Below are 103,661 nucleotides of genomic sequence, written 5' to 3'. Positions count from 1 at the left end.
CGCCGCGGATCTGCGGCGGGCGGCGCGGTTGGTGCGTGACCTCAGGAGAGGGCGATGTCGCTGTAGTAGTAGCGAAGGATCGCCTGGTAGTTCTTGCCCGCGTTCGCAAGGTCACGCGAGCCGTACTGCGACAGCCAGTCGCCGTCCACCCAGCCACCGCACGCGGTGGTCGTCGCACAGTAGTGCGCCCGTAGGATGTTGCCGCTCCGGGTCATCCGGGCCGACCACGTCCGGTCCACCGCGGCGGATGTCGACGACTGCGCCGACGACGGCCGGTAGACCTGGTCGCCGGTGTCGTCACGGACGTCGTAGCACTGTCCGCCGGGCGTCTTCCGGGTCGAGTGCAACGCCCAGTACCAGGCGTAGCTCTTGACGGCCATCGCACCGGCGTCGAGCGAGGCGGCCGGCCAGCTCGTGATCCACTCGTTCGGGAGGACGTTCTTGACGTACGTCTTGAAGTCGACCCGATCGACTCGCCCGAGACCGACCCGGTAGACGAGGATGGTGCTCGGCAGTTTGCTGTTGGTGCCGTCGGTGCTACAGCCCGTCGACCCGCTCACCAGCTCGTGCGAGGCGTTGTTGTTCTTCAGCGTGGCGTTGAGGTTCCCCTTCGCGCCGGCCGCGAAGTCCTGGTAGGCACCGGCGAAGTTGCTGTTGAAGTAGACCCGCACCGTCTTGCCGGTCCGGTTCCACACCGACGCGGCGTTGTTCTTCACGCACAGGCCCTTGCCGCTGCCGGCGCCCTTGAAGTCGTAACAGGTCGGTTGGGTCGTTCCGTAGTCGTCGAGTGAGTCGGTGAAGTCGGAGACCGAGCCGGCCTGGTTGCTGTTGTAGTAGTAGCAGAACTCGCCACTGTCGCAGGTTCCGTCCCGTTCGGCCGCCGCTGCGGGCGAGGCGACACTCAGGATCGAGGTGGACATGGCGAGGACGGCGCCGAAGACGGCGAGGCCCTTGCGAACACTCACGGCGTCCTACCTCTCGTTGTAGCCCTGGGCGTTCCAGAACGCGGTCGGGTCGGCGTTGTCCAGGGTGGGATCGCCGACGCTGACGGCCGCATGGGTCTGCCGGCCGGCCCGGACCTCGACGTGGGTGTGCGCGCCCGAACTGGAGGACACCCCGTGCCACGACTCGTCGGCGATGATCTCGCCCTTGCTGATGGCGTCGCCCACGCCCACCCCGGACTTCGGCGCGGTGTGCAGGTAGATCACCGTCTTGTTGAGCGAGGAGTTGTAGACGGAGATCGTGGACAGGCCGCCGCTGCCGGTGGTGCCCCGCGCGACGTAGGTGACCGTTCCGGAGACCAGGGCGCGAACGTCCGAACCGACGCTGCGGGCGATGTCGATGCCCTCGTGCCGGCCGGGCGTGGTGGTGTAACCGTCGAAGCCGCACGTGACCGCGCCGCCGCTGGCCTGGTACAGGGCGTACGACAGGTTCGTGCGCGTCGACGGGGAGAACTGGTGCGAGGCGTTGTTGTTCTTCAGCGTGGCGTTGAGGTTTCCCTTCGCGCCGGCCGCGAAGTCCTGGTAGGAACCGGCGTAGCCGCTGTTGTAGTAGACGCGAACCGTCTTGGTGCTGCGGTTCCAGACCGAGGCGGCCTCGTTCTTGATGCACAGGCCCTTGCCGGCGCCAGCGCCCTTGAAGTCGTAGCACGAGGGCTGCTCGGTGCCGTAGTCGTCGAGCGAGCCGGTGAAGTCCGAGACCGATCCGGCGTTGTCGCTGTTGTAGTAGTAGCAGAACTCGCCGCTGTCGCAGACCCCGTCTCGGGCCGCCGCTGACGCGGGCGATGCGACGCTGAGGATCGAGGTGGTCGCGGCCAGCGCGACGCCGGCAGCGGCGAGGCTCTTGCGGATGTTCATGGTGTCCTTTCCGAAGGGTGAGGGGGTGCGGGTCACTGCCCGCGCTGGTACTGCTCCCAGGTCTTGATCGAGACCCGGGGGCCGTCGTCCGGTCCCTGGTTGGCCAGGCCGTTCATGCCGAGGTAGTAGTCGCCGACCTGGTGCTGCGCCTGGCTGGACAGGTCCGTGTCGTTGATCGCCGTGGCGTGGATGTGCCACGGCCAGTCGCCCTGGTTCGGGTTGCGGACCCAGGCGGCGAAGCCGACCTGGCGTAGGGCACGGGCGACCGCGGTGCGCCTGGTAGCGGTCATGCCGGTGACCGCGATGTCCACCACACCCCCGCCGTCGTGCGTACCGGCCGAGGTGGGGTCGCCCCCGGGGTTGTAGGAGCCCTGGTCGAGCACCAGGGAGTAGCCGAGCAGCCGCTGCGCCTCGGCCAGCATGGCCTGGGTACGGGCGTTGACGACGTACCCGTCACGCGGGACCTTCGCGCCCGGCCCGATCGTGTTGCCGACGCTGTAGCGGTTCGACCCGAGCTTCGTCAGCGACGTCGTGCCGGGCAATCCGTTGGCTGCCAGCCCGGTGTAGCCGAGCGAGCGTTGGTACGCCGCGTACGCCGAGACGGTGACGGTGCCGAAGTAGCCGTCGACCCACTGCGCGTTCAGCAGGCCCTGCGACTGGAGCGCCTGCTCGACGGCGAGCACGGAGTCCTTCGCGCCGGGGGTCAGTGTGTTGTCGGCGCGGCGGGGGTCGATCTGGGCGGCCAGGACGGTGGCTTCCATGTCCACGACCGGCCGCGCGGCCGTGGTGACGGTTCGCTGCGCTGTGGCGCCGGATGTCGCGGCCCACGCGTGGGCCGGTACGCCGACGGCCACGCAGAGCGCGGCGAGCCCGACGGGTAACCAGGGACGACGCAAGGTCGATCCTCCTCGCAGGTGGTGAGTCGTTCGGAACGGACATCACCTTGCGAGAATCGGCCTGGTGTTCGGTACCCCTGCGTCCTGTCAGATCCGTCGGACCGTCACTGACCTCGGCTGATGTGGTGTTGTCAGCTTTGGTGACAGCCGGGTCTGACAGCGGGCGTTCGCACTCTGGCATCTCTCGACGGGACCGGCGCGGGCACTCAGGCGGTGACGGTGACCATGAAGTACACCGGCCGGCGGGTGGGGAAGTACTCCTGCCCGTTCTCGTCGACCATCTTCCAGCTGACCCAGCACTTCCCGGGACGGCTCGGCGCGGTGACCTCGACACTGATCATCACCTGCTCGTCAGGTGGTGTGTCACCGATCGCCACCCGGTCCGGCACCTGGCACCCGTCGGCGTCCGCCGTGGGGTTGGTCCGCGCGAGGAAACGGTTGTGCCAGGCGACCTTCCCCACGTTCTTGAGGGCCCACACCTTCACGAACTGGGAGTTCACCCGTACCCGCGTGCCATCGGGGATGGTGACGTCGGCGACGAACTTGCTCGAGTCGCCCGCGATGAGCGAGTCCGAGAACGCTGACGGTGACGTCGACGCCGCCACCGCGCCGGAGTCGCCCTGGGACGATCGGCCACGGACGATCACGCCCAGGACGGCGACCATCGCCACCACCAGCACCACCGCGGCCGCGGCGAGCGACGGCAGCCGGTGCCGCCGCGCACCCACCACCTCCTCGTCACTCTGCGGGGAGCCGGGGGTCGGCCGCACGCCCTGCTCCTCGGGCGAGGTCGCGGGGAGCTGCGCGGCCTCCCATCGGCTCCGCCACTGGACCTCGTCCGCCTCGCAGGCCCGGACGAACTCCCGGACGGTCTCCCAGGAGGGGAACCTGGTCCCAGCGGCGGCCTCGTGCAGCGTGGTGTGCGAGATCCGACCCGACCGACCGGCCATCTTGCGGAACGACGGGTCGCCTACGCTGGTCCGCAGTATTCGTAGCTGCTCGGCGAACCTCTCGGCGGCCTGTCTGTCCTGAATCGACTCGGCGGCGGCACGCTGGTCCTTCATGACTCTCCCCTGTCAGACGACGTCGTCAGGCGTTGTCAGAGCGTGTCAGAGGGTACCGAACGGGCCGCGACCCCGATCAATGTGGTGCATCGGCGATTCCGTGCCGATCGTGGGCTGTCAGGCGACCTTGGGGGTGGCGCGCATCCCCACGTAACAGACCTGCGTGCCGTTGGCGAGGGTGGAGAAGACCACCGGCATGTAGTCCTCGCTGAACGATGGTCCCGCACCGGAAGCGGCGAAGACCGTTGCCGTGACGGGTTCCAGGTCCATCTCCAGGGGCGGTGACATGTGCGCCATGTCGTCGACGAACTCGTACCGCAGGTGCGGCGAGTCGTCGGCAGCGCGGGAGACGGTGAGGACGACGCCCTCGCGCCGGTACGTGCCGAGCAGTGGTGCGAGGTCGACCGTGGGTGGTACGGCAGCCGGGGCGAACGGCGCGGGCATGGTCACGTCGGCGAACTCGGCGAGCAGGTCGCGGAACAGGTCGGCGTAGAGCAGCCGGGCGGCACCGCCGTTGGTCATCAGGACCAGGGCGAGCTTCGCGTGCGGGACGACACGCAGGTAGGCGTACTGCCCGATGGCCGCGCCGTCGTGGCCGTAGCCGGGGATGCCGTCCCAGTCGTAGAGCGTCCAGCCCAGACCCCACCCGTCCGCGCTCACCGTCCACTTGTCCGGCACGTCGACCTCGCGCCGTCGCATGACGTCGGCAGCGTCGGTGGACAGCACACGGGTGCCGTCGTGGGCGAGACCGTCGTCGAGGTGCATCCGGGCGAAGCGGGCCATGTCGCCGGCGGAGACGATGACCCTGCCCGCCGGTCCGATGGAGCGGGGCATCACGTCCCAGAACGGAGCCGGGTCGGGATATTCGCCGGGTACGCCCAGGTGGCTCATGGCGACGCACAGTGGCGGCATGAGCGACAACCGCCGCACCAGAGCCACCGACCGGACTCAAGCGATCATGCGCACGACGGTCGAGCTGGCGCAGGAGGTTGGCTACGCCAAACTCAGCATCGAGGGAGTCGCGGCCCGCTCGGGCGTCGGCAAGCACACGATCTACCGGCGCTGGCCGTCCAAGGGCGCCCTGTTCCTGGACGCGGTCCTCACCTCCGGCGAACCCGCGCTGGACTACCCCGACACCGGCAACGTCGTGGCCGACCTACGCCATCAGATCCACGCGGCCGTCGACCTCCTGGGTCGGCCACCGCTGGGTCCCCTCTACCGGGCCCTGGTGGGCGAGGCCCAGCACGACCCGTCGGTCGCCGCCGCGCTCAACGAACGCTTCATCCGCCCCCAGGCGGACCGGACCGTTGCCCGACTGCGCAGAGCCCAGCAGCAGGGGCAGATCTCACCCGACTTCGACCTCGACGTGGCCATGGCGATCCTGTCCGGCCCGCTCTACTTCCAGTTCCTCATCCTGCAGGAGCCGCTGACGCATGAGTACGTCGAGCCCGTACTCAAGGCCCTTCTGGCGGGGATGACGCCGCGGCCGTAGCGGACGCGCCGGCCCGCCGGGATGGTGGTCCCGGCGGGCACAGCGTCAGGAGCAGGGTTTGCCCGCGCAGACGTCGACGACCGTGCCGGTGAGCAGGAAGACCGCCTTCTGTCTCTGGGCTGCGGCCTGGGCGCGGGGGAACTCGTGCGGATCGTCGCCGAACTCCGGCCCGGCCGGGGCGAGGTTGGTCGGCGGTGGCGCGGATGCCTCCCCGCTGTTCCAGACCACCATCGCCGAGCCGGTGTACGGGTAGCGGCGGATCGGCGGGATGCCCCAGTACGGCCGCACGTCGAGTGACCAGCCGTCCGCGAGCGCGGGAGTGTGCAGGCGAGCGCCGATGGTGCGCGCCTGCACCTCCGCCGCGGCGGGAGACACCTGCTGGTCGCCGAAGGCCACGTGCATCAGCACCCGGTGCGCCGGGGTGCGCGGTAGCGGTCGGTCGGTCATGTGCTGGGCGTAGCCGTTGGCCTCGGAGCGGTCCCACAACATCTGCAGCAGCGCCAGGATCAGCTGTTGGTCGACCTTGTCCGGGTAGTAGCCGTCGAGTACGGCCTGGAACGGTGCGAAGTCCACGCTGCGTTGCAGCAGCGTGGAGTAGTTCATCGCCGGTACGCCGAGGACCGATCGGGTCCAGTCCTGGGCGATTGCGGTGAGCGCACCCCCGTTGATGCCGCCCTGACTGTTGCCGTCGTAGTGCAGCCCACCAGCGCGGTCGATCAGCGGCCGGGCGGTGACGGTCTCCCGGAACGCGGGCTGAGCGGCGAACCCGGCCGGGTGGATCATCGCGCGGCCCAGGAAGAGGAAGTTCAGGAAGCTCTGCTGCAACCGGTCCGCCACCGCCGGGAAGACGCTGAGGTCGGTGAACGCTCCGGCCACAAAGGGAACGTCGGCGGCCGCCATGCCGATCCAGCTGGTCGCGCAGAAGGTGAAGTTGTGGGTGTTCGACATCGTCTTGACGTTGCCGGCGTTGATCTCGGTTGGTCGGCCGAGGAGCCCGTGGCCGTAGAGCGAGAGGTGTGCCGGCTTCGTGGCGGAGGCACTGCGTGGGATGTTGCAGACGAAGTCCGCCGCCACCGTCGTACCGGAGGGCGTGGGCAGGGCGTTCGCCGTGGGCGGCGCCCCGGTGCCGCCGGCCGGCCCGTAGTGCATTCGGGAGCCGGGCCCGCCGTCACCGGTGAGATAGGACGGTACGCCGATGGTGCCGGTCACCTGCCGGGAGATCAGCGGGTCCTGCGCGGGTGAGTAGTCGGTCACCTGGGTGACGGTGACCGGCGGCGCGGCCCGGCCGAGGGCGGCGAACGCGCCGTCGCGGACCGCGAGCATCCGCCCGGTCAGCCCGTGCCGGCTGGCCACCGTGAAGTCCCACGCCAGGTAGAGGCCGTGCCTGTCGACGCCGGCCCGGCTCAGCTCGGCGGCGATCCGCCTCAGTTGCGGCCCCCGAGCGTCCCGCTGCTTGAAGCCGGCACCTGTCAGATATGCCGTGAACGCCTTCGGCGCCGGGATCACCGCCCCGCTTCCGTCCCGCAGCCCGCGCAGCCCGACGACGTAGCGGGCACCCTCGGTCAGCGCCACCGCCGGCCGGATGATCAGCAGCTGCCGGTCGGGCTGGCCGGCGGCGTGCGCGTCCAACTCGGCCCAGTACGGGGTGCGCTTCCCGGTCCGGGTGTCGAGCAGCACGATCGGCGCGTCCGGCGCCAGCGAGCGGCCGATGTCGGTGACCGGTGCGATCCCGGTCGCCGCGGCATTGAGGCCGGGTACGCGCACCAGGATCGGCGAGCCCGGACTGAACCCGTCCTGACGGTTCCACTCCGTCGGGTCGATCGGGGTGCCCTGCACGTTTGCGGGCATCGCGGCGGCCGCGAAGCGGACCCGCTTGCCGGTGGGGCTGCTCCGGTCCGGCACGGTGAAGTAGTCGTTCGGGAACGGCAGCAGGCAGGCGGTCGGGTCGATGGGGTCGCAGGACGGGTTGCCGGCCGGTCCGGGAGTCGTCGGTGGTGCGGCGGGGGCCGCCGTGCCGAGCAGGACGGCACCTGCGGTCACCAGCACTGACACGGCGAGACGGAGCCCTCTGGGGGTGGTCACACGCATCTCCTTCGACGCTGGACGGCGGATCGACGGGTGGTGTTCTTCCTACGCTTGTGAAGGAAACTCAGCAAGCGCCGATGCGGGCGCTCGCACCGGAATACGCGCGGCGCCGCAGCAGTACGCCGCCCGCGACCCCCGCGACAATCGGGAAGGCAGCAACCACCAGCAGTTGAGTGCTCGCCGGCAGGTGGGCGGCGAGGCCCAGGAGACCGGCGCCGACCGCCGAGGCGCCCACCTTCAGTCCGGCGCCGACGGTGAAGACCTGCGTACGGATCCCCTCGTCGGCCAGCTGATTCCTTGCCAGGAACAGCGCTGCGGCGAACGGTCCGGTGAGGAGGCCCGACAGCGCGAACAGCGCTGCGGTCAGCGGTAGGGAGGGCACAGCGGCGGCAAGCGCGAGAGGTAGGCCGACTGCGGCCATGACCCAGACCGTCACGCGGGGCGCGTAAGAGGCTGGCGGTGGCCGCCACGCCCAGAGCAGCGATCCCACGAACGCGCCACCCGCCGTCACGCTGAGGAGCAACCCCGCTCGGGTGGGTTCGTGTGCGACCACGACGACGGCCAGACCACCAAGGCCCAGCTGACCGAAAGTGGTAGCGAGGGTGATCGTTCGCAGAGCCGATCTCCCCGCGATCGCTCGGGCGCCCTGGAACAGGCCCGCCGCTCCGGTCTGCGTCGCTGCGGCTTCCGAGGCCCGCAGGCGAAGGGATGCGACACCGAGGGCACCGAGCCCGGCGGCCACCGCGAGCACCAGGATGGCGCCGCTCGGGCTCACCGCCGCCACCAGCCCCACCGTCGCCGGTCCAAGCATGGCGGCGACGTTGCAGGACAACGAGTCCAGTGCGAAGACGCGAGCCTCCTGCCCAGGGCTGGACAGCGCGGCCAGTCGACTGGTCAGCCCGCCGGTCACCGCCGGTCCGCAGCACCCCGCCACCACGAGGACGAGGTAGCTCGGCCACAGCGGCGCATGACCGAGCAGTGCGACCGAAGCGGCGAGGGTGCCGGCGAAGACGATGATCGCGCCCGCGAGCACGGCTGCTGGCCGCCGTGACCTGTCGACAATGCTGACGTCGAGCAGCTGACCACCCCGACAGATGTCGCTGACTGGGCCGTACAAGCCGGCATCGTCGAGCGACCGCCCTCCGTGGACGACGCCGGCCTGCGGCACGCGAGGGCGCTTCGCGAGACAATGTTCCGCCTGGTTCAAGCGCTGATCGACGACACCGAGGCAGTGGCGGCAGACCGCGAACTGGTCAACCGGGCCGCGGCGGGTCCGTTACCCGCGCTGCGTCTCGAGGTCGACGGTGTACACCGCGATGGCGACCTGTCCGCCGTCCTGGCACTCCTCGCGCGTGACTGCCTGGAGTTGCACGCCAGCGACGACCGGCTGGCCCTCCGATGGTGCGCCGACGAGCATTGCACCCGAGCGTTCGTCGACAGGTCGCGCGGCGCGCGGCGGCGCTGGTGCGGCATGCGTGGCTGCGGCGACCGCGCCAAGGCCGCCGCATATCGCCAGCGACGGCGAAGCCCGGCTCCGTGAGGGCAACAGGCTGACGGTCGGTGGCCGGCAGCGCGAGCGTGCTCGGGCTGCCGGCCACCGGACGACTCACGCGGAGGTCACTCGGTGATCACCGGCCAGGCGTAGGCGAGCAGAGCGCAGGCGGCACCCAGAAGCGCGAGCGAGACACCCCTCGTGGGCAGCGGCAGGGCGGCGAGCACGATCAGGATGACGGCGACGACGTAGAGAAATGCCTGGGCCGACATGGTGGTCTCCTCGATCAGGGGGTAGAGGGCGGTTGCCTTCGTCCGCCGGGATGCCCCCGCGAGTGATCGCGGAAACCATCCCGCTGATCACGGTTCGGCCCACAGTGGCCCGTCCGGCGCAGTGTCTACGTCGCGAGGAGCAGCGCTTCGGCGCCCACGGGTCGAAAACCCGCCGCCTGGAACGCCCGCACGCTGCGCGCGTTGCCGGCGGCCTGCTGGGCCCAGACCGGCTGGCCGTCGGGCACCAGGTGTCGGGCGGCCGTCGCCAGTGCCCGCCCCAGGCCCCGGCGGCGACGCTCGTCGTCGACCTCGATCGCCGCCTCCCAACGGCCGGCCACCCCTCGGCCGAGGACGACCACCCCGCCGTCGGCGGCCCAGACGCGGACCTCGTCACGGCGACGACGGGCCCTGACCTCACGGGGATGGTCGGCATCCACAAGCGCGATCATCCGCAGTGGCGGCGGCCCGGTGAGAGGGCTTGCGACGGTCAGCAGGTCGATCGTGTCCGTCCTGCGCCGGGTGCGGTCGAGCAGTGCACCCAGGAAACGCGGGTTCATCGTGGCCGCCAGGGGGTCGCAGTCGACGCTGGCAAGCGTACGCCGCACCCACTGCGGGTCCTCGTCGGTGAACACCACCGAGTGCGCGGTGAAGGCGATGACTCCGGCGTCACGGTGGCTCGGCTGCGAGACCACTGTGGTCCCGCCGTCGGGCGGCGGGAAGTGCCCGTGCGCCGCCGCGTCCAGGATCTCGGCCAACGTGCGGTCCATTGTCGCCCTCTCCTCGATACCGGACGCACGGCTGCCGAGAGCGGACGCGGCGATGCGCTCCCGCCCTCGGCCACCGCGCGGGCCGGACAGTGTCGGGTCATCCTCCCGTGCCGGGTACGGAGCGGGGCGCCCCGGTGTCCAGGGTCGCACTGTCATCCGGATGCCCCGACTGGCCGCGGTACCAGACCCGGGGCCGGCCGTCGGCGGCGATGTCGACCTCCGTGTGTACCTGATAGACCTGGGCAATCCGGTCCGAGGTGAGAACCTCGGCGGGCGTCCCGGCGGCGACCACCTGCCCGCCGCACAGGAGCACCAGTCGGTCGCAGTACTGCGCGGCCAGATTGAGGTCGTGCAGGGTCACCACGACCGTGCTGGCCGACCCGGCGAGGAACCGCAGCAACTCCAGTTGGTGCCGGATGTCCAGATGGTTCGTGGGCTCGTCGAGGAGCAGCAGATCCGGTTCCTGCACCAGAGCGCGGGCCAGGTCCACGCGTTGCCGCTCGCCGCCGGAGAGGCTGGCCCAGCGTCGCTGCTCGAAGCCGGCCAGGCCGGCCTCGGCGAGCGCACCCCGCGCCAGGTCCAGATCGGCGGCACCGACCCCGGCAAGACGTGGCCGGTACGGGGTCCGACCAAGCAGGACGACCTCCAGTGCGGACATCTCCACATCGGTGGCCACCTGTTGTGTGACCACCGCGATCCGCCGGGCCAGCGCATGGTGGGGTATCGCGTCCAACCTGACGTCGTCGAGCAGCACCCGCCCGGAGTCGGGTCGCGCCAACCTGCCCAGCAGTCGCAACAGGCTCGACTTGCCGGAGCCGTTCGGTCCGAGCAGCCCAACCGTGGCGCCCGGTTCGACGGTGAGCGCCACCTCGGCCAGGATCCGTACGCCGGCCACGCCCCACCCGACCCCGTCCGCGTGCAGCCGCGCCGGCGATGCTCCCGTCGAATGCGGATCACCCCCGCCCACCCGACGGCCGGTGGTGTGCCACCCGCTCACGGCGTACCGGTCCGGCGTCGCATGACCAGCGCGAACACCGGCACGCCGAGCAGCGCGGTGAGCACACCCACCGGCAGTTCCTGTGGCGCGAAGGCGGTCCGCGCGACGGTGTCCGCCCAGATCAGGAAGATCGCGCCGACCACCGCGCAGGTGGGAAGCAACGTGCGATGTCGCGAGCCGAAGAGGAACCGTACGGCGTGCGGCACTGTCAGTCCGACGAAGCCGATGGCGCCGCTCGACGCGACCAGCGCGGCTGCCACCAGGGCGGTGACGGTGAAGAGCAGCAGCCGGGTACGCCCGGGAGAGAAGCCGAGCGAGCGCGCGGCATCGGTGCCGAACGCGAACGCGTCAAGTGCTGTCGCATTGGCCCAGCAGACCAGCAGGCCGACGCCGACAACCGCCGCGCTCAGCGCCACCGCCGCCCAGGAAGCCGCCGTCAGTGAGCCCAGCAGCCAGAACGTCACGCTGCGGGTGTCCTGGGTGTGTGCGTCGGAGATCACAATCAGGCTGGTCACCGCGCTGAAGAGTTGCGAGACGGCCACCCCGGCGAGGACGATCCGGGTCGGTTCGCCGGCCCGCCGGCCGGCCAGCAGCAGCACCGCGCCGAACGCGGCCATGCCGCCGACGAACGCGCCGGTGGTCAGGTCGACCGGCCCCACGCCGATCCGCACTCCGAGCACCAGCACCGCCACCGCGCCGGTGGAGGCGCCGGAGGAGACACCGAGCAGGAACGGGTCGGCAAGCGGATTGCGCGTGAGCGCCTGGAGCACCGCACCGCATACCGCGAGACCGGCGCCGACCAATGCGGCCAACAGCACCCGGGGCAACCGGAGGTCCCACACGATGCTGTCCGGCAACGCCGGTAGTGGCTGGACCGGCAGGCCCACGTGGCTGGCCACCGCGCGCAGAACGCTGCCGACAGGCAGATCGGCCGAGCCCACACTGACCGCCGCCACGATCGTGACCAGCAGCAGGAACAGGGCGGACGGCAGGATGTAGCGGCTGACTCTCGAAACTCCGGGAGCGGGCGGCGAGCCCCGTCCCGTCGCTGCGGGCGGGCCGCTCGTCGAGACGAGGGATCGGGTGGCTCGCAGCTTCATCGGCGGGCGTACACCACGTAGTCGTCGAGGTACTGCCAGACCGTGCCGACCTCGGCGAAGCCGGCCGCCCGAAGCGCAGCCAGGTGGAATTCCAGTGCGGCCAGGGCCTGCGGCGGTCGGTCGGCGAACCGTCGGTCCCGCTCGGCCGCCAGTCCGGCCAGTTCCGGGTGTCGCGTCGCCTCGGCGTACCAGGCGGAGTAGGTGAGCGCCCCGGCGGCGAAGGTCTCCTGCTGTGTCTGCGCGTCGTGCCGAACGGCGATGTCGCGCAGTGTGGGCGACGATTCGTCGTAGCGCAGGTGGTCGGCGTTGAGCAGCACGCCACCGGCGGGCAGTAGGTGCGCTGCGGTGGTGTAGACCCGCAGCAGTTGTTCCGGCGAGAGCCACTGCAGTGCCGTCGAGGTCAGGACGGCGTCGAACCGCCGTCCGGTCAGCGCCTCCTCCCAGCCGTCGGCCACCAGATCGACGTCGTGGACCTCGTTGCGTTCGGTGTACCGGTGCAACGCCCGCCGGGCGACCTGTAGCAGGATCGGGTCGTAGTCGACAGCGATGGCGGTGGCGCGGGGGAACCGGGCCAGCAGCCGGTCGCTGATCGCACCGGGACCGCAGGCCAGGTCGAGGATCGCCGGGTTGTCCGGACAGTGCAGCCGCAGTACGTCGACCATGACGTCGAACCGCAGGTCACGGTGGGCGACGTAGGCGGACTGCTGCTGGTTCCAGAGTTCGAGCAGGCGCCGGGCGGCCGGCTCGTCCAGCGCGCCGACCTCGGGGCCGGCCGGCGGGGTCATCGAGTCATCCCGTGCAGGGTGGCGCCGACCAGTTCCGCCGCCTGGACGCTGCGGATCGACGGGTCCATCGACGAGCCGGGCACTGTGACGAACCGTCCGGCGACCACCGCGTCCAGCTTCGACGTCACCGGGTTGCGGCGCAAGAAGTCGATCTTCGACTGGGCGCTGTCGCCGTCGCCGCCCCTGGTCAGGTCGGCCAGCACGATCACGTCCGGGTTGCGCTTGGCGATCTGCTCCCAGTTGCCGGCGGGCCACTTCTGGCTGACATCGGTGAACGCGTTTCGGACGCCCAACAGCGAGCTGATCGCGTCTGGGACCCCGCCGTGCCCGGCCACGTACGGGGTGCTCGTCCCGGAGTAGTACCAGAGGAGTGACGGGCCGTCGCCCGGCGCGGCTGTCGGCGTCGCACCTCGGGCGGCCTCCAGGCGAGCCTGCTGGTCGTGGATCAGCTTGTCGGCCCGCTCCGGGACGCCGAAGACGCCGGCGATGTCGCGGATCTCCTCGAAGAGCCCGTCGAAGGTGACCGTCTGGGTCGCGTCCGCCGGCTTCTCGCAGGCGAACTCGGAGAGGTACGCCGGTACGCCGAGCGTGGCCAGGTCGGCGCGCGAACCAGCGGCGTCCGGCGCGTACGCGGAGGTGTAGGTCGAGTAGACGAAGTCCGGGTTCGCCGCCCGGACCGCCTCCCGCGACGGGTAGAGCTTGGCCAGCACCGGCACCTTCTCGTACGCCGGGCGCAGGTCCGGCAGCACCGGGTCGGTCTGGTAGCTGGTTCCGGCCATCCGATCGGAGAGACCGAGGCTGAGCATGATCTCGGTGGCGTTCTGTTCCAGTGCGATCGCCCGCTGGGGTGGCGCCGAGACGCTGACCGGCAGTCCGCAGTTGGTCAGGTGGGCTGGTGTGGCCGGGGGCCCCTGAGCGGCCGACATGGCGGCACCGTCGGAGCACCCGGCGGCGGCCAGGACCAGGCACAGGCCCAGGCCCAGGCCCGCCTTAATGGCAATGGTTTTCATGAGCGGAAACATACCAACACCACCTCGGCGGCAGCACAGGCGGGGTGCGGCGCGCCGACCAGCCCGGCCAGACCGACACCGACGCAGTCAAGGGTGTGACCCGGAGCTGGGCCACACCCTTGACCGACCGCATCGCCGGCGGTCGCCGTCCTCACCTCCGAGGGGTCAGCAGCCGATCCGGCTCGCCCCCATCGCGACGTCGTCGTACCAGAGGGTGTCGGCTCCCCCGCCGTAGCTCTCCCAGCCGAGCTTCAGGTCGGTGAGCTGTGGCCGCCAGGTGCGGTTGTACCACTGGCCGTCGATGTCGTGCGTCGGCGAGCCGTCCGCGGTCAGCCCGGGGACGGCGGTCCCGTCCACCCAGGTACGCAGTTGACCGGCGGCACCGTCGACCATGAACTCCACACAGGTCCACCGGTTGGTGGGCAGCGGCAGGCTCTGCGCCACCCCGGCGGGGCTCTGCTCGGGCAGGGTCGCGTCGTCGGAGGCGCGGTTCCACTGCAACGCGCCGTTCTGACCACCCAACCGCAGGTCCCTGTTGCCGTCGGCGGCATCGGCCATCGCCATCATCGTGGTGTGCTCGGTGGGTTGGGCGGTGGTGTGCCGGACCCAGACCCGGGCGTACCTGACGTTACCCACGCCGGCGAGGTTCTTCGTGGACCTGATGAAGACGTGGTTGCAGTAGCCGGCGGTGCCGTTGATCCGGACCGACCGGCTGCCACTGTGGGCGGTCGTCGTGTCGATGGTTGCCGTACCGGTGCCGGAACAGTCCGGGCTCACCACGGCCCAGTCGCCGGAGGGCGTCGAGCCGGTCTGGCTCTCGAAGCCGTCGCAGAGCACCGCGCCGGCACACCCGATCGGCGGCTCGGTGGTGGGCGGTGGCGTCGTCGGCGGTGGCGTGGTGGGCGGTGGCGTGGTGGGTGGAGGCGTGGTGGGTGGAGGCGTCGTCGGGGGCGGCGTGGTGGGTGGCGGCGTGGCGCCGTTGCACGGTACGCCGTTCAGGCTGAACCCGGTCGGGGCGCCACCGCTGGTGCCGTAGGTGCCCTGCAACCCGAACTCGGTGGAACCGCCGGCCGCGATGCTGCCGTTGTACGACGCGTTGCGGGCGGTAACCGTCGATCCGGACTGGCTGACCGTGGCGTTCCAGCCGTTGGTGACACGCTCGTCCCCGGCGTACGTCCAGGTGACGGTCCAGCCGGAGACGGCCGTGTCCCCCGGGGAGACCTTGACGGTGGCGGTGAACCCGCCGGGCCACTGGTTGGGCGTGTAGTCGACCCGGCAGCCCTGGGCGGCTGCGGCTGGGCTGGTGAGCAGGGCCGCTCCGGTGGTGGTCGCGGCGGCGGCCAGCGCGGCGACGACCAGCAGGGTCGACGTGCGGCGGGCGCGGAGATTCGTCATGAAAGGGTCCTTCTGCCATCGAGCTTGGTGGAGGCGGCGCGGCGGCATGCGCCAGTGAACGGCGCAGCGCGAGAGCCTGCCCTTGGGCGCGGCGCGGCGGTGCGCCACAGCGAGTGGTCGGTGCGTACGACCGACGTGCCCCGGCTCGAGGTGGACCTGTCAGCCGCCGATGATCCATTCTCCCGAAGCTCGGCGGCACCCGCCCTCAATCTATTGATGCAGGACGATCTAATCAACGTGCCTGCCGCGCCGATCTTGCGGTTTCCGTCGTCGACGCGGGCGAGTTGCCCCCTATGCCGGGACAGCAGCTGCAAGATCGCGCAGGAGCGACAGAGCCAGCCCCGGCCACCCGTCCACGGTCGCAGGCTCAGATCTGCGTTCTCGCCTGCTCGATGTGCCGGGCGACGGCATGAGCGCCGTGCGTGCGTGCGATGGCGTGCGCCTCGTCGAGGGTGGCGAGCGCGTCCGCGCGGCGGTCCTGGGCGGCGGCGATGTAGGCCAGCCCGATCATGTTGGAGGCGACGCCCGGCAGCGCCCCGACCTCCCGGCGCAGCCGGGTCGACTCCTCCAGCCGCTCGCGCGCCTCTGCCAGCCGGCCCGCCCCGTGCGCCGCGATACCCAGGTGTCGTAGCGCCTCGGACCAGACAGGCTTGTCGCCGGCCTGCGCCGCAAGTCGGCAGGACCGCTCCAGGTACGGCACGGCGGTCTCGTCGTCGCGCCTGATGAACTGGTGCAGACAACCGATCCAGAACAACGCCTCGGCCTCGCCGCGCGTGTCCCCGAGCGCCCGGTACAGCTCGAGCGCGCGCTCGAACAGCGGCAGTTCGGCGGGATCCTCGGTAGGTGACGAGCCGCCGTCGGTGGGTGCGCTCTGAAAGCGGGCGTGCAGGATCATCCCCCGCGCCAACGCCGCATCGGCCTCGACGGCGCGCAGGCCCTGCTCGGCGTCGGTGAGGCCGCTGGTGTCGCCGCCGAACACCGCCCGCGCATAGGTCTCTCGGGCTTGAACGATCCGATCGTCGGTGCTCACTGTCGCCCCCGCTGGTATCGCCGCAACCTGCCAGGGCGGGCAGTCTAGTCGGCCGAACGCCCTGCCGGCCCGCCCGAACACGGGTGGCGAACTCGCCCGCCCGGGATCGCCACGCGATGCGGCTCCTGCCCGGCACCGTGACCGCGCACCGCTCCTGAGGCGGTGCGGGCGAATCCGAGGGATTGACCCTCACAGACGCCCACGGTTAACTGCACATCAACGATGTGGATCGATGTTCATCGGATCGCCGTCGAGGCGGCACGGTGGCACCGCCCTGCGTCGTCTCGACATCGCCCTCGTTTCGGCGGACGTGGGCACACCGGGGCACTTCCCGGGGTGCGAGACCTGCATCCGCGCGACGATCCAGAGGAGATCGTGTCGATGAAGAGGACGCCGCCGCTACGAATCGCGCTCGCAACCCTGCTCGCCGGTGGCGTCGTCGCCGTCGGGCCGGCTGCGCCGGCGACCGCGGCACCCACGGACGCCGCGTTCGGGACCAGCACCGGGACGTTGAACGTCAACCGGGCCGCCTACCTGGCGAAGCACGACATCGTCTACAACCGCCCGAACACCAACCCCCTGCACGGGCTCACCGTCGGCAACGGCCGCACCGGCGCCATGGTGTGGAACGACAACGGTCTGACCGCCCAGGTCTCCGGTGTCGACCTGGCGCAGCAGTCGACCTACGCCGCCGGGCTGGTCAACCTGTACAGCAACCCGCAGCTCGACACCGGCTACACCAGCTTCCAGCAACGCCTCTCGCTGTACGACGGAACGCTGACCACGAAGTACGACAACAATCGCACCGTCACCGTGCTCGGCGCGCCCAACTCCGAGGTGATGGGCATCCACGTCGAGGACACCCGCCCGGGGGTGAGCAGCGTCGGGCTCGACCTGAGCCTGTGGGACATGAACACCGTCCAGAACATCGCTGACGTCCCCGATCTCAACACCTGGCGTACCGTGTCGACCTTCGCCGACGCCAGCGGCGTCGGGTTGAGCCGTGGGCAGAGCGACGCGAACAACTTCGGGTACACCCTCGCGGCCACCGTCGAGGGGGCTTCGTACACCTCTCAGGTAGTCAACGGCACCCGGGTCCGGCTGACCATCACCCCCACGTCGAGCTACACCGTGTGGTTCACCGCGGCCAGCCGGGTCAACTCGCCAGGGCTGAACTCGGTGACCCAGGCGAAGAACCAGTTGGCGACTGTCAAGAGCACCGGCTACGCCACCACGTTGAACAACTACCGCTCCTGGTGGCACGACTTCTGGGCGAAGTCGTTCGTCCAGTACTCCAACGCGGGCGGCGACGCCGACTACCTGGAGAACGTCTACTACCTGGCGACCTACATGATCGCCGCGGGTGGCTACGGCACCTACCCGCTGCACTTCATCAACGGGGTCTTCCGGGCGACCCAGGACACCTCGAAGTGGAGCAACGGATACTGGTACTGGAACCAACGCGACGTCTACAACTCGTTCCTGGCCAGCAACCACGTCGACCTGATGGCCGGGTTCAACCGGCTCTACAGCCGCAACCTCTCCGCGCTGAAGTCGTACACCACCACCCGGTACGGCAGCGACGGGCTCTGGGTGCCCGAGACGATGGGCTGGGACGGCAACGCCCGCGGCACGATCAACAGCGACTACGTCAACGACACCTACTCGACCGGCACCGAGGCCGCCTACAACATGTACCTGCAGTACCGGTACAGCAACGACGAGACGTACCTGCGCAACACCGCCTACCCCTACATGCGGGAGGCGGTGAAGTTCTACGAGGACATGCTCGACTACGACAGCGCCACCGGCCGGTGGTACATGGCCAGCTCGAACGCCCACGAGACGTACTGGGACGTGCGCAACGCCATCACCGACCTGGCCGCCGTGCGGCTGCTCTTCCCGCTCACGATCCAGGTGAGCCAGCAGCTCGGCCTCGACGCCGGCCTTCGGGCCAACTGGCAGACGATCGTCAACAACCTCGCCCCGTACCAGGTGCAGAACGGCGCGTACCTGCCGCACGACCCACCGATCGCGCAGACCCGCAACAACGAGAACGTGGCGTTGGAGCTCGCCTGGCCCTACGACCAGACCGGCATCGGCTACCCCGACCAGCAGACCGCGATCACCACCTGGAACGTGCGGCCCCACCCGTACGGCAACGTCTGGTCCAACGACCACGTGCACGCGGCCCGCCTCGGCCTCGGCAACCAGGCCTTCCAGGGCATGCGGACGATGCTGCAGAAGTACCAGAACTATCCCAACGGGATGACCAACAACACCAACGGCGTCTTCGAGTACCTCGGCGTGCACCTGACGGCGATGAACGAGTCGTTGCTCCAGTCGTACAACGACAAGATCCGGGTCTTCCCGGCCGCGCCTACCGACGCCAGCTTCGTCGGGAAGTTCACCCTGCTCGCCAAGGACGGGTTCCTGGTCAGCTCGGAGCGCGAGGCCGGCGAGACCAAGTACGTGGGGCTGCGCAGCCAGTACGGCAAGACGGCCCGGGTGGTGAACCCGTGGGGCGGCCAGGAGGTCCGGGTCCGTCGTACCTCGGACAACGCCGTGCTGACCACCACCTCGGCCGCCGAGATCAGCTTCGCCACCGCGGCGAACACGGTGTACGTGGTGGAGCGCACCGCCAAGCCGCTGTCGGCGTACGCGACCACCACGCTCACCGGCACCGCCAACCAGGCCGAGAAGAGCCTGTCCGGCACCGCCTCGACCCTGGGACTCGGCGGCGCCGGCGGTGGTGGTCTGGTCAACGACACGATGCTGACCTACGACGCCAACTGGCACCACACCACCGCCCGGGGGTACGGCGACTACAACGACGACACCCACCACAGCACCACCGTCGGCTCGGCGGCCAGCTACACCTTCACCGGCACCGGGGTGGAGTACCTGTCCGAGCGGTTCAGCGACATGGGCACCGTCGACGTCTACCTGGACAACGTGTTCCAGAGCACCGTCAACCTGAACGTCGCCGGCGCCCGGCAGGCCCAGCAGGTGGTGTTCCGCAGGACCGGGCTGACCAACGGCTCCCACACCATCCGCATCGTCAACCGGACCACGTCCGTGGGAATGGTCGACGCGCTGCGGATCCTCACCGGCAGCACACCGACGACCGGGGCGGTCGCGCTGCGGGCCCAGGCGAACGGCCGCTACGTCAGCGCCACAGGTGCCGGCGCGGGCAACCTGCTCGCGTCCGCGACAAGCGTCGGCAGCACGGAGCAGTTCGACCAGATCGACCTCGGCGGCGGCACCATCGCCCTGCGGGCCCGGGTCAACAACCAGATCGTCTGCGCCGAGAACGCCGGCGCCGACCCGCTGATCGCCAACCGGGCGTCCGCCGGGTCGTGGGAGAGCTTCGCCCTGGTCCGCAACAGCGACGGCTCGGTAAGCCTGCGCGCGACGGTGAACAACAGGTACGTGGTCGCCGAGAACGGCGGGGCCGAGGCGCTGATCGCGAACCGTGAGGCGATCGGCCCCTGGGAGAAGTTCGACCTGATCACCCTCTGACGCCGGAGTCGGCGGGCCCGTGCTGCCCCGCCGACTCCGAGGCTGCCGTGCACGCCCCCTCCCACAAGGAGCCCTCCATGCACAGACGCACCATCAGATCCCTCGCCGCCGCCGTCGTCACCGGGCTCACCCTCGCCGCCGGTGCGGCGACGGTGGCCGCCACCCCGGCCGAGGCCGCACCGCTGGGCAAGGTCCTGGTCTTCTCCAAGACCGCCGGCTTCCGGCACTCCTCGATCCCGAACGGCATCGCCGCCATCCAGCAGCTCGGCGCCGCGAACGGCTTCACCGTCACCGCCACCGAGGACGCGGCCACCTTCACCACCGCCAACCTCGCCCAGTACCAGGCGGTGGTCTTCCTCAGCACCACCGGCGACGTCCTCGACGCCGGCCAGCAGGGCGCGTTCGAGGCGTACATGGCCGCCGGCGGCGGCTTCGTCGGGGTGCACGCCGCCGCCGACACCGAGTACGACTGGCAGTGGTACGGCGGGCTTGTCGGCGGGTACTTCGCCTCGCACCCGGCCACCCAGCAGGCGACCGTACGGGTCGAGGACCGGGCCAACGCCTCGACCGCGCACCTGCCGTCGACCTGGACCCGCACCGACGAGTGGTACAACTACCGGGCCAACCCCCGCTCCGCGGTGAAGGTGCTGGCCAGCCTCGACGAGTCGTCGTACACCGGTGGGTCGATGGGTGGTGACCATCCCATCACCTGGTGCCACAGCTACGGCGGCGGGCGGTCCTGGTACACCGGCCTCGGCCACACCGAGCAGAGCTACAGCGACCCGAACTTCACCCGGATGCTGCTCGGCGGCATCCGGGTGGCGGCCGGGGCGGTGGCGGCCGACTGCCGGCCGGAGACCGGCTACACCCCACTGTTCGACGGCACCCAGGCCAGCCTCGGGCAGTGGCGGCAGGCGGGACCGGGCGGCTTCACCCTTGCCGACGGCACCCTGACGTCGAACGGTGGCATGGGCTTGCTCTGGTACCCGGTGCGCACCTTCGGCAACTACTCGCTCAAGGTCGACTGGATGATGCCTGGCGACGACAACGGTGGGGTCTTCATCGGGTTCCCCGACCCGCAGGGCGACCCGTGGGGCCCGGTCGCCGCCGGTCACGAGATCCAGATCGACGCCACCGACGGCGACCCGACACGCACCACCGGCAGCGTCTACAGCTTCCAGGCACCCAACCAGACCGCCCGCGCGGCGGCGCTCAACCCACCCGGCTCCTGGAACACCTACGAGATCGGCGTGCACGGCCAGCGGGTCGAGATCTGGCTCAACGGAGTGAAGATCAACGACTACGTCAGCAGCCGGGCCATCGCCGACGGCTACATCGGGTTGCAGAACGACGGCGCCGGGATGGACATCAACTACCGCAACGTGCGGATCAGGACCGACGGCCCGAGCGAGCCGCCCGCCACCGACCTGGCCCGGGGCAAGCCGGTCACCGCGTCCAGCGTGGAGCCGGGCAGCACGCACGTGGCGGCCAACGCCGTGGACGGCAGCGCGACCACCCGCTGGGGCAGCGCGTACGCCGACCCGCAGTGGATCACCGTCGACCTGGGGGCCACCTACGCGATCAACCGGGTGCGGCTGTCCTGGGAGACGGCCCACGCGCGGGCCTACCAGGTCCAGCTCTCACCGGACAACGTCACCTGGTCGACGGTGCACACCACGACCACCGGAGACGGCGGCGTTGACGACCTCACGGTCACCGGCACCGGCCGTTACCTGCGGGTGTACGGCACCCAGCGCGCCACCCAGTGGGGTTACTCGCTGTGGGACGTCAACGTCCACGGCACCGCCGCCGGCGGCACCCTGCTCTCCCGGGGCCGGCCGGTCACCGCGTCGAGCGTGGAGCCGGGCAGCACGCACGCGGCGGCCAACGCCGTGGACGGCAGCGCGACCACCCGCTGGGGCAGCGCGTACGCCGACCCGCAATGGATCACCGTGGACCTCGGCGCGTCCCGCACCCTCGACCGGGTCCGGCTGACCTGGGAGGCGGCGTACGCGCGGGCGTACCAGATCCAGGTCTCCCCGGACAACGTCACCTGGTCACCCGCGTACACCACCACCACGGGCGACGGCGGTGTGGACGACGTCGCCGTCTCGGCCACCGGCCGCTACCTGCGGGTGAACGGCACCCAGCGGGCGCTGCCCGCGTACGGATACTCGCTGTGGGAGCTGGAGGTGCACGGCAGCTGATCCCCCATCGGGTCCGCCGTCGAACCGCCCCCTCCGGCGACGGCGGACCACCCCCAGGGCAGCCGGTGCGGCTGGCGTCCCCCGGCCGCGCCGGCTGCCCCTAGGTGTTCTGTCCAGAGATGTTGTCGGACAGCAGCTCCGACAGCCGGGCCCGCATCTCGTCGAGGCGCCGGTCGCCCAGACGTTCGAGGATGGTGACCGCTTCGTGCAGAGCCGCGACGGCGGCCGGGATGTCGCGACGGGCCGCGGCGACGTCGGAGCAGCCGTGCAGCGCCCACGCCTCCAGCATCCGGTCGCCGCTGCTGCGGGCGAGACGGACGGCGTCGCCGTAGTGGTGATCGGCCAGGTCGACGTCGCCGAGGAGGAACCGCAGTCGACCCAGGTTGACGTGGACGCTCGCCGACAACCAGGCCCGGTCGTCGGAACGCTCGGCGGCCGCCAACGCCGACATGTAGGCGTCGAGCGCCTCCTGTCGACGGTCGGCGCGGCGGTGCAGATAGCCGAGGTTGAGTTCGGCCTTGAACAGGAGGTCGGGGTCGTCCAGGCTGGCCGCGAGCTGCCGTGCCCGCAACAACGGTGGCAGCGCTTCATCGAGGGCTCCGCTGTCGGCGAGCATCGCACCCAGGCTCGCCTCCACGTCGGCTCTGCCGGCATCGTCGCCGTTCCGCCCGAAGAGCGTGCTGGCGCGGTGGTAGGCGGCGGTAGCTTCGACTCGCTGCAGCAGCAGGCTGTGCGCCACGCCCAGGCTCGCGTACAGCGTCGCCTCACCGATGCTGCTGCCGGCCCGGGTGGCAGCCCGGATACCGTGCTCGGTAACAGTGATCCAGGTGCCGCGGGGAGCCCGGCGTTGCAGCCAACCCCGCATGTTCGCGGCGAGCAACCACACGAGATCGGGATGCGTCGCACCGAATGTGGCGATCATCGCGATGATGGTGTCCGCCTCCGCGTCCGCCCAGGCGACAGCAGCGGCGGTGTCGGCCAGGTCCGGCAGGAAGAGCGGACGCGATTCGGTCGCCGCGTCACCGCCCGCCCCGCCCACTGTCGGGCGGATGTGTTGCTGTGCCGCGTCTGTCGCCCGCGCGTACCAGCGGAGTACCTGCCGTTCCGCGTTGGCGCGATCGGCGGGGGTGTCGTCGCGCTGCCCCTGCTCCCGTGCGAAGAGATGGGTCAACTGGTGAAGGCTGATCCGGTCGTCGGCGTCGACGGTGACGAGGTTGGCCGCGGCGAGCTGCCGGATCAGGCCGGCGAGGACGGACGCAGAGGTGATGCCACCGAGTGCGGCGGCCGCGCCGGGTGGCACGGTGTGCACGTCCAGCAGCCCGAGACGCCGCAACAGTCGACGTTCCGGTGCTGCCAGGCGCCGGTACGACACCGCGATGACGGCGGTAACGTTGACGTCGCCGTCCGTGGTGGTCAGCCGGGCGAGTCGGGTGCGCTCGTCGTGCAGGGCGCCGACGAGGACGTCCGGGCTGGTCCCCAGCCGCAGGTGGGCTCCCACGATCCGGATGGCCAGCGGCATCCCGTGACACAGCTCCACCAGGCTGCGGATGTCGTCGGTCGCGGGGCCGGTGAGCCCGGCGGTCGCCCGTAGCAGCCGGGTGGCCGGCTCGACCGGCAGCGGCGAGAGCACCAGCAGGTGGGTGCCCTCGCGGGCGACGAGCCCGTCAAGTCGGTTGCGGCTGATGATCACCAGCAGGCTTGGACCGTCGCCGGGGATGAACGGCCGGGCCTGTTGGGCGCTGCCCACGTTGTCCAGGACCATCAGCACCGCCCGACCGGACAGCAACGACCGCAGTCGTGCCGCGAGAGCGTCTGCCTCCCGTGGCACCTCGTCAGGCGCGATGCCGAGATCCACGAGGGCGCGGGCCAACGGCACCGACACCGGAACGTCGTTGTCGAGGTCGAGGTAGAGCTGCCCGTCGGGGAAGCTCCGCCGGTGTCGGTGGGCCCACTGCGTGACCAGGGCCGTCTTGCCCATGCCGCCGGCACCCGTGACGATCACCGAACCCGCGAGCCGCTGACCGCTGTCGCCGTGCACGACGTCGAGCGCCGCCAGCTCGTCCTGGCGACCCACGAAGTTGCTGGGCGGGGCGGGCAGCTGGGCCGGCCGGACGGTGACCGGAGCGGCGGACGACGTCGCCGCCGGCGCGGGACCACGCAGGATCGCGGTGTACAGCTGCTGTAGACGGACCCCCGGGTCCGCGCCGAGTTCGTCGGCGAGGATCCGCCTCGTCCGCTCGTAGACGCTCAGCGCCTCGGCGCGGCGGTCGCTGCGGACGAGCGCCAGCATCAGTTGCGCCTGAAGGCGCTCGCGCAGCGTGTTCGCCGAGGCCACCGCGGACAGTTCGGCGCACAGCTCGCGGTGCAGCCCAAGGCTGAGCTCGATGTCGACGCAGCGCTCGTACGCGCTGAGCCGTCGCTCGCCCAGGTGGTCGGCGGCGCCTCGCACCTGATCGGTGTCGGCCGTGCCCTGGTAGGCGTCCGGTGCCCGCCACAGCCGCAGCGCGGCCCGGTAGCCCTCGCGCGCCTCGGCGAGCCGACCTCCCGCCTCGTCCCGGCTGGCCGCGTCGACAAGCGTGACGAAGTCGCCGGCGTCGAGCTGGTGCCCGTCCAGCCTCATTCGATAGCCACCGGTCGTGCGGACGATCGAGCCGGTGCCCACCGTGCGGCGCAGATGGTGGACGACGACGCGCAGCGCCACCTGCTTGCTCTCGCTCGCGTCGCGACCCCACAGGGCCTCCCGCAACGTGCCGTCGGTGACGGTGTGTCCGCCGGCCACGAGGAGACAGGCAAGCACCACCTCGTGTTGGCGTCTGCCGACCGGCACCACTGATCCGGACGCGTCGACGGCCCGCAGTGGCCCCAGGACTTCGAACCGCATGATCCCTTTCCAGGACGACGCACCCGCCTGATCATCAATCAACGGCAGGGATCGTTGCACCCCTTCGGCAAAACCGGAAGGGCGCCCACACGTGCCAGCCATCAGTCGTCCAACGCCCAGCCAACATCCTCCTGGGAGACTGCAGATCGGTCAGGGTTCGACGGAGGGAGGTCCGGCAACTCATTGGCGCCAAACGGGGATACGCGACTACGGCGAGCGAGGGGTACCGGCACGTTCGGGGTCGCGTGTGGCGCGAGCGAACTTGCCCCGTCGGCGCGGATGGACCGCACCGACGGGGCAACGATCACCGCAGTGGCACTACCTCTTGACGATTCTGATCGTCGCGGTGCGGTAGTTGTTGCGCCTGTCGTTCGTCGTCGGGTCGTAGTTCTTCTCGATGTTGCCGGCGCTGTCGACCGAGAACCAGCGGAACGTGGTCGTCTCGGTCACGTGGAACACCTGCCCCGGCTCACGGAACTCGGTCGCCGCGTAGCGGGGTGAGTCGAGCGTGGGTCGGCTGCCGTCGGTCGTGTAGTAGATGGTCGCCGGCTCGTCGGTCTCGAAGCGCACGTCGACCGGCCCGGTGTAGCGCCCCGCGCCCGGCACCAGCCGGGACGTCGGGTTCTTCTTGTCCCGGCCCCAGTCCGCCGCGACCCGGAACATCTCCATGATCCCGTTGGCGTACTCCATTGTCTCGGCGTGGCCACTGACGAGCTCGGGGTTCCCCGCCCACTCCGGCTGGAACGAACCGCCCTGCCAGTCGCCGGTGGCCGGGTTGTAGACGGAGCCGCCGACCTCCCAGCCGAACGCGTAGATCCCGTAGGTGTGGTAGAGGTCCTCGCGTACGTTGCCCGCCGAGGAGTAGAGGACGTCGGACGAGCCGCCGACGTTCTCCGGCGTGACGACGGTTTCCCGGTGCGCCTTGACCTGCGACAGGATCCGGGCGGCGGACTGCCAGTAGAACGCCTCGTCACCAAGCGGCGGGCGCGGCGTGGTGATCCGGCCGTCCGCGATGTACGCGCCGGGCTGCCAGAACAGCTGACCGCCGTTGGAGTGCACCGACATCATGAACTTGATGTTCCGGTACTTCTCGACCAGCCAGATGATGTTCTTCGCCTCGGGCTCGGACAGTTCCTCCGGCCCCTGGTAGGTGTCGCTGACACAACTCGTCGACGCGCCCGCGTAGCCGTCGTGCCCCGACCCGACCCGGTAGTTCCGGTTCAAGTCGACACCCCAGGAGTTGCGCCGGCCCGGGTCGGCGTTCGCGTCCGGGCAGTGGTTGGTCAGGTTCCGGCGCTGGGAGGCGAAGTTGTAGAAGCTGTAGTTCGCCCCGTCGGGGTTGTTCGACAGGATGAAGAAGACATCGGTGTTCTCGACGATCTTCTTCGTCTCCCGGTCGGACCGGTAGTTGTGCACCAGACGCTCGGCGGACTCCAGGCTCGTCGTCGCCGGCACCCACTCCCGGGCGTGGTCCTGGGCCTGAATGAGGACACCGGGCTTCTTCCCGTCACGGTGCTTGCCGATCCGCAGGACCGGGATCGTGACCGGTCCGCGCGGCACCTCCCCCGCCGGCGCTCCGGCCCGCTTCTGGTCGAGGAAGTCGGTGAGCGCGACAGGCCCAGCCGTCGGCGCGACGATCCCGGTGCCCTCGTTGGTGCGGTACGGGTGCGCCCGCTCGATGAGGCCAGCAGACCCGGTCTTCAGTGCCTGCGCCACCTCTGCGGCGGTGCTCGCCGGCGCACCGGAGGCGTCCGTGGCGAGCAGGACGCGGACCGCCGCACCGTTGACCTCCACCGTCAGCGGAAGATCGGGGTCGGGCCGGTCCACGAAGTCCACGGTGATCTCGTTGCCGCCCTGGTGACCCCACGCCGCGGAGGTGACCACGACAGCGGCCTGCCCCGTGCCACCGATCTGGGCCTGCGCCTTGCGCTGGTATCCGTTCGTCTGGTTCGGCAGGTAGACGATCTCGGCAATGTCCGGGTACTGCCGGGCGATCTCCTTGGCACGACTGTAGAGCTGCTGCGGGTGCCGGTAGCCGTCCACGAAGTCCGACTTGTAGGACGGGTTCGCCGTCAGCGGCGGCGGGGCGTCCTCCAACCAGTTGGAGACGACGCCGGTCGCGACGCCACCTGTGGAACTCGTCAGCTTGATCTTGTTGGGGCGTACGTCGAGCTTGAACAGGTTCCGGTGGAACATGTACTGCCCGGAGTCGACGAACCGGCTCATCGTCCGGGCGAAGCCGAACGGCGTGCCCCTCCCAGAGTCGTTCTCCACCTGCATCCCGACGATCGGGTCCTCCTGCTGCCCCTCGGTCGTCCGTGCCTCGACATAGAGGAAGCCCTGACCCTTGGTGGTGAACCAGTCGGCCCGGACGACGCGTACCGTCGCCTCGTGGTTCGCCGGCTGGGCCGCCCGCGCGCCGGCTGCGCCGACACCCAGACCGCCGTCGGCCTCGTCGCTCCAGGCGAAGCCGGCGTGGTCGCCGAGCACGTCGACGCCCATCGCTCTGAGGTCGGTGACCTGCTCGGCGGTCACCACCGCCTCGCCCTCGATGCCGTTCGGCACGCGCCGCAGGCCATGTTCGAGGTCGAAGCCGGCGGCCGTGACCCGATCCAGCATGTCGGCGCCGGTCAGTCTGATCTGAACGAGGCGTACCGGATCAGGACTCTTGAGGACGGCGGTGGACGGCTGCGGCGGGTCCGCGCCCGCCGGGCCGGTCGCCACGAGGATGCTACCCACCAGGGTGGACAGCGCGAGAAGCGCGATGCGTCGCTGTGTACGCCGCATTCCCCCTCCTTCTGCTTACGACGGGTGATTGCCGGCGGACCGGTCCGGTGAGCGTATGTGCGTTCGCAGCGCCAGTGGTCCACGTCGATCGAATTTGAGCATTCCTTGAGCCGCCCGACGGCCTGTCCCCCGACGGAGGGAGAGCTTCCCCTTCCGTCGGGGAGGACGGCGGATTCCCCGCAAGCGATCGTGGGTCCATGACTGTCGTAGAGGTGCCGACCCGGTCCAGACCGTGGGCGCTGGCGTGCGTCGTGTTCGTCGTCGCCGCGGTGACGCAGCGGCTGTACTGGATCGCCGGTGGCCGGTGGGGGTACACCGCCTGCGACCGCACCGAACTGGTCGACCCGAGCGGTGGGTGCGGTGCGGACCAGGTCGTGGCGGTGCCGTTCTGGTCGGGGTGGGGTGCGGTGGGAGTCGGCGTCGCCCTCGCAGTGGTGCTCGTGTGCATTCTCCGGTTTCCGAGCAGGTGGGCGACCTTCGCCGGCTGGGCTGCGGCCGCGCTGCTCCTGGTGGTCGCGTTTCCGCTGCACCTGGTCTTCGAGATCCCGGCGGCGCTGGCGGGACGGCCATCGGACTGGCGTGACCTCGGAGCCCGGCTCGTCCTGGTGGCCGGTGGCATCCTGTTCGCCGGGCTCGCGAACGCCTCCGGGCCCCAGCGCGGGCCGTCCACCGTCGGCTACCGGCCGGTGCCGCGATGGACACGCCGCTGGGCGTACGTCGCCGTCGCGCTGCCCGTGGTCGGCTGGGCCGTGCCCCACGGGCTCTGGGTGCTCGGCGTCCCGTTCGGTATCTCCGAGCGGGAACTGAACGACATCGAGCGGAACCTGTCCACGCCGACGGCGGTGGCGATCACGCTGCTCCCGCCGCTCGCCGGCCTGCTCGCCCTCGGGCTGGTCCAGCGGTGGGGGCAACAGTTTCCGCGCTGGGTGCCCGTACTACACGGTCGACGGGTCCCCAGACGGCTGGCGGTGATCCCGGCCGCCGTGGTGGCGCTCACGCTTGTCACCTACGGCGTGCTGAGCACTGCGGTGCTCGTCGGCGAGCTGGCCGCGGGCGAATCGCACTGGTCCGACGTGGCGGACGGATGGGCCGTCACGGCCACCCTGCTGGTGTTCCTCGGCTGGGGAGTGTCGTTGGCCGTCACGACCACCGGCTATGCCCACGCCACCTCGACCGGAGCCGCCCCGACCGCAACCCAGGACGGGAGCGTCCATGAGCCTCGTTGACTCTGCCCGCGTCTCGACCGCCGCCCCGCCGCGCTGGGCGATCGGGGCCGCCTACGCTGTCCCGCTCTGCGTCCTGCCGTCGGCGGCCTGGCGACTGACGTTGGTGTTCACCGACGATGCCGTCACACCGTGGTACATGATCTTCTTGTCCGCGCTGTCGATGGGGTTGGCCCTGCTGACGCTCGGTCTGGTGCACCGATGGGGACAGCGGGTGCCGCACTGGGTGCCACGCATCGGGGATCTGCACATCCCGGCGCGGCCGGTGGTGCGCGTCGCGCTGATCGGCGGCTGGTTGCTCGTCGCCATCTGCGTGTACGTCCTGCTGAACCAGAGATTCCACCTCGTGCAGAGCGGGTGGGTGGGGATCGGCGGGGACGAACCGGCGCACCCACAGCCGGGCTGGGAGGTGTTCCGTTACTACGCCCCGATTCTCGGATGGGGGCCACTGGTCATCGCCGTGGCCACCGATTACGGCCGGCGCGCATCCGTACAGGCACGAGACGACGACCGAGCCCACAATCGTGTGCGGCGGTGACGGTGGCAGCACCACCTGCGGAGGCAGCGGCTTCTTCCTGGGCTGGCTCGCCCTCGCGACCGCCTACCGGGACAAGGACTTCGGCCTGTGGCTCGCCTCTGACGACGGGTACGTCGACGAGATGCTGACCCGGCCCGTCATAGAGCTGGGGTGAGCGGCGGCCAGGCATTGGCAAGCAGCTGACTGAAGTGCGCCGGGAACCACTCCCCCAGCGGCGGAGCGCCAGCTGTCGCACCGGTGTCGTACACGGAACCGCGGGGCGGCACGTAGTTCGGGTCGCACATCGGCTCGTACGGCTGGCCCGGACTCGGGCTGCCGCTGCTGCCGTCGGACTCGCCCGGGGGCTTGACCCAGACGTAGGCGTCGATGCCCGGTTCCGGTTCCGCGACCGGACGCTGACCGAGGCCGGCACCCCTCTGGTTGCACCAGTTGCCGACCGCTGCCCGCCTGTCGATCCGGCTGCCGTCGACGTAGCGGTTGAGATCGCCGGAGGTCGCCGGGCCGGTGGGTCGGTTCGGGCCGCCCCAGCCGTTGCGTGAGGTGTCGACGACCACGCCCGCGTCCGGGGAGAAGCCGGCGTCGGTCAACAGTCCCCGCAGGTGTCGCACGTACGGCACCTCGTCGATGAACGGGTTCCAGTCGACCCACTTCGACTGCCGCACCGGCTGGCCGTTGATCACGTCGTCAGCGCGGAAGTGCTCCTCGTGCAGGACCGAGTAGTTGGCGGTGTTGGCCACGAAACCGTGGACGTCGGCGACAGTGCTGCCGGCGCTTGTCGCTACCTGTGCCAGCAGCGCCGTCAGCGGGCCGGAGTCCTCGGGCCAGCCGACCTCGAGGTGGTGACTGATGTCGAGGTACGAGTAGACGTTGGGCAGGGCACCGAGCCGGGCCAGGGCGTACCCGATCCCGTGCTGGTAGGTGCCGCGTGCCAGCACCTCGTCGCAGGCAGGGGTGGCCGCGTAGCGGTTGCCGGTGTTGACCACGAGGTCGGGCAGCGAGTTCGGTTCGACGAAGACGACGATCCGCAAATCGGCGTAGGCGGGCGCGGCGAGGATCTCGACGATCGGGTCGACGAACTCGGCCTGGTAGCGGGCGAGGTCCCCGATCGACAGCTCACCCTGTGGTGCGCGCCGGCCGCAGTCGCGCGCCGGCAGGTTGTACAGGGTCACCTGGACGAGGTCGGCGTGCTGTGCCACGGCGGCGTCGAGGTGCTCACGCAGGCCCATCCTCTCGTCGTCTCCGTCGATCCTGGCGATCCGGTCCAGCCAGACCGCGGTCGGCTGACCGGCGACCGCGTCGCCGCCGGGCTCCGCAGTCGCGCGGTCTGCCCATTCGGGATCGACGTAGACCTGGGCTCCGACGTAGGGGTTGGCCACCCGGTGTGGTGGGTCGGCGGCGCTGGCCGGATCGGCGGCGGCGAGCACCCCCGCGACGAGGACGGACACGGCGGCTGCGAGAACCGGGCGAACGCGGACGGGTCCGCGCTCCCCACGTGGCATGGTCATGGTGGCCGCCCTCTCAGAACCTGGTCCGGCACCGGCCTGCGGCTACGGCCCGGCTGCGCCGAGCGTCCCGCATCGCGACCGTATTCACGCTCTTCGATCCGGCTTCACAGTATGCCGCACTGTCGTCGGATCCGGGGCCCGCACCGTGCGCGGCGCCTACCGCCGCGGCAGCGCTCAGAAAGTGGCGATCGGGTTGACCGGGCTGCCGGACGTGCCGGCGAAGCGGACCGGCGCGACCGCCAGGTGAAAGTCCCACTGGCCCAGCTCGGTAGCCGTCGCGGCGCACGCTTCCAGGTCACAGTTGTCGAGCATCCACAGCCCCATCGCGACGAGGCTCACGGCGTGGACCGGCATCAACACGTCGTCGTACCCGGACGGCTGAACGTCCTGGGGGGTGTCGGCGCCGATCAGCGCGACCTCCCGTTCCTGCAGCCACGGCAGACACGACGCGTGCCAGCCGGCCTGGGCGAAGCCGCTGGCCGGACCGTTCTCGTGCCGGAAACGGCCATAGCCGGTCCGCAGGAGCACCGCATCACCGGGTCGCACCTGCACACCCTGGCGACGTTCGGCCTCCTCGAGATCGTCGGGATACACACCCTCTCCGGGCTCCAACCACGGCACCTCACGGGCCGCCGCCACGTCGAGCAGGACACCACGCGTGACGATCCCGTTCGCCGCCGCCGTGACGGCCGCCCACGCCGAGCCTGTCGCGGGGTCGACGAACGAGTGCGACCGACCGTTGTACATCGCGCCGTCCCAGAAGATGTGGCACGGCGAGTCGAGGTGGGTGAGGGTGTTGCCGTGGAAGGAGATGCCGAGCCGCTCCGACGAGAAGCCCCAGCGCCGGTCGGCGTGGAAGTGCGACGGCATGTTCTCGGCACCCGGCATGTCGGCCGCGCACGGGCAGGTCGTCGTCGACCGCTCCATGTCGCCGGGTGCGGCGACCTCCCATGCGCAGGACACGCTCCTGCCCTGCCGCACGGCTCGCGCCGCCGCCAGCCGGACGTCGTCGGTGATGTGGTTCAGCGTGCCGAGTTCGTCGTCGTCGCCCCACCGACCCCAGTTGGACAGCGTGTCGAAGTAACCGAGCACGTCGTCCTGGGCCGGCGTCGGTCGCCCTGCCGTCATGTCAGCATCGACTCCTCAGGTCACGCGGTTGGAGGGACCGCAGGTCAGGGTAGCCCAACGCTCTCGAGCGACGGCCACGCAGAGCGTTGCCGCCGGTGTCCTACTCACTGAACTCGGTCACGGAGAGCGCCAGGTCCAGTCGACGAGCGGCCAGGTCGTCCCGACGGATCAGGAAACTGCCGTAGTAGAACCCGTCGGCCAGGGGAAACCGGGCGAGCGACATCCACTCGCCCGTCAGCCGCTGCTGTTCCTGCTCCACCCGGGAATACCACTGCGCCACCGGGACGACGATCTCGCCGGCCTTCTCACGCCCGGCGAGGACCTGCTCCGCGATGCTCCTGACCAGCTCGTCGTCGGCATACCCGCCGATGTCGGCGCTGGCCAGCCCCTCGTCGGGCGGCCAGAGGTCGTTGGCCAACGCGCAGAGCTCGTCCAGGTGTGGCAGGTCGCGCTCCAGGTCACGGGCCACCTGCTGCTGGAAGGGCGAGAGGTCGTCCTCGTCCTCGTCGTTCGGCGCGAACCACGGGGGCAACTCCGCGCCGAGCGTGGCGTGGAGGTCGTACCGCTTGCCGACACACCCGGGGTTGGTGGGCTCCTCCGCCACCTCGGTGTCGACGTCGGCGGGTACGTACACGACCCGGGCGTACTCCCGGTCGCCGGTCTCAGCGGCCAGGTGGTCCTCCTCGTGGTCGAGGAAGAAGAGCAGCGAGCCGGACGGCGGCAGGTCGGAGCCGTCGACCCGCGGCAGCGCCGCGCAGTCGACGGAGAAGACGAACGGCAACGGACCGGCCCCGGCGCTCGGCCAGTCCGTTCCCACAGGCAGTCGGGGCAACCCACCGAACTGCCCGACCGGGACGCCGCCGGAACCTCCGCTCAAACGGATCGACAGACGCAGGTGTGCGGTGAACCTGCTGATCTCGTCGTCCGGGATGCCCACCTCGAGCGCGGCACGACCAAACTGTCCCTGGTGATCCATGGACCAGCATGATGCCACGAAGACGTCGACGTGCGGACCTCCGTGGCGAGTACGGGCGGGGTGCTCACCCGGCAGGGGGAGGAGATCCGCTCTGGCGAGGGAGGTCCTGCGCCCTGCGGCGGTGCGATGGTCAGGCCACGACCGACGCCTACCACCGAGCGGGGTAGGTGGGGCCGACTGGGGTGACGATGACGAAGCGTGCGGTGCGGGTGGCCCGGATGTTCGACGGCGAACGGCTTGTCGAGGGTGGAGTGCTGGTCCTCGTCGACGACGGGCGCATCGCCGACGTGCACAGGGGTGGGGCCGAGGTTCCACCCGGCTGGCCGGTACGCGAGGAGTTCGACGGCACCGTGCTGCCCGGTCTGGTCGACGCGCACGTGCATCTCTGCGCCGACGCCGCGCCCGACGCGCTCGGGCGACTTGCCAAGCGCCCCGAGTCGGACCTCGATGCGGTCGTCGAGGCGTCGCTCGGCGCCCACCTGGCTGCCGGTGTCACCACGGTCCGGGACCTGGGCGACCGGCGCGGCGCGGTGCTCCGTTGGCGAGGTCGAGGGGTGCGGGACGACCTGCCCACGGTGGTGGGGTCGGGCGCACCGCTGACAAGCGTCGGCGGGCACTGCTCGTCGCTGGGGGGCGAGGCGAGTGGTGTCGACGGGGTCCGCGAAGCCGTACGCCTGCTGGCGGCGGCCGGCGCCGACCTGGTGAAGGTCATGGGCAGCGGTGGGGTGTTCACCCCGGGCACCGACACCACGAGGCCGCAGTTCACCGACGAGGAGCTGACCGCCACCCTGACCCAGGCTCACGACCTGGGCCTGCCGGTGACCGCGCACGCCCATGCGCTCAGCGCGGTCGAGCAGGCGCTGCGCGTCGGCGTGGACGGCATCGAGCACTGCACCTGCGTGACCTCGGCCGGCGCCCGCGTCCCCGCCGAACTGGCGGACCGCCTGGCCGCCTCCGGGGTGGCGGTCTGCGCCACGCTCGGTACCGACCCGGCCGTGGTCACACCACCGGAGGTGGTGGCCATGGCGGCACGGGCCGGGCTCAGCGAGGCCGCACTGCGGGACGGCGTTGCCACCCTGCACCGGGCCGGGGTCCGCCTGGTGGCCGGTTCGGACGCGGGCCTCGGTCCCGCGAAGCCGCACGGGATCCTGCCCGAAACACTCGTCGAGTACGTGGCCTGCGGCATCCCGGCCACCGCAGCCCTCGCCTCGGCCACCTCGGTCGGCGCCGAGGTGTGTGGCCTGGGACGACGCAAGGGTCGTGTCCGCCCTGGGTTCGACGCCGACCTGCTGGTCGTGGACGGCGACCCGACGAGCGACATCACGGTGCTGCGCCGCCCGCTCGCCGTGTACCGCGCCGGCGAACCGGTGGGATGACGACGTCCGCCGCCGGTCCTCAGGACGCGCGAAGCTGCTGACGGAACCAGGCCCGGCCGGGGTTCACGACAGCCTGGTCGCCGAACACGACGGTAGCATACCTTGACATGTGTCGATGTTAACGCCAACATAAATCCGCCACGCGGCGGAAACGCCACCGTCACATCCCCCTCCTGCGCCTCTCCCCCGGGTTCACCGGAGCACATCCAGCCAGGAGGATCGATGTCTTTCATTGCCACGAGCAGACCGTCGGTGGGTCGACGTCGGCGTAGGGGCCTGGCGCTGGCCATCATCACCACGCTTGTCGGCGCGGTCGGCGCAGTCCTGGTCGGCGCACCGCCGGCAACGGCGGCGACAATCGACACCAACGCCTACTACGTCCTGGTCAACCGCAACAGCGGCAAGGTCCTCGACGTCCGGGACACCTCGACCGCGGACGGCGCGGTGATCCAGCAGTGGTCTCGTAACGACGGCGCGTGGCAGCAGTTCCAGTTCGTCTCCTCCGGCAGCGGTTACTACCGACTCAAGGCCCGGCACAGCGGCAAGGTCGTCGACCTGTGGGAGTGGAACACCGCCGACGGCGCCGACTTCCGCCAGTGGTCCGATCTCAACGGCACCAACCAGCAGTTCCAGGTCCTCGACTCCGACAGCGGCTACGTCCGGCTGATCAACCGCCACTCCGCCAAGGCGCTCGAGGTCTGGGAGCGGTCCACCGCCGACGGCGGCCGGATCAGCCAGTACGCCGACGTCAACGGCCCGAACCAGCAGTGGCAACTGGTCGCGGTCGGCGGTGGCAGCACACCACCGAGCACCGGCTGCGGCAGCGGGTCGAGCAACGCCGAGGCCGTACTCAGCGGCAGCACCTGGACGGCCCGCAACGGCTCGTCGACGGTCTACTCGGGATCCGACATGCTGTCGGCGATGCAGGCGGCGGTCAACTCGCTCTCGTCGGGTCGTACGTCGAAGCAGCGGGTCGTGGTTCGCGGTTCCGGCTCGATGAGCGCGGGCTCCCGGCTGTCCCTGCCCTCGTACACGACCCTGGCCGTGTGCGGCACGATCAATGTGACCGGGTCGGGCTCGGGCGACCAGGCACCTGTGTACTCACGGGGCACCACGGACGTCGAGGTGCAGAACCTCACGCTTACCGGTGCGCCGTTGTACGGGATCTTCATGCGCAACGTGAACAACCTGACCCTCGGGCAGATCGACATGCGGCTCTCCAGCGGGTTGGGCATCCGGATCGACAACCACGGTGGGGATCGCGCGGTCAAGGTGCGCAACATCCGCATCGACACCGTGTACGTGTCGGGGACCGGCACGCACGGGGTGGAGACCTACGGCGTGGACGGCCTCACGATCGGCACCGTCACGGCGCGGAACACCCGGGACTCCGGCCTGCTGCTCAACGACACCATCAACGCCACGGTGGGCACTGTCGACGCGCAGAACGCCGGGGCCGGGACCGGGTACGCGGCGTTCCGGATGGCCAATCGCAACGGCCGGGTGAACAACTCCTATCCGACGAACATCCGGGTCGGGACCGTGATCGCGTCCGGCGGTGGCCGGGGGATCTTCTGCGTGTCCGAGTCCGGTGGCGCGGTCATCGACCGGGTGACGATCTCGAACACGGGGAACAACGCGATCCTGGTGGAAAACTGCTACAACGTCGTCATCGCCGGAGTGTCCGGGACGGTCACTGGCGGTGGTGAGGTGAGGATCGCGGCCCGGAGCGAGTTCCCGATCTCCTCCGGTATCCGGTTCCAGAACCTGACCGTCAGCGGCACCAACATCACCCAGAGCCCCTGCGGTGGGGCCAACAACACGATCAGCAACGTCACCCGGGTGAACTCGACGCTGACGTGGTGTTGACCGGTTGCGGAGCGGCCGCCCGAACCCGGGCGGCCACGCCGGTCCGGACCGGGCGTGGGGTTTCGCCGGCTGGCGCTTTCGGGTAGCGCAGGGTCCATGAACCGCAATCTCGTCAAGGCTCTGCAGGTCGCGTGGGAACTGCCGGAGTTCCGCACCGGGGTACGACACGTCGTCGACCTCGAGGAGATCGCGGGGCTGCTGGCGACGTTGTCCGTCCCGGACCATGACCACGAGGTGGAGCGCAGCCTGCTGAGCCTGCTGCGCTCCGCCCTGGACACGGTCGAGATCCGGGAGGCGGTGTTGCTGCTGCTGGAGCAGGACGAGGTCCGCAGGCCGCTCGTCGCGGCGGGGGTGGAGCCGCTCGCGGACCGGCCCGGTCAGGCGGCGGCAATCGCTTCGGCGGCCGAGGATCCAGCCGTGCGGCGTGAGGTACGGGCGGTGTTGGCCAGCGCCAAGGTGCGCGAGCTGGTCTGGCAGGCGATCGAGACCCAGCTGAACGACAACAGGTTCGGCCTGGTCCGCCGGGCGGCGGTGCTGTTCGTGTGGCACCCGCACGTGCGTCGCCTCGCGTGGGCGGTGCGTCGGCACGGCGTGTTGCGCGAGCTACGCCGCAAGCAGTGACACCTGCCGCGCCGGTGCTGTCGGCGCGGCAGGCTGGTGGGACCCTCGAAGAGGGCATCACCGACGACGGCGGGCCATCCACTCCCAGATGTGGGTGCCGTCGAGACTCGGGGCGTTGCGGGCCACGTAGATCCAGGACCAGTGGCCGGGGAACTGGTAGCCGTTCCAGACGACGTGGTCGTACAGGCTGACAAGCGATCCCGGGATCAGGTCGTGGGCGTGGATCGTGTTGGTCTCGGGTGGCACGGTGTCGTCGTCGAGTGAGGTGACAAGCCAGGTCGGGGTCCGGATGCTCGCCAGCTCCGCGTCGGTGATCAGCGGCGGGCCTTCTCCGCTGAGCGGCTCGACGACGCCGCAGATCGGCACCGACGCGGCGAACAGGTCCGGATAGGCGACGGTCATCTCCAGGGACATGTACCCGCCGTTGCTGCACCCGACCACGTAGATCCGGTCGGGGTCGACCCGCTTGCGGCGGACGAGATCCTGGACGATCTCGCGGATCAGCGGGGCGAAGCGGGGCCCGTCCTCCATCCAGTAGGAGGTGCTCTGTGGAGCGACGACGTACGCGCCGGAGAAGATCCGCTGAGCCTGCGGAGTGGCGAAGCCGAGCGCGCCCCGGTTGGCGCGAAGTGTGGTCTCGTTGTCGTAGTAGTCGTCGGACAGCGCGGCGCCCTCGCCGCCGCCGTGCAGCCAGACGATCAGCGGCCGCCGACCACGCCGGAGCGAGTGGTCGGGAGAGTAGAGCCGGTACTTCAGGCCCGAGCCCGAGACGTGGTAGCTGAAGGTGTCGACCTCGGGGTTGGTCAGCCGCCCCTGCACGAAGCGGGTGATGGTGAGCGGGGCACCGCGACGTCGGACGATCGGGGCGTTCTGCGTGATGGTGTAGACGAGGTCCAGTTGGACGTTGCGGCCCCGGCTCAGGATGTAGCCGAGAGTGCCGCCGCCGGGTTGACCTTCGGCGTGGCTCAGCTCCAGCACGATGTTTCCGTGCCGGTCGAGTCGGGCCGCGGTCACCGTGCGGTCCAGGTCGTACTCGCTGAAGATCAGGTCGCCGGGGGCGATCGGGATCGGGCTGGTGGCCGTGGCGTGCACGGTGAACGTGGCGGGGGTCAGCCCGGCCGGGTCGATCGGCCCGAGCCGGGCGGTGTCGAGGGTAACCGACGTGACCTGCTCACCGCCGTCGAGCGTGTTCGCGTCGAGGGTGAAGCTCACGCTCGTGGGATGGCGGTCACCGGCGTGGGCGGCGGGGCCGGGCAGGGCCAGGCCGATGGCGGCACCGGCCCCACCGGCCAGGACGGTGCGACGAGTGACAGGCATGGACATGCGGGCCCCCGGTCCCTAGCGATGTAGACGTTCGTCTATGCCATCTCAACGTAACGCGGTGGAGATCCGCTGGCAACCTGTGCCACCACGGGTGATCAGGGCGTCCCACGAGCCACTTGGGAGACGCCCTGACCGGTCATGCGGGAGACGCCGCTCCCGGCACCGTCAGCTCAGACGCTGGAACACAGAGAACGGGTAGACCCAGGCGGGGTTGAACATCAGGCCCAGCCGGTGCAGGTACCGCTGGCAGGTGCCCGGCTGCGCGGGGTCGGTGCAGAAGGTCACCCACAGCTCGGAGTAACCATCCTTCTCGGTCGGGCTGTAGTGGACGACCTGGTCCCGCACGACGAACTGCATCGAGGTCAGTCGGGGGTCCTGCACGTCATTGGGGAAGGAGAGGGAGGTGTCCAGGCCGTACAGCACGATCTCGTTGGAGAACAGGCAGACGCTCGCCTGGAAGTACATCTCGTAGATGGTGGTGTAGGTGGCGGTCTCGTAGACCTCCTCGGAGACCTCCTCGCGGTAGCAGGGGGTGCCCGGCGGGAACGCGGGCGGCGTGGGCACCTGGATCGCGTTGGTCGTGATGTCACCCGTGGTGCGCGCCCTGCTCGACGATGTCGCCCGCAGGCCGTTGTCGGCGCAGGCCGCCTTGGTCGTGCAGACTGCGGCGTCGGGCGCCGCCGACGCGGCCGCCGCCGGCACGGTGAGCGTCGCCGCGAGCACGGTCAGGGCCAGGGCCAGAGGCTTGAGATGTACGGACACATGACCTCCAATGATTCGATCAGTGCGCTCTGCACCCGAGCAGGATCGCCGATCGGTGCGCGCCCCTGGCCCGGATTCCGTACACCGCCGTACACTGACGGACGTCGATCGTCGACGGTGGAGGGCAGGGCGCTGGACGCTGCGGGGGCGCACACGTCGGACGACCTCGCCGCGTTGTTGCGGGCGTTACGACGCAGGCACGCCCGCCAACAGGGCGACGCCGAGCTGACCTACCGCGAGTTGGCGGCCCGCACCGGCTGGTCGCACACCGCGATCGCGGAATACCTCACCGGCAAGACGCTGCCGCCCACCGACCGGCTCGACGCCCTGGTGCGGCTCCTCGGTGCCACGCCGGCTGAGCAGGGCGCGCTTGCCACCGCCCGGGACCGGATCGAGGAGAGCCGCCGCCGCGCGCCGCGCGCACCCGACCGGATGACACCCCGGCAGTTGCCCGCCGACGTGGCAAGCCTCGCCGGCCGCGACGACGAGTTGGCCCTTCTGGACAAGCTCGCCGCCGCGCCCACCGCGGTCGTGGTCGCCGCGATCTCGGGCACCGCCGGGGTGGGCAAGACCGCCCTGGCGGTGCACTGGGCGCACCGTGTCACCGAGCGGTTCGACGACGGTCAGCTCTACGTGAACCTGCGCGGCTTCGACCCGCGGGGGCAGGCGCTGACCCCGGCGAAGGCGCTGCACGGCTTCCTGGACGCGCTCGGGGTGCCGGCTGCCCGGGTGCCCGCCGACCTCGACGCCCAGGCCGCTCTGTACCGCAGCGCGCTTGCCGGCAAGCGGGTGCTCATCGTGTTGGACAATGCCCGCGACGCCGAACAGGTCCGTCCGCTGCTGCCCGGCACGTCCACGGCCATGGTGCTGGTGACGAGCCGTAACCAGCTCACCTCGCTTGTCAGTCTCGACAGCGCACACCCGATCCCGCTGGGCCTACTCGGCCGCGACGCGGCCGGTCACCTGCTCACCAGTCGGCTCGGTGCCGAACGGGTGGCCGCCGAGCCGGAGGCCGCCGAGGCGATCATCGCCGCCTGCGCCCGGCTGCCGCTGGCGTTGAGCATCGCCGCCGCCAGAGTCCAGCAGTCCGGCTTCCCGTTGGCCGCCCTCGCGACCGAGCTGGGCACGGCCGGTCAGCGCTTCGGCGTCCTGGACGCGGGCGACGCGGTCGGCGAGGTGCGCGCGGTGTTCTCCTGGTCGTACACGGCGCTCACCCCGCCGGCGGCTGGCCTGTTCCGGATGGTGGGCCTGCACCCCGGCCCGGACATCACCGCGGCCGCGGCGGCGAGCCTGGCCGGTCTGCCGGCGGACGGGACCCGCCGGACGCTGACCGAGCTGACCCGCGCGAACCTGCTCGCCGAGTACCGGCCCGGCCGGTTCACGGCGCACGACCTGTTGCGGGCGTACGCCGGTGAACTCAGCGACGGCACCGACCCCGAGCCGACCCGCAGGGCCGCCACGACCAGGCTTCTGGACCACTACACCCACACCACCCATGCCGCCGACGCCCTGCTGCGTCCACACAGCGACCCGGTCGACCACCTGATGACCCCGCCGGTGTCCGGTGTGCGTCCGGAACGGCCGGCCACCCACGCGGAGGCGATGGCCTGGTTGACCGCCGAGCACCCGGTCCTGCTCGCCGCGCTCCGCCAGGCCGCCGGTGCCGGGTTCGACGTCCACACCTGGCGGCTGGGGCGGGCCCTCGACACGTTCCTGGACCGGCAGGGGCACTGGCAGGACCGCGTCGAGACCTGCCGGACAGCCCTGCTCGCCGCCGAGCGTCTCGGTGACCCGGTCGCGCAGGCGGTCGCGCACCGCTTCCTGGCCGGCGCCTACACCGTGGTCAGCCGGTACGCCGACGCGTTGGGCCACCTGGAGAAGGCCCTCGACCTGTACGTCCACGTCGGGGACGCCGAGGGTGAGGCACGTACGCACCAGAACCTCGCCTCGCTGTGGGACCGGCAGGGCGAGCCGCGCAAGGACCTCGAGCACTCGGAGCGGACTCTCGTGCTGGCCCAGGCCACCGGCCACCGCAGGGCCCAGGCCGACGCGCTCAACGCAGTCGGCTGGTGCCATGCGCAGCTCGGCGAGCACCTCGGTGCGTTGGCGTACTGCGAGCAGGCACTCGACCTTCTCCAGCAGCTCGGCGACCGCGCCGGCGAGGCCGCGACCTGGGACAGCCTCGGCTTCGCACACCACCACCTCGGCCAGTACGGCCGGGCCGTGGAGTGCTACGAGCGCACGCTCGAGCTGGCCCGCGATCTCGGCGACCTGTGGGGCGAGGCGGACACTCTCAGCCGGCTCGGCGACACCCGCCACGCCATCGGCGACCCCACCTCCGGCCGGGCCGACTGGCAGCGGGCACTCGACATCTTCACGGCCCTCGACCACCCGGACGCCGCAGCCGTCCGCGACAAGTTGCGGCGGCACTGATCGCGACCGGTCGTACTCCGGGACGATCTGGAATCGCACCACCGTTCGTTCGCTGAGTCCCATGGGTCCTCGCCTGGCGGTGGCCGAGGGGTACCTGCGGCGGCCGGTCCGGGTGGTCGCAGCAGAGCGTCGTTCAACTTATTCATGACGGGCGTCAGAGATTCTTGACTTTCGATGCCGGGGTGACTGACCATGGCCACCACAGCGGCGTGCGCCCCCACGCAACGGTAGTTCACCCGAAAATCCGAGGCATCCGCCGACTTCCGACGCACCCACCACCCGCCCAGGAAGGCCTCGTCAATGAAGAAGGTCATGGCTCTCGGGCTGATCGCCGCTACCGCGATCGCCCTCACCGGATGTACCGACTCCGACGCGTCCAAGCCGTCCGAACAGGCCTCGGGTGACTTGCGCAAGGTCCGGGTCGCGGCGCTGCCCATCACCGAGACCGCCGCGCTCTGGGGCGGTATCACGGCGGGCATCTTCGCCGAGCGCGGGCTCCAGGTCGAGGTGCTGCCCGCCCAGGGCGGCGCGCAGGCCATTCCCGCGCTCCTGAACGGCGACATCGACTTCGCGATCGGCCAGCCCTTCGGCCCGTTCCGCGCCGACCTTCGGGACCTCGGCGTCGTCATCATCGGCAACTACGCCTCCTCGTACGCCGCCGGCGACGACATCAACGCCGTGGTGGCCTCGGCGAAGTCCGGCATCAAACGACCCGCCGACCTCGCGGGCAAGCGGGTCTCGGTCAACAGCCTCGGCGCCGCCGGCGACGTCACGATCATGGCAGCGGTCGAGAAGGACGGTGGTGACCCGTCGACAATCAAGTTCGTCGAGGTCGCCTTCCCGGACGCCCCGGCCCAACTCGAATCCGGGAACATCGACGCCGCCTGGGTGCCGGAGCCCTTCGTCACGCAACTGAAGACCCGCGGCGACACCTTCGTCGTCGCGCCCTACCAGGCGGTGGTGCCCGGCCTGGCCACACTCACCACCATCACCACCAAGGAGCGCACGGAGAAGGACGCCACACTTGTCGAGGACTTCACGGCCGCGATGAAGAAGACGTTGCAGTGGGCCAACGACCCCGCAAACGTGGCACCACTGCGGCAGGCCATCAAGGACAACCTGGAGTTGCCGCCGCCGGTGGCCGACTCGGTCCGGTTGCCGGCCTTCGGGTGGGAGGTCGACAGGTCGAGCCTCCAGACGCTCGCCGACCTCGCGCAGAAGTACAAGGTGCTCGACAAGCAACCCGACCTCGACCGTCTCATCCAGCAGAAGTAGCCGGCGCCCGCGTGACGACGGGAGTGACATGCGCGTGTTCTCCAGCCGACGCCTGCGCGCGATACGCAAGGCGGTGCTCGGCGTCGTCGGCCTGACCGGGTTCCTCGTCGTCTGGCAGCTGATCCCGACGCTGGGCCTGGTCAACCCGCTGTACCTGCCGTACGTGACGGACGTGGTGGCGCGGCTGTTCGAGCAGCTCGTCGACCTCGCGTTCTGGCGGCGGCTGGGCAGCACCATGACGTCCTGGGCGATCGGCCTGACGGTGGCGACGGTCGCCGCCGTCGTCCTCGGCACGGTCGTGGGGTTGGTGCCGTTCCTGCGGCGGGCGACCCACACGGTCGTCGAGTTCCTGCGACCGATCCCATCGGTCGCCCTCATCCCGCTCGCCGTGCTGATGTTCGGCATCCAGCGCCAGGCCGCTCTCGTCATCATCGTCTACGCGTCGTTCTGGCAGGTGTTCGTGCAGGTGATCTACGGTGTCGCCGACGTCGACACGGTGGCTCGCGACACCGCCCGCAGTTTCGGTCTGACCCGGCGGGAGAGGCTGTCGCACCTCGTGCTGCCGACCACCCTGCCGTACCTCATGACGGGTCTGCGGCTCGCGGCGGCGGTCGCGCTCATCCTCGCCATCACCGCGGAGATGGTGATCGGCAACCCCGGCCTCGGGCGCATGATCGAGCTGTCCCGGTCCGCCGGAGACGCCCCCGGCCTGTACGCGCTTGTCGTGGTCACCGGCCTGCTCGGGCTCCTGGTGAACATCGTCTTCCGGTTCGTCGAGCGTCGGGTGCTGTCCTGGCACCAGTCCGTACGGGGAGAGGAGCCGCTGTGACCGCGCACACCGGGCGGATCGTCACCACGGCACGCAGCCGCACGGTCGGGTCCCGGGTCGCGGCGAACATCCTCCACCCGCTGGCGCTGCCGACACTGCTGCTGGTGGTCTGGGGTCTGGTGGCGACCAGGACGACGAGCCGCTTCTTCCCCGACCCGTTGACGATCGCCGAAGCCTTCCGCGAGACCTGGGTCGGGCCGGCGTTCGTCGAGGACGTCCTGCCGAGCCTCGCCCGCCTCGGCCTCGGCGTCGCCGCGTCGGTGGTGCTCGGCATCGCCGCCGGCACCCTCATCGGCCTGACCCCCTGGCTGCGTGAACTCCTCGAACCGTTGCTGGAGTTCCTGCGGGCCATCCCGCCGCCGGTGCTGATCCCGGTGGTGATGCTCCTGCTCGGGATCACCGACACCATGAAGGTGATCGTGATCGTCTCCGGCGCGGTCTGGCCGATCCTGTTGAACACGATCGAGGGTGTCCGGGGCACCGACAGCGTCATGCGGGAGACCGCGGAGTCGTTCCAGGTCTCCCGGTGGGAGCGGCTCCGGTTCCTCGTGCTCCCGGCCGCCAGCCCACGGATCATGGCCGGGGTCCGTCAGGCCCTCTCGGTCGCGCTGATCCTGATGGTCATCTCCGAGATGTTCGCCTCCTCCTCCGGCCTCGGCTACCGCATCGCCTACTTCCAGCGCAACTATCTGATCGCCGAGATGTGGAGCGGCATCCTCCTCCTCGGCCTCGTCGGCGTTCTTCTCGCCGTAGCTTTCGGTCTCGTCGAGCGGCGCGTACTGCGCTGGTACCACGGCATCAGGGAGGTCAACCGTGCCTGACCGGAGCACTCTGCTGCGGGTGGAGCACCTGCGGAAGGTCTACGAGTCCGCGACGGGCACCGTCGAGGCGATCGGGGACGTCAGCTTCACCATGGACGCCGGCGAGCTGGTCTGCATCGTCGGCCCGTCCGGCTGCGGCAAGACCACCCTCCTGAAGTGCCTCGCCGGTTTGCTGCGGCCCACAAGCGGCGTGGTCGAGATGGACGGCTCGCCGGTGACCGGGCCCAGCCCGGCCATGGCCGTCGTGTTCCAGGAGTACGGTCGCAGCCTCTACCCCTGGCTGACCGTGCGCGGAAACGTCGAGCTTCCGCTGCGGCACAAGAAGCTCTCCCGCGCGGCCCGCAACAAGCTGGTCGTCGACGCTCTCGAGGCGGTCGGCCTCGCGGACGCCGAGCGGAGCCACCCGTGGCAGCTCTCCGGGGGGATGCAACAGCGGGTGGCGATCGCGCGGGCGATCGCCTACCAGCCCGAAGTCCTGATCATGGACGAACCGTTTGCGGCGGTCGACGCGCAGACCCGGGCCGACCTGGAGGACCTGGTCCGCAAGCTGCACGCCAGCCGCGCCATCTCGGTTGTCTTCGTCACCCACGACATCGACGAGTCGGTGTACCTCGGTCAGCGGGTTCTAGTATTGTCCACGTCGCCAACCTGGGTTCAGGAGGACCTCGCGGTCGACCTGCCGCCGGAGCGCGATCAGATCACCACCCGCGCTCTGCCCCGTTTCACGGAACTGCGGACACACGTCTACGACCAGATCCAGCGGGCAAAGCGTGGGCAGACGGTGGCCCCCCGATCCGCGCGGTGATCGGCGGCCGAGCCAACGAGTTCACCGAAGGGGATGGCTGTGGGTAGTCGTCAGCCGAAGCAGTTGTTGCTCGCCTTCTTCGGCGAGCACGTCGTCGACGCTGCCACGGGCCCGATCCGGGCGAGCGCCCTGATCAGCGTGCTGGAGGGTGCGGACGTCGCCGCGCCGGCCACCCGCGCGACCCTCGACCGCCTCGTGCACAGCGGCATCCTCGCCCGCAGCAGAAGTGGCCGCGAGACGCTGTTCTCGCTTACCGAGCACGGGGCCGCGGTGTTACGCGAGGCGACCTACCGCGTTCGTGGGCCACGGCCGTTCGACCCGCAGGGCAGCGGGTGGACGCTTGTCACCTTCTCGATCCCGGAGGGTCAGCGGACGCTGCGGCACCGGCTGCGCTCGATCCTCACCTGGGAGGGCTTCGCGCCGATCCGGGACGGGCTCTGGCTCGCGCCCGGCGAGGTCGACCTCGCCGGTTCGTTGGAGCCGCTGCGGCAGGACCTCGCGCCCAACACCGTGGTCGCGTTCCACGCCCGCGAACTCGCCGGGTTCCCGATCGGCGAGAGCGTGCGCGCGGCGTGGGACATCGAGGCGATCCGACGCGCGCACCTCGCCTTCATCGACGCGTGGGACGACCCGTCCGCGTCGACGCTGGCAGCGAGCGCCCTCACCGTACGGACGATGCTCGTGGCGGACTGGCTCGCGCTCCTGCGCGCCGACCCGAGGCTGCCGGCCGAGTTCATGGACGCGGAGTGGCCCGCCACGAGGTCGGTGCGGACCTACCGCCGGATGCACGAGACGCTGGCCGAGGCGTCCGCGGCGGAGTTCGCCGACCTCGTCGCGGCCCGGCCCGCGGCTAGGCGCCGAACCGGGTCCGCAGATCGGCCTTCCGCACCTTCCCCGACGCCGTCCGGGGCAGCTCGTCCACGATGACAACGTTCTTCGGGAGTTTGTAGCGCGCGATCCTGCCGTCGAGGCACGCCCGGACGGTGTCGGTGTCCACGGACACCCCCTGCCGTACGGTCAGGATCGCCCATGGCACCTCCCCCCACCGCTCGTCCGGTACGCCGATGACCGCCGCCGAGGTCACCCCGTCGATCTCGGTGAGCAGTTGCTCGAGTTCGAGCGGGTAGATGTTCTCGCCCCCCGAAATGATCATGTCCTTGAGTCGGCCGGAGATGTAGAGGTAGCCGTCGGCGTCCAGGTGACCGAGGTCGCCGGAGCGGAACCACCCGTCGGCGGTGAACGCTTCTGCGGTCGCCTCGGGGAGCCCGTGGTAGCCGGAAAAGACGTTGGGCCCGGTCACCTCGATCTCACCGACGGTGCCGGTGGGCAGCACGGCCCCGGTCGGGTCGGTGATCCGTACGTCGGTGAAGAAGTGCGGCAGACCGACACTGCCCTGCTTGACGCGGGTCATCGTCGGCGGCAGCGCGGTGGCGCCCGGCGCGGCCTCGGTCATGCCGTACCCCTGGGAGAACGACAGGCCCCGCGCCTCGTAGGCGTTGAGGATGCGGGCGGGCACCGCCGAACCGCCGCAGGTGAGCTTCGTCAGCGTCGACAGGTCTGTCGATGCCCAGGCCGGGTGGTCGGCCATCAGTTGGTAGGTGGTGGGCACGCCGCTGAGCATGGTGACGCTGTGCCGCTCGATCTGCGCGAGCGCGCGGCCCGGTTCGAATCCCTTCTCGATGACCATCGTGGCGCCCTTGAGGATGACGGGCAGGGCGCCCATCCCGAGCGAGGCGACGTGGAACAGCGGCGAGATCATGAGCGCGACGTCGGTGGAGACGACGTCGTAGTCGACCACACAGTTGAGCGCCACCCAGGTGAGGTTGCCGTGGGTCAGCACGGCGCCCTTGGCCCGGCCGGTCGTGCCCGAGGTGTAGATGATCGCCGCCGGATCAGCGTGGGTGGTGTCGGCGCGGTCGGTGAACGGGGTGACGGCGGCCCGGGTCAGCTGGGCCAGCCCGGGTCGGTCGGTCGCGCCCTCGCCGTTGACGATGACGCACGAGGTCCGGGCGGTCGGCGCGGCAGAGGCCACCGACGCCGCGAAATCCGGGTCGTGGATCAGCACCCGAGCGCCGCAGTCGGCGAGGACGTGGGCGATCTCGGGTGCGGCGAGGCGGGTGTTGATCGGCACGAAGACGGCCCCGACCTGCGCCGCCCCGAACATCACCAGGAGCAGTTCGGGGCTGTTGTCACCCAGGTAGGCGACGCTGTCACCCTTGCCGACGCCCCGCTCCCGCAGCACCGCCGAGACCCGGTCGGCGGCGTCGGCGAACTGTCCGTACGTCATCGGCGACCGGTCACCGTGGATGATCGCGATCTGGTTCGGGGACTTGAGCCGGCGCTTGGTCACCCACGCGTCAATTCCGTGCTGCTGCATCAGCATTCTCCCGGCTGGAGGTGGTGTGCTCGCCCGGTTCGAGTAGTGCCCCGAGGGTTCAGGCGTAGAAGCGGTACAGACCTCGCGCCACGACCGCCGGCTTGGTGCCACCCTCGATCTCGATCGTCTGGTCGACCGCGACCTGGTAGCCGCCACGCACCTCGACGACCTCGACGACGGTGGCCCGCATGCGCACCCGCGCCCCGACCACGACCGGCGCGGGGAAGCGCACCTTGTCCAGGCCGTAGTTCACCTTCGTGGTCACGCCCTTGACCTCGAGCAGCTCCGTCCAGAAGGGAATCGCCAGGGAGAGGGTGAGGAAGCCGTGCGCGATCGGCGCGCCGAACGGGCCGGTCTTCGCCCGTTCGGGGTCGACGTGGATCCACTGGTGGTCGTCCGTGGCGTCGGCGAACAGGTCCACCTGGTCCTGGGTGACCGTGCGGTAGTCGGTGTGACCGAGATCGATACCGGCGAGATCGCCGAGCCGGTCGTAGGTGATTGTCGTCGTCATGGCGTTTCCTCTCGTCGTCACCGGGCGAGGCCCAGCAGTCGGGCCGCGTTGTCCTTGAGGATGCCCGGAAGCACTTCCGGCTTGAGGTCGGTCGACTGAACGTCGCGCAGCCACCGGTCCGGGGTGAGCATCGGGTAGTCGGTGCCGAAGAGCACCCGTCGCTTCAACACCGAGTTGGCGTAGCGCACCAACTCGGCCGGGAAGTACTTCGGGCTCCAGCCGGACAGGTCGATCCAGGTGTTGTGCTTGTGGGTGGCCACCGACAACGCCTCGTCCTGCCAGGGCACCGACGGGTGAGCCATGATGATCTGCAGGTCGGGAAAGTCGGCCGCGACCGGATCGAGCAGGATCGGATTCGACAGGCCGAGCCGCAGGCCATAGCCGCCGGGCGTACCCGCGCCGATGCCGGTCTGCCCGGTGTGGAAGAGCGCCGGGACACCCGCCCGCTCCAGCAGGCCCCACAGCGGCGCGTACTCGTCGTGGCTGGGGTCGAAGCCCTGCACGGTCGGGTGGAACTTGAAGCCGCGTACGCCCTCCTCCTGGATCAGCCGGTCGGCGAGGTCGAGGGCCGCTCCCCCGGTGCGCGGGTCGACCGACCCGAACGGGATGAGCACGTCGGCGTGTTCGGCGGCCGCGCGGGCGATGTCGGTGCTCGACAGCGGCGGGTGCTTCAGTTGCGTACCCGCGTCTACGGTGAAGACGACGGCGGCCATGCTCCGCTCGCGGTAGTACCGCGCCACCGCGTCGACGGCGGGCCGTGGCCCGTCTGTCCTGAAGTAGGCCGACGCCGCCGCCACGAGCGGCCCCGGCAGGGAGGTGTGGCCGTGCGCGTCGACCTCGATGTGCACGTGCATGTCGATCGCCGTGACGTCGTCGAGGTCGATCGCGGGCTGGTACATGGGGCCAACCTTCATCGGGCGGTCGGTGCCGGCGGTCTGCTCGGGCTGGTCAGGACGGCGTGCGCTCGAACTCCTCGGGGAGTTTCGGGAAGCGTTCGCCGACGCTCTGCGCGGCGCCGGCGAACGTCGTCGGCCAAGCCTCCACGAGCGCGTCGTACGTCCAGCCGCCCTCGCGGTGGGCGGTCAGGGCCGCCTCCGGGTGGGTCCAGATCTGCAGGCGGTCGCCGCCGACACCGATCACCTGCCCGGTCACCGAGGCCGCAGCGTCGGAGGCGAGGAACGCGACGAGTCCGGCCACGTCGTCCGCCGTACCGAACCCCAGCTCGTGTCGAAAGAACGCGGGCATCGGCTCGCCGTTCGCCTCGGCCCGCACCGCAGCGGCGAAGTAGGGGACGGTGGCGGTCATCGCGGTCGCGGCGACCGGGACGACGGTGTTGGCGGTGATGCCGGCCCGCGCGAGTTCGAGGGCCCAGGTGCGGACCATGCCGACGATGCCCGCCTTGGCGGCGGCGTAGTTGGTCTGGCCGAAGGTGCCCCGCTGCCCGGTGGGCGACCCGACGCAGATGATCCGCCCGCCCTCGCCGGCCTGCCGCATGTGCTGCACCGCCTCGCGGACGGTGGTGAACGTGCCGCGCAGGTGCACGTTGACGACGGTGTCGAAGTCGTCGTCGCTCATCTTCCACAGCACCGTGTCGCGCAGGACACCGGCGTTGGTGACCAGGATGTCCAGTCGCCCGAAGTGGTCGACCGCGGTGCTGACGAGCGCCTTCGCGGTCTCGGTCGGGCCGACGGGTGCGACCACCGCGACGGCCCGGCCGCCGGACGCCTGGATCGCCGCCACGGCGTCGGCGGTGGCCTCGGCGTCGACGTCGTTGACCACTACCGACGCGCCCCGGCGCGCCAGCTCCTGCGCGTAGGCGAGGCCGAGACCCCGCCCGGCGCCGGTGACGATGGCGACTCTGCCGTCCAGTGACATGAGGTGCGCCCTCTCGTCGATGCCGTTCCGCGCACGAAGGTGGGAAACACCCGCGCACCGGCAACGTAATGCAGAATTTGATCGGGCGTCAACGATTTGCAGTCTGTCTACAGGAGACCCCGGCCCGGAGGTGGGCTCTTCAGTGCCCGGGAGACGACCCGGCCGGCGGCCTGGACCAGTGGGGCCAACGCCACCGGGTCCGCCCGGTCGTGGGCGACCACGAGCGAGATCGCCGCGACCACACCCTCCGGTACGCGGATCGGCGCGGCCACCGAGAGGGCGTCCATCGTGACCTGACGGTCGCTGACCGCGTACCCGGCCCGGCGCACCTCGGCGAGGCTGCGGCGCAGCCGCCTCGGGTCGGTGATGGTCAGTTCGGTGTACCGCTCCAACGGCGCGGCCAGCACCTGCTCCTGGACCTCGGCGGGCGCGTGGGCGAGCAGGACCAACCCGACGCCGGTGGCGTGCAGCGCGAAACGACCGCCCACCCGGGTGAGCACCGGCACCGCGTGCCGCCCGGCGATCCGTTCGATGAAGACGAGTTCGAGGTCCTGCCGAACGGCGAGCTGGACGTTCTCGTGGGTCACCTCGTACAGGTCCTCCATGACCGGCAGGGCCAGCTCCCGCAGCCCCAGGCCCCTCGGGGCGAGTGAGCCCACCTCCCACAGGCGCAGACCGATCCGGTACCGCCCGTCGTCACCGCGCTCCAGCGCCCCCCAGGCGACCAGCTCGGCGGCCCGTCGGTGCACAGTCGGCAGGGGCAGCCCGGTGCGACGCGCCAGCTCGCTCAGGGTCAACGCCGGGGTGGACGGGCTGAACGCGTCGAGCAACGCCAGCACCTTGCTCGTCACCGACCGTCCCGGTTCTGCGCGCACCCCGTCATCATCCGTTACCTCTCAATGCGCTTTAGTAAGCACACGGTTGGTAGTCCTGCCTTGCGGCGGAACGGTCCCGGTCTGACCGGCGGATGCCGTGCCGGGTTCACGCTTCGTCGCCACCTGCCCGCGTAGGCGGGTCTTCTGGTCGGCTCCACGTGCTGCCACCGGGCCACTCCCGGCGTTATCGAACTCGGCCGCGAGGGCGGCCAGGTTCAAGGAGGCGTTGCGGTCACGGTCGATGACCAGACCGCACGCCTCGCAGGTGTATTCGCGCTCGGACAGGGCCAGCTTGGTTTTCACCGTGCCGCAGCCCGAGCAGGTCTTGGAGGACGGATACCAGCGGTCGGCCAGCAGCAGCCGGCCGCCGTTCCACCCGGTCTTGTACGCCAGTTGGCGACGGATTTCCGCGAACCCGGCGTCGGCGACGTGCCGGGCCAGCTTGCGGTTGGCCAGCATCCCGACCACGTTGAGGTCTTCGACCACGATGGTGCCGTGCTCACGCGCGAGCCGGGTGGTGAGCTTGTGCAGCCCGTCGCGGCGCAGATGAGCGATCCGGGCGTGCGCGCGACCGAGCCGAGCAGATGCCCGCTTCCACCGCTTCGACGGCCGTCTTGCGGTACGCCGGTCCGGGCCGGTCTTGCGTGACAGCGCCCGGCCCAACGAGCGCATGCGTTGCTGCGCGGCGACTAGGTGGCGCGGGTTGTCGACCAGCTCGCCAGTGGACAGCACGGCAAGGTGCTTGATCCCGACGTCCACGCCGACGAACGACTGCGGCCGGGCAGGGGCGCGTTCGGCCCGTTCGACCGTGACGGTGAACGACACGTGCCAGCGTCCGCCGTCGCGCCGCACAGTCGCGGACGTGATCCGAGCGGTGCCGTTGTCCAGGCGGCGGGCGAGTTTGCGGGACGACTCGTGCAGCTTCAACCGGCCCAGCCGGGGCAGCACCACGTGCATGCGGTCGGGTTCGACCCGGATCGCCCCGGTGGTGAACCGCACGGATGGTGTGGTGCGGCGGCGGGACTTAAACCGGGGAAACCCGACCAGCCGCCCGGCCCGTGCGCCCTTGCGGGAGTCGGCCCAATTCTTCAAGCCGCGCGCGAGGGCGTCCAATCCGGTGTTGAACGCCTCCTTCGACACCTCGCCCCACCACGGCGCAACCGCGGGCTTAGCGGCGTTCCACGCCTTCCGCAACCCAGCGAGGGACCATGATAGCGACGGCGTCAACGCCTCATCCGGCACGCCGTAGGATCGCTCGGCGGTCCGCTGGTCCATGACCGCCTTGACCGTCGCGAGTGCCCAGTTATGCGCGACCCGGGCCGCCCCGGCATGCGCGAGCACGTCACGTTCCTGGCCCGGGGTGAGGTCGAGGGCGAACCGGTACGCCTGGATCGTCTTCACACCGGAGCCTCGGTGGCGGCTTCGACTGCGCGGCGGACGCGGTTCGCGGCGGCGCGACGACCGTAAAGGCGGGCGCACAGCGAAGTCAGGATCTCGGTGACGTCGCGAACCAGGTCGTCATCGACCTCAGCCGGGTCGACCACCAGCAGACGGCGGCCTTGCGCGGCCAGCGCGGCTTCAAGGCACTCGGCACCAAAGCGAGCGAACCGGTCGCGGTGCTCGACCACGATGGTTGACACAGCCGGATCGCGGAGCAGGGCGAGGAACTTCTCACGGTGCCCGTCCAACGCCGACCCGACCTCGGTGACCACCCGGTCCACGCCGAGCTTCTGGCCGGTGGCCCACACAGTCACCCGGGCGACCTGACGGTCCAGATCCGCCTTCTGATCGACTGACGACACCCGGGCGTACACCACGGTCTGCCCGGCCTCGCCCGCCGCTCCCGTGACCGGATCCCCGACCATGATCAGACGGCCGATCCGGTAGGTGGGAATAGGCAGCGTTCCGGACTCGTAACGCCGACGTGCCGTCGCGTACGAGATCCCGGTGGCCGCTGCCCATTCCTTCAAGTTCAAGACGCCGACTTTAGTAGACTAGTGAGCACTACTGACGACCGCCACGCCAGCAGTTGTCATCCCCCCGTCCGCGCCGGGCGCTCACAGCTCCAGCACGAGCCGGGGCGTACGGGCCCGGGACACGCAGATCATCATGGTGTCCCCGGCGGCCCGCTCCTGCGCGGTGAGCAGGCTGTCGTGATGCTCCGGCACACCGGCGAGCACAGGTGTCTCGCAGGTGCCGCAGGTGCCCTCCCGGCAGGACGAGAGGACCTGCACCCCGGCCTCCTCCACCGCCTCGAGGATCGACGTGCCCGGCGGCACGGTCACCGTCCGCCCGGAGAGCGTGAGCGCGACCTCGATCGTCGTCTCCGGCGCGCCGGTGCCGCCCGCTGCGGAGAACCGTTCGACGTGCAGGCAGCCGGGTGGCCAGCCGCGGCAGTGCTCCTGCACGGCGGCGATCAGGGCTTCCGGGCCACAGCAGTAGACGAGCCCCGCGCCGGGCGGATCGAACAGCCCGGCCAGGTCGAGCAGACCGGTCTCGTCCTGCGGGTGCAGGCTCACCCGGTCGCCGTACCTCTCGAGCAGGGTGGTGGCGAAGGCCATGGTGGCGCGGCTGCGTCCCCCGTACACCAGCCGCCAGTCGGCGCCCGCGGCGTCGGCGGCGGCGACCATCGGTGCGATGGGGGTGATCCCGATGCCACCGGCGACGAAGAGGTAACGCCGTGCGGCGACAAGCGGGAAGGTGTTGCGCGGTCCGCTCGCCCGGACGGTCGCACCGACGGTGAGCCGCTCGTGCACCAACCGGGAGCCGCCGCGTCCGTTCGGTTCGCGCTGCACCGCGATCCGGAGGTCGGACCGGTCCGCCGGGTCGCCGCAGAGGGAGTACTGACGGGCCAGACCGACGTCCAGCTCGAGGTCGATGTGCGCGCCCGGCGTCCACTCGGGCAGGTCGGCGCCGTCGAGGCGGCACAGGCGGATCGCCACGACCTCGGCCGCCACCTGATCCCGGCCGGCAACCACCAGCTCGACACCGGCGAGGTCGTCCACTGTCACTCGCGCACGGCCATCCGCATCGGCGGGTCGGGCGCCGGCACGGCGATTCCCTGGTGGCCCTGCGGGTGCGCGAGCAACCACTCCCACAGCTCGATCGGGTCCTCGGCGAGGCGCTCGGCCGCACAGTGGCAGATCCCGCGCAGGGTGTCGGTGCCGGGCAACCAGTGGATCCGGTAGACCCGCTCCCCGACCACGGAACTCATTGCGGCGCTCCCACCGTCCCCGAGCCGACCATCCGGGCCAGCAGCCGCCGAGCGGCCAGACCGCCGGTGTCGATGTTGATGCTCAACTCCTGATAGCGGTCCGGCTCGGCGGCGATCACCTGTTCCAGGATGTTGAGCGCGGTCACGTCCTGCATGACCACCGTGTGGTTGCTGTCGTGGAGGTACTGGCTGACCGCCTCGTCGTCGATCGCGAAGTCGCGCGCCACGGCCCAGAAGTCGTAGGTGGTGTGCTCGGTCGACGGGGTGATCGCGTACACGATCTCGGCGTGGAACGCCTCGTGGTCGTCGCCCTCGGCGGGCGGGTAGACACCCTGCGGCGCGATCCGGCTGTGCAGGAGGTAGAGGCAGGGTGGGTGGTACTCGATGTCCTGCCACCGGGTGATCCGGCCCTGGATCCCGGTCGAGCGTGCGTAGAACGGCGGGCACTCGGCGTCGTCCATGTGCCGACTGACGTGGACGATCCCCCGGTCCTCGTCCACCTCGGTGGTGATCGGGGTGTTCGCCACCTCCGGCGTGCCGATGTAACCGCCGTGCAGGTAGGTCTCGTGCGACAGGTCGAGGAGGTTGTCCACAAGCAGGCCGTACCGCGCGTTCAACGGCGCCATCCCCCGCACCACCGCGTAGCGCGGGTCGGCGAGCCACGGTGCGCGGGGGATCGTGGTCGGATCGGCGCGGTCCCGGTCGCCGATCCAGACCCAGACGAAGGAATCCTGTTCCACCACCGGGAACGAGACCACCCGCGCGGTGCGCGGGATGCGTTGTTGACCGGGTACGAAGACGCACGCGCCGGTCGGATCGTAGGTGAAGCCGTGGTAGCCGCAGACGATCGTGTCGCCGTCGAGCCGACTCTCGGACAGCGGGAAGCGTCGGTGCACGCACCTGTCGGCGAGTGCCACCGCCTCCCCGGCAGCCGTGCGGTACAGCACCATCGGCTCACCGAGCACGGTCCGGGCGAGCAGGCGTCGCCCCACCTCACCGCCGTACGCCGCCACATACCACTGGTTACGCGCGAATGCCATGCGACCGGACCCCCATGCCGACGGACGTCGATGGACCTGGATCGTCCCGTGTGGTGTGCCGCGCCGACACCGGAGCTTTCACTGAATGAAAGGCTGGCCTTCCGCGCGTGACGGGGTGGCTGCCGTGCCGACGACGCGGCAGCCACCCTCGACGTCACCTGCTCTGCTTCTCCTGGCACGGCACGCAGAAGCGGACGTGCGGAAGGATCTCGAGCCGCTCGGCCGGGATGCCCTGGTGGCACCGCTGGCAGGCACCGTAGGTGCCGTCGCTGATCCGGTTGAGCGCTGCGGTGATCTGCTCGATGTTCTGACGGGTGGCGACCAGCAGCGCGGCCTGGTTGTGGGCCTCGCCGGGGTCGCCGGTGTCCGCGTTGAGCTCGGTCAGTTCCCGCAGCCGAGCCGTCTGGGCGGCGAAGTCGTCCGCCAGGGACGCTCGCAGGTCAGCCAGCCAACTCTGGTCGAGAGTTCGACGATGATCGACGCTCATGGTCTGCCTTTCAAGGGGATCGGGCCGGGAAACAAAAAAGGCCGAAGCTTGACAGCTTCGCCCTGGCGGTCGTTCTGGATGTGCAACGACTCCGCGGGTGGGCCTCGGCCAGCTCGCATCGGGCTCCACGATGTGTGCGTGGGCACGGTGTGCGGCGCGCGGACAACCGGCACCCGCATGTCGGCCTTGAGGCGACCCGCCGCCGGCACGCGACCAGCACCACCCGCCGCCACCTCGGTGGCGGTGAGCGAGCGGAGGGTCACCGACGACATGCCCCCACCATAGAGGGGTATTGCCGTGACGCCAACGTCCGCGATGAGCCGCGATACTGCCGGGAACTGCCGCTTTCCGCCGAAACAGGCCCGTTACCCGGAGCCGGTGGGTGCCCTTCGATATCGCAACGAGGCGTTCTTTTCCAGCCATAGACTTCGGGCATGGCGGAGTCCGACAAACGTCACGGTGGCGCCAACCGCGACATGCCACCGGAATTGGGTTCGAACGCTGTCGGCATATTCGAAGGCCGCACGTTCATGTTGTCCAATCCGTCCGGGGACGTTCCGGCGGACTCCATCGCCGGTTTGGTGCACGACGACACCCGCTACGTCAGCCGCTGGGAGATGACGCTCGACGGCCTTGCCCCGCTGGTCCTGAGCGCGAACCCTGTCGACCCGTACTCGGCGGCCTTCTTTCTCGCGAATCCTGAGCTCGACGGCCTGGCGGCCAACCGGATCGGCGTGCGGCGGGAACGCTTCGTCGGCGACGGCATGTACGAGCGGGTCACGCTTCAGTACTTCGGCGCCGAGCCGGTCTCCGTACGCCTGCGGTTGGCTGTCGGCGCGGACTTCGCCGACCTCTTCGAAATCAAGGGGACGGGGCGGAGCAGGCTTGACGACATCCAGCGGGCCCACCGGCCGGACGGTTCTGCGCTGCGTTTCTCCTACCAGAATTCGCACTGGTCGGCGGTCACGACAGTCGAGGCCGAGCCGTCGGCCGACCTGGTGGAGGGTGACGCGCTGGTCTGGGACGTGCATCTGGGCCGGGGCCAGACCTGGGATTGTGAGCTGCGGGTGCTGCTGAACTGCCGGGGACGGGACTACCAGCCGGCCAGCCGCACCTTCGGCGAGGAGCACGACCCCGGCGCCGACGACGCAGCCTGGCGGTGGAGGGCGAACAAGCCGCACCTGACCGCCGAGTCAGACCTGTTGAGCAGCGTCTACCACAAGTCGGCGAGCGATCTGGTGTCGATGCGGATCGCCAAGGAGATCCGGGGTGAGCAGGTCGTGCTGCTGGCCGCCGGCATGCCCTGGTTCCTCGCGGTCTTCGGGCGGGACACCTTGATCACCGCCTACCAGAGCGTCAGCTGCGGGCCCGAGGTCGCCCGGGGCGCGCTTGTCACCCTTGCCGCGCACCAGGGCAGCGTCGTCGACGACTTCAGCGACGAGGAACCGGGCAAGATCCTTCACGAGTTCCGGTCCGGTGAGCTGACGCAGCTCGGCATCGTGCCGTACGGGCCGTGCTTCGGGGCGGCCGACACCACCCAGCTGTGGCTCATCCTGCTCTCCGAGTACTGGCGGTGGACGGGCGACGACGCGTTGGTCAAGCGGTTGCGTCCGAACGCCGACGCGGCTCTGCGCTGGATCGACACCTTCGGCGACCGTGACGGCGACGGTTATGTCGAGTACGCCACGCGCTCCCCCGAAGGGATGCGCAACCACTGCTGGCGCGACTCACCGGACGGGGTCCAGTTCGCCGACAGCGCGCTCCCCGCGCTGCCGGTCGCCACCTGTGAGATCCAGGGCTACACCTACGACGCGAAGATCCGCGCCGCGCAACTCGCCGACGGGCCCTGGGCCGACAGCGCACTGGCTCGACGCCTGCGTACCGAGGCCGCCGAGCTGCGGGAGCGGTTCAACCGCGACTTCTGGCTGCCCGGGCGCGGCGGCTACTACGCGGTCGGCCTCGACGCCGACAAGCGGCCCATCGACTCGATGACCTCCAACATGGGTCACCTGCTCTGGAGCGGCATCGTCCCGCCGGAGCGTGCCGCGACGGTGGCCCGCCAGTTGATGTCCGACCGGATGTTCTCCGGCTGGGGTGTCCGGACGCTGTCCACGGAGGATGTCGGGTACAACCCCATCGGCTACCATCTCGGCACCGTGTGGCCGCACGACAACTCGATCATCGCCGCCGGGCTCGCTCGATACGGTCACCGCGATGCGGCGAACCGCATCGCCATGGCGATGCTCGAGGCCGCCGCCCACTTCGAGTACCGCCTGCCCGAGGCCATCTCCGGATACGACCGCTCGCTCGGCCGACGACCCGTGCCCTACCCCACCGCCTGCAATCCGCAGGCCTGGGCCAGCGGAGCGCCCCTGCTGTTCCTGCGGACGATGCTCGGGCTCGGCGTCGACGACGACGGGACCCTCACCGCCGACCCGCACGTGCCAGAGGCGTTGGGGACCATCCGGCTGACCGGGGTAACCGTCCACGGCGAACGTCGGACCGTCGAAGCCTCCGCGTGACGGTCACGCTCCCCGGGCCGGCCCGGGCCGGGCTCAGCCGGGGGTGAGGAGGCAGAACTCGTTGCCCTCCGGGTCGGCGAGCACCCGCCACGGGACCTCTTGGCCCAGGTCGATAGAGGTCGCGCCGAGACCGCGAAGCCGGGCCGCCTCGGCCTCCGGGTCGTCACCGGGGTACGGGCGGACGTCGAGGTGGACGCGGTTCCACCCACTCTTCACGTCAGGCGTACGGACGAACTCCAGATAGGGGCCGACGCCCCTGGCGGAGCGTAGTCTCGCCCCCTGGTCGGTCACCTCGTGCAGCGCCCAGTCCGTGGCCTCGCTCCAGAACCGGCCCATGGCTCGCGGGTCCGCGCAGTCGACCACCACGGCGGCGATCGGCCCGGTGTCCCGGTAGAGCGGTCGGGGGTCCAACACGCAGAACTCGTTGCCCTCCGGGTCGGCCAGGACCGTCCACGGCACGTCGCCCTGGCCCACGTCGACGGCGCTCGCGCCGAGGTCCTTCAGGCGCGCGACCAGCTCCGCCTGGTGCGTCACCGAGGTGGTGGCGAGGTCCACGTGCACCCGGTTCTTCACCGTCTTGGGCTCCGACGAGACGACGAGGTCGATGCAGACGGCGACGGGGTCGGGGTAGACGAAGCCCTCGGGTTCGAGGTTGGTCACCCCGGGTCCCTCACTGGAGACTCCCCAACCCAGCGCCTGCGCCCAGAAAATGCCAAGCGCCGAGTCGTCCCGGGCCTTCATGTTGATCTGAACAAGCCGTGTCGCCATGCCGCGATGCTAAGGCCCGTCGAGTCGGCTGTGGCACCCGACCTGGAGTGACGGCTCTACGGCAGGTCCAGCAGTTGCTCGATCCGTGCGGCCAGCACCAGGTCCATGCTGCCGTCGACGTTCACCCGGACGAGCGCGCGATCAGCTGACCGCGCCAGCCGGACCACCAACGCGGCCGTGCCGGCCAGCGGGTACTCGAACCAACGGTCCACTGTCTCGTCGTTCGTGTCGTCGAACGCACCGGTGAGTGCCGCCTCGTCGAGATCGTCGTACGGGTAACCGATGTGGGCGCTGACCTGCCGGAGCAGCCGTACGACGTGGTCCTCGGCCACCCAACCCTCGACGTGCGTCGCGCCGTCGCGACGCGCCGCGTCCAGTGGCCGCGGTCCGGGCGATACCAGCTGGTCCGATTGGGGGTCGTACGTGTCGAGCCCGAAGGTACCGGCCAGGACAGGGAGCGTGTCGATGTCCTCCCACCCGTAGGGCAGGGTCACGCCGACGAATCTGTCGGCGAGACCGGTCTGGCCCCATGGCTGCCGCCAACCCAGGTCGTCGTGCCACGGAGCGATCATGTCGGCAAGATCCGGCCAGCGGTGGAGCAACTCGGCACGGAATGCCAGGACGCGGTCATCCGGCCCCAGACCGTCCGCCGACTCGTCCGCGAGCCGATCAGCCAACTGACGAGGGTTGACCGCTGCCCCGAACGGCCAGAAGTACAGGTCGTAGCTCACGCGAGCAGCGTAGGGGACGTCCCGGTCCGAAGGGCGCTACCCCTTCCACTGCCCGACCGGCGTGAGCGGAACCGCCGGGGGCCGCTCCACCACCGTTGACAGCTCGATCCGCCGGCCTTCCGCCGCCGACCGGAGCAGGCTGTCCATCGTTTCGAGGACGTGCAGCGCCACGTCACCGTCGGCCCGCGGCGGACGCTGATCGTCCGCCCTGACCAGGTCGATCAGACCGATGCCCCGGGAACTCTCGGCGTAGCCGGCCGATGGTTCGAGAGCGCGCCACTTGTCGCCGCCGAGTGCGAAGAGTCGAACCTCGCCATCGAAGTAGTTCGGGTCGGGTACGGCGAGCGTGCCCGCCTCCCCGTGTACCTCGATCGGTGCCGCTGTCGTCCGGACGCCGTCGAAGCTCGTGGTGATGGTGGAGAGCGCGCCGTTGGCATGTTCGAGCACCCCGGTGAGGTGGGTGTCCACCTTCACCGGGATCCGCTCGCCGGCGCGGGGGCCCGAGCCGATGACGCGCTCCCCGCGCAGGCGGCTGCCCGCGCCGGTCACGGCCCGAACCGGCCCGAGCAGGTGCACGAGCGCCGAGATGTAGTACGGCCCCATGTCCAGCAGCGGGCCGCCGCCAGGTGCGTAGTAGAAGTCGGGGTGGGGATGCCAGCGTTCGTGCCCCGGGGTGACCATGACGGCCGACGCGGACATCGGGCGGCCGATGAGCCCACCGTCGATCGCCGCCCGCGCCGTCTGCGTACCCGTGCCCAGGACCGTGTCCGGCGCGCAGCCGACGCGGACGCCGGCCGAGGCGGCCCGTTCGATGATCGAGCGGCCGTCCGCGAACGTCACGGCGAGCGGCTTCTCCCCGTACACGTTCTTGCCGGCGTCGATCGTCTGCAGCGAGATGTCCGCGTGCGCTGCGGGGATGGTGAGGTTGAGCACCGTCCGCACGTCGGGACGGGCGAGCAGATGGTCGACGCTCAGAGCCTCGGCTCCGGGGATCGTGGCCGCGACCTCGGTCGACCGGGAGGCGTCGAGGTCGGCCACCGCGACGATGCTCACCTCGGGGTGGTCCACGAGTGTGTCCAGGTACGCGCGGGAGATGACCCCGAGACCTACGACGCCGACGCGGTGCGGGTCGCCCACACCATCCCCCTCTCGATGACGGTACGAACGCTCTCGTGCTCCAGCACGTCGAGGCTGTGCCCCGGGGTCGTCACGACGACGCGCCCGGCGCCCCACAGCCGGGTCCAGATCGCCGGCGAGGTGACCGGTCGGTGCCACGGGTGCCACGCCTGCGTGGGGTGGGTGGTCACGGCCAGCACGTCGATCAGGTCGTCGTGCAGCACCCAGTACTGTTCGGTGACCAGGTCGAAGTCCTCGATCCCCGCGGTGATCGGGTGCTCCCGGCCGAGGTCGGTGATCCGCACCGTGTGCGGCAGGAAGTTGTCCTCCGGGCCACCGTGCCGCTCACACGGCTCCAGACCCGGGTGGGTCGCGAACTGGCCGCCCACCAGATGCAGGTAGTCGGACGACGCACGGAACGAGTCCACGATGCCACCGTGCCAGCCGGTGAAGCCCGTGCCGGCGATGACCGCCGCGCTGAGGCCCGCCACCTGGTCGGCGGTGATCTGCGACATCGTCATGCACTGCACGACGAGGTCGGTCTCGGCCATCTCGGCCGCATCGGCGTAGATCTCTGTCGACTCCTCGACCCGTACGGCGTAGCCGCTCCGTTCGAGGAAGGGGAGGAACAACTCCGTCGCCTTGACCGGCTGGTGACCCTCCCATCCGCCCCGGACCACAAGTGCTCTCCGCTGCGCCACCCTCGCTCCCTCCCACAGCCCGTCGCCGGCGAGGAGGTTGCTCCGCCCCGACGAGTGCCGTCGACACCCGTACGTGTCGAGCACCGAAACCGTACCCGTGGATGACGCCCGAGCGGACGTACGCCAACCGCCGGATTCCACTGTGCCCGGTCTGCGAGCCCCCGGGCCTCGACGGCATCGCCGCAACTGGATACTTCTCCTCGCCCGATCCGATGGGCGCCCGTGCCGAAGCTCGCCATGGTCGCGCGGCAAGAGTTACGGCCCAGCATGCGGAGGTGGGTGAGTGGGCCGTCCGGAGAAGCCGGTGGACCCGACGGCGGGCCCGGTGCAGCGGTTGGCGTGGCAGCTACGACAGGTGCGGGAGCACGCGGGCAACCCGAGCTATCGGCTGTTGGCTCGGCGCGCGCACTACTCGGCGAGCACGTTGGCGGACGCGGCGAAGGGTGACCGGCTGCCGTCGCTCGAGGTGACGCTCGCGTACGCCCAGGCCTGCGGCGGCGACCCGGCCGAGTGGCGGGCACGGTGGTCGGCCGTCGCCGAGTCGGCGAGAGCCCCCGGCACCGCCGGGAGCCCCGCCCAGCGCAGCCCGTACCAGGGGCTGACCGCGTTCCAGCCCGAGCAGGCCGAGCTGTTCTTCGGCCGTACGGAGCTGGTCGAGCGGCTGCTGGCACGGACCGATCAACGAAGCCTGAACGCCGTCGTCGGGGCCTCCGGTAGCGGCAAGTCCTCCCTGCTGCGGGCCGGTCTGCTGGGAGCCGTCGCCGCCGACCGTGGGCTCGCCGAGCGGTGGCGGACGATGTTGATGACGCCCACCGGACACCCGCTGGATGCGTTGGCCGCCGAGGTGGCGAAGGTGACCGGCAAGGATGCCCCCGAGATCCGCGAAGACCTGGCGGCGGACGCCGCCGCGCTCGACATCGCGGTGCGGAGCACTCTGGCGGGTGGGCCGCCGCAGGCCCGCGCGCTGCTGGTGGTGGATCAGTTCGAGGAGGTGTTCACCCTCTGCCCCGACAGGACGGAACGTCGCCGGTTCGTCGAGGCGCTGCTCGACGCCACCCAGGGTCCGGGCCGCCGCACCACGGTGGTGCTCGGGGTACGCGCCGACTTCCTCACCCACCTCCTGCAGTACCCGGACCTGGCCGCCGCGCTCGACGACGAGGCGTACCTGCTGGTGCGGCCGGTGAGCGCCACCGACCTGCGGGAGATCATCGTCCGGCCCGCCGCTGAGGTCGGCATGGGTGTCGAAGCCGACCTGGTCAGCACGGTGCTCGCCGATGCCGCCGACGAGCCGGGCGCGCTGCCGCTCGTCTCGCACGCGCTCCTCGAGACGTGGCAACGACGCAGCGGGGAGACCCTCACCCTGGCCGACTATCAGGCCAGCGGTGGCGTGCGCGGGGCGATCGCTCAGACTGCCGAGCGGGCCTACGGCGACTTCGGGGCAGCCGAGCAACAGTCGGCGCGTCGGGTCTTCCTGCGACTCACCGCACTCGGCGACGGCACCGAGGACACCCGGCGACCCATCGCGCGTACCGAGCTGGCCGGTATCGCCGACGAGGACGTGACCGCCCGCGTCCTGGACCAGCTGGCCACATCGCGCCTGGTGGTCATGGGCGACGGCACGGTGGAGGTGGCCCATGAGGCACTCATCCGGGCCTGGCCGCGGCTGCACCGATGGCTGACCGACGATCGCGCGAACCTGCTGGTCCACCGGCGGCTCACCGCGGCCGCACACACCTGGGCGACGCTCGACCACGATGCCGGAGCCCTGTACCGGGGAACCCAACTCCTGGGCGCACAGGCCCTGGCCGAGGAGCACCCGGAGGAACTCAACGAACTCGAAAGCTCCTTCCTGCACGCCAGCTCCGCCCTCGCCGAGTCCGAGCAGAACGTCGCCCGGCGTCAGGCCCGCCTGTTCAAGCGGTTCGTCGCAGGCATTTCCACGCTTCTCGTACTCGCCCTGCTCGGTGGCGGCGTCGCGCTACGGCAACGGCAGGACGCCCGCCGCCAGCAGGTGGTCACGCTCTCCGGTGAACTGTCGCTGCAAGCCCGATCCCTGCTCGCCACCGACCCCGATCTGGCCGGCCTGCTCGCCGTCGAGGCCGACCACCTCACCTCCAACACCGAGACCCAGGGCAGCGTGCTCAGCGCGGCGGCCGCGCCCCGCCGTACCGAACTCAACGTCGGCGGGCCGTCCATCTACACGGTCGCGTTCAACCCGGACCATTCCCTGTTGGCCTCCGCAGCCGGTGACGGCACCATCGGTTTGTGGGACCCCGCGCGTGGTGAGCGGATCGCCACCCTGTCGGGCCACACCGGGCGCACCGCGGACCTGGCCTTCGCGGATCAGGGCAGGTTGCTCGCCTCCGTGGGGATCGACAGGTCCATCATCATCTGGGACGTGGCGACGCGCCGACCGAAGACCCGGTTGACGGAGAACCACCTCGGGTCGGGCATGGCCTTCAGCCCCGACGGGACCAAACTCGCCGTCGGCCTCACCGGCGGCCCCGGCGCCGAGGCGCGTGCCGGCGACATCGCCCTCTACGATCTGCGCACCACAACGCGCACCCTGCTCCGTGAGCACCGCAGCCCGGTCAGATCGCTCACGTTCAGCCACGACGGCGCCATCCTGGTCTCCAGCGACGGAGTGGCGCACCCGGCCGCCTGGCGGGTCGCGACCGGCGCGGTGTTCGCCAGGATGCCCGCCGACCACGTCTTCTCGGTCGCCTTCGGCCCCTCGGGGTACGTCCTCGCGGGTTCCGCCGACGACCGCGGGGTGTACCTGTGGGATCTCGCTGGCGGTCAGCCGGTCAGCCTTCCGCCGCTACCGCTGGCCGGCCGCTACGCGTGGACCATCTCCGCCCCCACCGACAGCATCCTCGCCGTGGCCGACGAGAACGGCGCGATCACCATCTGGGACGTGCGACGCCGCGAGTCCCTGCAGACCTTTCAGGACCGCGGCCGCACCGAGACGGTCTCCGTCGCCCTGAGCCGGGACGGAACGATGCTCGCGTCCGCCGGCTTCAACGGAACCATCGTGCTCCACGACCTGGAGGACGCTCCGTTCAGCGGCTTCGCGGCACAGGTCAAAGACATGAAGATCAGCCCGGACGGCACCCGGGTCGCCTCGGCGGGCAGCGACGGCACCGTACGCCTCTGGGACACCGACGGTAGACAGGTGGCCGCCCTGACCGGGCACGCGGACGAGGTGCAGGCCGTCGCGTTCAGCCCCGACGGGCTCCGGCTCGCGGCCGTGACCCGGAACAACATCATCACCATCTGGGACCTCCAACGGCGACGACACGCCACCCGACCGATCGTGTCCAAGGGAGTCGGCGCGTCCACCGACGTCGCGTTCGACCCTGGTGGCCGTCTCGTCGCCGCAGCCACGCTCGGCCCCTTCATCTGGGACCTCGGCGACATCGACGATCCGACCGACATCACGGCCAGGTTCCCGGCGCAGATCGTCACGTCACTCGCCTTCACCCCGGACGGCCGCCGCCTCCTGGGCGCGAGTGTGGGCGGTTTCGTCAACACCTGGGACGTCCCCACCGGCAAACTTCTCAGCCGGGTGAGAAGCCAGCAGGGCACCGTGCAGGACATCGCGGTCAGCCCCGACGGAGCGCTCCTCGCGACCGCCGGCGACAGCCGTACCGTCAAGCTCTGGAACGCCGCGACCGGCGGCGAACTCGCCGTTCTGCACGGCCACACCGCGCCGGTCCAGGTCCTCGCCTTCAGCCGTGACGGCCGCAGGATCGCCTCCGCTGGCGACGACCGCACCATCGTCGTCTGGGACACCGTTGCCCGGCAACGCGTCGCGACCCTCAGCGGCCATGGTGCGAGAGTCCGCGGGCTCGCCTTCACTGCCGCCGGAACTCTCATCTCCGGTGCCGAGGACGGCCGGATCATCCGCTGGTCGTTCGACGTCCACGCCGCCCGGGCCCAGATCTGCGCCGCTGTCGGCCGTCAGCTGACCCGGCAGGAGTGGGCGACGCACATCCCATCCGAGCGGTACGACCCCTCCTGCGGCGCACCGCCGAGTCGCTGACCGAGCTGCGCAGGCGTCCGGAGGATTGTCCGACGTTGTTTGTCCGGTGCCGCCGCACTGTCGGACAACCTCGCCCCGGGCCAGCCTCACTCCAGGACACGAGCCGTGCGGCGGGTGTCCGCCGAGGAGTCCGACTGCCCGGGGGAACAGCCCGACGGGGGCCCGGGCACCGGACGACACCGCGACGAAGGAGAAACCTGATGAAGCGTTTGGCAGCACTGCTCGCACTGATCATGACCGTGCTCGCGGGCACACTCGTCGCCGCCAGCCCCGCCCAGGCTCGCAGTCAGCCGGAGTGCGAGTCCTACGACGTCGTCAGCAACCAGGCGGGCTATCAGGTCGCCGCGCCGGTCGGCAAGTACGGCGTTCTGCCGTGCTCGCTGGTCTGGGGCGACGCCGGGCCGGGCACGGTGGCTCTCCAATGGGCCCTGAACGACTGCTACCTCGCACCCGCCGGCAAGGCGCGGCTCGAAGATGACGGGGCGTTCGGCCAATTGACCTTCAACGCGCTGAAGTTCGCCCAGAGCAAGGCGGGCATCAGCGCGGACGGCCAGTTCGGGCCGCAGTCACGCGCGTCCCTGAAGTTCCCCGCCTACACGGGCGGAACCTACGGGACCCCCACCTGTGCCCGCCTCGGCCGTCCGCTGCCGTAACCACCACCCTGGGGGGGCCGCGCCGGCGGTGACAGCGCAACCTGTCACCGCCGGCTCGCGCATGGCCGGACCGGGATTGACCGTCGCCGACGACTTGTCCGTCGCCGGCCGACGACGGACAACCTTCGGGCTAGACAGACCTGGCCACGCGGCAGCCATCGGACGGCCTGCCGCAGCACCCATCGAAGGAGTCGACGTGCTGAAGAAATCCCCGGCAGGCTCTCGCGGTCGGACCGCGTTCCGCGCGGCCTGGATCGGTGGCATCGCCGCCCTGATGCTGCTCGTGCCGACCACCGCCCACGCGGCGAACGGCGGAGACCCCGCGGTCGGCAGTCCGTCCTGCGACACGCAGAGCGTCTCCCCGCACAACACCACGCTCCTGTACGACCCGGCCAACGGCGCGTACATGGGCAAGGCGTACCTGAACTACTCCTCGGGCTGCAAGACGGAGTGGACCATCGTCAAGACCGCGACCGGCTATCGCGGAGATCCTTCGATCTGGCTGCAGAGCGGTGGCGGCAACCTGACCGTCACGCCGACCAGCGGCCTGCGCACCCGCTGGAGCTATCAGCTGGCCAACATGCAGTACCAGGTCGGATGTGGCGGCGTGCAGATGTACCGGGACAACGGTTCGTGGGTCAACTGGTACCCGATCGGCTGCTACTGACGCCTGATCCCCCGGGGTGTGACGCCGGCGGCCCTGCGACACCACGGGCCGCCGGCGTCACACCCCGGTGACCGGTACGTCGGTCGCACAGACGGGTAGCCCGAGCCCGCCTCGGGATGCCGGGGTGAGGTAGACCTCGGCGATGAAACCCGCACGACCGTCGGCGAGCACGAGCCGATACCACAGGGCTGATCGCACCCGGTGGGGGTTGCGTTGGACCTCGGTCGAATCGAGGTTGTAGTTGGCCACTCGGGTTCCGGTGCGATGGCACGTCGCCACCACCGTGACACCGCTGCTGAGGAGAGTGTCCGGGATCATGCATCCATTCAGGCGGCACCGCGGTTCCGCACGAGTCGACAGATAGGCGGGCGTGGGGTCTTCGATGAGGGAGTCTCCACCAACGGCGATCATGTTCTGCACGATCACGACCGGCCCTGACGGCACCGCCGCCGCGGCTCTCGGTGAAGACTCGGTGGGGCGGGCCTCATTGTTCAGAAACAGCATTGTGACAACTGTCGCGACAACTGCGGAGACCACTACTCCCAGCACCAACGAAACCCGCCGCCGGTCCTGCCACCGTGGCTGTGGATGGTTGTCGTCGATCGGGAGGACCGTTGGCGCCGATTCGGGTTGGGAGCGCTCGGATGCCTGGTCACGCAGGCTCTCCCACCGCTGGCGCCAGTCGTTCGGGTCACCGCCACACGCCGTCACGAACTTCTGGACCGTGTGCCAGGTCGGTAGGTGGTCGCCGCCGGCCGCCTCAGCGAGGGCGGTCCTTGAGACATCGCCGACCCGCCGGGCCATGGTCAGGTATTTGGGATCACCCGCCGACGACCGCAGTTTGCGAAGCTCTGCGGCGAATGCGTGCAAGGGCTTGGTCACATCGAGCGTTCTTTGCGGCCTAGCCATGTCCGGCTCCTAGCAGCAGCTTGGGCACAAGCGGGCACAAAAATGCTAGATGTCGGCGTCAGACCAGTCGATGGCCGGCGGCATCCGCGCGAATCGGGTTTCCGTCACTCTCCACGATTGATCGCGCCCGTTTGCCGCTGCGTGGCGCTGGAGCAGCCCCGCCCGGACGTCCGGGAACTACGTGCCAGACAGCTTCTTCCATCTATTCGCCCTCGGTGACCTGGCCGCACAGTTAAGTCGTTCCGGACGGAACAGCCGGACGGACGACGCAAGGGAACTGGGGATCACAATGACGAAGAACGCGCTCTTCGCAAGCATCCTGGCCGCCACGATCGTGCTCCTCTTCCCGGCCGCGGCGAGTGCCGACGACAAGACCGACCCCACCGCGCCCCCGGTCACCGTCGTGGACAGCGGCAACTCGACGGCCTGGGACTGACCGTAGCGACCAAGACTCGCCCTGCCGGCCTTGGCGGTCCGCAGACGTGGGGATCGACCCGCCGAAGAACGCCGATGGAAGGCAGTTGACCGATGACCGAAGCAGTGCCGGTCACCCCCATCGCGGGACTGATCGTCGTCGGACCACGTTCGGAACACCCGCGACTGCACGATCTACTGACCGAGCGCACCGCCCTCTGGCGGCGGGCGCAGATCCTGACCGGTTCGGTGAGCGGCGGCAAACCGTGGACCGCCGGATCGGTCGAGGCCGCGGTGCGTGACGCCGTCCTGTCGGTGGACTGGGCCGACGACAGCACCGCGGCGATCGTGGACCCGGAGCATCGGGTCACGACACTGCTCGTACTACCCGGTGAGGGCCGGACCCGTTGGACCGGAATTCGGAGCCTGACCGACCTCGAATCGATGCCGACGGCTCCTCCCGTGCCAGGTGACGCCCTCGCGGCGGTGGCGCCGTGGGCGGGGCTGCTCGCGCCCGAACCGCTCGCGGCACATCACTCCTCGCAGATCTGCGTAGCTGCGGTGCGGACGTCCGACCCGGCTCAGCCCCGTCGAGGGCTGGGCTGGGCGACAAGGACGGACCTGGCGCTGCGGCACGCGGTGCTGGACGGCCTGCGGTCGATGTCGTCGGACGCGGTCCCGACATCCGGCCGCGCGGTGGTCGGCGCCTCGGGTTCGACGGAGTGGACGTGGCTCCTCGACGGCTCGCTCACCCTGCTGAGCGCGTACAGCCGGGATGCCCAGCGGCACTCTCTACCGGACACCGGTTTCGACGTCATCACCCGCCATGTCCCGCAGCTCAGCGGGCCGCTGCGGCTCGCGGCGGTCGTACGTCGGTCGTCACGTGCCGCCGTTGCGGCGGCCTGGGGCCGGCAGACCGAGGAGGCGATCGACTACGCCCTCACCGCGGCCCGCACCCGGGATCTCCTGCTCCCGGCCACCGCCCGGGAAGGGGTCGTCAGCCCACCGGAGACCGCCCCCCTGATCAGCGCCCTGTCCCCGGCCGATGTCCGTCGGCTGCTGCACGACATCCACGTCGCCGTCTTCGGCAGGTCCGGCCGGCGGGTGCTGGGGATCCGGGTCGCCGCCGACGCGTTGCTCGGCCCGCAGAACCTGGCGTGGGGGCCGGTCTGGCTCAGCTCAGCCGGTGACGCGTGATGTCAGTGGAGTGACAGCGAGACGTATGTCGATCGGCTACCGGCGGGCGATGGAATGGTTTCAGTCACCACGGCGGGCCGGACCGACAGGGACAGCCCAGACATCGCTGAGGAGTAGCAATGAGCATCGACGACAAGACCAACCTGGCCGACCTGGCGAACGAGATCCTCGAGCTGGAGTCGGAGACCTTCGAGATCTCGGACTACGCGGACGCGAGCGGTGTCCTGCTGGCCGTGGCCGCCTCGTGCAGCACCAGCTCCACCAGCACCTGCTCCAGCACCACCAGCACCACCTCCTGCTCGGCCTGATCGTCCCCGCGATCAGCAGCTCTCTCCCGAACGGCCCGGCTGGACGAAGACGTCCAGGCGGGCCGTTCGGTGTGTCGGGCACCGCCGTCGAAGAGGTGTGGCACCACACAGCGGCGCCCCGCCGGCAGCGGACCGGCGGGGCGCGACGCGTCGTGCGGCGTTCAGGGGAACGGGTGCGGGACCCTCCGGAGGTCGTGGTCGGTCAGGTCGCTGGCGCGCAGGCCGGCCCGCCGGGGCGCCGAGCGCAGCCGAGGCATCTGCAGGGCCCGTTGCCGGGCCCAGCCGAAGTCGATCGGCAGCAGCCCGGGAACGATCGTCGACACCGTGTGCAGGCCCATGCGGCGCTGTTCCGGGGTGGTCTGGTCGACCACGATCACGTCGAAGCCGGCCCGTTCCAGTTCGCGTTGGCAGGTCCGGAGGTCGAGCAGGAGGTCTCGGGAGTCCGGGTCGCCCGGGGGCCGGATGTCCTGGATCGGGAGGTGACCTGCCGGTGCGAGGTAGCTGCGGGCGTGTTCGGTCATCCGCGGCAGTCCGAACAGTTGGGGATGGTCGCCCAGGTTGGCGCAGAGGGTGTAGTCGTCAGCCATCGCGTCGAGTTCGTCCCGGCGCTCGTCGACCTGCCGGGACAGGTGCGGAATGTAGGTGAGCACCTCCGACAGCGCACCCTCGACGGCGGTCTCCGCATCGAGGCTGGCGCCGGCGGCGAAGGAGAGGGCCCCCGCGCCGCCGTCCCGCCGGACCGCGAGGCCGGTCACCACGGGTACGGCCAGGTCGACGCGGCTGTCGAAGGCGTGGACGTCGTAGCCCCGGAAGGCCGCCCGGTCCACCATGGCGCGCACCGCAGGGCTGCGGCACGAGTCGAGGTCGATCTCGGTGACCTCCAGGTTGCCGTACCAGGTGAGCAGGAACGCGTCGCGCTCGATGAGTTCGAGCAGACCGAAGAGGATGGCCTCCTCCAGGCAACTGCCGATCGCGCAGCCGTTCGAGGATTCGTAGACGAAGTTGTCGGCGGCCTGCCCGGAGGCGTAGTACGTGAGACGGGCCGGCACGAGCACGGGGCGGTCGTCGCGGAGGGAGTAACCCCACACCCACGGTATCGGCCGGTCCGGGTCGAACGGTTCGACCATCGGATCGGTCCGGTACGTCTGCGCGGAGTACTCCCCGCAGCTGCGCGGGTCGAGCGCGGTGTCCCCGAGGTCGGCGTACGCGGCGACGACCGGATCGGCCCGGCGCCGCTGGTGGGTGCCGGCGTACCGTTCGAGCCCCTCCAGATACGCGAGGTCCTTGCTGGTGCGAAACGAGTTGGCCTGCCCGCTCCAGCTGAAGTTGACGAGCCCGGCGTACCCGCGGATGAAGACGCTGCCGGTGACCGGGGAGGTGGTGGGCGAGGTGACGTCGAGCCAGGTGCCGGCACCGAGGCTGCCGCAGACCGGGTTCGCCATCGCCCCGGTGGTGAGGGGGTACGACGTTGTCGAGGTGAGCCGGTAGCTGCCCGGGTCCGGCTTGGGGCGCGACACCAGGTCGAGGGTGGCCAGGTGCGGGGTGGTCTCTTCGATCGGCGCGCAGTTGGCGCAGAGCGGATCGCTGAGCAGCGGAAACGTCAGCACGTGCAGCGTCTGGAGGTCGATCCGGGTGATCTGCGGCAGGCTGAGGTCGGCGGTGGTGTGCCAGCCTCCGGCGGCGCGGGGGCCGACGGCCCCGGACCAGCCGAGGACGGCCGCCTGGTACACCGACCAGACGGCGTCCACGACGTAGTCCGGGACGACCGGCCAGGTGCCGGCCGGGATGACGGTCTGACCGTGTTCGAGGGCCTCCCGTTCGGATCTGGTCCGCAACCGCTGCCACCGCATGGCGAGGCACTGGCCGCAGGCCTGGGTGTCCGGGGCACCGCCCCACGGGCCGACGAGCACGGCCTGGGCGGTGAGATGCACGTCCGCGGCGCCGCGGACGGACGCGAGCCGGGTGGCCGGCGCACCGAACACGTCCACCGCGCCGACGGTCTGCACCGCCGGTCCGGGACCGAGCGGGGCGTCCCCGACGTCACGTCGGAAACGGTCGGTGAGCGCTTGTTGCAGGGTCAGTCGGGCGAACTCCATCGGGATGGGGCGGCTGTCGGCTCGCGTCGTCGTGCTCACGAGTTGTTGCTCCAGCGGAAGGTCCGGACCGCGAGGAAGCCGAAGGCGACGGTGAACCCGGCGAGGGCCGCGCTGCTCACGCCGATGGTCGCAAGGTCGCCGCTGCCGGTCAGGGCGGTGGAGATGCCGTCGTTCATGTAGCGCAACGGCAGGGCGCGGGAGATGTTCTGTAGCCACCCGGGCATGAGGTCGAGCGGCAGGAAGGAGCCGGACAGGAACGCCATCGGCACCATGATCGTGTTGGCGACGGCGGCGACGGCCTCGGGAGTGTTGGCGCGGGATCCGACGACGACTCCCATGGAGAGGAACGCCGTCACGCCGAGCAGCAGCACGGGCAGGGCGAGGGGCCAGGTTCCGGCGAGGCTGAGGCCGAACACCGGAAGCAGGGCCACGCCGACGAAGAGCACCGCCTGCACCAGGCCGACCACGAGCGCGCCCGTGTAGCGCGAGGCGAGCACCGTGGTCAGGGGTGTGGGTGTCATCCGGATCAGGCGCAGGATGTCGTCGTTGCGCCACTGCATCAGCGTGAACGCGATGCCGAAGAGGGCGGCGTTGCCGACGCCCCAGGAGAGCACACCGGGCGCGATGTAGTCGATGTAGCTGCGCCCGGAGCCCTCCACCTCCTGTCCCGCGAAGATCAGGCCGAAGACCACGAGGAAGAGCAACGGGAAGGCGAAGGTGAAGAAGACGGTGGTCTTGTCGCGTACGGACGCCTTGTAGGTGGCCGTGCCCAGCGCGGCGAATGCGGTCATGAGCGCGTCTCCGATCCAGTGAGTTCCAGGTAGACGTCCTCGAGGGTGGCGGTGCGGGTCTGCACCTCGTCGAGGCCGATGAGGTCACCGACTGCCGCCAGGGTGGCGCCGGCCGCGCTGGTCTCCACCACCACGGAACTCCCCTCCACGGTGACCCGGACGACGCCGGGAAGAGCCCCGGCCTGGTCGGTGGAGATCTGGCCGACCGGCACCAGGACGCGGGTGGGTGCGTGCGCCGCGCCGACGAGCCGGTGCGGGGTGTCGAGTGCGATGACGGCGCCGGAGACGACGATGGCGACGCGGTCGCAGAGCGCCTCGGCCTCGTCGAGGTGGTGGGTGGTGTAGACGATCGTGCGGCCCTGTGCCTTCAGGTCGCGCAGCACCTGCCACAGGTCGCGGCGGGACTGCGCGTCGAGCGCCGCGGTGGGCTCGTCGAGGAAGACGAGTTCGGGCCCGTGGATGAGCGCGCCGGCGATGGCGAGCCGCTGCCGCTGTCCGCCGGAGAGGTCCCCGACCCGCTTGTCCGCCTCCCCGGACAGCCCGACCAGTTGTAGCGCGGGGCCGGCCGCCGTGGCGGGCAGTCCGTACAGGGCGGCCACCGTCGCGAGGTGCTCGCGGGCCGTCAGCCGGGCGAAGAACGCGCTCTTCTGCGTCTGTAGGCCGAGGCGGGGCAGTAGCGCCACGTTGCGGGGCCACGGGCGCATCCCGAGCACCTGGACCGTGCCGGCGTCGGCCTGACGCAGACCCTCCATGATCTCGATCAGGGTCGTCTTGCCGGCGCCGTTGGGGCCGAGGATGCCGAAGAACTCTCCACGTCGGATGGTCAGCGAGATGCCGTCGACGGCCGGCACGTCGCCGTACCGCTTGCGCACGTCGGTCAACACGACTGCCGACTCGGCGGCTGCCTCCACGATGAGTTCCTCGCTGCTCGGTGTCGACGATTCGATGGCCTGCGTGGTTGTCACTTCTGGACCTCTTCTCTCCGGCCGTCGGCCGGCTTGCGGGTCCCCGTGAACGACGGGCGGGGCACCACGAACAACATCCCGACGAGTACGGCGAGCCCGGCCGAGACGGCCCCGGCGACCGGCCCGAAGTGGGCGGTGGCGGTGCGCTCCGCGACCACCGCGACGGTCGTCACGATGCCCACCATCAGCGTGGCCGCGCCCAGGGCGTACCCGCAGTAGGCGATCCGGGCGGCCCGGGGATATGCCGCCAGGCCCGGTCCGCGGCCGACAAGCGCGGCAAGCGCCCGACCGGCGAAGCGTCGGCTGCCACTCGCGTAGTGCAGCATTCCCAGCGAGTGGGCGAGCATCTTGTAGCCGTCCATCGGTGGCAGCGGCAGCAGGAACAACGCGGCCTGGGCGAGCCCCAGCACCATGAACGCGCCGAGCAGCGTTCGGGCCGGCTCCCCCGCCGGCAGCAACAGCCAGGCCGGCAAGACCGGTAGCAGCAACAGCAGGTTCACCAGGATGCCGGCCGACGCGGTCGCCACCTGCTGACGGCGGGTCCGCAGGAACAGGTAGTCGTCGACCCGGCAGTACATGACGACCATGGGTAGTTGCCAGCGGATCCCGATCTCGCCGACCGTGGCGCCGAAGTGGTGCGCCACGACGCCGTGCCCGAGTTCGTGCAGGCCCATGGTGACCCACAGGGCGGTGGCGACCGCCATCAGCGCGAACGGGTCGTCGAGCACCCGGGCGGTGTCGTCGACCAGGGCTGGTCCGTGCCACACCACACCGACGAGCATCAGCAGGGTCGCCGCGATCGCGGGGACGAGGAACCAGCCCCGGAAGGTGAACGCGAGGAAGCGGTGCAGGCGCGCGGTGGTGGCGGAGGCGTCGCTGACCAGCCGTCGGGAGCCGCCGAGGTAGGTGCGCCGGGTCAGCGCTGGTGGACCGGCAGTCGGCGCCGGGCCTCCCTCGATGAGGCCCCGGACGGCCAGCAGGCCGAGGAGCTGTTGCCAGGCGGCCGGACCGAGGGACCGACCGAACGTTCGGCCGTACGCCTCAGCGATGTCCTCGCGCGACGTCGCCCCGTCGAGCCGAACGAGGACGAAGTGCTCCTTCACCCCGATCTCGAACGTCTTCCCGGCGGCGGGGTCGCGAACGAGGTGCACCGGCGTACCGTCGCGCACGTAGCGTTGGCTGATCTGGATGTCGGCTCGCGTCGCCGGCCCGGCGACGACGGCGGTGCTCATGCCTCCTCGCCATGCTCGCGCAGCGCCCGGCCCAGCATGTACGACAGGTACGCCTCATCGGTGATCGTGACGTGCAGCCGGTTGTTGGTCATGTGCATGTACGGCGACAACAGCAGCGGCAGGGCGGTCCGCGGGTCCGTGTGGATCTCGTCGCGGGTGTCGTCCCAGGACCGGAACACGAGCTGCCCGCGCTGGGCGAGATCGGCCGCCCGGTCGCGCAGCTCCAGGCAGTGTTCCGCCCAGCCGCGCAGCAGCCCGGGCAGGTCCCGGCCCCCGGTGGCCCGCAGTGAGTGCCGGATCTCGGCGAACCGCCTGCCGATCTCGGCGCCCATCGCGGCGTACTGCTGCTGGTACTCCTCGTCGCCCGCGTAGTTGGTGTCCGAGAACGCGGTGCGCCAGAACCTGTGGTAGCGGTCCAGATAGTCGACGAGGTCGGCGGTGTCCGGCAGGAAGCATGCCGACATCACCATCATCAGCTGCGCCGACGTGCCGAGCAGCACGGTGCGCAGGTGCAGGTTCTTCGTGCGGATGGCGTCGACGACCATCTCGCTGGACTGCGCGAAGTGCCACTCCGCGAGCGCGATCCCGGCTTCGCCGCCGTACTTGCCGTACTCCGGCTCGTACGGTTCGTAGCTGTAGGTGTTGTTCTCCCGCAGGTTCATCCGGCCGTCGCCACGCAGGTAGCTGGACTTCTGGTCGGCGGAGAACTCCATGTCGAACAGCGAGTTGTAGAAGTCCTCCAGGAATCCGGCATCCACCTGGTACAGCGCCGGCCGGACCCGCAGGTACTCGGTGATCGCCGTTTCCGCCCGCCGCTTCACCTCGGCGGTGGCCGCCACGGTCGTCGGCTTGAGCCGCAGCCGTACGTGCGGTCCCTCCAGCCAGTAGTTGATGAAGAAGTGGCCGGCGATCAGCCCGTCGGCCTGGAGCCCGCTGATCAGCGGACGCACGCACTGCACGAGCAGCGGCTGCGGGTTGGCCGCGTAGTAGATGTGAATGGCCTGCCACTGGCCGGTCGTCGCGTCCGTCGCGGGGTCGATGAGGGTCTGCGTCATGGCTGCCCGTCCTGTCGCATCGCGGGGGGAAGGATCGAAGGGGAACGGAGGGTCTCGACGGCCAGCTCGGCGACGTGCTCGCCGCGGCGCGACCGCACGTGCAGGGCGTCCTCGTCGGGGAGCATCTCCCGGAACACCACCCGCGCTCCCGGGCTCTGCAACAGTCCGTCGAGGGCGTACAGGGAGAGGTAGCTGGCGAAGTCGACGTACTGCGGCTTGCCGCTGCGCGACCGGCCGTCGGCGGAGGTCTCGGTGACCGTGGCGAACGTGCGGTCCGGCAGGGCGTGCGTCCGCCGCCAGCGCTGCCACGCCAGGAACCAGTCCTCGTCGGCGACCTGCGGCGACAGTCGGGGCAGGTCCTGGCCGTCGACCGTCCAGGCCCGGCGGCTCAACACCACGTTGCGGTGGCGTACCCGAGGCCGGTAGCGCACCCCGTCGCGGGGTTCCCCTTCGGGCACTCCGCCCCAGAGGTTCACCGGGGCCAGCGACGACGGCGACAGCAGCAGCAGGGTCCGGGGGATCTCCGGAAGGGCCAGCGGCACCAGATAGCCGAGGTAGACCGGGACGACCTCGCGGCCCAGGCGGTGTGAGCGCAGCACCAGGCGCTCCTCGGCCACGTCGTGCACCAGGTAGAGGTCGTCGAGGTGGAGTTGGTCCTCGGCCGGCACGGAGCTGGTCTCGCCCGGACAGACGATCTGGTAGCGGGTGAGCCGACCGTGCAGGTTGAGGTTGGTGACCACCGCACCGCCGGTGATCTCCGCGAGGACCGCGCCGTCCGGTTCGACCTCCGCCGCCTGCCGTAGCAGCTGTTGCGCCAGGCCGTCGGGCTCCAGCTCGTCCGGTGGAGCGTCGAAGCAGTGGGTGAAGCGGCTGAACGGGAAGAACAAGCCACCGTACGACTGATTGAGGACGGCGACCGGATCACCGGGCCGGTCCGCGAGCTGGACGAAGTGGCTCTGCGGGGCGAACCGGGTGGTCACCGGGGTCAGGTGCGCGGCGACGGCGTCGACTGTCTCCTCGTCGAGCCGGACCTCCCCCGCGTCCGCGGCCCCGGCCCAGACCGCGCGCATCCGGTCGACAAGCTCGCGGCGGGCGTCGTCGAGGGCGGTGATGCCGGGCAACCGCAGCCAGTTCACCTCCGGGACGTACTCGCCGTCCTCGAACGCCTTCGGACGCCCGTTGAACGTCAGGTACTGGTCGAAGAAGTCCTCGTGGAAGTCGTGCACCAGCTTCAGCAGGTCATCGCAGTGTCCGCCGCGGCCATACCGGGCCAGGAAGTACCCGGTGAACGTGACGCGCTGGGGCAGGGTCACGTCGAAGGCCGGCAGGATCCGTTCCACCGACCGCAGCGAGTCCGCGAGCAGCCCGGACCACGCCTGCCGGTCGAGCGCCAGGTCCTCGGCACCGGCCCGGACGTCCTCGTACAGCAGGGTCCGGGGCAGCGTGGCGCCCTCGTCACCGAGGCTGGTCTGCAGTTCGTGCAGGCTGGCCCGCAGCCGACCGAGCAGCTCCCGACGTTCGGTGTGATCCGCGAGCGCGTACCGCTGGACATCCGAGATCGGCTGGGTCAGCCCGTCGGCCAGCTCATCGGCCCACTGTCGTTCGATCGCCCGCAGGGCCTCCTGGAAACCGCGCAGCGGGTCACGGCTGTGCACGTCCGTCTGCAGGCAGGGGAACTGCAGCATACCGAGGTGCAGGAGCGCGGCCAGGTACCTGTCGCACTCGTCGGCGGTGGCCCGTTCCGTGGCCCCGAGCCATTCGGTGAGCTGACCGAACCTCAGGCCCGGGGTGCGTTCCATCATCCGCAGCATCCGTTCGAGAACGCCCGTACGCTGCAGGAAGTAGAGCCGGTCGGAGGCCGCGTCGAACGTCACCGCGGCGTTGTCGTCGCCGGTGGTGACCCAGCGGCTCACGAACCGTACGCGGTCTTCGTCGGTGCGCCACCCGGTGGCCGCCTGGACCGGCAGGTCCGCGCGACGCTGTGGGTCGGCCAGGACGAGGTCGACGAGCCGACCCAGCACGACCACGTTCAGCCGGGGGTGGCTGGACCAGTCGTCGGCCACGGTCACCAAGTGCTTGGCGTCTGCGTCCTCCGTTAGTCGACCGACCCCGACGCCGGTGAACGTGCTGAACGGGCTCGGTTTGCAGGCGGTGCGGTACAGGTAGGACAGCACCGAGCGGGTGATCCGCCGCTCCTTCTTGCCGGGTCGGTCGGCGCGGCCGCCGATGAACGCGTCGAGCTGCGCATCCAGCGACGGCGAGGCGAGCAGCACACCTCGGCGCAGCCGGTCCTCGGCGGCCAACTGGCGCAGCCGCGCGGTCGTGCCGGACAGCTCCGTGCCGACGATCCGTTCACCTTCGGCGCGCCTGTCGTCGAGTCTGCGCCGGGCCGCCAGCCAGCTGCCGAGCCGCTCGGCGGTGCTGGCGTTCAGCCCGGCCAGCAGGGTGACGGCGGCGTCCGCGTCCTGGGGCAGCCGGTTGTTGAACACCTGCCGCCGCAGCCGCAGCAGCTGACGGCGGACGAGGTCGTCGTCGTTGTCGTTGACCATGCCGTGCAGCAGGTCGCTGAGGTGGCTCGCCGTCTCGGCGAGCGACTCCTCCTCCTGCAGCACCTGCTCGGCCCACCGACAGCTGTCCGGGCAGCGGAGGGCGCCGACGGTGTCGAGCGGCAGGCCCGCGACCCGGGCCATCAGCCGGGGTTGCAGGGTCCAGCGGGTCCGCGTCGGTCCGCCGTCGGTGGTGGCCGGTTGGAGATCGGGTTCGGTGGTCAGGGTCATCACGGACTCCGTTCGACTCGGTTGGTCAGGCGATGTCATAGCGAAAGTCCGCGGGACGGGCCCGTTCGTGGCCGAGCAGCATGATCAGCAGGGGCGCTTCGCCCGTACCGCCGAGGTCGAGGTCCTCGATGAAGGAGATGTTGTCGAAGCCGAGTGCGACCCCTGCGCCGACGTCAAGCGCCGACGCGGCGGTGTAGAAGTTCTGCGCGACCGCGCCGATCGTGGCGTTGACCAGGCGGTAGCCACGGTCCCCGACGGCATCGAGCACCGCCGTCGTGCGCACGGTCGGCACGATCACGACGCCCGCCTGCTCAAGGTTGTAGTTGGACAGGAAGTAGTTGCGCTGGAGGAACGGCCCGGGCGGGCCCGCCTTCACCAGGTACAGGGCGTGTCCGTGCGGGTCGTACTCGTACGCCCCCGGCGGCACCCCGTCGACGTGGTTGACGAAGGCGTAGAGCTTCGTCAGTGCGGCCGCTCCGGCACCGCTCGCCGCATCGGTGAAGGGCGCGCGGGCGCTTGCCGCCAGCCCGGTGGCGAGCTGCGCCGCGGTCAGTGGCACCGTCGCGTCGAACCGACCGAAGCTGCTGCGCCGACGGCGCAGTGCGCTGCGGACCGGGAGGTCGAGCGCGAGCGGAGGCGGCAGCTCGACCCGCGCGCGGCCGGGCTGCGGCGGATGGGCTACGGCGGCCACCAGTTGCCCGGGTTGGGGTGCCTCGGTGGCGCCCTGCACCGTCCCCGCGTGGATCTTGCTCATCGTGTCGAAGGTCAGCACCGTCCGGGAGCGCTCCTGGTCGCGGTGGCGGACCGACACCCGCGCCGCCGTGCCACCTGACGGTTGCGCCGAGTCCCAGGCCAGCGGTACGACGGCGAAGATGCCCTCCTCGTCGTTCGCCACGCCCAGCAGGTCGGCGATCCGCGGCTCGTCGAACCAGAGCTCCGGCTCCACGACGCGACCACGGGCACCGGCCCACAGCCGCCAGGTCTGCACGATCGTGCCGATGTCCATGGTTACCGCGTGGAAGGAGAAGCTGTTGTACTTGAAGGCGTTCTGCCAGTACTTGACGCCCAGCACGAGGAACTGGTCGTCGTCCCGGCCCGCCCGGGCACCGAGCGCCTCCCGGACGACAGGCGTCACGTCGCCGGTGAGCAGGCGCTGCATCGCGTGGTGCTTGGTCGAGTAGTGGTAGACGCCCGGCGGCATCGGGCCGCTCGGCCCGCAGACCCAGTAGACGCTCACCGGGTAGAGGCCACCGCCCGACGCGGTGCCACGGTTCCAGTTCGCCGTCGTGTACGTCGGCAACGCGCGAAGGTCGGTGTTGGCCTGGACACCGAGGCGACGGCCGACCAGCCCGTACGAGTCGTGCAGCATCGCGGCGAGGAACGGGAGGTCGAACGGGAGCGCCGAGTCCCGACCCGGGCCGTCCAGCCCGTCCTGGACGGTGGCGTCCCCGGGTGGGCTCCCGTCGTACAGGGGAAAGGTTTCCACGCCGGGGAAGTACTTCCCCTTGCGCGGCTGGTCCGGCCAGTTCGGAACGAAGTCCGTCGGCTCCATCAGGACACGACCGCGGTGCATGATGGCGGTCGCGTAGTCATATGCGTAACCCATGTCGGTCCTTGTCTCCTCGCGTGGTGGCTTGCGCTCTCACGGGAACGGATGCGGGACGAGATGCAGGTCCGCGACCTCCAGGTCGTGGTCCCGCAGGCCGGCGGCGGCCAGTGCGGCGCGCATACGCGGCAGGTACGGCGCCCGCTGTCGGGCCCAGCCGAAGTCGATCGGCAGGAGCCCCGGTGCCAGCACGCTGACCGTGTGCAAGCCCAGGTCCCGCTGCTCGGGCAGCGTCTGGTCGACCACCACCACGTCGAAACCCTGCGCGGCGACGTCGGCCACGCAGCGCCGCAGGTCCACGGCGAGGTCGTCGGAGAGCAGTTCGGCGCGGCCGGCGGCCGGGTAGACCTCGGCCATGGCCCGGCTCTCCCGAGGGGCCACGAAGAACGCCGCGTGCTCGGCCATCTCGGGCAGGCCGTACACGAGCGGATGGTCGTGCAACGCCTGGACGTTGGCGAAGTCGACGACCATCGTCCGGTACCGCGCCTCCTCCCGCTCGGTGCGGCTGCGCAGGTTGACCGAATCGGTGGCGATCTCGCAGAGGGCCGCCGCCATCGCCGTCTCCGGGTCGAGGCTCGCTCCAGCTCCGAAGCAGATGGCGCCCAGGCCACCGTCGATGCGGGTCGCCACCCCAACGACGACCGGGATGCCGAAGGTGATCCGGGCGTCGAAGAACCGCGCCCGGTATCCGCACATCTCCAGTCGGTCGACCATCCACCGGGTCTCGGCGCGGGCACTCGTCCGGGGGTCGATCTCCGGCAGCGTGACCCGGCCGTACCAGGAGAGCAGGAACGCATCGCGCTCGACGACCTCCATCAGCCCGTGGTAGGCCGCCTCCTCGGCGCTGCCGCCCGACGCGCAGCCGTTCGAACTCTCCTGCACGAACCGGTTCTTCAACCCTGGCGCGTGGTAGTAGGCCAGGATCTCCGGCACCAGCACCGGCCGGTCGTCCCGCAGCGAGTGACCCCAGACCCACGGAATCGGCCGATCCGGCGCGAACGGTGTCACCCGGGGGTTCGCCGCGTAGAACGCATCGGAGTAGAGACCGCAGACCCGCGGGTCGACCGCAGCGTCGCCGAGGTCGTCGTAGGACGCCGACACCACTGTCCGTTTGGCCTTGGCGCGCATGCCGGCGATCCGTTCGAGCCCTTCCAGAACACCGATCCGGGCGCTGCGGGCGTAACTGTCGGAGTGCCCACCCCAGTACGTCTCCCGCAGGTAGCTGCCCGAGCGCAGCAGGAACCCGCCGCTGACCGCCGAGGTGGACGGTGACACCGGGTCGTAGGAGACCAGGGGTCCGACCGGCCCACACAACGGGTTCGCGAACGCCTCCACCGTGAACGGGTAGTCGTCGACGGACCGCAGCCGGAACGAGTCGGGCGCGGGCTTGCGGGTGGTCCCGCGTGGCGGACGCGCCGCCTCGGGTGTGTCCGGTGCGCTGCGGCCGCAGGACGGGCACTCGGCGTCCGGAACCACCGGGTAGCGGCGCACCGCCAGCACGGCGAGGTCGACCACGTACACCGAGGCGTACCCGTCCCGGGCCGGCGTCGTCCGGCCGACCGCGCGGTGCCGATGCGCGTCGACAAGCGCCGCTACGGCGTCGCCGCCGAAGGCCGACCGGAACGGAGACGGGCCGGCCTGCCGGGTCGGGCCGCCCAGCTCCAGCGCGTCGCGCAGCGAACGCTGCCGAACCGCCTGCCACCGCCGGGCGAGGCACCGGGGGCACGCCTGGTGGCCGGCGTCCCCCGGGAACGGCCCGACGAGGGCGTACTGGCCGTACAGGTGCACGGTCACCGACGCCGGTTCCGGGCCGTCGGTCACGGCCAGTTCGTCCCGTACGCCGAGCGGCACGACCGAGACCGTCCGGTCACCGCCGAGTCGCCGTCGTAGCCGCTCCTCCAACTCGGCGCAGTCGCGCGCCCAGTGCTCCGGGGAGGCCACGAGGTCAGGCCGCATGGGGGCGACCGCCGGTCAGCACGATCCGGGCCGTGTGGAGGCCGCCGACGAGCAGGTCCGGCGGGGTGGTGCGGATCAACAGCACGTCGCCGCCGGCGTCGCGGACCCCGTCCAGCAGGTCGTCCCAGGTGACGTCCGGTACGTCGGCCGGGACGCCGGTCACCGCGAGCACAGCCGGGTCGAAGTCGGCCACGAGGTCGTCCCCCGGGTCGACGTCGGCGTCGCGCTCCCGGCTCAGCTGCACCCGGCCGAGCAGGTCACGCACGGCGATCACCACTGCGGCGTTCCAGGTCAGCTCGCTTCCGACCGTCCAGACGACGCCGCCGGTGCGTGGGTCGGTGGCGTAGGCGATCACCACCGGCGAGGTGCCGAACCGTCCGCCGCGCAGGTTCAACACAGTGACCCCCACACCGGCGTTCGCCGCGGATCGCCGCAGGAAGACGATCTCCGGGTTGTCGACGTCGGACAGCCGCACCGGGGCCACCTCGGCGTGACCACGGACCGCATCGATGATCCGGGTGTAGGCGAGCGCCGACAGCAGGCCCCGCGCGGCCGCCTCGGCGGGGGAAGTCCCCGCCCCGGCACCGGCCGAGGTGGCGATGACCGGCCGGTGGGCGTTGTGCTCGCCGAACGGCCGGACCGCGGCGGCCGGCACGCCGACCTCCTCCTTCGTGAGCAGCGACGTCGCCGTGACGACCGGACCGGCCGCCGGTGCCGTGCCACTGCGCGTGACGATGTCGGCGAGCGGCACCGTCCGGTCCGGCGCGGCCCGTCCGGCGGGCAGCGGGACGGCGTGGTCCACGTAGCTGACGGCGGCCGTACGCAGGGCTGCGAGCCGGGCGCCGGCCAGGGTGTGCAGGTCGAACGTCGCCACCTCCCGGGCGCGCCCGGGGCCGGGCGAGAACCGCAGGGTGCTCACCTTCAACGGGGTCTGGGTCCACTGTTCGTCGCTGAACTCCGCGAAGACGCCGACGTGCGGCTGGATCAGGACCTCGCGGCTGGTCAGTTCGGCAAGCAGCGCCTCGGCCTCGACCTGCGCCTCGACGATCCGGGTGTCGCCGATGGCGAGGTCCGTGGTGACCGGCTCGTCGAGGACCGCGTCGCGGGAGCAGAACTCGCAGGCCGGGTGCGGCAGCAGCGGTTCGGCGACCACGTCGAGCGACTCGAGGTCCTGGATGATGACCTTGCCGGCCGTCTCCGCCGGCAGCGCGCCGGTCAGGGTCCGGAACACCTCGTACCCCAGGAGGTTCCCGATCATCGCGGCGAGCGGCCGGCCGACGGCGGCAGCGTCCCGGCGGGCCGTGGCGAGGGACACGCCCTGCCACAGGTCCGCGGCGGCGGCCGGATCGCCGTTGGCGGCGAGGCGCAGCGCGGCGCACAGCCAGCAGCCGGTGCTGCCGGCCGTCATGTGCGGGCCGATCACCGCGCGCCTGCCGAACGTCCACGCGGTGAGCAGGTGACGCCCGGCCGGCACCTGCTCGCTCAGCAGGTCGAGCGTCTGTCGGGCGCCGGCGGACCCGCCGGTCACGACGACGACGTCGTACGCCGCGAGCTCGTCCCAGGTGTAGCGGGGACCAGCGGCCGGGACGGCTTCGATGTCGACCGGGCAACCCTCGTCGGTGAGCACCCGCGCCTCGGCCCGCACCTCGGCGAACCGGTTGTCGGGGTGGTCCAGGCTCGGCATGACGCCGATGCCGGCGGACCCGTTGCGCACCAGACTCAGGACGCACCAGCGTGCCACCAGGTCGTCGCCCAAGACCGCCACCCGGGCATCGCGGAAGTTCATGAACCGGGCATCCGCGCCGTCGGCGTAGTGATCCACGTACGCGATCTGCGGCGCGAACCGAACGTCGACAGCGGATTGCGCCTCGTCGGTGGCCCGGGTGGACATCGGCACGTCGCGGGCGAAGCCACGCTCGTACAGCGTCCCGACCAGATTGGCGACCATGGCCCGCTGCTCCGCGCCGAGCGCCGCGCCGAGGTCCGCGACCCGGTGGTCGCCGGTGAGGTAGGGGACGACCAGGGTCGCCAGCCGGTACGCGCTCCGGCCGCTCAGCTGGAAACCGCCGAGGGAGTTGTGGAACAGGACGCCGTCCGGCGTCCGGGTGTAGAGAACGTCCCGGCGGATGCGCGGCCGGGTCTGGGCGATGTCGTCGAAGGTCGCTGCGGCCATGGCGGAAGCACCTCTGTTTCTTGTGGGTGACGGCAGGCGCCGTCGGGGCGAAGGTGGGGCCGGCAGTCACGCCGCGAGCGCGGTGCTGCGTTCGCCGTAGCCGTCGACGGCGAACGCCCGGACCAGTTCGTGCATCGTGTAGGTGCCGGAGCCGCCCTCAAGCGCGCCGGCGTCGGCGAGCAGGTCGAGGATCTGACCGGTGGCGGTCGCCGGCCGGTCGAGGACGCCGGCGAGGTCGGCGAGGGTCATCGGCTCGGGGTACGAACACCTGGCGATCCGGACGAGCGCGTCGCTGAGCCGGGGATCGAGTTCGTCGAGCCAGGCACCGAAGGTCCCGGTGATCGACATGCGCGGATCGTCGATGAGGGACATCCGGGCGAAGCGGTCGCCCCGCAGCCAGGTGACACAGTCGGCGATCCGGGTACGTGGGCGCACCTGCAGTCGCGCCGCCATGATCCGTAGGGCCAACGGGAAGTTGCCGCAGAGCGCCGCCAACTGGTGCACCGCGCCGGGTTCGGCTGCGGTCCGGTCCGGTCCGAGCAGGACCGAGAGGAGTTCGACGGCCTCGTCGTCGGTGAACGGGTCGAGCCGATGCACCCGGCCGCCGTGTGTCGCCACCAGCCCGGTGAGGCTCATCCGGCTGGTGATGAGCACGGAGTGCCCACCGTCGAGCGACAGGACCCCGCGGATCTGCTCGGCGTCGAGCACGTCGTCCAGAATGAGCAGGGCCGGGTCCGCCGCCCGGGCGACCTGCAGCCGGACCAACTCGGCGGTCAGCTCCACGGGCGTCCGGGCCGTACCGTCGGGCCGGCGCATCCGGAGCGTGGCGTGGCCTGCCACCGACCGGGCCCGGAGCCGGTCGGCGACGTGCAGCGCCAAAGCTGTCTTGCCGATGCCCGGCGCGCCGGTCAGCACGACCGTCCGCGGGCCCGGCCGACCGTCGCCGAGCCACCCGGTGAGCAGCGCGACATCCGCCGCCCGCCCGGTGAAGTCGCTCGTCGCCATCGGTGGCGGCGGCTCCTCTGTGCGGGCCGTGCCACCGGCGGTGACCGGGGCATCGATCGTCGCGCCGGGCGACGGCAACTCGGCGCCGCGCAGGATCGCGGCCTCCAGCCGTTGCAGCGACGCTCCCGGGTCCAGGCCCAACTCGTCGAGCAGGTACTGCTTGACGTTGCGGTACTCGACAAGCGCCTCGGTCTGCCGGCCGGTGCGGTACAGCGCCTCGATGAGCTGCTCCGCAAAGCGCTCGTGCCCCGGGTGCGAGCGGGCGGCTCGCCACAGGTCGGGCAGCACCTCCCGGCAGCGGCCGAGCAGCAACTTGAGGTCGTGTGCGCGTTCGGACGCCCGCAGCCACTCCTCGGTCAGCCGCGGCGCCTCGTCGCGGCAGAGCGCGTCGGACGGAACGTTCGCCAGCAACGCGCCGCGCCACAGCCCCAGGCCCTCCGTCAGGAGGTGCAACTCGGACTCGGGACTCGTCTCGTTCTCGGCCCGGCCCACCAGGTGGCGGAACCGCAGCAGGTCGAGCGTCCCGGCGTCCGCGACGATGCGGTAGCCGCCCGGCACGGACTCGATCACAGTGCCGGCGATGTCGTGCTTGGCGAAGAGTCGACGCAGGCGGAGAACGCATGTCTGCAGCGCGGCCTTGGCCGACGCCGGCTGTTGCTCACCCCAGATCGCGCCGAGCAGCGAGTTGACCGACACCACCGCGTTGGGGCGCAGCAGCAGGGCCGCCAGCAGCGTGGTCGGCTTGGATGGCGGGAGCACGGCGACGTCGCGCCCGTTGGTCAGGTTCAGTGTGCCGAGGATTTGGAAACCCATGCGCCGAAATGGGGCCGCGCCCGCAGTTTCACCATTCACGAGACTCGTCATCGCGTCGTCCTGCTCATCAGAGACACACCATTTCTCCTCCCACTCGAACCGATGACAATTGCGGGACCACTCAGACCAAGCACCCCTCCTCCGGGGTTGGCGCTTTCGCTCCGCGCTGCTCTCGACAAGTTTGTTGACGGGGCAATAGGAGGGTCAAGGAACGACCGGCGGTAAGAAGCTGCATGGCAGCTTTCCCGCGAATGTCATGACCGCCCCGGGCACACGAATCGCCGCTGGTGGCGGGCGGTCGGCCGGGCCGCCGTGCGCGGTCACCGTCGCAGGTGGGCGAGTGCGGCGTGCGTCATCGCCGAGATGCCGGTCGGCAGCGCCAGCGGCACGTGCGGGGCGAACGCGGGAGAGTGGTTGGCGGGCACCGGGACCGTCGCCGCCGTCGACCATTGACGAGGGCTCGCCACGCCCAGCATCCAGTAGACCGTCGGTATGCCGGAACGGCCGTGCACACCGCTGCCCGCATCGCCGAAGAGCGGGAAGTCCTCGGTCGCCATCGCACGTGGCCAGGACGCGATCCGCGAAGCGCCGAAGGCGGCCTGGTGCGCCGCGCGTACGACAGCCGTGGCGTCGGCATCCGGCAGGTTCACCGGCGAGGAGGAGACGGTGCGGATGTCGGGTTGCCGGTCCACTCCGGATGCCGAACACTCGGCCTCGACTATCCTGGTCACCGCGGTGACCACCCGGTCCAGGGTGGCGGCGGCGAACGCGCGAATGGTCAACCCGATGACGGCGTCGGCCGGGATGACGTTGCCCGTCTCGCCCGCGCGCAGCGAGCCGACGGTGAGCACGGCCTGCTCAGCCGGATCCACCTCCCGGGCCACCACCGTCTGGAGGCGGAGCACGACGGCCGCGGCGATGACCACGGGGTTGATGGCGAGCTGCGGTGTCGCCGCGTGACCACCTCGACCGTGGACCGTGATCTCGAGGGAGACGCTGCCGGCCATCACCGGTCCGGTGCCGAACGCCAGCATCCCCGCCGGAAAGGGCGCGCTGTGCTGAGCGAGGACGACATCGGGTCGGCCGGTCAGGTCGTACAGGCCCGCCGCAAGCATGGCGCGGGCTCCCTGAAGGGTCTCCTCGGCGGGTTGCCCGACGATGGCGACTGTTCCACTCCACCGCTCCCGCTCGGCGGCCAGCACGTCGGCGGCCCCGGCCAGGCAGGCGAGGTGCAGGTCGTGCCCGCAGGCGTGCATCACCGGCACCTCCCGGCCGGCGGGACCGGCGGCCACCTCCCCACTCGCGTACGGCAGGCCGGTCTCCTCCCTGACCGGCAGCGCGTCGAGTTCGGCGCGGAGGACTGTCGGGCCGACGCCGTTCCGCAGAACCCCCACCACACCGTGGCCCCCCAGATCGGTGGAGACTCGATAGCCGGCGCGGCGTAGCCGATCGGCGAACATGCCTGCCGTCCGTGCCTCCGCTCCCGACAGTTCGGGATGGGCGTGCAGGTCGAGGTAGAGAGCGGCCGCGCCCCGGAGGACCTCGCTGCGGTCCGACTGGGGTTCAGGGGCTGGAGTCATCCGGACGTCCTTTTATCCGCGGCGATTCCCTCGAAGGGCGCCGAAAGAAGGTGACCACTCCCCGTCCAGGGCGGGAGAAATTTCCCCGAACGAGTCCCGCCATCGGCAGATGAGTGGAATTGCAGTGGTCGATCGGATCTTGCATCACCGCACGGCGGCTGATAACTTTCGGGCATTTCAATATGTTGAGCTGTCGGGGTGGTGAGGTGACCCGGTGAAGGCTGAGGACCACCGACAGGGAAACCGGCCAGAGGGCGCAATCACTGTTGAAGCGGCCAATCTCTACCAATGGATTCTGCAACGGGGTCAGGTATCCAGTGGGGAGTTGGAGGACGCCACAACCGCCCTTGGCCAGTCCTCCGAGGAGCTGGCCGAGGCCCTGGTCTCGCTGCTGGCGCTGCGGCTGCTGCGGCACGCGCCCGAAGAGCCGGACGTGTTGGTGGCGAACAGCCCCGACGCAGCAGTCGCGGAACTCGTGGCCCCGCTGGAGTTCGAGGTACGTCAGCGCCAGCGCCGGATGGAGGCGCTCGAGGCGACCCTGCTGGCCTTCAACCCGATCTACTTCAACACCCGCCAGGTCCGCAATCGGCGGGAGGCCATCGACATCATCGACGAGGTGGACCGGGTACGCGCCACCCTCGCCGGGATCGCCAGACGGTGCTCGGTCGAGGTCTTCAGCGCCCATCCGGGGGTGCTATCGGACGGCGCCATCGAGGAATCCCTGCCAACGGACCTCGAGATGTTGGCCCGCGGGATTCGAATACGAACGGTCCACCAACATCCGGTGCGTGTCCATCCGCGCATGCGCCCTTTCCTCATGGAGCTCGTCGACGCGGGCTGCGACGTGCGTACCCGAGAAGAGATCACCGACCGGATCATCATCTTCGACCGAGAGATTGCGGTCATTCCGAACATGCTCGCGAGCGGTGCGGTCGTCCTGCGGGAGCCTTCCGTGGTCGACTACCTGTACCGCTCGCTGGAGCAGGTGTGGGCCTCGGCCCTGCCCTTCGAGGACGAGACCACGCCGAACGGCGGTTACGGAGTGGCCGGCGACGACCTGAAACGGGCACTGCTGCACCTGCTGGCGGCCGGCCGGAAGGACGAGTTCATCGCTCGTAAGTTGAGCATCTCGGTGCGCACCTGTCGGCGGCACATCGCGGAGATCATGCATGACCTGGGTGCGGAGAGCCGCTTCCAGGCCGGGGCGCTCGCGCGGCAACGCGGGTTACTCGACGATCTCACCGAGGCGGGGTGAGGACGGCCGCGCCGGTCAGTCCCAACCCGTGGAGTTCCCGCCGCTGAGGTTCCGCATCTCGCTCCCCCTTCCGGTGGCTGTCATCGCCGGTGGTGTCACCTGGCATACCCAGATTCTGCGGGGGCCGGGCGGCGGCGAACAGCCGCAGGAAGCTGCGTGACAGGTTGTTCCGTCCGAGTGAGGTAGCACAACGGGCCCCGGTCGACCCGTCAGACGACGGTGCGGGACCACTGCTGGTTGGCGCCTGTGTTGCACGTGTACTGCTTGAGGACCACCCCGTCCACGGTCGACAGGGCCGGCACGTCGACGCACTTGTTGCTGTGCCGTGCCCGAAGCTGGAAGTAGCCGCCGTTGGTGACCATCTGGAACTGTTGGTTCGTGCCGGTGCCACAGGTGTACTGGACGAGTTCGGCACCGTCGGCGGTCGACGCGCCCACCACGTCGAGGCACTTTCCGCTGTGCCGGCTGATGATGCGCCAGTAGCCGCTGCCGGCGTCCTGGAACTGCCACTGCTGCCACGCACTGCCACCGTACGTGTACTGGCCGACACGTGCGCCGTTGTCGGTGTTCGGCTGCTGGACGTCCATGGCCTTACCGCTGTGCCGCACGTCGATCCGGTAGAACGATCCCGTCGACGGTGGCGGCGTCGTCGGCCCACCGCCGACGGTGTCGCCCCACGCGTACCGGATCCGGTCCGCGCCGGAGGTGTTGCGGACCGTCAGGTCGAGGTCGGTGCCGCTGCCGGTGAGGGCGAACATCGAGTACCAGTCGTAGCCGATGCTGCCGGTCTTGCCGCCGAGGGCGGGCCAGTAGGTGCCGCCCATCTGGTTGTCCCGCATGACCTGGGCCATGGCACGGATGTAGCGCACGAAGTTGTCGGTGCTGCCCGCGTCGGCGTAGTTGCGGCCGTCGTTCATCGGCGCGCCGAACTCGGTCGCGACCGCGCGGGAGGCGCAGGTGCCGAGGCGGGTCTGGATGTGGCTGCGGAAGGCGTCGTAGGTCATCGCGCTGTAAAAGAAGGCGTAGTAGTGGAAGGACAGCAGCGTCGAGTTGAAACGGCTGTCGTTGCAGATGTCGCGCAGGTCCTGGCTGAAGCCGGTGCCGCCGATCAGCACCCGACCGGGGACGGCCGAGTAGTGGTAGCTGAGCCAGTTCGCCGCCACCGTGCGCCACTCCGCCGAGCTGTAGCCGTGTGGCTCGTTCATCGGCTCGAAGTAGACATTGGTGTTCGCGCCGTACGCGTTTGTCACCGTGGACCACATCGCGTTCCACGCGGCGAGGTTCGTGATCCTGCCGCCGGAGGCCGCGCCGTCCTCCCAGTAGGCGAGGATGACCTTGAACCCGCGGGCGGTGGCGGCGTCGATGGCACCTCGGTACGCCTCCCACCAGGCGGTCCCCACCGTGTGCGTGTTGATGGGCAACCGAACTGTGTTGACTCCCATGGTGGAGGCCATGTCGTCGTACAGTGCGTTGGCCTTGGCCCGCACCGTCGCGTTGCTGTCGGACGCGCTCAGGCCCTGCACGACGAGTGGTCCGGTCGTGAAGTTGTCACCAAGCACGGCCCAGTTCATCCCGCGGTACTGGTTGGTGGCGGCGGTGGCCGGCGTCGACGCGACGACGACGACCCCTACCATCGCCGTCAGCGCGGCCACCAGGGCGGCGATCACCCGTCGATGCAGTGCCACAGTCGAAACTCCTTGTTCAGGGGCCAGCGTCAGCTGGTCACGCGGAAGGTGGCGTCGGCCCGGCTCTGCGCATCGGGGACCGGGTCGAGCCGCAGCAGGTAGGCGTAGTGCCGGAGGTAGCGGTCCGGGTGGCTGTACGACTGGAACGACGTCCACGAGGAGTTGGCAAGACCGGCGACCTGCCGGAACGTGGCGTCCGCGGCGAAGGTGGACGTGCCGTCGTTGGCTTCCAGTCGGAAGTCGTACCCGTAGTGGCGCAGGTAGTAGCCCGGGTAGTTGACCGATTGGATGGAGACCGTGCCGGAGCCGACGAGGCCGGGCACCAGCCGCCACTGGCCGTCCTGGGCCGGGCTGACATTCGGGTCGATGCGGACGTCGTAGTCGTAGTGCCGCACGTACCGGTCCTGGAAGTTGTACGACTGGATCCGGTTGACCGCGGTGGCGGGCCAGCGGGCGAGTACTCGGCTCTGTTCGGCGGCGGTCAGGTTGAGGATCGTTCCGTGTCGCTTCTTGGTGCCGCCCATCGCGTACGAGCCGGACGCCGGCAGCCGGTAGCTACCCGGGCTCGACGGGTCGGTGGTCACGACCGGCAGGTAGCCGCGTCCGCTGGAGTACTGGTCGAGGTAGAGGACCCACTCGTTGCGGGTGTTCATCTTCATCCACATCGGGCCCTCGACCTGCGCGCCGGTCAACCCGATGCCGGAGAGGTTGCCGAGGCTGGTCCAGGTGCCGAGGATCGAGTTGCTGCCTTCGAGGGCGATCTGGCCGTCACGGGAGGCCCGGACGTACCGGTAGGCGCCGACGCCGGTCGGCACCTCGACGATCTGGGTGTCGATGATCTCCTGGTTTCCCGGCCGGTTGATGTAGACCTGTGGCGTGGTGACGCTACGGAAGTTCGTCGTCCGCGCGTAGTAGATGCGGTGCTTGGTCGCCCCGTTGAGCGGGACGTTCGTCGCCCAGTACAGGACGTAGTCGTTGGTGGCGGGGTTCCAGATCGCCTCCGGCGCCCAGGCGTTGCGTCCGTCCGGGATCGCGCCGGCGACGTTCAGCAGCCACGGCGCCGACCAGGTGACCAGATCGGTGGACTCCCACACGACGAGGTTGCGGCTGCCGTTGTTGATCGCGGCCGACCAGTCCTGGCCGCAGCCGATGCACAGGTCGGTGGCGATGATCCAGTACCTGTCGCCGCTCGGCGAGCGGACCAGGGCGGGGTCGCGCACACCGCGGGTGCCGATCGTGGAACGCAGGACGAGCCCGCCGTTGTTGAGGTCCGTCCAGCGCAGGCCGTCGGTGCTGTGGGCAAGGTAGATCTGCTGGTCGGTCGACGACTCGCCGGTGAAGTGCGCCATCAGGTAGCCGACGGTCGGGTCCAGCGCGGCCGCCTCCTTCGGTGTCGCCGCCGACCAGGTGGTGAACAGCAGACAGGCGGCGACCATGACCGCGCAGAGCCGGGCGAGGACTCTCGACATGTGTCTCTCTCCTTAGCGCAGGGGTTACCAGTCAGCTACAGGGCCGGTACGACCGGACGGATGGTGCCGTCGGTGTTGAACTCCATCCGGTCGATGGCGGTCTCGCGGTTGGTGCCGTTGCCGGCCGGCACGGCGAACCGGTGGTACGCGATGTACCAGGTGTCGCTGCCGGGCGCCCGCACCACGGAGTGGTGGCCGGTGCCCTTGATGCCCACGTCGAGGCGCTTCTGCAGCACCACGCCGCGTCTGGTCCACGGCCCGAGGGGTGAGGAGCCGGTGGCGTAGGCGACCCGGTAGTCCTCGCTGCGCGTGTCGTTCTCGGACCACATGAAGTAGTAGAGACCGTTGCGCTTGAACACGAACGGCGCCTCGTTGTAGCCGGACGGGGTGACGACCCGCGCCTGCGCCGCGTCGAAGGAGACCATGTCGGCGTTCAACCGCACGGCTCGCGCGACACCCTGCCCCCAGTACAGGTAGGACTGCCCGTCGTCGTCGGTGAACACCATGGGATCGATCGTCTGCCCGCCGGAGAACTGGTCACTGCGCACGAGCGGTCGGCCCAGCGCGTCCCGGAACGGCCCGGCGGGGCTGTCGGCCACCGCCACGCCGAGCTGTTTGGCCGTGTTGCCGCTGGCCGCGCCACCGCTGAAGTACAGGTAGTAGCGGCCGTTGGCGCTGGCCACCGCCGGTGCCCAGGCCGAGTTGTCCGCCCAGGACACGTCCGGTCCGTGGTCGAGGATCACGCCGTGGTCGGTCCAGTTGACCAGATCGGTGGAGGAGAACGCCTTGTAGTAGGTGCCGGCCCAGCTCGCGTAACCGTCGGTGGTCGGGTACAGGTAGTAGCGGCCGTTGAACACGGCGATGTGCGGGTCGGCGAAGAGGCCCGGGATCACCGGGCCCTTGGTGGTCTTGGGCACCCAGGGCGCGACGAGGCGGAAGGAGCTGTCCGCCCGGAACGCGGCTGTGTCCTGGTAGGCGTCGAGCCAGAGGGCGAAGTCGCGGTGCCGGATCCGCCGGGTCGGATAGTTGTACGCGGCGAGCGACACCGAACCGCTGACCGAGCCGTCCACCGCGCAGAATGTGGCGTCGGCCCGGAACGACGCGTCGCCGGTGTTCGGGTCGACTCTCAGCCGGTAGTCGCGGTGCCGCAGGAACAAGCCGGACTTCGTCTGGAAGGAGTAGCAGGCCGGCGACGCCAGGCCGTTGACCACGGTGAAGGTGGCGTCGAGCTTGGTCTGGTTGGCACTGCCGGAGGTCACCGGGTCGAGCTGACCGAGGTAGTCGACGTGGCGTACGTACCGTCCGGCCTGGTTGACCGCCTCCAGCGAGACGGCCCCGGTCGGCAGCGTGGCGGCCCGCGCCGGCCCGTCGACAACCACCACGACAGCCACGGCGGAGAGCACGAGGAGGGACCGCAGACGCCTGGTCGATGTTCCCGACGGCATTGCCGTCCTCCTGCGCCGTGGCATCACGGGCCCAGCCTCCTTAGCGAAGCCGTGCGTGTTAGCGTTAACACAGATCGGCTAGAGCCATTACCGGCATGATGTGTACGGCTTATTACGGTCACGTTGCGGACAAGTGTCAGCGATCGCATCGACAGGTGTCAAGAGATCGATCACTGTCACTCTTGTGCGCTGGCTTCCACCTGTCGAAACTCGGGAGACGTGACCGTCCGTAGCGTCGCCACGAACGCAAGGGCGCAGACAGCCGCTCCACCCCAGAAGACCGCTCGCACGCCGGCCAGCTCTGCGGTAAGGCCGGCCACCAGGGCCCCGAGCGGCATCGATCCCCAGCTGGTCAGGCGACTGACTCCGCTGTAGCGTCCCATCATCTCGTCGGGTACGACGAGTGCGCGCAGCGAGCTGTAGGTGACGTTCCACGCGCCGGAGCCGACGCCGCCCAGGATTGTCGTCACGGCGATCAGCCGGGGGGACGAGGTGATCGCCGGCGCCGCCAGCAGAACGGCGAAGCTGGCCATCGACGCGGTGAGCAAGACCCGCCGCCCCAGCCAGCGGGTGAGAGCGGGCGCGGCGGCGGCGCCCACGACGCCGCCCACGCCCAGAGCACCGATCAGCAGGCCGTACTCCGCGCGGTTCAGGTCCATCGGTCCGGGTGCGATCGCGTAGACGACGAGCACAGCCATCCAGGCCGCCCAGCATCCACTCGCTGCGCCGGCCACCAGCAGCAGGGTCCGCAGGATCCTTGCCTGCCAGACGTACCGGATTCCCTCCCAGATGTCGGCGCGGAGTCCCCAGGCGTTCGTCGCCGGCCCCGGGTAGCCGGTGCCGCGGTAGTGACCGGTCATGACTGCCAGGGCGAGCAGCGCGCCCACGTAGCCGACTCCGCCGGCGCCGAGCGCGACGGCCAGTCCCGCGGCGGCCAGCAGCCCACCCAGAGGGGGCCCGACGAACTCGTTTGCCGCAGTCTCGGTGGCGGTCAACGTCGCGAACGCGGACTCCATGCGGCTGCGGGGTACGACCATCGGCACGACCGACATCCGGGTCGTGTCGGCGAACACCTCGGCGGCGCCGAGGAGCAGCGCCCCCACGTACAGGCCGGCCAGCGGCAGAGTGCTCACGACGATGGCACCCACGAGCACGGCGAGGACCAGGGCGCGCGCTGCGGCCATCGTCATGATGAGGCGTCGGCGGTCCACCCGGTCGGCGAGCGCGCCGGCGGGCAGTGAGAACAACAACCAGGGCAGGGTGTTGGCCAGGGTGGCACCGGCAACCAGCGCCGGGGAGTCCGTCATCGAGACGGCCACCAGAGGCAAGGTCAGTTTGACGATGCCGTCAGCCAGGTTGGTGACCGCGGCACCGGCCCACAGAGCCCTGAAGTTCCGCGCGCTCACAGTCGTCGGGTCGACCGGTCGAGTGTCGCTGTGCATGGCCCGGAGCTTGCGACATCCCGCGACGCCTCCCTAGAGTTTCGACTGGGGACGAAACATGGCGGTATTCCTGGTCGACGCCGAAGTGATGGCGCAGGCACGTTTCGGCACGTCGCAGCTGACCGAGACGTTGGCGGCGCTCAACATGCTGCGCCGAGGTCAACCGCTTCCATGGCATCGGGCTTGGAGGGACCGGCACGTCGACGCCTTCCAGGGCTATCTCGACGGCGACCCGGTGACCGCAGCCATCGTGGCGCACGCGATGTCGTCTTCCTGGATGGCCGACTTCCTGACGGTGCCTCCGGCCCACCCGGACATGACGCTTGACGACGAACTCATGGAACTGGAGTCGCTGCCGGACGACCGGATCCGCGCGGATCTGGCCCATGTTCGTGCCCCGCTGGCCCCGGACCTACGCGCTACCGGGTTGGCGAGCCGGACGGCCGACCTGTTGCGCTGGGTATGGCGTCACACGATCGAGGCCGACTGGCCACGCCGGCAGTCGGTGCTGCGTGCCGACGTCGTGTCCCGGATCTCCCGCCTGAGCAGGGACGGGTGGTCCGGGGTGCTCAACGACATGCGGCCGGGCATGCGCTGGCTCGGCGACGGCCGGTTACAGGTCGAGGAGCGGCCTTACCCACCGTCCGACGTACGGGGCGGGACGCTGACCTTCTTCGCTGCCCACTGCCGGGGAGGCTGGATCTCCTGGAGGTTGCCCGACCGCTTCGGGATCGTCTATCCGGTGACGGGAATCTTCACCGAGTCGCCTCCGGCCACACCGGATCCTCTCCGCAGCCTGCTCGGGAACGCACGGAGCAGAGTGCTGGCGCAGGCGGCCGAGCCGGTCAGCACCACGGGCGTGGTCGCCGCGACCGGACTGCCGCTCGGCACGGTCGGTGGCCACCTGCGCGTCCTGACGGAGGCCGGCCTGCTGCACAAACGCCGGTCGGGGCGGGAAGTCCTCTACTGGTGGACGGACACGGCTCGGGCGCTCGTGGCCGGCGCGTCATCGTCCTGACCCTCGACGCCGCCGGCCGACATCCGGAAACCGGGTTGCCCGCATCGGGTGCCACGTCCAGGATCAGTCGATGCCCAGCGAACAGGCGACCCCCGACTTCTCGACCAAGCCCACCCTCACCGGCGAGCGGGTGATCCTGCGCCCCTTCGTCGACGACGACCTGGACACCTTCCGGGCGGTGGTGGCCGACGCCGAGGTGGCCCGGCTGACCGGCAGCCCAATCGACGACGCTCCCGACGAGGAACGGATGCGGTCCTGGTACGGCAGCCGCAACGCCCAGACCGACCGACTCGACCTGGCGGTCGTGGACCGCGCCACCGGGGCCTGCGTCGGCGAGGTGGTCCTCAACGACTGGGACCCCGACAACCGGAGCTGCAACTTCCGCACCCTGCTCGCCGCCGCCGGCCGCGACCGTGGCCTGGGCACCGAGGCGGTACGCCTGGTCGTCGGCTACGGCTTCGAGAGCCTCGACCTGCACCGCATCTCGCTTGAGGTGTTCGCCTTCAACCCCCGCGCCCGGCGGGTGTACGAGAAGGTCGGCTTCGTCGTCGAAGGCGTGCTGCGGCAGGTCCTGCGCGACGGTGACGACTGGGTCGACGCCACGGTGATGTCGATCCTCGCGCCCGAGTGGGCGGCGCACCGGGGGCACCCGGAGCGCCGCGACTCGTAGCTGGCGGAGGCCGACGGCCTCAGTTCTGGACGGAGAACGTCGCGACGACTCCGTTGTGGTCGGAATTGGTGCCGCCGACGATGTCGTAGCCGGTCATCCACATCACCTGGTACTCGGGCAGCCGCTTCCAGAAGTAGACGTAGTCGATGTGCCGGTTGCCGTGCGTTCCGGTGCCCTTCTCGCCGTAGAGGTTGTAGTTGGAGCGCAGGTTCGGCAGCTCGTTGGCTTCGAAGACCTTCCACGGGAACTTCGCGTACCCGTAGCTCCGGTCGGCGCTGAAGTCGACGTTGAGGTCACCGCTCACGATGACCTGACCCTCGGCCTGCTTGTCCACCGCTAGATCCTTGAGGCCCTGGAACTGCGCCTCGGCGCACCTGGTGCGGGGTAGGTCCTGCGGCTGGCCGGCGGTTTCGATGCTGGCCACCGCGTGGGCGTTGATGTGGGTGACGGTGCGGCCACTGGCCTTGTGCCGGTACTTGACCCAGTTGTTGTAGCGCGCGGGCGGCACCTCGCCGGGACCGTTGGTGTCACAGACGAAGATCGAACCCTTGTCGAGTACGTCGAACATGCTCTTCTTGGCGATCAGTGCCTCGCCGGCCTGGTTGGTGCCGCCCGGCGCGTACAACCACCAGCCGTTGTCGGCGGCCCAGTTCTCCAGGTACGCCTTGCGGTTTCCGACCTCGTTGAGACCGATGACGTCAGCCTTGGACGCGATCAGGTTCAGATCGTGTACGAAGTCGGCCTGACTCAACCCGTAGTAGATGTTCAGCGTCGCCGCCCTGAAGGTCACGCTCGCGGCAGTCGCCGGGGTTGCCGGCAGCAGGGCCGCCGCGAGCGCGAGCACGCTCGCGAGTGCGCCCAGCGCGCGGGCCGACCAGTTCGTTGTCCTGCGCATCGTCTTCCCTCCGCACGAACCGCCGTCGGTGGCGGCTGCCGCAGACTATCGATTCGAGTCGACGCGATACCGAACACGCGGTAACCAAAGATCGACTGGCCTGGGTCAGGGGGCGACCGGCTCCCCCGGTGTCCCTGGTGGAGCTAGGCGAAGGTGAGACTGTCGGACCGCGCGCGTTTGAGCTCGGAGAAGGCTCGGCAGCCGGCGAGCAGGCGGGCACCGTCGAAGACGCGGACGGCCTCCTCCCCACGGAGTACCGAGGTCAGTACGGGGCCGAAGAAGGCCACGTCGTCGACGACGACCGTCGGGGTGCCGAGGTCCTCGCCCACCAGTTGTTGCGCACGGGCGGTGCTCGCCCGCATCTGCGGGTCGAGGTCGCTGCGGTGAGCGGCGTCGGCCAGGTCGGTGGGGAGGCCGGCCTCGGCCAGGGCCAGCGGGACGACGGTGTCGAAGTTCTTGTCGCCGGCGTCGTGGATCCGGCGGCCGAGCGCCGGGTAGAGCCGTGCGAGGGCGGCGGAGCCGTGTTGCGCGGCGGCCGCCACGCACACCCGCGCCGGCCCCCACGCCCGGTCGTTGAATTCGCGGTACCAGGGCTCCAGGTCGCGATGCTCGTTGATCACCGCGAGGCTCATCACCTCGAACCGCAGGGCGAGCGGCCGCATCTTCGCGACCTCCATGAGCCAGCGGGAGGTGATCCAGGCGAACGGGCAGGAGGGATCCACGTACGCCGTGACCACCGGAATCGATGCACCTGTCGACTTATCTTCCATGGAAGACAAGTTATCTTCTTCGGAAGCTAAGATGCAACAGTGGATGACGACCGGATCGCCGACATCGTTGGCCAGTGGCGTCGCGAGCGCCCAGACCTCGACCCCACCCCGCTGCTGGTCATCGGTCGTATCCAACAGTTGGCCGCCGTACTCGATGTGGCCCTGCGACCGCCGTTCGCGGCGGCGGACCTCGGCAACGGTGACTTCGACGTGCTCGCGGCGCTGCGCCGCGAGGGTGAGCCCTACACGCTCACGGCAGGCCAGCTCAGCCAACGCATGCTCGTCACCACCGGAGCGGTGACCAAGCGGGTGGATCGACTGATCACCCGCGGCCTCGTGTCACGCTCGGTCTCCACAGCCGACGCGCGCGGCAGGGTGGTCGGCCTGACTCCGGCCGGCGTGACGCTGACCGACCGACTCATCGAGGAACACCTGGCCAACGAGGCGGCCATCCTCCGGGACCTCACGAGCAACGACCGCAGAACGCTCGAACGCCTACTGGCGGCGATGACTCGGACTTTGGGCTCCGGAGCTTCCGGGCCGGATGGCGCGACCCGGGACGGAGAACGCCCTCGGTCGTGACTCTGCCACCCTCCGGACTACGATTCCGCCATGAACGACACCACCACCGCCGGCGTACGGATCCGACGGGGTGGCCCGGCTGACGCGCCCGCCGTCCTGGACATGCTCGACTCCGCGGTGGTCTGGATGAATGACCGCGGCAACACCGAGCAGTGGGGCACGAGGCCGTTCTCGGAGAAACCCGAGAGGGTCGAACAGGTCGACCGGTACCTGACCGAGAACATCCCGTACATCGCGGAAGTGGACGGAACGCCCGCCGCAGCCCTGGTGTTGGACTCCGGGCCCGACCCGCGGGCCCCGATCGCGCCCGCCGACGAGCCCGAGCGGTTCGTCCGCCTCCTGGTCTCCGACCGACGGTTCGCCGGCCAGAAACTCGGCTCGGCGCTGTTGGCGCACGCGGTGCAGGAAACCCGGCGAGCCGGCGTGCGGTTGCTCCGGGTCGACTGCTGGGCGGGCGGCGGTGGCGAGTTGGTCGCGTACTACGAGCACCAAGGGTTCACTCGCACCGAAACCTTCCTGGTCGGATCCTGGCCGGGGCAGGTGCTGGCCCAGCGGGTCGATTGACCCATGCTCGTGGTCATGGCCACGATGGGTGCGTGATCGGTGACCGATGGGGTGTGACCACCAGCGAGACGCTGCGGGCGTATCCGTGCGACGACTTCGTCGTCGCACCCACCTTGCAGGCATGGCGCGGGGTGCGGGTCGACGCACCCGCCGCAGCGGTCTGGCCGTGGGTGGCCCAGGTGCGGCTCGCCCCGTACTCGTACGACTGGATCGACAACCGCGGCCGCCGCTCACCTCGACACCTGGAGGGCCTACCCGAGCCCCAGGTCGGAGAGGCATTCACCACCGCTGGCGGGCGACAGTTGGGCCGGATCGTCTCGGTCGACCCCGGCAGACACCTGACGAGCACCATCATGGGCGCCTTCATGTCCTACGTGCTCGTCCCCCAGGAGCACGACACGACACGCCTGCTACTCAAGGTCGTCATGCGGACGACCCGGTGGGCCGCGCCCGCGCTGTCCGTCGGCGACCTGATCATGGCTCGGCGACAGCTGCTCAAGCTGAAGGACCTCGCCGAGCGCAGCGGAAGACCTTAGGCCGTCAGGTGTTCGGAGGAGTCACGACGTGAAATCGGAACCACCGCGCAACCTGACGCACCGTAAGCAGGACACGCTCGCCCGCCTCGACCGCGACCTGGATGCCTGGGTCGCCTCCGCGGACCGGGACGGCAACCCCTACCTGGTGCCCCTCTCCTTCCTCTGGGACGGCACGGCCGTCATCCTGGCCACGGCCGAGTCCAGCCCGACCGCCCGCAATCTGCGATCGTTTGGACGGGTACGGATGTCGGTCGGCACGACTCGCGACGTGGTGCTCATCGACGGCACCGTCGAGAGTTTCTCCCGTGAAACCGTGCCGCGCGACCTGGCCGACGCGTTCGCCGCGAAGCTGTGGGACGCGCGGGTCGGCGCGACCCGCTACGCGTACTTCCGGGTCACGCCTCGCCGGATACAGGCGTGGCGGGAGGAGAACGAGATCGCCGGTCGTGACCTGATGCGTGACGGTCACTGGCTGGCCTGACCGTCTGCCGGCGCCCACCGACGCGCAACCCGCCGGACACAGCATTGACATCTTTCACTGCGCGATCTAGCGTCGGGGCGAATCGATTCGACGCCGAGCCGGGTGTTTCGGCACCGTCGGTCGAACGGTCGCACAGTGTTCGGGCGCACGGTGTGGCCACCATCGGTTCGACGAACGACTGGTCCTGCGCGGGCGGCGAGACCAGCGCCGGGACCTGTGTCGATGAGCTGGCCGGGCACCGTGCGCCCATCACGTCTTCCGGGGCTCATCCGTCGCGAACGTGGTCGGCGGGCAGGACCTGCGGTGCCACGGCGGTGCGTTGGTCGCGATGGACGCCCCTTTCAATCAGTTCTTCCGAGTAGCGGGAGCCCCTTCATGACAGGACGTAGACCCATCCTTGGTCTTCTTGCGACGGCGGCGGCCGTCGTCATGACCGTGAGCGCAGCGGCACTGGCCGGCGGCTTGAGCACCACCGCGTCGGCCGCGGACGTCGGGGCGGCAGCAGCGACCGCCGGGTGCGGCAAGGCGCCAACCCTGACCAGCGGCCAGCGGACCATCCAGAGCAACGGCCAGAACCGCAGCTTCATCCTGAGGATCCCCGACAACTACGACAGGAACCACCCCTACCGGCTCATCTTCGGGTTCCACTGGAACGGCGGCACCGCCAACGACGTCGACGGCGGCGGGTCCGACGGGGCGGCCTGGTCCTACTACGGGCTGCGGCAACAGGCGAACAACAGCACGATCTTCGTCGCTCCCCAGGGCAACGGGAACGGCTGGGCCAACCCCGGCGGCCAGGACGTCACCTTCGTCGACAACATGATCAGCCTGATCGAAGCCGATCTGTGTGTCGAGACCACCCAGCGCTTCGCGCTCGGTTTCAGTTACGGCGGGGGCATGAGCTACTCGCTTGCCTGTTCCCGACCGGGTGTCTTCCGCGCCGTCGCGGTCTACTCCGGTGGTCAGCTCAGCGGGTGCAGCGGCGGCACCCAGCCGGTCGCGTACATGGGGATCCACGGCCTCGGGGACTCGGTGCTCAACATCTCTGCCGGACGGTCCCTGCGTGACACGTTCGTCCGCAACAACGGGTGCACCGCACAGAACCCGCCGGAGCCGAGGGCAGGCAGCCTGACCCACATCACCACCACCTACTCCGGATGCCGGTCCGGCTACCCGGTGGTCTGGGCCGCCTTCGACGGCGGGCACACCCCCGGCCCGGTGGACGGCGGAGGGGACAGCGGGGCGAGGACCTGGACCAAGGGCGAGGTGTGGCGGTTCTTCACCCAGTTCGGCGGCACCGACCCGACCACCCCACCCACGACCCCGCCGCCGACCACCCCGCCGCCGAGCGGCACGTCGGCCCTGCGCAGCACGTCCTCCGGACGGTGCCTCGACGTCAACGGGGCCTCGCAGACCAACGGCGCAGCGGCGATCATCTGGGACTGCCACGGCCAGAGCAACCAGAGCTGGACCTCGACCTCCGCCCAGGAACTGCGTGTCTTCGGCGGCAAGTGCCTCGACGTCAACGGCGCCGGCACCGCCAACGGCACGTCGGTGATCATTTGGGACTGCAACGGTCAGTCCAACCAGAAGTGGCGGGTCAACTCCGACGGATCGATCACCGGAGTGGGCTCGGGCCGGTGCCTGGACATCGTCGGCAACGGCACGGCAAACGGCACGCGCGTCCAGATCTCGGACTGCACCGGTGCGGCAAACCAACGGTGGAGCCGGAGCTGAGCCAGGGGACATTCCCGCAGGCAGGCCCGACCCAACGGATACTCGTCCACGCACAAGGAGGCGCAACTGTGCCACGTCGCAAACTGTCCACCCCCTGGGTGGCGGCAGCCATGGCGGTCATGGTCCTGATCGCCGTCGGAACGTACGTCCTCACGACTGTCGCACCGGCGGCGGCAGCCACCACCGCCGGCTGCGGCAAGGCGCCCGGTCTGACCAGCGGCACCCACACCATCCAGAGCGGCGGGAAGAGTCGCAGCTTCATCCTTCGGCTGCCCGACAACTACAACAACACCTACGCCCACCGGCTGGCCTTCGGGTTCCACTGGCTCGGCGGTACCGCCACCCAGGTGGCATCGGGCGGAACCGACGGCTCGGCGTGGGCCTACTACGGCATGCTCTCGCAGGCGAACAACACCACGATCTTCGTCGCCCCGCAGGGCCTCAACAACGGCTGGGGCAACTCCAACGGTGAGGACGTGACCTTCACCGACGACATGATCCGCGCGATCGACACCGCGCTCTGCGTCGACACCACACAACGCTTCTCGGTCGGGTTCAGCTACGGCGGCGCGATGAGCTACTCGTTGGCGTGTTCCCGGTCGACGGTGTTCCGCGCGGTCGCGGCAATCGCGGCCCCGGGGGCGATCAGCGGATGCAGCGGCGGCACCCAGCCGGTGGCGTACCTGGGAATTCACGGCATCAACGACAACATCCCGAGCGGACGGTCGCTGCGCGACAGGTTCGTCCGCAACAACGGGTGCACCGCGCAGAACCCGCCCGAACCAGCGTCGGGCAGCCGCACCCACATCACCACCGCGTACTCGGGCTGCCAACCCGGATACCCGGTGCTCTGGGCCGCGTTCGACGGCGGGCACCAGCAAGGCCCGGTGGACGGGTGCGCCGGCTGCGAGAGCGGCGCGCGGAGCTGGGTCAAGCAGGAGGTGTGGAACTTCTTCGCCCAGTTCGGGTCCACCGTGCCACCCACCACTCCCCCGCCGTCGATCCCGCCGCCCGGCCAGCAGAACGTGCTTATCGCGAGCAGCCCGGCCAACCGGTGCATCGACATCCCCAACTCGAGCACGACCAACGGTGCTCGTGCGCAGCTGTGGGACTGTCACGGTGGCACCAACCAGCGGTGGACCTACACCGCCAACCGCACCCTGACCGTGTACGGCAACAAGTGCCTGGACGCCAGCGGAGCGGGAAGCAGCAACGGCACCGCGGTGATCATCTGGGACTGCAACGGGCAGGCCAACCAGCAGTGGAACCTGAACTCCAACGGCACCATCACCGGCGCCCAGTCGGGGCTGTGCCTCGACGCGGTCGGCTCCGGCACGGCCAATGGGACACAGCTTCACCTCTGGGCCTGCCACGGCGGCGCCAACCAGCAGTGGAGCAGGCGCAACTAGTTTCGCCTTATGTCGGCCGCGCGCCGCTCGGGCAGGACGCCGATGTCGAACCGCCACTTGTTCTGGTCGACGGGCGTACCGGCCGGGGAGTTGAACTCGTCCTGCCAGCTGATCGGGCCGAT

At 70.3% G+C, this 103,661-nt stretch carries 87 protein-coding genes; 32 read left to right on the top strand and 55 right to left on the bottom strand.

Going from position 1 to position 103,661, the window contains the following annotated elements:
* Window positions 1–41: 41 nt before the first annotated feature.
* The 5 genes from ACWER9_RS13045 to ACWER9_RS13025 form a co-directional block, all read right to left on the bottom strand.
* Window positions 42–965, bottom strand: coding sequence for a SpoIID/LytB domain-containing protein (locus tag ACWER9_RS13045; RefSeq protein ID WP_452302026.1), 924 nt, complete (start codon window positions 963–965; stop codon window positions 42–44).
* A gap of 6 nt (window positions 966–971) precedes the next feature.
* The gene (locus tag ACWER9_RS13040; RefSeq protein WP_452302025.1) at window positions 972–1,892 is read right to left on the bottom strand and encodes a peptidase inhibitor family I36 protein; all 921 of its coding nucleotides are present in this window, start codon (window positions 1,890–1,892) and stop codon (window positions 972–974) included.
* Window positions 1,889–2,752: a peptidoglycan-binding domain-containing protein gene (locus ACWER9_RS13035; RefSeq protein ID WP_452302024.1), complete on the bottom strand. Its 864-nt coding sequence runs from the start codon at window positions 2,750–2,752 to the stop codon at window positions 1,889–1,891. Before ACWER9_RS13035 ends, ACWER9_RS13040 begins: the two co-directional genes overlap by 4 nt.
* Window positions 2,753–2,958: 206 nt before the next feature.
* Window positions 2,959–3,816: an NBR1-Ig-like domain-containing protein gene (locus tag ACWER9_RS13030; protein ID WP_452302023.1), complete on the bottom strand. Its 858-nt coding sequence runs from the start codon at window positions 3,814–3,816 to the stop codon at window positions 2,959–2,961.
* A 117-nt stretch (window positions 3,817–3,933) separates the two neighbouring features.
* Window positions 3,934–4,707, bottom strand: a complete 774-nt coding sequence (locus tag ACWER9_RS13025; protein WP_452302022.1) for a serine hydrolase domain-containing protein — start codon at window positions 4,705–4,707, stop codon at window positions 3,934–3,936.
* 19 nt (window positions 4,708–4,726) lie between these two features.
* Here ACWER9_RS13025 and ACWER9_RS13020 point away from each other — a divergent pair, with 19 nt between their 5' ends.
* On the top strand, window positions 4,727–5,308 hold the full coding sequence (locus ACWER9_RS13020) for a TetR/AcrR family transcriptional regulator (RefSeq protein WP_452302021.1): 582 nt from the start codon (window positions 4,727–4,729) through the stop codon (window positions 5,306–5,308).
* 45 nt (window positions 5,309–5,353) lie between these two features.
* Here the strand turns inward: ACWER9_RS13020 and ACWER9_RS13015 are convergent, their stop codons facing one another.
* Window positions 5,354–7,396 carry a hypothetical protein gene (locus ACWER9_RS13015; protein WP_452302020.1) on the bottom strand — a complete coding sequence of 681 codons (2,043 nt, stop codon included), beginning with the start codon at window positions 7,394–7,396 and terminating at the stop codon, window positions 5,354–5,356.
* Between the two features lie 61 nt (window positions 7,397–7,457).
* A complete protein-coding gene (locus ACWER9_RS13010) occupies window positions 7,458–8,510 on the bottom strand; it encodes a hypothetical protein (protein ID WP_452302019.1) in 1,053 nt (350 codons plus the stop codon).
* Between ACWER9_RS13010 and ACWER9_RS13005 the strand changes: the two genes are divergently transcribed.
* The gene (locus ACWER9_RS13005) at window positions 8,472–8,933 is read left to right on the top strand and encodes a CGNR zinc finger domain-containing protein (RefSeq protein WP_452302028.1); all 462 of its coding nucleotides are present in this window, start codon (window positions 8,472–8,474) and stop codon (window positions 8,931–8,933) included. The two genes, ACWER9_RS13010 and ACWER9_RS13005, sit on opposite strands and share 39 nt — an antisense overlap.
* Window positions 8,934–9,010: 77 nt before the next feature.
* On the opposite strand, the gene ACWER9_RS13000 is transcribed toward ACWER9_RS13005, so the two are convergent.
* From ACWER9_RS13000 to ACWER9_RS12965, 8 genes are all read right to left on the bottom strand, one after another.
* Window positions 9,011–9,157 carry a hypothetical protein gene (locus tag ACWER9_RS13000; RefSeq protein WP_452302018.1) on the bottom strand — a complete coding sequence of 49 codons (147 nt, stop codon included), beginning with the start codon at window positions 9,155–9,157 and terminating at the stop codon, window positions 9,011–9,013.
* A 125-nt stretch (window positions 9,158–9,282) separates the two neighbouring features.
* The gene (locus ACWER9_RS12995; RefSeq protein WP_452302017.1) at window positions 9,283–9,924 is read right to left on the bottom strand and encodes a GNAT family N-acetyltransferase; all 642 of its coding nucleotides are present in this window, start codon (window positions 9,922–9,924) and stop codon (window positions 9,283–9,285) included.
* Between the two features lie 97 nt (window positions 9,925–10,021).
* On the bottom strand, window positions 10,022–10,921 hold the full coding sequence (locus ACWER9_RS12990; RefSeq protein ID WP_452302016.1) for an ABC transporter ATP-binding protein: 900 nt from the start codon (window positions 10,919–10,921) through the stop codon (window positions 10,022–10,024).
* Window positions 10,918–12,021, bottom strand: a complete 1,104-nt coding sequence (locus tag ACWER9_RS12985) for a FecCD family ABC transporter permease (protein ID WP_452302015.1) — start codon at window positions 12,019–12,021, stop codon at window positions 10,918–10,920. Before ACWER9_RS12985 ends, ACWER9_RS12990 begins: the two co-directional genes overlap by 4 nt.
* Window positions 12,018–12,806 carry a class I SAM-dependent methyltransferase gene (locus ACWER9_RS12980; RefSeq protein WP_452302014.1) on the bottom strand — a complete coding sequence of 263 codons (789 nt, stop codon included), beginning with the start codon at window positions 12,804–12,806 and terminating at the stop codon, window positions 12,018–12,020. Before ACWER9_RS12980 ends, ACWER9_RS12985 begins: the two co-directional genes overlap by 4 nt.
* Complete coding sequence (locus tag ACWER9_RS12975) at window positions 12,803–13,816, bottom strand: ABC transporter substrate-binding protein (protein ID WP_452302013.1); 1,014 nt, start codon at window positions 13,814–13,816, stop codon at window positions 12,803–12,805. Before ACWER9_RS12975 ends, ACWER9_RS12980 begins: the two co-directional genes overlap by 4 nt.
* A gap of 165 nt (window positions 13,817–13,981) precedes the next feature.
* Window positions 13,982–15,211 (bottom strand): cellulose-binding domain-containing protein, encoded by a 1,230-nt coding sequence (locus tag ACWER9_RS12970; protein WP_452302012.1) that lies wholly within the window; start codon window positions 15,209–15,211, stop codon window positions 13,982–13,984.
* Window positions 15,212–15,578: 367 nt separating this feature from the next.
* Window positions 15,579–16,241, bottom strand: coding sequence for a tetratricopeptide repeat protein (locus ACWER9_RS12965; RefSeq protein WP_452302011.1), 663 nt, complete (start codon window positions 16,239–16,241; stop codon window positions 15,579–15,581).
* A 381-nt stretch (window positions 16,242–16,622) separates the two neighbouring features.
* On the opposite strand from ACWER9_RS12965, the gene ACWER9_RS12960 reads away from it, so the two are divergent.
* Window positions 16,623–19,763 (top strand): glycosyl hydrolase family 95 catalytic domain-containing protein, encoded by a 3,141-nt coding sequence (locus ACWER9_RS12960; RefSeq protein WP_452302010.1) that lies wholly within the window; start codon window positions 16,623–16,625, stop codon window positions 19,761–19,763.
* 77 nt (window positions 19,764–19,840) lie between these two features.
* Window positions 19,841–21,970, top strand: coding sequence for a ThuA domain-containing protein (locus ACWER9_RS12955; RefSeq protein ID WP_452302009.1), 2,130 nt, complete (start codon window positions 19,841–19,843; stop codon window positions 21,968–21,970).
* A gap of 100 nt (window positions 21,971–22,070) precedes the next feature.
* On the opposite strand, the gene ACWER9_RS12950 is transcribed toward ACWER9_RS12955, so the two are convergent.
* The gene (locus ACWER9_RS12950; RefSeq protein WP_452302008.1) at window positions 22,071–24,851 is read right to left on the bottom strand and encodes a BTAD domain-containing putative transcriptional regulator; all 2,781 of its coding nucleotides are present in this window, start codon (window positions 24,849–24,851) and stop codon (window positions 22,071–22,073) included.
* A 318-nt stretch (window positions 24,852–25,169) separates the two neighbouring features.
* Window positions 25,170–27,638, bottom strand: coding sequence for a M14 family metallopeptidase (locus ACWER9_RS12945; RefSeq protein WP_452302007.1), 2,469 nt, complete (start codon window positions 27,636–27,638; stop codon window positions 25,170–25,172).
* A gap of 197 nt (window positions 27,639–27,835) precedes the next feature.
* Here ACWER9_RS12945 and ACWER9_RS12940 point away from each other — a divergent pair, with 197 nt between their 5' ends.
* Genes ACWER9_RS12940 through ACWER9_RS12930 form a run of 3 tightly spaced genes read left to right on the top strand, consistent with a single transcriptional unit; the run spans window position 27,836 to window position 29,553 of the window.
* Window positions 27,836–28,864: a hypothetical protein gene (locus ACWER9_RS12940; RefSeq protein ID WP_452302006.1), complete on the top strand. Its 1,029-nt coding sequence runs from the start codon at window positions 27,836–27,838 to the stop codon at window positions 28,862–28,864.
* Window positions 28,851–29,399: a hypothetical protein gene (locus ACWER9_RS12935; protein ID WP_452302005.1), complete on the top strand. Its 549-nt coding sequence runs from the start codon at window positions 28,851–28,853 to the stop codon at window positions 29,397–29,399. Before ACWER9_RS12940 ends, ACWER9_RS12935 begins: the two co-directional genes overlap by 14 nt.
* Window positions 29,386–29,553, top strand: a complete 168-nt coding sequence (locus ACWER9_RS12930) for a hypothetical protein (protein ID WP_452302004.1) — start codon at window positions 29,386–29,388, stop codon at window positions 29,551–29,553. Before ACWER9_RS12935 ends, ACWER9_RS12930 begins: the two co-directional genes overlap by 14 nt.
* Here the strand turns inward: ACWER9_RS12930 and ACWER9_RS12925 are convergent.
* From ACWER9_RS12925 to ACWER9_RS12915, 3 genes are all read right to left on the bottom strand, one after another.
* On the bottom strand, window positions 29,537–30,844 hold the full coding sequence (locus tag ACWER9_RS12925; RefSeq protein WP_452302003.1) for a glycoside hydrolase family 6 protein: 1,308 nt from the start codon (window positions 30,842–30,844) through the stop codon (window positions 29,537–29,539). The two genes, ACWER9_RS12930 and ACWER9_RS12925, sit on opposite strands and share 17 nt — an antisense overlap.
* Before the next feature lie 234 nt (window positions 30,845–31,078).
* On the bottom strand, window positions 31,079–32,032 hold the full coding sequence (locus ACWER9_RS12920; RefSeq protein WP_452302002.1) for a cyclase family protein: 954 nt from the start codon (window positions 32,030–32,032) through the stop codon (window positions 31,079–31,081).
* Between the two features lie 100 nt (window positions 32,033–32,132).
* Entirely contained in the window at window positions 32,133–33,008 is an 876-nt protein-coding gene (locus tag ACWER9_RS12915; RefSeq protein ID WP_452302001.1) for a DUF1963 domain-containing protein, read from the bottom strand.
* Between the two features lie 188 nt (window positions 33,009–33,196).
* Between ACWER9_RS12915 and ACWER9_RS12910 the strand changes: the two genes are divergently transcribed.
* From ACWER9_RS12910 to ACWER9_RS12900, 3 genes are all read left to right on the top strand, one after another.
* Window positions 33,197–34,384 carry an amidohydrolase family protein gene (locus ACWER9_RS12910; protein ID WP_452302000.1) on the top strand — a complete coding sequence of 396 codons (1,188 nt, stop codon included), beginning with the start codon at window positions 33,197–33,199 and terminating at the stop codon, window positions 34,382–34,384.
* A gap of 222 nt (window positions 34,385–34,606) precedes the next feature.
* Window positions 34,607–36,253, top strand: a complete 1,647-nt coding sequence (locus tag ACWER9_RS12905) for an RICIN domain-containing protein (protein ID WP_452301999.1) — start codon at window positions 34,607–34,609, stop codon at window positions 36,251–36,253.
* 96 nt (window positions 36,254–36,349) lie between these two features.
* The gene (locus ACWER9_RS12900) at window positions 36,350–36,874 is read left to right on the top strand and encodes a hypothetical protein (protein WP_452301998.1); all 525 of its coding nucleotides are present in this window, start codon (window positions 36,350–36,352) and stop codon (window positions 36,872–36,874) included.
* A 57-nt stretch (window positions 36,875–36,931) separates the two neighbouring features.
* On the opposite strand, the gene ACWER9_RS12895 is transcribed toward ACWER9_RS12900, so the two are convergent.
* Both ACWER9_RS12895 and ACWER9_RS12890 read right to left on the bottom strand, forming a co-directional pair.
* Window positions 36,932–38,197, bottom strand: coding sequence for a prolyl oligopeptidase family serine peptidase (locus tag ACWER9_RS12895; RefSeq protein ID WP_452301997.1), 1,266 nt, complete (start codon window positions 38,195–38,197; stop codon window positions 36,932–36,934).
* 165 nt (window positions 38,198–38,362) lie between these two features.
* A complete protein-coding gene (locus ACWER9_RS12890; RefSeq protein ID WP_452301996.1) occupies window positions 38,363–38,959 on the bottom strand; it encodes a hypothetical protein in 597 nt (198 codons plus the stop codon).
* 117 nt (window positions 38,960–39,076) lie between these two features.
* Between ACWER9_RS12890 and ACWER9_RS12885 the strand changes: the two genes are divergently transcribed.
* From ACWER9_RS12885 to ACWER9_RS12860, 6 genes are all read left to right on the top strand, one after another.
* Window positions 39,077–41,392 carry a tetratricopeptide repeat protein gene (locus tag ACWER9_RS12885; RefSeq protein ID WP_452301995.1) on the top strand — a complete coding sequence of 772 codons (2,316 nt, stop codon included), beginning with the start codon at window positions 39,077–39,079 and terminating at the stop codon, window positions 41,390–41,392.
* Window positions 41,393–41,692: 300 nt separating this feature from the next.
* Window positions 41,693–42,667 carry an ABC transporter substrate-binding protein gene (locus ACWER9_RS12880; RefSeq protein ID WP_452301994.1) on the top strand — a complete coding sequence of 325 codons (975 nt, stop codon included), beginning with the start codon at window positions 41,693–41,695 and terminating at the stop codon, window positions 42,665–42,667.
* A gap of 28 nt (window positions 42,668–42,695) precedes the next feature.
* On the top strand, window positions 42,696–43,496 hold the full coding sequence (locus ACWER9_RS12875; protein ID WP_452301993.1) for an ABC transporter permease: 801 nt from the start codon (window positions 42,696–42,698) through the stop codon (window positions 43,494–43,496).
* Window positions 43,493–44,317 (top strand): ABC transporter permease, encoded by an 825-nt coding sequence (locus tag ACWER9_RS12870; protein ID WP_452301992.1) that lies wholly within the window; start codon window positions 43,493–43,495, stop codon window positions 44,315–44,317. The genes ACWER9_RS12875 and ACWER9_RS12870 overlap by 4 nt, the downstream gene beginning before the upstream one ends.
* A complete protein-coding gene (locus ACWER9_RS12865; RefSeq protein ID WP_452301991.1) occupies window positions 44,310–45,122 on the top strand; it encodes an ABC transporter ATP-binding protein in 813 nt (270 codons plus the stop codon). The genes ACWER9_RS12870 and ACWER9_RS12865 overlap by 8 nt, the downstream gene beginning before the upstream one ends.
* A 33-nt stretch (window positions 45,123–45,155) precedes the next feature.
* On the top strand, window positions 45,156–46,049 hold the full coding sequence (locus ACWER9_RS12860) for a PaaX family transcriptional regulator (RefSeq protein ID WP_452301990.1): 894 nt from the start codon (window positions 45,156–45,158) through the stop codon (window positions 46,047–46,049).
* Here ACWER9_RS12860 and ACWER9_RS12855 read toward each other — a convergent pair.
* From ACWER9_RS12855 to ACWER9_RS12805, 11 genes are all read right to left on the bottom strand, one after another.
* Window positions 45,973–47,499 carry an acyl-CoA synthetase gene (locus ACWER9_RS12855; protein ID WP_452301989.1) on the bottom strand — a complete coding sequence of 509 codons (1,527 nt, stop codon included), beginning with the start codon at window positions 47,497–47,499 and terminating at the stop codon, window positions 45,973–45,975. The two genes, ACWER9_RS12860 and ACWER9_RS12855, sit on opposite strands and share 77 nt — an antisense overlap.
* 58 nt (window positions 47,500–47,557) lie before the next feature.
* Window positions 47,558–48,010 carry a MaoC family dehydratase gene (locus ACWER9_RS12850; RefSeq protein WP_452301988.1) on the bottom strand — a complete coding sequence of 151 codons (453 nt, stop codon included), beginning with the start codon at window positions 48,008–48,010 and terminating at the stop codon, window positions 47,558–47,560.
* 17 nt (window positions 48,011–48,027) lie between these two features.
* On the bottom strand, window positions 48,028–48,909 hold the full coding sequence (locus ACWER9_RS12845) for an amidohydrolase family protein (RefSeq protein WP_452301987.1): 882 nt from the start codon (window positions 48,907–48,909) through the stop codon (window positions 48,028–48,030).
* Window positions 48,910–48,958: 49 nt separating this feature from the next.
* Entirely contained in the window at window positions 48,959–49,885 is a 927-nt protein-coding gene (locus tag ACWER9_RS12840) for an SDR family oxidoreductase (protein ID WP_452301986.1), read from the bottom strand.
* Between the two features lie 107 nt (window positions 49,886–49,992).
* A complete protein-coding gene (locus ACWER9_RS12835) occupies window positions 49,993–50,760 on the bottom strand; it encodes an IclR family transcriptional regulator (protein WP_452301985.1) in 768 nt (255 codons plus the stop codon).
* Between the two features lie 21 nt (window positions 50,761–50,781).
* On the bottom strand, window positions 50,782–52,161 hold the full coding sequence (gene tnpB, locus ACWER9_RS12830) for an IS607 family element RNA-guided endonuclease TnpB (protein ID WP_452301984.1): 1,380 nt from the start codon (window positions 52,159–52,161) through the stop codon (window positions 50,782–50,784).
* Window positions 52,158–52,736: an IS607 family transposase gene (locus ACWER9_RS12825; RefSeq protein WP_452301983.1), complete on the bottom strand. Its 579-nt coding sequence runs from the start codon at window positions 52,734–52,736 to the stop codon at window positions 52,158–52,160. The genes tnpB and ACWER9_RS12825 overlap by 4 nt, the downstream gene beginning before the upstream one ends.
* 81 nt (window positions 52,737–52,817) lie before the next feature.
* A complete protein-coding gene (locus ACWER9_RS12820) occupies window positions 52,818–53,771 on the bottom strand; it encodes a PDR/VanB family oxidoreductase (protein ID WP_452301982.1) in 954 nt (317 codons plus the stop codon).
* Window positions 53,768–53,974 carry a hypothetical protein gene (locus ACWER9_RS12815; RefSeq protein WP_452301981.1) on the bottom strand — a complete coding sequence of 69 codons (207 nt, stop codon included), beginning with the start codon at window positions 53,972–53,974 and terminating at the stop codon, window positions 53,768–53,770. Before ACWER9_RS12815 ends, ACWER9_RS12820 begins: the two co-directional genes overlap by 4 nt.
* Window positions 53,971–55,014, bottom strand: coding sequence for an aromatic ring-hydroxylating dioxygenase subunit alpha (locus tag ACWER9_RS12810; RefSeq protein WP_452301980.1), 1,044 nt, complete (start codon window positions 55,012–55,014; stop codon window positions 53,971–53,973). Before ACWER9_RS12810 ends, ACWER9_RS12815 begins: the two co-directional genes overlap by 4 nt.
* Before the next feature lie 154 nt (window positions 55,015–55,168).
* Window positions 55,169–55,501 carry a TraR/DksA family transcriptional regulator gene (locus tag ACWER9_RS12805; protein ID WP_452301979.1) on the bottom strand — a complete coding sequence of 111 codons (333 nt, stop codon included), beginning with the start codon at window positions 55,499–55,501 and terminating at the stop codon, window positions 55,169–55,171.
* A gap of 434 nt (window positions 55,502–55,935) precedes the next feature.
* Here ACWER9_RS12805 and ACWER9_RS12800 point away from each other — a divergent pair, with 434 nt between their 5' ends.
* On the top strand, window positions 55,936–58,023 hold the full coding sequence (locus ACWER9_RS12800; RefSeq protein ID WP_452301978.1) for an amylo-alpha-1,6-glucosidase: 2,088 nt from the start codon (window positions 55,936–55,938) through the stop codon (window positions 58,021–58,023).
* A 33-nt stretch (window positions 58,024–58,056) separates the two neighbouring features.
* Here the strand turns inward: ACWER9_RS12800 and ACWER9_RS12795 are convergent, their stop codons facing one another.
* The 4 genes from ACWER9_RS12795 to ACWER9_RS12780 are packed head-to-tail and all read right to left on the bottom strand — an operon-like array spanning window position 58,057 to window position 61,339.
* Window positions 58,057–58,791: a VOC family protein gene (locus tag ACWER9_RS12795; RefSeq protein ID WP_452301977.1), complete on the bottom strand. Its 735-nt coding sequence runs from the start codon at window positions 58,789–58,791 to the stop codon at window positions 58,057–58,059.
* Window positions 58,792–58,847: 56 nt separating this feature from the next.
* On the bottom strand, window positions 58,848–59,522 hold the full coding sequence (locus tag ACWER9_RS12790) for a hypothetical protein (protein WP_452301976.1): 675 nt from the start codon (window positions 59,520–59,522) through the stop codon (window positions 58,848–58,850).
* A gap of 36 nt (window positions 59,523–59,558) precedes the next feature.
* On the bottom strand, window positions 59,559–60,659 hold the full coding sequence (locus ACWER9_RS12785) for a Gfo/Idh/MocA family protein (protein ID WP_452301975.1): 1,101 nt from the start codon (window positions 60,657–60,659) through the stop codon (window positions 59,559–59,561).
* Window positions 60,629–61,339 carry a ThuA domain-containing protein gene (locus ACWER9_RS12780; protein ID WP_452301974.1) on the bottom strand — a complete coding sequence of 237 codons (711 nt, stop codon included), beginning with the start codon at window positions 61,337–61,339 and terminating at the stop codon, window positions 60,629–60,631. Before ACWER9_RS12780 ends, ACWER9_RS12785 begins: the two co-directional genes overlap by 31 nt.
* 283 nt (window positions 61,340–61,622) lie before the next feature.
* On the opposite strand from ACWER9_RS12780, the gene ACWER9_RS12775 reads away from it, so the two are divergent.
* From ACWER9_RS12775 to ACWER9_RS12765, 3 genes are all read left to right on the top strand, one after another.
* The gene (locus ACWER9_RS12775) at window positions 61,623–65,384 is read left to right on the top strand and encodes an nSTAND1 domain-containing NTPase (protein WP_452301973.1); all 3,762 of its coding nucleotides are present in this window, start codon (window positions 61,623–61,625) and stop codon (window positions 65,382–65,384) included.
* A gap of 200 nt (window positions 65,385–65,584) precedes the next feature.
* The gene (locus ACWER9_RS12770; RefSeq protein ID WP_452301972.1) at window positions 65,585–66,037 is read left to right on the top strand and encodes a peptidoglycan-binding domain-containing protein; all 453 of its coding nucleotides are present in this window, start codon (window positions 65,585–65,587) and stop codon (window positions 66,035–66,037) included.
* 196 nt (window positions 66,038–66,233) lie between these two features.
* Entirely contained in the window at window positions 66,234–66,704 is a 471-nt protein-coding gene (locus ACWER9_RS12765) for a hypothetical protein (RefSeq protein WP_452301971.1), read from the top strand.
* 57 nt (window positions 66,705–66,761) lie between these two features.
* On the opposite strand, the gene ACWER9_RS12760 is transcribed toward ACWER9_RS12765, so the two are convergent.
* Window positions 66,762–67,613, bottom strand: coding sequence for a hypothetical protein (locus ACWER9_RS12760; RefSeq protein WP_452301970.1), 852 nt, complete (start codon window positions 67,611–67,613; stop codon window positions 66,762–66,764).
* 289 nt (window positions 67,614–67,902) lie between these two features.
* On the opposite strand from ACWER9_RS12760, the gene ACWER9_RS12755 reads away from it, so the two are divergent.
* From ACWER9_RS12755 to ACWER9_RS12745, 3 genes are all read left to right on the top strand, one after another.
* Window positions 67,903–68,049 (top strand): hypothetical protein, encoded by a 147-nt coding sequence (locus ACWER9_RS12755; protein ID WP_452301969.1) that lies wholly within the window; start codon window positions 67,903–67,905, stop codon window positions 68,047–68,049.
* A 92-nt stretch (window positions 68,050–68,141) separates the two neighbouring features.
* The gene (locus ACWER9_RS12750; RefSeq protein WP_452301968.1) at window positions 68,142–69,224 is read left to right on the top strand and encodes a hypothetical protein; all 1,083 of its coding nucleotides are present in this window, start codon (window positions 68,142–68,144) and stop codon (window positions 69,222–69,224) included.
* A gap of 119 nt (window positions 69,225–69,343) precedes the next feature.
* Complete coding sequence (locus ACWER9_RS12745; protein ID WP_452301967.1) at window positions 69,344–69,532, top strand: thiazolylpeptide-type bacteriocin; 189 nt, start codon at window positions 69,344–69,346, stop codon at window positions 69,530–69,532.
* A gap of 161 nt (window positions 69,533–69,693) precedes the next feature.
* Here ACWER9_RS12745 and ACWER9_RS12740 read toward each other — a convergent pair whose 3' ends face one another.
* The 11 genes from ACWER9_RS12740 to ACWER9_RS12690 all read right to left on the bottom strand — a co-directional run bounded on the left by ACWER9_RS12740 (window position 69,694) and on the right by ACWER9_RS12690 (window position 87,581).
* Window positions 69,694–71,667 carry a TOMM precursor leader peptide-binding protein gene (locus ACWER9_RS12740; protein WP_452301966.1) on the bottom strand — a complete coding sequence of 658 codons (1,974 nt, stop codon included), beginning with the start codon at window positions 71,665–71,667 and terminating at the stop codon, window positions 69,694–69,696.
* The gene (locus ACWER9_RS12735; RefSeq protein WP_452301965.1) at window positions 71,664–72,419 is read right to left on the bottom strand and encodes an ABC transporter permease; all 756 of its coding nucleotides are present in this window, start codon (window positions 72,417–72,419) and stop codon (window positions 71,664–71,666) included. The genes ACWER9_RS12740 and ACWER9_RS12735 overlap by 4 nt, the downstream gene beginning before the upstream one ends.
* Window positions 72,416–73,330 (bottom strand): ABC transporter ATP-binding protein, encoded by a 915-nt coding sequence (locus ACWER9_RS12730; protein ID WP_452302027.1) that lies wholly within the window; start codon window positions 73,328–73,330, stop codon window positions 72,416–72,418. Before ACWER9_RS12730 ends, ACWER9_RS12735 begins: the two co-directional genes overlap by 4 nt.
* Before the next feature lie 50 nt (window positions 73,331–73,380).
* Complete coding sequence (locus ACWER9_RS12725) at window positions 73,381–74,616, bottom strand: hypothetical protein (RefSeq protein ID WP_452301964.1); 1,236 nt, start codon at window positions 74,614–74,616, stop codon at window positions 73,381–73,383.
* Window positions 74,613–75,671 (bottom strand): lantibiotic dehydratase C-terminal domain-containing protein, encoded by a 1,059-nt coding sequence (locus tag ACWER9_RS12720; RefSeq protein ID WP_452301963.1) that lies wholly within the window; start codon window positions 75,669–75,671, stop codon window positions 74,613–74,615. Before ACWER9_RS12720 ends, ACWER9_RS12725 begins: the two co-directional genes overlap by 4 nt.
* Window positions 75,668–78,448 (bottom strand): lantibiotic dehydratase, encoded by a 2,781-nt coding sequence (locus tag ACWER9_RS12715; RefSeq protein WP_452301962.1) that lies wholly within the window; start codon window positions 78,446–78,448, stop codon window positions 75,668–75,670. The genes ACWER9_RS12720 and ACWER9_RS12715 overlap by 4 nt, the downstream gene beginning before the upstream one ends.
* A 25-nt stretch (window positions 78,449–78,473) precedes the next feature.
* A complete protein-coding gene (locus ACWER9_RS12710) occupies window positions 78,474–80,054 on the bottom strand; it encodes a nitroreductase family protein (RefSeq protein ID WP_452301961.1) in 1,581 nt (526 codons plus the stop codon).
* A gap of 36 nt (window positions 80,055–80,090) precedes the next feature.
* Entirely contained in the window at window positions 80,091–82,010 is a 1,920-nt protein-coding gene (locus tag ACWER9_RS12705) for a TOMM precursor leader peptide-binding protein (protein WP_452301960.1), read from the bottom strand.
* Window positions 82,000–84,183 (bottom strand): TOMM precursor leader peptide-binding protein, encoded by a 2,184-nt coding sequence (locus ACWER9_RS12700; RefSeq protein ID WP_452301959.1) that lies wholly within the window; start codon window positions 84,181–84,183, stop codon window positions 82,000–82,002. Before ACWER9_RS12700 ends, ACWER9_RS12705 begins: the two co-directional genes overlap by 11 nt.
* Window positions 84,184–84,249: 66 nt before the next feature.
* Window positions 84,250–86,001, bottom strand: coding sequence for a BTAD domain-containing putative transcriptional regulator (locus tag ACWER9_RS12695; protein ID WP_452301958.1), 1,752 nt, complete (start codon window positions 85,999–86,001; stop codon window positions 84,250–84,252).
* A gap of 320 nt (window positions 86,002–86,321) precedes the next feature.
* A complete protein-coding gene (locus ACWER9_RS12690; protein ID WP_452301957.1) occupies window positions 86,322–87,581 on the bottom strand; it encodes an amidohydrolase in 1,260 nt (419 codons plus the stop codon).
* Between the two features lie 214 nt (window positions 87,582–87,795).
* Between ACWER9_RS12690 and ACWER9_RS12685 the strand changes: the two genes are divergently transcribed.
* On the top strand, window positions 87,796–88,836 hold the full coding sequence (locus ACWER9_RS12685) for a LuxR C-terminal-related transcriptional regulator (RefSeq protein WP_452301956.1): 1,041 nt from the start codon (window positions 87,796–87,798) through the stop codon (window positions 88,834–88,836).
* A 209-nt stretch (window positions 88,837–89,045) separates the two neighbouring features.
* Here ACWER9_RS12685 and ACWER9_RS12680 read toward each other — a convergent pair whose 3' ends face one another.
* The 4 genes from ACWER9_RS12680 to ACWER9_RS12665 form a co-directional block, all read right to left on the bottom strand.
* Window positions 89,046–90,521, bottom strand: coding sequence for an RICIN domain-containing protein (locus ACWER9_RS12680; protein ID WP_452301955.1), 1,476 nt, complete (start codon window positions 90,519–90,521; stop codon window positions 89,046–89,048).
* A gap of 29 nt (window positions 90,522–90,550) precedes the next feature.
* Complete coding sequence (locus tag ACWER9_RS12675; RefSeq protein ID WP_452301954.1) at window positions 90,551–91,990, bottom strand: glycoside hydrolase family 43 protein; 1,440 nt, start codon at window positions 91,988–91,990, stop codon at window positions 90,551–90,553.
* A gap of 35 nt (window positions 91,991–92,025) precedes the next feature.
* Window positions 92,026–93,435 (bottom strand): family 43 glycosylhydrolase, encoded by a 1,410-nt coding sequence (locus ACWER9_RS12670; RefSeq protein WP_452301953.1) that lies wholly within the window; start codon window positions 93,433–93,435, stop codon window positions 92,026–92,028.
* A gap of 176 nt (window positions 93,436–93,611) precedes the next feature.
* Window positions 93,612–94,877, bottom strand: a complete 1,266-nt coding sequence (locus ACWER9_RS12665) for an MFS transporter (protein ID WP_452301952.1) — start codon at window positions 94,875–94,877, stop codon at window positions 93,612–93,614.
* 58 nt (window positions 94,878–94,935) lie between these two features.
* On the opposite strand from ACWER9_RS12665, the gene ACWER9_RS12660 reads away from it, so the two are divergent.
* Entirely contained in the window at window positions 94,936–95,895 is a 960-nt protein-coding gene (locus tag ACWER9_RS12660) for an ArsR/SmtB family transcription factor (RefSeq protein WP_452301951.1), read from the top strand.
* A gap of 70 nt (window positions 95,896–95,965) precedes the next feature.
* Window positions 95,966–96,565: a GNAT family N-acetyltransferase gene (locus tag ACWER9_RS12655; RefSeq protein ID WP_452301950.1), complete on the top strand. Its 600-nt coding sequence runs from the start codon at window positions 95,966–95,968 to the stop codon at window positions 96,563–96,565.
* 19 nt (window positions 96,566–96,584) lie between these two features.
* Here the strand turns inward: ACWER9_RS12655 and ACWER9_RS12650 are convergent, their stop codons facing one another.
* On the bottom strand, window positions 96,585–97,460 hold the full coding sequence (locus ACWER9_RS12650; RefSeq protein ID WP_452301949.1) for an endonuclease/exonuclease/phosphatase family protein: 876 nt from the start codon (window positions 97,458–97,460) through the stop codon (window positions 96,585–96,587).
* A gap of 143 nt (window positions 97,461–97,603) precedes the next feature.
* Entirely contained in the window at window positions 97,604–98,230 is a 627-nt protein-coding gene (locus ACWER9_RS12645) for a mycothiol-dependent nitroreductase Rv2466c family protein (RefSeq protein ID WP_452301948.1), read from the bottom strand.
* Between the two features lie 39 nt (window positions 98,231–98,269).
* On the opposite strand from ACWER9_RS12645, the gene ACWER9_RS12640 reads away from it, so the two are divergent.
* The 6 genes from ACWER9_RS12640 (at window position 98,270) to ACWER9_RS12615 (ending at window position 103,539) form a co-directional block, all read left to right on the top strand.
* A complete protein-coding gene (locus ACWER9_RS12640; protein WP_452301947.1) occupies window positions 98,270–98,812 on the top strand; it encodes a MarR family winged helix-turn-helix transcriptional regulator in 543 nt (180 codons plus the stop codon).
* A gap of 30 nt (window positions 98,813–98,842) precedes the next feature.
* Window positions 98,843–99,376, top strand: coding sequence for a GNAT family N-acetyltransferase (locus ACWER9_RS12635; RefSeq protein WP_452301946.1), 534 nt, complete (start codon window positions 98,843–98,845; stop codon window positions 99,374–99,376).
* Between the two features lie 32 nt (window positions 99,377–99,408).
* Entirely contained in the window at window positions 99,409–99,912 is a 504-nt protein-coding gene (locus tag ACWER9_RS12630) for a polyketide cyclase (RefSeq protein ID WP_452301945.1), read from the top strand.
* A gap of 28 nt (window positions 99,913–99,940) precedes the next feature.
* Window positions 99,941–100,393, top strand: coding sequence for a pyridoxamine 5'-phosphate oxidase family protein (locus ACWER9_RS12625; RefSeq protein WP_452301944.1), 453 nt, complete (start codon window positions 99,941–99,943; stop codon window positions 100,391–100,393).
* Between the two features lie 375 nt (window positions 100,394–100,768).
* Window positions 100,769–102,130 carry a ricin-type beta-trefoil lectin domain protein gene (locus ACWER9_RS12620; RefSeq protein WP_452301943.1) on the top strand — a complete coding sequence of 454 codons (1,362 nt, stop codon included), beginning with the start codon at window positions 100,769–100,771 and terminating at the stop codon, window positions 102,128–102,130.
* 68 nt (window positions 102,131–102,198) lie between these two features.
* On the top strand, window positions 102,199–103,539 hold the full coding sequence (locus ACWER9_RS12615) for a ricin-type beta-trefoil lectin domain protein (RefSeq protein ID WP_452301942.1): 1,341 nt from the start codon (window positions 102,199–102,201) through the stop codon (window positions 103,537–103,539).
* Window positions 103,540–103,661 lie beyond the last annotated feature (122 nt).

It is taken from the genome of Micromonospora sp. NPDC003944 (assembly GCF_053605225.1).
Note: the sequence above shows the minus strand (reverse complement) of the source record. Positions and strands in the feature narration are given on the sequence as shown.

Coding starts and splice junctions, on each gene's coding strand:
- ACWER9_RS12660 (WP_452301951.1), top strand. CDS start 94,936: ATGGCGGTATTCCTGGTCGACGCCGAAGTGATGGCGCAGGCACGTTTC.
- ACWER9_RS12725 (WP_452301964.1), bottom strand. CDS start 74,616: ATGAGCACCGCCGTCGTCGCCGGGCCGGCGACGCGAGCCGACATCCAG.
- ACWER9_RS12985 (WP_452302015.1), bottom strand. CDS start 12,021: ATGAAGCTGCGAGCCACCCGATCCCTCGTCTCGACGAGCGGCCCGCCC.
- ACWER9_RS12805 (WP_452301979.1), bottom strand. CDS start 55,501: ATGAGCGTCGATCATCGTCGAACTCTCGACCAGAGTTGGCTGGCTGAC.
- ACWER9_RS12810 (WP_452301980.1), bottom strand. CDS start 55,014: ATGGCATTCGCGCGTAACCAGTGGTATGTGGCGGCGTACGGCGGTGAG.
- ACWER9_RS12670 (WP_452301953.1), bottom strand. CDS start 93,435: ATGCCGTCGGGAACATCGACCAGGCGTCTGCGGTCCCTCCTCGTGCTC.
- ACWER9_RS12850 (WP_452301988.1), bottom strand. CDS start 48,010: ATGACGACGACAATCACCTACGACCGGCTCGGCGATCTCGCCGGTATC.
- ACWER9_RS12900 (WP_452301998.1), top strand. CDS start 36,350: ATGAACCGCAATCTCGTCAAGGCTCTGCAGGTCGCGTGGGAACTGCCG.
- ACWER9_RS12840 (WP_452301986.1), bottom strand. CDS start 49,885: ATGTCACTGGACGGCAGAGTCGCCATCGTCACCGGCGCCGGGCGGGGT.
- ACWER9_RS12895 (WP_452301997.1), bottom strand. CDS start 38,197: ATGTCCATGCCTGTCACTCGTCGCACCGTCCTGGCCGGTGGGGCCGGT.
- ACWER9_RS12700 (WP_452301959.1), bottom strand. CDS start 84,183: ATGGCCGCAGCGACCTTCGACGACATCGCCCAGACCCGGCCGCGCATC.
- ACWER9_RS12940 (WP_452302006.1), top strand. CDS start 27,836: ATGACTGTCGTAGAGGTGCCGACCCGGTCCAGACCGTGGGCGCTGGCG.
- ACWER9_RS12970 (WP_452302012.1), bottom strand. CDS start 15,211: ATGACGAATCTCCGCGCCCGCCGCACGTCGACCCTGCTGGTCGTCGCC.
- ACWER9_RS12880 (WP_452301994.1), top strand. CDS start 41,693: ATGAAGAAGGTCATGGCTCTCGGGCTGATCGCCGCTACCGCGATCGCC.
- ACWER9_RS12720 (WP_452301963.1), bottom strand. CDS start 75,671: ATGACGCAGACCCTCATCGACCCCGCGACGGACGCGACGACCGGCCAG.
- ACWER9_RS12760 (WP_452301970.1), bottom strand. CDS start 67,613: ATGGCTAGGCCGCAAAGAACGCTCGATGTGACCAAGCCCTTGCACGCA.
- ACWER9_RS12905 (WP_452301999.1), top strand. CDS start 34,607: ATGTCTTTCATTGCCACGAGCAGACCGTCGGTGGGTCGACGTCGGCGT.
- ACWER9_RS12770 (WP_452301972.1), top strand. CDS start 65,585: ATGAAGCGTTTGGCAGCACTGCTCGCACTGATCATGACCGTGCTCGCG.
- ACWER9_RS12995 (WP_452302017.1), bottom strand. CDS start 9,924: ATGGACCGCACGTTGGCCGAGATCCTGGACGCGGCGGCGCACGGGCAC.
- ACWER9_RS12695 (WP_452301958.1), bottom strand. CDS start 86,001: ATGGGTTTCCAAATCCTCGGCACACTGAACCTGACCAACGGGCGCGAC.
- ACWER9_RS12815 (WP_452301981.1), bottom strand. CDS start 53,974: ATGAGTTCCGTGGTCGGGGAGCGGGTCTACCGGATCCACTGGTTGCCC.
- ACWER9_RS12800 (WP_452301978.1), top strand. CDS start 55,936: ATGGCGGAGTCCGACAAACGTCACGGTGGCGCCAACCGCGACATGCCA.
- ACWER9_RS12690 (WP_452301957.1), bottom strand. CDS start 87,581: ATGACTCCAGCCCCTGAACCCCAGTCGGACCGCAGCGAGGTCCTCCGG.
- ACWER9_RS13030 (WP_452302023.1), bottom strand. CDS start 3,816: ATGAAGGACCAGCGTGCCGCCGCCGAGTCGATTCAGGACAGACAGGCC.
- ACWER9_RS12860 (WP_452301990.1), top strand. CDS start 45,156: ATGGCTGTGGGTAGTCGTCAGCCGAAGCAGTTGTTGCTCGCCTTCTTC.
- ACWER9_RS12665 (WP_452301952.1), bottom strand. CDS start 94,877: ATGCACAGCGACACTCGACCGGTCGACCCGACGACTGTGAGCGCGCGG.
- ACWER9_RS12915 (WP_452302001.1), bottom strand. CDS start 33,008: ATGGATCACCAGGGACAGTTTGGTCGTGCCGCGCTCGAGGTGGGCATC.
- ACWER9_RS12655 (WP_452301950.1), top strand. CDS start 95,966: ATGCCCAGCGAACAGGCGACCCCCGACTTCTCGACCAAGCCCACCCTC.
- ACWER9_RS12945 (WP_452302007.1), bottom strand. CDS start 27,638: ATGCGGCGTACACAGCGACGCATCGCGCTTCTCGCGCTGTCCACCCTG.
- ACWER9_RS12675 (WP_452301954.1), bottom strand. CDS start 91,990: ATGTCGAGAGTCCTCGCCCGGCTCTGCGCGGTCATGGTCGCCGCCTGT.
- ACWER9_RS12795 (WP_452301977.1), bottom strand. CDS start 58,791: ATGGCGACACGGCTTGTTCAGATCAACATGAAGGCCCGGGACGACTCG.
- ACWER9_RS12910 (WP_452302000.1), top strand. CDS start 33,197: ATGACGAAGCGTGCGGTGCGGGTGGCCCGGATGTTCGACGGCGAACGG.
- ACWER9_RS12750 (WP_452301968.1), top strand. CDS start 68,142: ATGACCGAAGCAGTGCCGGTCACCCCCATCGCGGGACTGATCGTCGTC.
- ACWER9_RS12705 (WP_452301960.1), bottom strand. CDS start 82,010: ATGCGGCCTGACCTCGTGGCCTCCCCGGAGCACTGGGCGCGCGACTGC.
- ACWER9_RS12845 (WP_452301987.1), bottom strand. CDS start 48,909: ATGTACCAGCCCGCGATCGACCTCGACGACGTCACGGCGATCGACATG.
- ACWER9_RS12710 (WP_452301961.1), bottom strand. CDS start 80,054: ATGGGTTACGCATATGACTACGCGACCGCCATCATGCACCGCGGTCGT.
- ACWER9_RS12980 (WP_452302014.1), bottom strand. CDS start 12,806: ATGACCCCGCCGGCCGGCCCCGAGGTCGGCGCGCTGGACGAGCCGGCC.
- ACWER9_RS13015 (WP_452302020.1), bottom strand. CDS start 7,396: ATGCGTGTGACCACCCCCAGAGGGCTCCGTCTCGCCGTGTCAGTGCTG.
- ACWER9_RS13000 (WP_452302018.1), bottom strand. CDS start 9,157: ATGTCGGCCCAGGCATTTCTCTACGTCGTCGCCGTCATCCTGATCGTG.
- ACWER9_RS13025 (WP_452302022.1), bottom strand. CDS start 4,707: ATGAGCCACCTGGGCGTACCCGGCGAATATCCCGACCCGGCTCCGTTC.
- ACWER9_RS12950 (WP_452302008.1), bottom strand. CDS start 24,851: ATGCGGTTCGAAGTCCTGGGGCCACTGCGGGCCGTCGACGCGTCCGGA.
- ACWER9_RS12855 (WP_452301989.1), bottom strand. CDS start 47,499: ATGCAGCAGCACGGAATTGACGCGTGGGTGACCAAGCGCCGGCTCAAG.
- ACWER9_RS12620 (WP_452301943.1), top strand. CDS start 100,769: ATGACAGGACGTAGACCCATCCTTGGTCTTCTTGCGACGGCGGCGGCC.
- ACWER9_RS12935 (WP_452302005.1), top strand. CDS start 28,851: ATGAGCCTCGTTGACTCTGCCCGCGTCTCGACCGCCGCCCCGCCGCGC.
- ACWER9_RS12715 (WP_452301962.1), bottom strand. CDS start 78,448: ATGACCCTGACCACCGAACCCGATCTCCAACCGGCCACCACCGACGGC.
- ACWER9_RS12735 (WP_452301965.1), bottom strand. CDS start 72,419: ATGACCGCATTCGCCGCGCTGGGCACGGCCACCTACAAGGCGTCCGTA.
- ACWER9_RS12645 (WP_452301948.1), bottom strand. CDS start 98,230: ATGGAAGATAAGTCGACAGGTGCATCGATTCCGGTGGTCACGGCGTAC.
- ACWER9_RS12955 (WP_452302009.1), top strand. CDS start 19,841: ATGCACAGACGCACCATCAGATCCCTCGCCGCCGCCGTCGTCACCGGG.
- ACWER9_RS13020 (WP_452302021.1), top strand. CDS start 4,727: ATGAGCGACAACCGCCGCACCAGAGCCACCGACCGGACTCAAGCGATC.
- ACWER9_RS12650 (WP_452301949.1), bottom strand. CDS start 97,460: ATGCGCAGGACAACGAACTGGTCGGCCCGCGCGCTGGGCGCACTCGCG.
- ACWER9_RS12635 (WP_452301946.1), top strand. CDS start 98,843: ATGAACGACACCACCACCGCCGGCGTACGGATCCGACGGGGTGGCCCG.
- ACWER9_RS12755 (WP_452301969.1), top strand. CDS start 67,903: ATGACGAAGAACGCGCTCTTCGCAAGCATCCTGGCCGCCACGATCGTG.
- ACWER9_RS12960 (WP_452302010.1), top strand. CDS start 16,623: ATGAAGAGGACGCCGCCGCTACGAATCGCGCTCGCAACCCTGCTCGCC.
- ACWER9_RS12920 (WP_452302002.1), bottom strand. CDS start 32,032: ATGACGGCAGGGCGACCGACGCCGGCCCAGGACGACGTGCTCGGTTAC.
- ACWER9_RS12745 (WP_452301967.1), top strand. CDS start 69,344: ATGAGCATCGACGACAAGACCAACCTGGCCGACCTGGCGAACGAGATC.
- ACWER9_RS12875 (WP_452301993.1), top strand. CDS start 42,696: ATGCGCGTGTTCTCCAGCCGACGCCTGCGCGCGATACGCAAGGCGGTG.
- ACWER9_RS12975 (WP_452302013.1), bottom strand. CDS start 13,816: ATGAAAACCATTGCCATTAAGGCGGGCCTGGGCCTGGGCCTGTGCCTG.